The 115,343-nt window shown below is 38.9% G+C and carries 64 protein-coding genes and 1 tRNA gene (2 of these 65 running past the window's edge); 17 read left to right on the forward strand and 48 right to left on the reverse strand.

The features are described from left to right. From ABJH98_RS10860 to rpsA, 18 genes are all read right to left on the reverse strand, one after another. Positions 1-208, reverse strand: the 5' end (the start) of a protein-coding gene (locus ABJH98_RS10860; RefSeq protein WP_348307695.1) for an RNA polymerase sigma-70 factor. It extends 374 nt beyond the left edge of the window; the window shows 208 of its 582 coding nt (coding positions 1-208); it begins with the start codon at positions 206-208; its stop codon lies off the left edge, out of view. A 65-nt stretch (positions 209-273) separates the two neighbouring features. Continuing rightward, the gene (locus ABJH98_RS10865) at positions 274-1,365 is read right to left on the reverse strand and encodes a serine hydrolase (RefSeq protein WP_348307696.1); all 1,092 of its coding nucleotides are present in this window, start codon (positions 1,363-1,365) and stop codon (positions 274-276) included. Beyond that, entirely contained in the window at positions 1,362-1,967 is a 606-nt protein-coding gene (locus ABJH98_RS10870) for a hypothetical protein (RefSeq protein ID WP_348307697.1), read from the reverse strand. The genes ABJH98_RS10865 and ABJH98_RS10870 overlap by 4 nt, the downstream gene beginning before the upstream one ends. A 128-nt stretch (positions 1,968-2,095) precedes the next feature. Continuing rightward, positions 2,096-4,546, reverse strand: coding sequence for a TonB-dependent receptor (locus tag ABJH98_RS10875; RefSeq protein WP_348307698.1), 2,451 nt, complete (start codon positions 4,544-4,546; stop codon positions 2,096-2,098). A gap of 291 nt (positions 4,547-4,837) precedes the next feature. Further along, positions 4,838-6,268 (reverse strand): hypothetical protein, encoded by a 1,431-nt coding sequence (locus ABJH98_RS10880; protein ID WP_348307699.1) that lies wholly within the window; start codon positions 6,266-6,268, stop codon positions 4,838-4,840. Between the two features lie 9 nt (positions 6,269-6,277). Next, the gene (locus ABJH98_RS10885; protein WP_348307700.1) at positions 6,278-7,228 is read right to left on the reverse strand and encodes an alpha/beta hydrolase; all 951 of its coding nucleotides are present in this window, start codon (positions 7,226-7,228) and stop codon (positions 6,278-6,280) included. 3 nt (positions 7,229-7,231) lie between these two features. Beyond that, positions 7,232-8,704, reverse strand: a complete 1,473-nt coding sequence (locus ABJH98_RS10890) for an AMP-binding protein (RefSeq protein WP_348307701.1) — start codon at positions 8,702-8,704, stop codon at positions 7,232-7,234. After that, entirely contained in the window at positions 8,697-10,214 is a 1,518-nt protein-coding gene (locus tag ABJH98_RS10895; protein ID WP_348307702.1) for a sodium:solute symporter, read from the reverse strand. Before ABJH98_RS10895 ends, ABJH98_RS10890 begins: the two co-directional genes overlap by 8 nt. 22 nt (positions 10,215-10,236) lie before the next feature. Further along, positions 10,237-11,223, reverse strand: coding sequence for a ketoacyl-ACP synthase III (locus tag ABJH98_RS10900; RefSeq protein WP_348307703.1), 987 nt, complete (start codon positions 11,221-11,223; stop codon positions 10,237-10,239). 10 nt (positions 11,224-11,233) lie between these two features. Further along, positions 11,234-11,977: a 3-oxoacyl-ACP reductase FabG gene (gene fabG / locus ABJH98_RS10905; RefSeq protein ID WP_348307704.1), complete on the reverse strand. Its 744-nt coding sequence runs from the start codon at positions 11,975-11,977 to the stop codon at positions 11,234-11,236. 259 nt (positions 11,978-12,236) lie between these two features. Beyond that, a complete protein-coding gene (locus ABJH98_RS10910) occupies positions 12,237-14,075 on the reverse strand; it encodes a DUF885 domain-containing protein (protein ID WP_348307705.1) in 1,839 nt (612 codons plus the stop codon). 98 nt (positions 14,076-14,173) lie between these two features. Next, the gene (locus tag ABJH98_RS10915; RefSeq protein ID WP_348307706.1) at positions 14,174-15,487 is read right to left on the reverse strand and encodes a hypothetical protein; all 1,314 of its coding nucleotides are present in this window, start codon (positions 15,485-15,487) and stop codon (positions 14,174-14,176) included. A gap of 480 nt (positions 15,488-15,967) precedes the next feature. Further along, positions 15,968-16,444: a transposase gene (locus tag ABJH98_RS10920; protein WP_348307707.1), complete on the reverse strand. Its 477-nt coding sequence runs from the start codon at positions 16,442-16,444 to the stop codon at positions 15,968-15,970. Positions 16,445-16,629: 185 nt separating this feature from the next. Next, positions 16,630-20,724, reverse strand: a complete 4,095-nt coding sequence (locus ABJH98_RS10925) for a PKD domain-containing protein (protein ID WP_348307708.1) — start codon at positions 20,722-20,724, stop codon at positions 16,630-16,632. 138 nt (positions 20,725-20,862) lie between these two features. Continuing rightward, complete coding sequence (locus tag ABJH98_RS10930; RefSeq protein WP_348307709.1) at positions 20,863-21,291, reverse strand: hypothetical protein; 429 nt, start codon at positions 21,289-21,291, stop codon at positions 20,863-20,865. Next, the gene (locus ABJH98_RS10935) at positions 21,291-29,525 is read right to left on the reverse strand and encodes a DUF6443 domain-containing protein (RefSeq protein ID WP_348307710.1); all 8,235 of its coding nucleotides are present in this window, start codon (positions 29,523-29,525) and stop codon (positions 21,291-21,293) included. Before ABJH98_RS10935 ends, ABJH98_RS10930 begins: the two co-directional genes overlap by 1 nt. 660 nt (positions 29,526-30,185) lie before the next feature. Next, positions 30,186-30,256, reverse strand: a tRNA-Cys gene (locus tag ABJH98_RS10940). Between the two features lie 146 nt (positions 30,257-30,402). After that, positions 30,403-32,445, reverse strand: coding sequence for a 30S ribosomal protein S1 (gene rpsA, locus ABJH98_RS10945; RefSeq protein WP_348307711.1), 2,043 nt, complete (start codon positions 32,443-32,445; stop codon positions 30,403-30,405). A gap of 233 nt (positions 32,446-32,678) precedes the next feature. On the opposite strand from rpsA, the gene ABJH98_RS10950 reads away from it, so the two are divergent. Beyond that, complete coding sequence (locus tag ABJH98_RS10950) at positions 32,679-33,533, forward strand: hydroxymethylglutaryl-CoA lyase (protein WP_348307712.1); 855 nt, start codon at positions 32,679-32,681, stop codon at positions 33,531-33,533. A gap of 31 nt (positions 33,534-33,564) precedes the next feature. Here the strand turns inward: ABJH98_RS10950 and dprA are convergent, their stop codons facing one another. The 4 genes from dprA to ABJH98_RS10970 form a co-directional block, all read right to left on the reverse strand. Next, positions 33,565-34,671 carry a DNA-processing protein DprA gene (dprA, locus tag ABJH98_RS10955; protein ID WP_348307713.1) on the reverse strand — a complete coding sequence of 369 codons (1,107 nt, stop codon included), beginning with the start codon at positions 34,669-34,671 and terminating at the stop codon, positions 33,565-33,567. Between the two features lie 40 nt (positions 34,672-34,711). Further along, complete coding sequence (locus ABJH98_RS10960; protein ID WP_348307714.1) at positions 34,712-35,056, reverse strand: MerR family transcriptional regulator; 345 nt, start codon at positions 35,054-35,056, stop codon at positions 34,712-34,714. 3 nt (positions 35,057-35,059) lie between these two features. After that, positions 35,060-36,247: a CapA family protein gene (locus ABJH98_RS10965; protein ID WP_348307715.1), complete on the reverse strand. Its 1,188-nt coding sequence runs from the start codon at positions 36,245-36,247 to the stop codon at positions 35,060-35,062. A gap of 129 nt (positions 36,248-36,376) precedes the next feature. Beyond that, complete coding sequence (locus ABJH98_RS10970) at positions 36,377-37,360, reverse strand: M23 family metallopeptidase (RefSeq protein WP_348307716.1); 984 nt, start codon at positions 37,358-37,360, stop codon at positions 36,377-36,379. A gap of 160 nt (positions 37,361-37,520) precedes the next feature. On the opposite strand from ABJH98_RS10970, the gene alaS reads away from it, so the two are divergent. The 3 genes from alaS to ABJH98_RS10985 are packed head-to-tail and all read left to right on the forward strand — an operon-like array spanning position 37,521 to position 42,773. Beyond that, a complete protein-coding gene (gene alaS, locus ABJH98_RS10975; protein WP_348307717.1) occupies positions 37,521-40,157 on the forward strand; it encodes an alanine--tRNA ligase in 2,637 nt (878 codons plus the stop codon). Between the two features lie 7 nt (positions 40,158-40,164). After that, positions 40,165-41,616, forward strand: coding sequence for an Asp-tRNA(Asn)/Glu-tRNA(Gln) amidotransferase subunit GatB (gatB, locus tag ABJH98_RS10980; protein WP_348307718.1), 1,452 nt, complete (start codon positions 40,165-40,167; stop codon positions 41,614-41,616). A 56-nt stretch (positions 41,617-41,672) separates the two neighbouring features. Continuing rightward, the gene (locus tag ABJH98_RS10985; protein ID WP_348307719.1) at positions 41,673-42,773 is read left to right on the forward strand and encodes a TlpA disulfide reductase family protein; all 1,101 of its coding nucleotides are present in this window, start codon (positions 41,673-41,675) and stop codon (positions 42,771-42,773) included. Position 42,774: 1 nt separating this feature from the next. Here the strand turns inward: ABJH98_RS10985 and ABJH98_RS10990 are convergent, their stop codons facing one another. The 3 genes from ABJH98_RS10990 to ABJH98_RS11000 are packed head-to-tail and all read right to left on the reverse strand — an operon-like array spanning position 42,775 to position 44,439. Then, positions 42,775-43,293, reverse strand: a complete 519-nt coding sequence (locus ABJH98_RS10990; protein ID WP_348307720.1) for a hypothetical protein — start codon at positions 43,291-43,293, stop codon at positions 42,775-42,777. Next, positions 43,286-43,810: an acyl-CoA thioesterase gene (locus ABJH98_RS10995; protein WP_348307721.1), complete on the reverse strand. Its 525-nt coding sequence runs from the start codon at positions 43,808-43,810 to the stop codon at positions 43,286-43,288. The genes ABJH98_RS10990 and ABJH98_RS10995 overlap by 8 nt, the downstream gene beginning before the upstream one ends. 5 nt (positions 43,811-43,815) lie before the next feature. Beyond that, positions 43,816-44,439, reverse strand: a complete 624-nt coding sequence (locus tag ABJH98_RS11000) for a protein-L-isoaspartate(D-aspartate) O-methyltransferase (RefSeq protein ID WP_348307722.1) — start codon at positions 44,437-44,439, stop codon at positions 43,816-43,818. Between the two features lie 127 nt (positions 44,440-44,566). Between ABJH98_RS11000 and ABJH98_RS11005 the strand changes: the two genes are divergently transcribed. Together ABJH98_RS11005 and ABJH98_RS11010 are read left to right on the forward strand one after the other, a co-directional pair. Further along, positions 44,567-45,154, forward strand: a complete 588-nt coding sequence (locus tag ABJH98_RS11005; protein WP_348307723.1) for a riboflavin synthase — start codon at positions 44,567-44,569, stop codon at positions 45,152-45,154. Positions 45,155-45,189: 35 nt separating this feature from the next. After that, positions 45,190-45,891 carry a LytTR family DNA-binding domain-containing protein gene (locus tag ABJH98_RS11010; RefSeq protein WP_348307724.1) on the forward strand — a complete coding sequence of 234 codons (702 nt, stop codon included), beginning with the start codon at positions 45,190-45,192 and terminating at the stop codon, positions 45,889-45,891. Positions 45,892-45,972: 81 nt separating this feature from the next. Here ABJH98_RS11010 and ABJH98_RS11015 read toward each other — a convergent pair whose 3' ends face one another. From ABJH98_RS11015 to ABJH98_RS11040, 6 genes are all read right to left on the reverse strand, one after another. Further along, positions 45,973-74,973 carry a LamG-like jellyroll fold domain-containing protein gene (locus ABJH98_RS11015; RefSeq protein ID WP_348307725.1) on the reverse strand — a complete coding sequence of 9,667 codons (29,001 nt, stop codon included), beginning with the start codon at positions 74,971-74,973 and terminating at the stop codon, positions 45,973-45,975. A gap of 235 nt (positions 74,974-75,208) precedes the next feature. After that, positions 75,209-76,540 carry a hypothetical protein gene (locus ABJH98_RS11020; RefSeq protein WP_348307726.1) on the reverse strand — a complete coding sequence of 444 codons (1,332 nt, stop codon included), beginning with the start codon at positions 76,538-76,540 and terminating at the stop codon, positions 75,209-75,211. After that, complete coding sequence (locus ABJH98_RS11025) at positions 76,533-77,675, reverse strand: porin family protein (RefSeq protein WP_348307727.1); 1,143 nt, start codon at positions 77,673-77,675, stop codon at positions 76,533-76,535. The genes ABJH98_RS11020 and ABJH98_RS11025 overlap by 8 nt, the downstream gene beginning before the upstream one ends. Beyond that, positions 77,672-80,854, reverse strand: coding sequence for a High-affnity carbon uptake protein Hat/HatR (locus ABJH98_RS11030; RefSeq protein ID WP_348307728.1), 3,183 nt, complete (start codon positions 80,852-80,854; stop codon positions 77,672-77,674). The genes ABJH98_RS11025 and ABJH98_RS11030 overlap by 4 nt, the downstream gene beginning before the upstream one ends. After that, positions 80,854-82,350 (reverse strand): hypothetical protein, encoded by a 1,497-nt coding sequence (locus tag ABJH98_RS11035; RefSeq protein ID WP_348307729.1) that lies wholly within the window; start codon positions 82,348-82,350, stop codon positions 80,854-80,856. Before ABJH98_RS11035 ends, ABJH98_RS11030 begins: the two co-directional genes overlap by 1 nt. A gap of 24 nt (positions 82,351-82,374) precedes the next feature. Further along, the gene (locus ABJH98_RS11040) at positions 82,375-85,626 is read right to left on the reverse strand and encodes a HEAT repeat domain-containing protein (protein ID WP_348307730.1); all 3,252 of its coding nucleotides are present in this window, start codon (positions 85,624-85,626) and stop codon (positions 82,375-82,377) included. 420 nt (positions 85,627-86,046) lie between these two features. On the opposite strand from ABJH98_RS11040, the gene pckA reads away from it, so the two are divergent. Next, a complete protein-coding gene (gene pckA, locus ABJH98_RS11045) occupies positions 86,047-87,666 on the forward strand; it encodes a phosphoenolpyruvate carboxykinase (ATP) (RefSeq protein ID WP_348307731.1) in 1,620 nt (539 codons plus the stop codon). A gap of 55 nt (positions 87,667-87,721) precedes the next feature. On the opposite strand, the gene ABJH98_RS11050 is transcribed toward pckA, so the two are convergent. The 4 genes from ABJH98_RS11050 to ABJH98_RS11065 all read right to left on the reverse strand — a co-directional run bounded on the left by ABJH98_RS11050 (position 87,722) and on the right by ABJH98_RS11065 (position 92,358). Beyond that, a complete protein-coding gene (locus ABJH98_RS11050) occupies positions 87,722-89,224 on the reverse strand; it encodes a nucleoside transporter C-terminal domain-containing protein (protein WP_348307732.1) in 1,503 nt (500 codons plus the stop codon). A gap of 77 nt (positions 89,225-89,301) precedes the next feature. Next, positions 89,302-90,285 (reverse strand): FecR domain-containing protein, encoded by a 984-nt coding sequence (locus ABJH98_RS11055; RefSeq protein WP_348307733.1) that lies wholly within the window; start codon positions 90,283-90,285, stop codon positions 89,302-89,304. Between the two features lie 75 nt (positions 90,286-90,360). After that, entirely contained in the window at positions 90,361-91,794 is a 1,434-nt protein-coding gene (locus ABJH98_RS11060) for a carboxypeptidase-like regulatory domain-containing protein (RefSeq protein ID WP_348307734.1), read from the reverse strand. A 15-nt stretch (positions 91,795-91,809) separates the two neighbouring features. Beyond that, the gene (locus tag ABJH98_RS11065; RefSeq protein ID WP_348307735.1) at positions 91,810-92,358 is read right to left on the reverse strand and encodes an RNA polymerase sigma-70 factor; all 549 of its coding nucleotides are present in this window, start codon (positions 92,356-92,358) and stop codon (positions 91,810-91,812) included. Between the two features lie 148 nt (positions 92,359-92,506). On the opposite strand from ABJH98_RS11065, the gene ABJH98_RS11070 reads away from it, so the two are divergent. After that, positions 92,507-93,565, forward strand: coding sequence for an AMP-binding protein (locus ABJH98_RS11070; RefSeq protein WP_348307736.1), 1,059 nt, complete (start codon positions 92,507-92,509; stop codon positions 93,563-93,565). On the opposite strand, the gene ABJH98_RS11075 is transcribed toward ABJH98_RS11070, so the two are convergent. The 7 genes from ABJH98_RS11075 to ABJH98_RS11105 form a co-directional block, all read right to left on the reverse strand. Next, a complete protein-coding gene (locus ABJH98_RS11075; protein WP_348307737.1) occupies positions 93,557-94,318 on the reverse strand; it encodes a type III pantothenate kinase in 762 nt (253 codons plus the stop codon). The two genes, ABJH98_RS11070 and ABJH98_RS11075, sit on opposite strands and share 9 nt — an antisense overlap. Beyond that, a complete protein-coding gene (locus tag ABJH98_RS11080; protein ID WP_348307738.1) occupies positions 94,315-95,337 on the reverse strand; it encodes a zinc-binding dehydrogenase in 1,023 nt (340 codons plus the stop codon). Before ABJH98_RS11080 ends, ABJH98_RS11075 begins: the two co-directional genes overlap by 4 nt. Before the next feature lie 88 nt (positions 95,338-95,425). Then, positions 95,426-96,298, reverse strand: coding sequence for a DUF5777 family beta-barrel protein (locus tag ABJH98_RS11085; protein ID WP_348307739.1), 873 nt, complete (start codon positions 96,296-96,298; stop codon positions 95,426-95,428). A gap of 4 nt (positions 96,299-96,302) precedes the next feature. Further along, on the reverse strand, positions 96,303-96,842 hold the full coding sequence (locus ABJH98_RS11090; RefSeq protein WP_348307740.1) for a YceI family protein: 540 nt from the start codon (positions 96,840-96,842) through the stop codon (positions 96,303-96,305). Positions 96,843-96,845: 3 nt separating this feature from the next. Next, positions 96,846-97,619 (reverse strand): hypothetical protein, encoded by a 774-nt coding sequence (locus tag ABJH98_RS11095; protein ID WP_348307741.1) that lies wholly within the window; start codon positions 97,617-97,619, stop codon positions 96,846-96,848. Between the two features lie 71 nt (positions 97,620-97,690). Beyond that, entirely contained in the window at positions 97,691-98,941 is a 1,251-nt protein-coding gene (locus ABJH98_RS11100) for a DUF819 family protein (protein WP_348307742.1), read from the reverse strand. Further along, entirely contained in the window at positions 98,938-99,594 is a 657-nt protein-coding gene (locus tag ABJH98_RS11105) for a CoA pyrophosphatase (RefSeq protein ID WP_348307743.1), read from the reverse strand. The genes ABJH98_RS11100 and ABJH98_RS11105 overlap by 4 nt, the downstream gene beginning before the upstream one ends. Positions 99,595-99,686: 92 nt before the next feature. Here ABJH98_RS11105 and ABJH98_RS11110 point away from each other — a divergent pair, with 92 nt between their 5' ends. From ABJH98_RS11110 to ABJH98_RS11120, 3 genes are all read left to right on the forward strand, one after another. After that, positions 99,687-100,400: a hypothetical protein gene (locus ABJH98_RS11110; protein WP_348307744.1), complete on the forward strand. Its 714-nt coding sequence runs from the start codon at positions 99,687-99,689 to the stop codon at positions 100,398-100,400. Between the two features lie 84 nt (positions 100,401-100,484). After that, entirely contained in the window at positions 100,485-101,978 is a 1,494-nt protein-coding gene (locus tag ABJH98_RS11115) for an XRE family transcriptional regulator (protein ID WP_348307745.1), read from the forward strand. Positions 101,979-102,192: 214 nt separating this feature from the next. After that, a complete protein-coding gene (locus ABJH98_RS11120; RefSeq protein WP_348307746.1) occupies positions 102,193-103,230 on the forward strand; it encodes a serine hydrolase domain-containing protein in 1,038 nt (345 codons plus the stop codon). Between the two features lie 24 nt (positions 103,231-103,254). Here ABJH98_RS11120 and ABJH98_RS11125 read toward each other — a convergent pair whose 3' ends face one another. Then, on the reverse strand, positions 103,255-105,684 hold the full coding sequence (locus ABJH98_RS11125; protein WP_348307747.1) for a methyl-accepting chemotaxis protein: 2,430 nt from the start codon (positions 105,682-105,684) through the stop codon (positions 103,255-103,257). Positions 105,685-105,834: 150 nt separating this feature from the next. On the opposite strand from ABJH98_RS11125, the gene ABJH98_RS11130 reads away from it, so the two are divergent. After that, positions 105,835-107,094, forward strand: a complete 1,260-nt coding sequence (locus tag ABJH98_RS11130; RefSeq protein WP_348307748.1) for an MFS transporter — start codon at positions 105,835-105,837, stop codon at positions 107,092-107,094. On the opposite strand, the gene ABJH98_RS11135 is transcribed toward ABJH98_RS11130, so the two are convergent. The 3 genes from ABJH98_RS11135 to ABJH98_RS11145 all read right to left on the reverse strand — a co-directional run bounded on the left by ABJH98_RS11135 (position 107,084) and on the right by ABJH98_RS11145 (position 110,940). Next, complete coding sequence (locus tag ABJH98_RS11135) at positions 107,084-108,178, reverse strand: acyl-CoA desaturase (RefSeq protein ID WP_348307749.1); 1,095 nt, start codon at positions 108,176-108,178, stop codon at positions 107,084-107,086. The two genes, ABJH98_RS11130 and ABJH98_RS11135, sit on opposite strands and share 11 nt — an antisense overlap. Positions 108,179-108,312: 134 nt before the next feature. Further along, positions 108,313-109,200, reverse strand: a complete 888-nt coding sequence (locus ABJH98_RS11140; protein ID WP_348307750.1) for an alpha/beta hydrolase — start codon at positions 109,198-109,200, stop codon at positions 108,313-108,315. 93 nt (positions 109,201-109,293) lie between these two features. After that, on the reverse strand, positions 109,294-110,940 hold the full coding sequence (locus ABJH98_RS11145) for a Zn-dependent hydrolase (protein ID WP_348307751.1): 1,647 nt from the start codon (positions 110,938-110,940) through the stop codon (positions 109,294-109,296). A gap of 260 nt (positions 110,941-111,200) precedes the next feature. On the opposite strand from ABJH98_RS11145, the gene ABJH98_RS11150 reads away from it, so the two are divergent. Continuing rightward, positions 111,201-111,443, forward strand: coding sequence for a hypothetical protein (locus tag ABJH98_RS11150; protein ID WP_348307752.1), 243 nt, complete (start codon positions 111,201-111,203; stop codon positions 111,441-111,443). Between the two features lie 13 nt (positions 111,444-111,456). Here ABJH98_RS11150 and ABJH98_RS11155 read toward each other — a convergent pair whose 3' ends face one another. Beyond that, on the reverse strand, positions 111,457-112,050 hold the full coding sequence (locus ABJH98_RS11155; protein ID WP_348307753.1) for an HAD-IA family hydrolase: 594 nt from the start codon (positions 112,048-112,050) through the stop codon (positions 111,457-111,459). A gap of 84 nt (positions 112,051-112,134) precedes the next feature. Between ABJH98_RS11155 and ABJH98_RS11160 the strand changes: the two genes are divergently transcribed. The 3 genes from ABJH98_RS11160 to ABJH98_RS11170 are packed head-to-tail and all read left to right on the forward strand — an operon-like array spanning position 112,135 to position 113,716. After that, positions 112,135-112,371, forward strand: a complete 237-nt coding sequence (locus ABJH98_RS11160; RefSeq protein ID WP_348307754.1) for a hypothetical protein — start codon at positions 112,135-112,137, stop codon at positions 112,369-112,371. A 59-nt stretch (positions 112,372-112,430) separates the two neighbouring features. Then, a complete protein-coding gene (gene modB / locus ABJH98_RS11165; protein WP_348307755.1) occupies positions 112,431-113,108 on the forward strand; it encodes a molybdate ABC transporter permease subunit in 678 nt (225 codons plus the stop codon). After that, positions 113,102-113,716: an ATP-binding cassette domain-containing protein gene (locus ABJH98_RS11170; RefSeq protein WP_348307756.1), complete on the forward strand. Its 615-nt coding sequence runs from the start codon at positions 113,102-113,104 to the stop codon at positions 113,714-113,716. The genes modB and ABJH98_RS11170 overlap by 7 nt, the downstream gene beginning before the upstream one ends. Here ABJH98_RS11170 and ABJH98_RS11175 read toward each other — a convergent pair. Continuing rightward, positions 113,689-114,450: a sulfotransferase domain-containing protein gene (locus ABJH98_RS11175; protein WP_348307757.1), complete on the reverse strand. Its 762-nt coding sequence runs from the start codon at positions 114,448-114,450 to the stop codon at positions 113,689-113,691. The two genes, ABJH98_RS11170 and ABJH98_RS11175, sit on opposite strands and share 28 nt — an antisense overlap. 131 nt (positions 114,451-114,581) lie before the next feature. Between ABJH98_RS11175 and ABJH98_RS11180 the strand changes: the two genes are divergently transcribed. Then, positions 114,582-115,343, forward strand: the 5' portion of a protein-coding gene (locus tag ABJH98_RS11180) for a serine hydrolase (protein ID WP_348307758.1). It continues 579 nt past the right edge of the window; 762 of the gene's 1,341 nt are visible here — the first part of the coding sequence; the start codon lies at positions 114,582-114,584; its stop codon lies off the right edge, out of view.

A 115,343-nucleotide genomic window follows, 5' to 3' on the forward strand; every position in this document is an offset into this window, starting at 1 on the left:
TAGAAGAAGTAATCTTAAGGTTGGCTCTTCTCTCCCATATATTAATAAAAACCTCCTGGACAATTTCTTCCGCTACCTGCTCATCTCGTACGTACTTCATGCAGAACTTGCATAGGTCAGAATAATACGTTCTAAAGATTTGCTCAAAAGCAGCTCTATCATGGTTTGATAGGCGTTTGATTAATTCGTCTTCGTCAGATATATGCACTTAGATTGTTCAGGTATTTTGGGCAAATGTAGCAGAAATACTAAATCCTACAAGTAGTTGCTAATCTATCTCAATGAGCCTAAGATGTATCCCCTAAATACGTAGGGTGCAGACAGAGCAAAACCCTCTCCTTCTTGCGTACCTGTGATAGCCACAACTAAATCTAAATGAGGAACTATATACATTCTTTCATTGCTAGTTCCAGCAGCAAAAAAAATGTCATTTTCTGCTAAAAAAGACAGGAACATATTTTGCTCAGCATAACGCCACCACATCCATCCAAAATCATTGGAGTAATCAATATTCGTCTGAATAGATTTGGAAGATTCTACATACGTTTCATCAATGAATGGTTTCCCAAACCAGTTTCCATTTTCTAAATAAACAGATCCAATTTTTGCCAGATCGAGTGTAGTCATCGAAACTCCCCATGCCGTGTTCACATTATCACCTAAAACTTCTATGCCCACATGGTCGATATTGAGATCTCGAAATGCTTCTTTAGTTAAAAAGTTTGAGAAACTATCTTCATATTGAATTTCGATAACCTTAGATATCAATATAGCAATGGCACTATTGAAAGCGAACCTAGACCCAGGGTATGCATCCAGTGGTCTTGACAATAAATACTCCACCCAATCCTCACTTTGAATGATTTTATCGTTATCGCTCAGCAAGTCATCAAAACCACCCGAAAACTCACTCCAGCTTAAACCGCTCTTCATTGTCATTACATGTTCGAATGTGATATTCTTCTTCAGAGGAGTATCTTCAAATATTTGATTGTATTCTGGTAAATATTTGTAAATAGAATCAGTCACTGAAGTGATCAATCCTAAATCTATGGCCCTGCCTAATGCCACATTGACTATCGAAGAACTAACACCACTTAACTCAAATAAAGTACGACGATCACTCCCATGATAGTATTTTTCATACACCAAATGTCCATTCTTAATTATGACTACAGAGGATATACCGTTATTCGGATCTATGGAAATAACTGAATCCATTTCAAGTAACAATTCTTCGTCCATTTCAAATGTGGATGGCAAGGCCACTGGCCAAACGTTCTGATCAGATGGAACTGGATCATTGTAAAAACAACCAGAGACAAATATTAAAAATAGTGTTAGTATGGTGAAGTTTTTTATCATTTGAAAACCCCCACTTTTATCGCCAACCCATAATATAGTCCCGTATAGCTTTCATTGGTTAGACCTGTGATATCTAAATCCTGCATCCATCGGTAACCCATAAAAGCATTGACCGCAATTAACTTCGTGACCAAATAATCTGCACTTGCTTGCAGATGAAACATTCGAAACTTATCAGCTAAAAATTGATAACCTGTCTCGACCTGATCCCACTTCACTTCACCAAAACCGTATTTTGACACAAGATTAAATTCGATATTTTTTTCCAAACTAGTCCGATATCCAACTAAAATTCCTGCATGCTTATAATTCATTTGAAATGTGTTGGGGAAGATGAGCTGCCTCCTATACTCCTTGCTTGAGAAGTTTAATCCATAAAACCCTACCTGAAAGTGTTTCTTCAAAATCACCGCAGCTTGCACGCCAAAACTATTAGTTCGATCTGTAGATACCGGAGCACTTTCATAGACTCCTGCTACATAACCTCTAATCATCAAAGGCTTCTTTTTCTTTTCTATTTTCAAAGAGTCTGATTGAGCTATGGACTGAAAGGTCAGTCCTAACAGAACAGATAAGAGTAGTATGAGAGAATGGATTTTCATTAATGAGTTTTATGCTTATGCAACAATTGAAATTGATCAATTACTTATCGAAATATAAGGAAATTTGAAATGAAAAAAGGACTTGCCTTCCGACAAGTCCTTTTACATGATAAAATCAATCTTAATACCTAAAATTTAAATTTCAATTCTGCACTATACAGTCTTCCAATGAAAGGGGAAGCCGTAAATTCTCTTATTTCTGCATCAAACAAGTTAGTTACTTGACCAGAAAGCGTCATATAATCTGTGATGTTATATCCCAATCCAATATCTACATTCACAAACCCACCCAGCGGGCCATAGTTCCAAGAGTCTGTACTTCTTGCGTTTTCAACGATAGGTGTACCTCTATACGTCCATCCTGGTTTCGTCTCTGAAGCAATCTGATAACTTGAATAGTAGTTGTACGCCTGCACCCATCTCATAAATACAGTTCCAAACCACTTATCTGAACTATAATTCAATCCAAGACTCATTTTATTCTTTGGCGCATTAACCAAAATATCTAAATCGTTTACTTCACCGTCTCCATTGAAATCATTCTCCATATCATTCTCATCTACTGAATAATCAAAGTATGAATAGTTCAAGTCTGCACTTAGCTTATCAGAGAAATAATAACTAATTCCAAAGTCAGCACCATAAGTATTCACTTTTCCGAAATTGATATAAGTAGCCACCAATCCTCCTAATGCGATAGAACCATCTGGCGCATAATACCCTGACTGGACCTGATCCATTGGTACGTCACCTCTTTCTGTTGCAACACCAACTACAGTAACAGGACTCAAGAAGTCTGTAGAAATATTGTAATAAGCATTAGCATCCAAGAATAGTTTGTTTGGAAGCAACTGTCCTTTGTAGCCTACTTCGAATGTTTGGATTTTCTCCACTTTCTGCTTTTCTACTTTAGTTCCATCAGTCAATGTAAATCCTTGTGCATTTCCAAGGATCAAACCACTAAATAAGTCCCCATACATATTGAGAATAGTTGGAGCTGCAATTCCTTGTCCGTAAGTCAGCCTCCATGCACCATTTCCCACAGTCTTCACTATTCCTACCTTCGGTACAAAGTTGAAGTCATAAATTTCATGGTTGTCAGCTCTGAATGCTGCTACAGCTTTCCAAGTATCAGCAAATTTGTATTGCACCTGACCATACCATCCGATTTGATAAATGTTCAAATCATCTGTATCGTCAAGTAAATAAGTATTATTACTGTTAGCCATATCTTGTTGATATTGAATACCAGTGGCTATTTCTACATCTCCGAAGGTATTGTGGTATTGCACTTCACCATTGATTCGTTTTGAATCATCTTGAAATACAGCACCACTCGCATAAGAATTAGCGCCTCCAGCTTCCGCTGGCGTCATTCCAGAATCTATACCTCTATAATATTGTTTCGTTCTTTCGTCGATGGCATAGGTACTATCAGTTGTACTTTTAGTGAAATATAGCTGAGCGAACCAATTCTCAGAGGTATATCTCAAATGAGCAAAGAAAATATTCCAGTCTTTTATTTGATTTCTTCCTACGTTAGTAGGTGCCAAGTAGGTACTATTGGAATAACCTGACGATAGGATGATATCAGACTCAGCATTGGGGCTAAAATACAAAGCACCTTCTACTCTGTTGAAACTGAAATCATTATCTAGCTCAAACTCCTCATAACCCTCTTTGATACCATCTAAATCACGATCGATATAAACGGAATCCGCAAATTCAAATTCTTCTCCTTGCGTATGCTCTGCAGTAAGCTTAAAGCTAAACTTATCATTCACCACTTGAGCATGTCTGGCTCTTACGGAAAATAATTTCTGGTTTCCGGCTCCTACTGCAACAGTTGTCCCCTCTGAAGTTCTAGGATCTTTGGATATTATATGTACCAAACCATTGTGTGCATTGGGGCCGTATAGCGCAGAGTTCGGGCCTAAGATGACCTCCACTCTTTCTATATCTTCTTTAATTTGCGTATTCAATGGCCCTAGTGGCAATCCTGTCGCAATCAAATTGGCCATTCTCCCATCTGCTACTTGAAGGTTTTTAGAATTAAAATTACTATTGAATCCTCGAATATTGACACCTGTTCCGACCACTCCAGATCGTATGTAATCAACTCCTTTTACCCTAGCCAATAGTTCTCCAGGATTAAAGGAAGGTAATTCATCAATTTGTTTCGAAGTAATGACACCAATGGTTGCTGGTGATTCTGTTAGTTTTTCAGCCATTCTTGAACCAGATATCACTACCTGATCGCTAAGGAATAAAGATTCATCCAGGCTAATAGACCCAATATTTTGTGCACCACCGTTCACGGTTACATTGATATTCTGATCTTTGTATCCCACATAGGAGATGAGAATTTTGTAATCGCCATCTGCGATATTGTCTAAGGTAAACGTACCATCTGCCGCAGTGATGGTTCCCTCATTGGTTTCCGTGATTCTCACATTTGCTCCGATCAACGGTTCATCAGAACCCCCATCCATTACTCGGCCAGTAATAGCATGTTGTCCTACCGATTGAAAGCAAACAAAAAGAAAGCCCACGATCATTGTCGTAAAAGTTCTAGTCATTGTTTTGTTTTTTAGTTGTATCAGCATTAGCCTACTTTTTCAGCTAATTCTTTAAACTTAGAGCATGCTCCACTCGGTTTAGGGTAGTTGACCAAATCCAAAATCCTTGACTTTTATATCAATTCAAAGGAATTAAATTACTATTTAATTGAATATCAATATGTTACGTCAATTATTAATGGGTGCGACTTTGTATATCAAATATTCACGAGAATTTGGATTGAATACAATGGTAGCAAAGCCAAACTAATAAAGTCCTTTGCTCAATAAAAACTAAGAAGAATATGTTGATTATTTCGTTTGGCCGTGTAGCTCAGACTTAGCCAAAGTCACCGTACGGGGGATGTAATTTTCTAACTCCGTTAACACCTGATTGAGAATGAAGGATTTGTGCGGATCTGTAAAATGCTCTCTGGACAAACTCACAATAGAGTCCAGCATGGTCTCTGCATTGATCTTGCCAGTTTTCAATTGCGCTATTTCGTAGTACCATTTTATAGTAGGTAGGTAGATGTCTTTCTTTTGATCCTGTTGATCTTTTTTTAACAAATCATACCTCTTGAAGACCTGAAGCACTTTCTCATATTTCTTCTGTCTAATCAATCCTTGTACATATCCAGTAAAGAAAGAATACCAACGCTGGGTAAGGATGTCATTTTTATGGATACGCAAAAAGGAGTCTGCAATCAATTCACCACGCTCTGGCTGATTATTGAGATTGAGACATTTGATATAAAATGAAACGAATCCAATTTTATGATAAAAATTATCGATGTTTCTTATTTCAGAAAATGATTCTTTTAAGAGATTCAGTGCTTCTTCTATTTTGCCTTGTCTTATCAGTATTGAGCTGAAATTGCTCAGATATTGAATATGATCTGCATTTTTCTGACGAATAGACAAATACCCGTATTCTTCTGCCTGCTGCAATACATCAAACTTAGAATGCAACATCAGACGATTGGCATAGTAGTTATACAGAATCCTTCGAGTATAAAATTTGCCCTCTACCAAAAGCTGATCCAACTTATCATACACCTCTTTCAGCTTGTCAAACTCCCGACTATTGAAATAAAGAAAAGTCAATCGAATAACGGCCATGTATCTATTGAACCCATCCAGTTTGTCGTTATTAAAAAGAGATAGCATCCATTCTTCCCACTCACTGGTGTCCTCAATTTTGTGATTGAATTGGTCGATGATATTAACTGTTGCTTCGTGTAATTTTTTATTAACAGCTTTAGACTGATCGTATTCAGATTGGTATTCATTCACAAAAGAATTGACCATTTCATAAGCATCATAGCGCAACCGTATGAGTAGAAAATGACGGTAATTCAGCACCATTTCGAAAAACTTCATGAAGTTATGGATAGGATGCCGATAGTTTTTAATTCTTCGAAGTAATACTTTTTCCTCCTGAGGGGTAATGGCGTCGGTAATAACTTTCCGATCCATTTCATTGGTCCATTCAAAATACTTATCCACGTCTATGGCATCGAGTTTATCCTGAACCCAACGCATCATACCAGAATACTTACGTTTATCTATGAAGGTATTATAAGGCTCTTTACTGCCTCTGTTGTGCGCATTGATTTTGATTTTCGCCAATATCCCCAGCTTTTGCTCATCATCGAATTGTTGAATATTCATCAGATAATCTGCCTCATGGGGCAAAATATCAGATGCAAACGCGGTGAATTTTTTAAGTTTTACCTTCAAGGCAATGATTTAATTGGACAGAAATTCGATTAGAATTTCGTTAATTTCTTCTGGTTTGTCAAATGAAATGAAGTGACCACAATCGGGTATGAATTTCAAAGTAGCATTCGGTATTTCACTAGCCCCATTTTCTCCTACTAGTTGAGTGGTTAAACCAGGATTGAGGTATTGATTTGGGATCAATCCATCATTTGCACCATAGACCACTAAGGTACGCTGTTTGATGTTTTTCAATTGATTAAATATGGGTGCTGAGAGCATCGCATGCATACCACCCACCACAGCTTGACAATAATCATTAAAGTCCTCTCCTTCCTTCATTTTTAACCGGTCTTGGATCATGAATTCTACATCCGCAGGCATATTATAAAAGTTCAATGCCCAATTGGCTCTAATCTGTGCTTCAGTAGCCTCCTCCACAGACTCAACAGTGAAAACTGTTTTCAGCCAAGTTGCCTGTTCAGGTTTGAATGTTTCAAATCCAGCAGGGGCCAACAGGATTAAATCCTTAAACTGCTCTGGACTTTTCAAAACAGTTGAAACCGCTACTTGACCACCCATACTATGCCCTACCAGTACCACATTATCCAATTTCAATTGTCCTATGACTTTGAGCACCACATCCGCGTAATCGCTCATTTCTGTAATAGGGTCTCCTTTAGTGGATCGTCCGTATCCCGGTAAATCAATAGCCACACATCTGTATTTGGACTTTAGAGCTTCGATATTTTTGTACCACGAAGGAAGATAAGTGGCCAATCCATGGATAAACAACAAAGTCTGTTCTCCATTTCCTTCATCCACATAGGCTATTTGCTTATTTGAATTCACCTCGACGTACTTTACTTGATATTTGTACTTCGCAATCAAATCATTGATCTTTTGAGGCGATTGGGCGAAATTAGTATTTCCTATCATTGTCGTAATGAATATAAGTAAAGTTGCTGCTGATCTTCTCATGATTTAAACTTTTAGCTTTTTTCGATCAATTTTTCCGCTATCATTTTTCGGCATTTCATCCAGCCATACGATGTGTTTTGGAACTTTGAATTTTGCCAGATGTTTAGCGCAATACGCCTTAATCAAATCTTTTGTAGGCATTCGGCCATTGCTTGCCGTGAGATATGCTTTTCCTACCTCTCCCCATTGAGAATCATCTACGCCGACCACTGCAGCTTCATCAATTTCAGGCATCTGTCTGAGTACTCTTTCTACTTCAGCTGGATATACATTTTCACCGCCAGATATAAACATGCATTTGATCCGATCTACGATATAAAGAAAACCTTCTTCGTCCATTTTGGCCAAATCTCCCGTATGAAACCAGCCCTCTTGAATCGCCTCATTGGTCGCCTTTTCATTGTCCCAATAACCAGGAGTAACCAATGGCCCAGACAAACAGAGTTCGCCTATTTCATTGGGATTTGCTTCTTTGCCTTTGGCGGTTTTCAATTTGATCTCTGTATAGAAATTAGGCAAACCAATCGATCCTATCTTCCGCTCGACATGATCCTGATGTAATGATGTCAGATTAGGCCCAACCTCTGTCAGTCCGTATCCTTGTCTTATTTTCACTCCTTTGTCGTGCCAAGTATTAATAACACCTAGCGGCAAAGCTTCTCCTCCTACAATAAAATATCGCATCCGACTCAAATCAGTCGTATTGAAATGATCAGATTCAGTCATCATTTTGAGCATGGTAGGTACACCCATGAAGAGCTGGCTTTTCTCCTTTTCAAGCAATTGCAACAGTAAATCCGCATCAAATTTCTTCAGCAACCCAACAGAAGCACCACGATGTAATAGCGGTGTCAATAGTACGTTCCAGCCGCCTGTATGAAAGGCTGGCATACACGAAATTGTGTGATCAGAAGGCGTGATCTCCAAGCTCTGAGATGTATTGACACTATTCCAAAAAAGCATTTTATGAGAATAGATTGCTCCTTTAGGAAATCCCGTGGTGCCTGAAGTGTAGAGAATGAATAAGGGATGATTTTCATCAAATTCATATGACCTGAAGTGGCTGTCAATTGCTTGGTCCAACTCCTGAACAAGATCGTCCATCCAAATGATTTCAATGGGTAAGCTATCAGAAATCAAATGCTCAAATTTCCTCTCAACAATAATGAACGAAGGTTTGGAATTGGAGATCAAAAACTCTATTTCTGAAGCTGAGAGTCGGTAATTGACAGGCACTAAAGTAATGCCTGTCTTTTGCGCCATTGAAAAGAGTGCTACATATTCGATGCAATGCTCTGCTAGCACCATGATTCGATCACCAAGCTGACACCCTTCGTTTACAAAATGATTTGAAAGGTAATTGGCGGTACTGTTTAGCTTTTGATAAGTAATGGTCCGATTGGTTTCATACTCAGAAATAGCCACCTTTTCCGGTGAATACGTAGCCCATTTCGATATCCAATCTTTCCTATACATTTTGACTCTTTTGTCTTGTAAAATAATGAACGCTCAATCCAACTACTAATGAAGTCAATATGGCTATTGTACTTGCTATCCCTGGGTTGTTGACGGTCTCTTGCATGTATGGCAAAAATCTACCATAATACACGCCGAAGTGAACCACCAAGGCGGTAACTGATGCTGAAAATACAGCTTTTAGTTGAACATCTTTCAGAAACATACCAAACAAAACTGGCACAAAAGCTGCTGAAAAATAGGCGTACACACCATTTTGAGCAAAAATCCCCACACTCAAGTTTGGTGAAAGCAGTTGCTGATATGACAGCACAAAACTCACTATAGCCAAAAAGGCAATCATCAATTTATTTACTAAAATTTCTTGTTTATCCCTTTTCCCGACTTTGTAAATAGCCTTTCCAAAAAGTGGATTGAATAAATCTGCGGTAAGCGAGGAACTAAGCGACTGAATCAGCCCTTCCAGTGTAGAAAGTCCAGCAGAAATCAAGCCGAGTATAACTAATATCCCAATGTACACAGGAAAACGACTGACCACATAAGTAGACACAATACTATCCATAGGAATAGATGAGCCATTGACTGTCAAATCAGGGAAATACAATCGCGCAAACAAGCCAACAAATACCACTTGAAAGAATACTATAAGCACCAAAATGCCAACAATCAAATAGCGATTGACATCCTTTTCATTTTTGAGTAAAAGTGACTTGGTAATAATGTGTGGTTGGCAAACGATAGCAATTCCTATCACTGTCTGGCAAAATATAATTTCAAAAAAATCTCTAAAAAACAGACTATCTGGATCAGTCCATTCGGCGAAATTGGGACCAATAGTGCTCAATTGGGTCATAAAACCTGAAATGCCATCTTCGAAGTAGGACGTTCCTGAAGACAACAAAATGATCGCCACTACAAACATCAATACTGCTTGAATAGAATTGGTATAAACCAATGAATTGGCTCCTCCGAACATCATATATCCAAATACAAAAAGAATCACACAAGCCAATACCAACACTGGATCAGCATTCAGACCGTTGGAAAGCACCTGAGTGAGACCCACACAGATGAGCACGATAAATGTGATCAAAAGCAAAGAAACGAAAGCAAAAAACAATGCATAAGCTTTGCTATTGTACATTTTACCCATCCACTGTGCCATGGTCAGAGCTTTGACATTGGCACCATATTTTCTAAACCCTTTGGTCAAGAAAATCAGAGAAGCAAAAATGGCCAACGGCATCACAATGCCGAATGACAAAACGCCACTCATTCCGTACAACGCTATGAAGCCAGGATTGATGATAAAAGTAGCTGCACTCGTCATGGAAGCAGCAAGCGCCAATCCAACTGCAATCGGCGAAAAAGAAATATTGCCTACTGCGTAATCCGACATACTTTTGATCCGGAGTGCACCGCGAATAACAAAAAAAAGAATAGCGACCATATACAATATGATCACTATCCAAGTGGCTGTTATCTGCTCTGGGGAAGCGAGGTTATTCATTGCTTAATCTTTAAACCTAAAATTAGTACTGTACAGCTGCCGCAGCAAATGCCAGTCCACCGCCTGAGCCGATAAACATCAGCAAATCACCTTTTTTCAATTTCTTGTTTTTGTAGGCATCTTCTAATGCCATGGGAATACAGGCTGATCCTGTATAACCATACTGATCCATCACCATGTGTGCTTTTTCTCTAGCCACACCCAAATTATCCATCGTCTCGTTGATTGAGTTGAAATTCAATTGAGTAATGAAAAAATGGTCGAAATCATCCGGTTTTTTATCCAGTCGTTTACAGATGTCCAGCGCCATTTCAGTCCACACCTGTGGGTTCAATTCCTTAGGAAATTTATGCACAAACTTCAATTGATGATCATTGTTGGCTAATACTTCAGAATTGATCGGTTGATGCGTGGCTCCTCCGTAGATTCCCATCCATCCATTATACTCTCCTTTGGTTCTCAAATCGCTTGTCAGCCATCCAGCACTTTCTTCTTGAGCAGACATCACCACAGCACCCGCTCCATCAGCAAATAAGGTCACCGTCTTTTTATCTTTCTGGTTTAAGTATTTACTCATCGCATAACCACCTATCACCAAAATATGCTTGTATCGATCATCGGCTCTGATGTACTTTGCCGCTACGTCCATGGCTGTTACAAAACCTGCACAGGCCGTATTCAAATCGAATGTTCCAGCATTTTTCAACCCTAATCGATCCTGAATAACTGAGGCAGTTGAAGGCGAAATGAATTCTGGCGTATCCGTAGAAATAACCAATAAATCAATCTCCTCGGGACCAATTCCTGCATCCGACATTGCTTTCTTAGCCGCGACTTCACAAAGGTCGGCTACCGACTCATCTTCTTCACACCAATACCGCTTGGTGATGTTTACATTCGCTCGAAGCCAAGCATCCACATCTTCTCCAAGGGTCTCATTAAAATAGCTATTGGGAATTTCTCGTGCAGGCACATGCGCCCCTATTCCTGTAATTTGTGCGTTGTTCATCTGAGTTAGGTTATATGGTCACAGCGCCGTCAACGCTTATTACGGTTCCGCTGATAAATGCGGCTTCTTCTGAAGCAAGAAAAGCATAAGCATTGGCGATATCTTCAGGGTCACCCAATCGGCCTAATGGAGTCTTAGACACCATCATCTCTATTACTTTTTCAGGCATGGCTTTGACCATGTCTGTGGCAATAAAACCAGGTGCTACGGCATTTACAGTAATCGCATGTTTGCCTAATTCTTTGGCCAGTGTTTTGGTCATCCCTATGACTCCTGACTTGGTAGCTGCGTAATTCGTTTGTCCGAAATTTCCAGAAAGTCCTACGACTGAAGAAGTATTGATGATTCTACCGAAATTGTTTTCAATCATATTCGGCGTGGCCGCCTTGATGCAGTTGAAAACGCCCGTAAGATTGACAGCAATCACCTGATCCCACTGTTCATAAGTCATCTTCTTGATGGTGGCATCTCGAGTGATTCCTGCATTATTGATCAGGATATCTATTCTCCCTAGCTGTTTTATAACTTCCTCCGCAGCGAGTTTAGTTTCTTCCGGATTTGCTGTATTCACTTTCTGAAATATGGCTTGAATGCTTCTATCTGACAGTTCGTGTGCCAGTTGATTACCAGCTTCTTCATTGATATCCCATATGGCTATTTTGGCTCCTTCGTCTGCCAATTTCAATACCGCTGCTCTACCTATTCCTGAGGATCCTCCGGTGACAATCGCCACCTGATCTTTAAGTTTACTCATATGTCTTATTCGCCTAGTTTGTTTTTGTTTAAAAAGAAGGCTCTACACCTTTCTTTATCATCATGCTTCGTAAAAATATACTAGCACCCTAGACTTTTGAGACGAAAAAGATCAAATTAACCCTTGACTATTGGGTGATTTATTGACCAATAAAAATATAAATAACTGATTTTATGATACTTAACTACATAATTAGCATATGCGACTATCCAAAAAGTATTACAGACTGTTCTTTTGGAGAATCGCGAGAGTGAAAGCATTAGTTAATGGAGGAATTTTCGATCCATCGATCGATTTTCGCTTCCAAGACAACTAATGGTAAACTACCCGAACCTAACACCTGATTATGAAATGCCTTGATATCGAATTGATCACCCAAGGCTAATTCTGCTCTGGTTCTTAACTCTCTGATTTTGAGTTGACCAATTTTATATGACAAGGCTTGGCCTGGTCCTACCATGTAGCGTTCTATTTCAGAAATAATAGAAGCTTCAGATTCAGCCTCATTTTCTAAAGAGTATTGAATGGCCTGCTCTCTGCTCCACCCTTTGGCGTGCATACCAGCATCTACGACCAATCGAATCGCTCGGTGCATTTCCGCGCTCAACATGCCGAAGTACTGATAAGGATCTGTGTATAGACCCAATTCTTTACCCAAAGACTCCGTATACAACGCCCAACCTTCAACGTACACCCCCATACCTTCGGTGTGCATGAAGCCTGGTAGACTTTCGTTCTCTTGCTGCAAAGACAATTGATAATGGTGTCCCGGGATGGCTTCATGCAAAAACAAAGCCTCATCAGCGTATTTGTTGTACTTAGTGACATCAGGGATTGGTACATAGAAGATGCCAGGACGAGAACCGTCTTTAGACCCTGCATTATACTCAGCACTGGCCGACGCCTCTCTAAATGCCTGCGTACGCCTTACTTCAAACGGTGACTTGGGTGTCAAATCAAACAATTTGCTCAAATTCTCTTTCATTCGCTCGTGGATGGCATTGAAATTATCAATCACTTGCTGTGGTTCTGTATATGGCATTTGCTCTTTACTTGTTCTCACATGGTCAAAGAAAGCGTTCAAATCTCCCTCAAACCCAAGTTCTGCTTTCACCTTCTCCATTTCGGTTCGGATTCGAGCTACTTCACTTTTCCCTAACTCAAAAATTTCATCAGGGGTCATGTTAGTCGACGTATGATATTTCACTAAGTACTGATAGGTTTCGGAGCCATTAGGTAAAGCTCCAATTCCAGCAGTTTCTGTACCTGCCTGAAAATACTCTTCATTCAAAAATGTATCAAGTGACAGATAGGCAGGAATCAACTCCTCACCAATCAAAGATTGAAAGTCGGATTCGATCCTCATGCGATCTTCTTCAGATATGCTGTCGGACATATTTCTTACCGCCGCATAAAAGACATGATTTTCTATATCAGGATTCGTGAATTGATCCATTTGGCCAATAACCTTTTTAATGATCGATTTGGGTAATACCACCCCTTGAGCCATACCTTCTTTCATGTTAACCTGAGCGGTCTCCAACCAAGGGATAAATGCTTTGACACGCTTGTACCAATTGTCATAATCTTCAGCTGTATCAAATGGCTGCGCGCCTCCTACATCTGCAAATGTGGTAAAGTAGAGATGAAAAGAGAAGATTTGATTGATAGGTAACCAATTGATGTTGGGCAAATCGAAAAGCGGAGAAGCCACTGATGGCATCGTATTTTCCAGCCCTTCTTTTTTAATCTTGCAATCCCATTCCATGACTTGAATACTCATCTGGTCAGCTTCTGCTAATGTATTGGGGTCTATTGCTTCTATCTCTTTCAAAAAAGCATCGTAATTGGCAAGCATATCAGCCTCCACATCGGCATCAAGGTAATTCACCAGCTCATCATTGTAGCCTTCCAATCCAGCATTGGTCGCTTCTAGAGGGTTGATTCTTAGTTTGAATTGATGATAGGCATCGAATAGACTATCTACTGAAACCAGCTCAACTTGATCAGTTGTCGATGATTCATTGGGTTGACAGGCTGTTAGGAAAAGAACTCCTACAGCGGTGCATATTAGCATTGTATGCTTGAAAGCTTTCATTTGGGCATGTGATTAATGATACAAAAGATAAGTCGCCAAGATAATTATTCTGGACGGAGATTCAAGGTTTCATTCCCGATTCAACTGAATAATGGCAATTACTCTTTCTTCCCTTTGCCTTTGAAACTTACTCCGAATCGTACGTTCCAGGGGCTATTGTAGAGCGGATTGCTTTTGTGCATGAAGTTGTAGAGCAAGGAGATCTGTGCTTGCGCACTGGCTCCCAGGTTGAAGCGGCGTTCGATGCCTGCCAGTAGACTGTTGTTCCATTGTACTTCTTGGTTGTCTGTTGGATTGGTAGATTTGGCGGCCAGTGATTCAAATTCTACATGCGCATAGAAGTTCTTGAGTATAAAATACTCAGTAAACACCCGATAACCATAGATTCTCTGATCCTGAGCCGACCCCAAAATATCTTCTATCTCACCGTTGACACGATAGTTTCCTCCTATGCCTACATCCCATTTCTTATTGATACGGTACGATAATTCTGGATTGAGATCGATCGACGTCTGTTGATCAATGTGGATTTGGAAGGTGCCACCAAATACCAATCGCTCCCAGAAACTGTCGCCTTCCAATGAATTGCGCTTGGTGGCTGTGGACAAATCATTCGAATTGACCACTTTGGAGTATTTCTCTTTCAACTCACTACTCTGCTCCATGGCTTTGAGCAGCACGTCCTCTTTTCCTTCAAAGTAATTGACTCCTTTCACCTTCGATTGGTTTACATTCACGGCCTCGTCTACCAACTCTTTGTATTGAAGTACTTTTTGTAATTCCGGATTGTTAGTCGGGAAGTCTATCTTGCCTTGCTCAGTGGCTTCTTTGGTCGCAAGTGCTTCCAAGTCTTTGCCATATTTCTCTGACAGTTCTTGTTTCTTGAGTATGATCAGATACTCTCTTTTCTCCTTGTCGTCTTCATGTGTCTTCAGACTGTCCTGATAGTCTTTCAACTCTCTGTGATAACCGGTGATTTTCTTGTCGAGCTCGCTGTACTTCTTGTAGTGATAGTTGCCTTCCAGACGTTCTTTAGAGTAATCCAAGAGCTCGTTTTTCTTTTGTACTTCGGTAGAATCCCAGGTGGCGATGTCGGCTTGGTCGTACCACACATTGGTATAGATAAAATGCTGTTTCTGTGGTTTTCTGGCTTTGCTGGTACTGTCTTCGGGCCAGTCTTCTATTTTCGCTGCATCCAGACTATCTCTTATGGTTTTATAGACTTTTCGCTGGTCTTTGATGAAGGCCTTGTTCTCCTTCTTTATTCTTTCCAGCTCTTCCTTGTTTTTGTCAATCTCACCAATGGTGTTGCTGCGTGTGTTTTCGAAGAGTTTGACATCGAAAGTTTGGGCTCTTGATGTATAGACCAAGCTTACTATAAAAAGACAGCAGAAATAGACTTTGTTTTTCATTAATCACTTATCAATTTGCAAAACTGTAGGATTCTATTCTTTTAGTCTAGCGATTGGCTAAAAGGTAATCAGTTTTTTTATGTCTTTTTAATCCTCTTTATTTACCCGCCACAAGGTGTAGTTTGTCCCGAAGGGATGCCGTCGGCACAACTACACCTTGATTCTTCCTTTTTTATTCCATTCTACGCCTAGTGGGGGAGCCAACCAAAAGATGCCTTGCTATTACAGAAAAGATGCTGTGCTTTTGATCAAAAGATGCCTTGCTTTTCAGTAAAACATGCCTTTGTTTTTTTAAAAGATGCTGTGCTTTTTTAAAAACAAGGCTTTCAATTTTTAAAAGGTGCGCATGTTTTGAATTCGATCATTGAGACTATATGTGTGTTTCCATGGCGCGCGTTTAGCTTTTTCAGCGTAACGCGTGACTATTCCACTTGCACATTTTCCAACAACCCGCTTTGACCTGAATAATCTCTTGCTGAGCTATACCGATTCATCTACTATTTCTTCTTCTACAGGATTATGATGGATATAATCTACTTTTTGTTCTTGCAGCTCATTGGTATCCAAATAGATCAGATGATTACCATCTTGCCAGACCTTGTAGGAACTAACCCTTTGTACTTTTTCTGCTGCTTTTTCAAATGCCCTCAGTAGCCACTCCTTTCTACTTTCATTGATTCTATCGAGCGCTTTGATGATGGCTTTAGCGGTATGTTTCTTGAAGTCACGCATAATCGATTCCAAAGACTTACCCTTGGTGCTAATAACCATATGCAAATGACTCGGCATCAACACCCAGGCATGTATGAGCAACCCCTTCTCCTTTTGACAATATTTCAACGAATCAACAATGATATGCTTGAATTCATTTCTTGTAAACAGGTCAATCCAATGCACAACCGTGCTTGTCACAAAATAGATACCCGCTGGATCTTGAAATTTGTATTTCTCAGACATCCTGCAAAATATAAAATTCTTCAAGTTTTGCCTTTGCTCTTAGCGATACTTTGCACGCGTTACGCTGAAAAAGCTAAACGCGCGCTAGTGGGAGCACATCTGAGACCCGATCGTTCACACGTGCTCTGCTTTACAGAATGTCCTAGGTCGCTAAAGTTTGACCTAAGATTAAAACCTTATTATTTTTATTCTGGATCACCAGGATCACCTTCAGGTGTTCCTCCTTCATTGAGTAGAATAGATGGAGAAACTACTGATGTAGCATCATCCGAAACAGTCACCCTGATCAGCATCTCTCTGGTATCATACACGGAAACATTAGCCTCTCTCGAGGATGTAAACTCTGTCCAGGTAACTCCATCATTTACCGATTTTTGCCAATAATAATCTACCTCTCCACAATGTGCTGCACCCAAAGTTTCTATGATCGCAGTCAAATCAAAACTGCCTGGGTGTGGCTGAGGCGCTGCGAAAATCAAGTAGGCATCTACTGGTTTTTGCACGACTACAGTTCGTGTCTCACATACTGTCTCATACTCATCGTTTTGTATGGTTAGGATCAATTGGAAGGTACCAGTGGATTCATAGGTATGAGAAACAGACTTACCGCCATCTTCAATGACCGTACCATCTCCAAAATCCCAAGTATATTGTGTATCCCCGTAATAATTAGCTTGTGAAGAGGTTTGAAAATATATAGGAAAATCTTGCAAAGTGCATGACGTTATAATTCCTGCCGACAATTCACCTACAGAAGACATGTTATGATACCTATAACGTTCAACAATGTCTCCATTGTGATCTCTAATCAGCCGCAATCTGTTAAATTCATCATACTCATAAATACTAGAACGGTTATTTGGATCTGTAACTTTTGTAACACCAACCAATGGCCTATGATCATATTTAGTAGTTTGGTTGCCAATTGTTTGACTTTTCATAAGTGTCCCATTATGCTTCCATTCAAATTCTGTAATAAGACCATTAGACAATGTACTTTTTAAGGGATTTCCAAATTCATCATAGTCATCAATTGATTCAGCAACTTTATACTTTTCATTAAAGGAAAAATTACTTCCGTCATCTGATAAACTAGCTTTTGTGAATGATGACGAAATTATGGATGTCTTGGTATTGAGTTGATACAACCTTCTCTTTAAAACTACATCGCTATTTGCAGATGATTCGAAAAAATCTCCACATGCGTACTCAATTAATTGTCCTCCAATTATTTTAAATTCACCTTGGTCTTTTTTAATTGACTGAACCACTTCTATAGGTAGCGCAATGGCATTTTTATCTTTTAATTTCCAAATGGCTCTTGCACTTTCTGTAGATTCTAATGAACGATCTCCTTGGGTTAAATCAAACACATAACTAAATTCATTTTTTATCTGAGAACCATTTTCATATTTGGTCAAGGTGTAATCCAACAAACCAGGATTCAAGGATTTATACTTTTGTTCATTTACCAATTCAATAGAATTCTCTGAATTTATTTGATCATTCTTGGATATAACTTTTTTATCCATATGAATCCAATCTGTTTCATATTTATACAACCCTCCATAGTAAATAGGACGATCATAATCATCGTACCTAATACCAGACTTAATTCCATAAATTGTTTCTTTTTCAACATCATCTGGATTATATGTATTTTCAGTTAACTCTATTTGTTTTTGCTCCTGATTCAAAACCTGATGAGATATCACCGCTCCCCTTTTCCATTCTAAATCTGTTGGTTGCGGATATGGATATTCCAAATCATAAGACTGCAAAATTTTAGTGTCTGTAACAACATAACTATTTGATACTTCAACTTCAACATCATCAGTACTTCTAAAATCATATATTGATACCCCTTCGCCCATACTTTCAGTTACTTTATCGTATACATTTGGCACTCCTGCAATCTGATTTTTAATACCAATAGGAACAGAGGACACTTCTACTCTTTGATTATCATAATTGACCACCTCATTTGTTATTAAATACGATGTGGAAAAAAATGGTGAGGCAACAGTACTGGAAGGGGTATAAATATAATTGTTCTGCAAATACTTCTGCTCATCACTTGGATTAGGGTAATATAGCATTGCACTTACTTTAAGAGCTCCTATACCAAGAGAATATTTAAACTCCTTGATCCCACCATTAGCATCAATGACTTTTTCTAGTACCCCAGCCTTGGCTCTTTCGGAATCTGATGCTTGATTCGCACCACTAAAAGCTTTCTGAGAACTATTCATATTGTACCATGTAAAAAACTTATGGCCAGATTGATGACTATTGCCTCCTAAAAAATCAGTATATGATATCCTTGGAATAGTACTCCCTGTATAATTTTTGTTAAAAAATCCATATTTATCCTGTGCATAAGATGTTCTTCTGGGCAGGGCGGTTTCATTATATTTAAATGAAAACAAGTCACGTGAAGAGTTTAGTCCAATTTCTTTAATGTTATCAAGCTGAAGTCTTTTTCTTTCTGAGACAATTAATTCCGCGCCAGTCTGTCCTTCATACTCTGGGAAAAGTATAATTTCCACTTCGGTTTCGGATATATTAGTTTCCTCAAGCGCCCACACTGTTTGATTACTTAGCTGTGAGTCAGGTAAATCTGGTTGGTTATACGAATAATCCAGTTCGTATGATTTGGCTATCTGACCTTCATTATTTATTATCGTAATTTTATTCAGAGCATTGATGCCTAGTAAATCTTCTCGCTCTGTCGTTGCCTGAAATCTAACTTGGCTTCCGTCATCAAAATTCACCTCAGACAATTGTCTGGAATCTACCAAGAGTTCATCTCTAGAAAATGTGACAAATTGATCTCTTGGAGTTGTTCCATCTGTTATGAAAAACCAATAGTAGTTGTTGTCATTATCAGGATTATAAGCGTACTCTACAAGATTTGGAATGGAAACTCGCTGATTTCTAGACATAACGTAAAAGAGAGTATTGTCTGGTTGATTATAAGAAAAGTTTACCCAATGATTTGTCGGACTTTCAATTCTTTTAAGATACCAAGTTGAAGTATATGTGGAATACTTAGAAATCTGATCTTCCGTATCGTATTCTATATTGCCAGCTCTATCAGTAGAAAGCCCCATTCTAGGAAGTCTTTCCCATAAACCAGCAGCTCTAGTTCCGTCGGAATTATAAAACTCTATCCACCCATTATTATCCTTAGCCTTGCGATAAGAGTAATTTATTGTTTTACTTACATTAACAAGTTGAGAAGACTCAATTGCTTCAAAATCAGATCCTCCAAAAACATAAGTATATCCTTCGGGAGTGGTAACAGTAAATTCTGTTATCATTCGATGGGTTTCATCGTTGATATCAACGTCCTCCATTTTCTTATCTATAATCAAATTTTGCTTTGGCATACAAAATATATTTCCTTCTTGATCGAATAAGAACTTTCCACTGTAATTGCCAAAATTAAAATAAAACTCATCTGGTTGAGTATCCCAGGCAACAGGTGTCCCTAACCCATCGCCATGATTTCTTCCATCTAGCGTTTGCCAATTTCCATTTCTAATAATTTTTTGTTTTTTAGTATTGGTATAAGAATCGCTCGTGAATTTTGATAAATCAACACCTGAATTCTTGAGGTCTAGATAACCAACAGCATCAAATGGCAAGCAGTTTCTACACATAGCACCAATACCACCGACGAATTCGTCGGGAAGTCCTTTAAGAACACGGCTTATTGATCCTCCAGCCTTCAAATTCCAACCCATCCCAACCCATCCAGCAACGTCATTTACCTTTACGCCATTACTTGAATAATTCAAACTTATATCTAAATCAACATCAACTCTTGAATAATTAAATAGAGGAATATTAACTCTAGCTGCCCCACTATACATATCCACACTGGAGTTTCCACTAATAGTTAAGGATCCGGCAGTAGGTGAAGGAGGAACCGATATATTAGGTTTTGTGGACATCCAACTAATTCCTTGACCAGTACCTGTGCTAGCCGCTCCTGCACCAAAACCTTGTGTTTCTAATACACGTGCTGTACTCTCCTCTTCAGTTTCAGTCATACGATCCGCCCAAGATTGTTGAATGCTTTCAATTTCTTGCAATGGCATTTGCACATCTATTCTTTCGTCCATCGTCCCAATGAAACTAGTATCTGATATTATTCCGGGAACAACAGCTTCTACAGATAGTGGTAAATTCTTTACAACCCCTTGCGCTTGAGTATATCCAAAACTAACTAGCATGACCAATAAGCCAGAAAGGGGGTTTTTTATTTTGTTCATATTGTTGGTATTCATTTTCAGTGCTTTTATCAATTGCACGGTTACGCTTTCTTATTAGCACATTAACAACCGTGTATCATTGGATCTCTTGCTATACAGCATTACAATACTTACTTGAACTCATTTTCAATCCGATTGCTAATTGCGACTTAGCAGGAAGTTTTGAACATCTTCCTTATCCATATTTGATTTGAGGTTCGGAGTGTTAATGGGTACCCACATTTTATGTGACATTTCAGACTCTTCTAATAGATTTAAATATGCTCTATTGCATACAACTTTAAATTCCTTATGTTCTCTCTCCTTCAAATTATATCCTCCGAAATATAGTGTCAGCGTCCCTTTATATTCATCCAAAGAAAATTGTTCATCAAAAGAAACTACATCTTCAAAAACCATGTAAGCCTTGTTAATGAACTTCAAATCTTTTCCTTCATTTAAAGGGTGTTCACTAACTCCTAGGTTAATATAAGGAATAGTTAAAGAATCACTCTCAATAACAATCTCACCATAATAGGAATCAAATGAGTGTATTTCGTTTAAATAGTTATCGTATATCAATTTCATTATTCTGATCTCCTTAAGATTAATTCAAACATTTGGCCGGCAATAGCAGTCCCATCAGTTTTTTGATAACCAACATTTGATATTTCAGTCGCATCCTGAATTACTTCAAAACCGTCAAGTCCTTTCCCTTTTGCAATTTTATTGAAAAATTTATTTGACATAGTACCACGCACAGTAAGCGTGCCTCCATATTCTAATAAATCAGCGGCTTCTTTTACAAATGTAGCCTGCGGGTTATTCGCGACAATTTCACCCACTTTCGATCCTGAAAATTGTTTCGCAAATTCTGAAATAGTTCCTCTAAAGCCGCTAACAGCTTGAGGGTCTATACTAACGCCGTTTTTTACTGAAGACTTAGCTCCTCCAAAAAAGTCTAAAACCGCCCCACTTCCTCTCCTAAGCGTTGCTCCTACTGCATTTCCTAATTCATCTCCAGCCCCAATTGAGTAATTTGCCGCTGGATTTGGGTCAATAGCACTAGCTACGAATGCTCCAGCTTCTCCAACTAGTTGCGCATTTCTATAATAATATGATGTAGCTCCTTGAATATTTGTTGCGACCCAATTCTGCGTTTGCCTCATCATTGGACTTGTACTAGAATAATGAATCGTTCGGTGAACATTATTCCAGCCCAATTGAATAGCCTGTCCTACTTGTCTTCCATATCTTTGAAGCGGTACACGAGCACGCTGAGCCATCTGGACTAAACGAAGCCATGGGTTATCGCCTAATGGATCATTGTAACTTATAGGGTTATTAAAAGAATAATGATATGAAGTCCAACTCTCCTGTCCGGCCGCATCTGCCAATGGATCGATTTGCCACCATCTGCTAATTGTAGGATCATAAACCCTGTACAAAGTCATATCTACATTTAGCTCAAAATCACTCACCCTTTCAGCACCATCATTATACTTAAAATTCTGATCCGTAGCTCCCGCCCTCTGATAGCCATTGAACGTCAAGCCAAAAGGATAATAGTCGTCTTTCTGCACGATTGGGGTATGGTGATGTGTGATTTTGAAATCATCGAAGAAGACGTCGATTGGTGCTGTGTCGCCCTGTTCGTTGGAGAGGTAGACATACACATAGCCTGCTTTTTCTATGGTTATGCTGTGGCTGAGTTTTTCATGGTCTTTAAAATCACCATCTTCATCCTTCACGCCGTTTTCCTTGGCATCTGTGGTGATCTGTTTGAATCCCTGAAATTCAAGTTTAAAGTTTTGATCGAAGACCATGTAATTCATATACGCCCGTGGCAGATTATTTGGGTTTTCCTTATCTGTCCAATCCGCAAACGGGAAGGCATGCTCGCCCATACCGCCACCATCTACAGTCAAACCTTTAGTGGGATCAGCAAGATTAGCAGCCAATGTAGTTAGCAAGTTGTCCCAACCTTCCTCAGAATCGGATGGGTCGAAGTACTTGGCATAGACCTCTAGGTCAATCACATCGCCAGGTTTTACCATGATGGATTTGCCTAACCCTTCTATTTCATCTTCTCGTCCATTCAGTCGGATAGAGGTGTTACCTCCAGCTGTGTTGTTGAACATATCAGCCGTGATTTTGGTCATGCCGTCGTACCCTATAAAATAGCTGGATTCATTGGATGCTTCTCCCGGTTCGAAGGTCGCTTTCGAGGCCTCCACGTCTCCTTCCGCTTTGAAAGTCACTCGGACGTTGCCTAAGTGGTCTTTGAGGAAGTATTGGTAGTCGTAGCTTGAGATTGCTTCGCTACCGCTCGCAGTGACGGGTACAATTCTACCTTCGTCGTGCTGGATGAATTGGAGTTGACTAGTGGCTTCATTTTTAGACTCATAAATGAAGGCTCCTTCATAATCGGTTCGTTTGATCTCTGTACCATCTCTTTCCACGATCTGAGCCAGTTTGATACCAGCAGCGTCGTAGAGATATTTTATTTGTCCACTGTCGTCTGACCCTTCTACGTTACTAAGTGAAACTACTGCAGGTAGATTCAAGTGGTTGTATTCGATACCCGTAATCCCTTTGTTCAGATCTTCGATCATGTTGCCGTTGGCATCATATTCGTATTCGATGTCTTCATCAGCACCGTCTTTGAAGCCTTCCTCTACTCCATCAGCATCCGAGACTTTGATCAATTGATTGCCTCGATAGACATAACTTAGGTCATCGATTGTGGCTCCAGCTTCGCCTTGTTGCAATCCGATCAGCTGATCGCCGACCCTTGCCAAGGTTTTGATGTTTCCATTATCATCATAAGCAATCCCACTTACATCGAAGTCGCTGAGATTCTCTACATCTGTGTCGCTGTAGTTGGCCGCTAAAATACGATTGGCACCATCGTAAGTGTAGTCATAGGTACTCTTATTAGATTCCATAGGACTTAGCCAGTCTATTGTGCCAATGTTGCCATCGTAATGAGGCGTAGCCCCGTCCGTGTACTTAAGTGCCATCGCAAAGTATCTCTCAGGGTCGGTAGCAGACGGATCATTGATTTGAGTGAGCCAGCCTCGGATGTTGTATCTATAATCTACTGTCTGAAGGAAATCAGCACCATCATTCTCACTGTGCAGTTTCTTGGTCACCATTTCTCCTAATTCATTGTAGCTGTTCTCAGCCAACAAGATGCGGTCATCACTGGCCAAGGTCTGCCATGTGCGTAGTAATCTGCCTGCGTGATCGTATTCGTATTCTTTCAGAATAGAAAGCTGCTCGTCATTGGTCTGTACAGACAGAGATTTCAGCACTTTGCCTACAAAATCATATTCGAAGGTCGTACGATCCACACCGCCACGGATATTTTCTGTAATGGTCTGCAAGACTCGATACTTATTATCATAGTAGGTCACGGTCTTGAGCCAGGTGTTGCCTGTACCGCCCAGCACTTTCACTTTGCTGCCCGTAGTTTGTCCTTTGACGGAATTAAAATGAGATTGTGCAAAGCCTGATTCTGATTCGAAATCAAATTCATTGCCCCATCCTGAATAATCTAAGAAGGTATAGTCGTCGTAATAAGTGACACTATAGACATTATTAGCTAATGGTTTGGGCGACATTACAGAAGTATAGTCTGTCGTCTCCGTTCGGCTTTCGAATCTTGTACTGCTTGTTGTGACTTGGAATCTCCAATGGTCAGTATCCTCATGGTCTTCGTCAATAAACAAACCTGTCAATATCGGGCGATTGTACTCGTCGTATTTGGTTACCAAATATTCGTAGTTGGCCGTTTGATTGGCATCTTGGGTCATCACCACTCGATTCCATTTGTCATAGATGATTTTGTTCCATTCCAGTGTGCCCGGAAGTTTTTTAGCTTCCACTCTTCGTTTTTCATCATACTGGTATTGGAAAGCCAGCTGGTCCACATCATCTGCAGTCGGGCTGCTGATATTGGACAATTCTGGTGGTAGCACCATCACCACACTACCCCAATCATCATAGATGTAATTGGTTTTGAGCCATTTGCCTGATTCTACTCTGACTTGCTTGAGCACGACCAGCCCGCGGGTGTCTGTGTATTCGCGTACAATCTGATTCTCACTTGGATCGTCTGTAGCGTCTGTTGTAGTTTCATTAAGCAAGAGCGTATTGGCTGCATGATAACCATCTCTCTCAGGCAATCCTCCACTCAGTATCCATTTTCTAACTGTATTGGAACCATTGGTTTTCAAGGCGAACTGTGTGGATTTATCGTTTGCCGTTTGCCATTCTTCACCTGCCCCATAGGTCTTAAGTACTCTATTGAGTGGTGACTCTTCGAATTCGTGAAGCACCCAAGGATTGGCATCAGTAGCTCTTAATTCAGATGAGGCTGAGTAAAAAGAGCTTTGCTCAGTTTCTGCGCTCGTTCGATATGCGCCGGATTGACCACTAGCCTTAGAGTAGGGTAAAAACTCTTTCTCTTGACGACCATAGTCGTCATATACATAATGCTGAATGATGTCTGCCTGCGTAGGTGAGCCGCCGACATTTACACTTTGCAAGGCTCTACCTAGTCCATCGAAATATTCATAGCTGGTCGTTTTTCCATACACATCCTGAGTGGATAGTTCTGTATCTGTTTCAATACCAGATTTGAGCACTACCTCTTTTCTGATGAAATTTTGATCCAAAGAGGCTGGTGCATTTCTTCCAGGAGGCGTGACACATCCAGATATCACCACGGTGTTGTCCATAATGTCAAAGCAACCATTTTTATCCGCTTGCACTTTGTACGTACCAGCTAATAATCGATCCCAAATGAGCGTTTCGCCATTTCCGCTTTGAGTACTCTGATGCTCCAACTCATTTTTAAACAACTGATATTCAGTAGCTACTTCGGACAACTCCATGTGTACTTGATATTCATAATGAGGACCGGAAATACTCAAAGGAGCTGGCATGGGTCGTTCTTCAACCTCAAGATCTCCATTCATTAGTCTTGTACAGCCATCCAAGGTCGCTTCTATGGTATATGTGCCGATTTCATCAATTCCAGTCCAAGTTAATGGTAGATCCAAAAATTCGCCGTCAGGCCCTGTTCTTGGGATATAATACTTCAACCCACCAATAAGTTCTGTTTCATTTTTTATGAGTTGATAACCGACTTCTGTTTGAGCATATGGCAGTTCGATAACCGTGTCAAAACCAGTACAGAAATAAGTGTCTTCTTCGAGGAATAGCCCTAATGGATAGGTATCATTAACGGAAATGGTTTCAGCATTATCCATATACAATGAGCAACTTTCTCCTTTAGCCAAGACCTTATATTCTCCAGCTACAAATTGGTCTTCCCAAACTAACGCTCCACCTGTACCTTCAATAAAGGAGCCATCATTTCCTCCGTTAACATATAGGTAGTAATCGTATGCTTCTTGCGAATTTTCAAGAATAATATCTGAAGCATCATTTTCAAAACATACAGACCCTCCTCCACTCAATGCATATGTATTTGGCAATACCTCTACTTCCACAGTTACTGTATTGAGCATGTCTGTAGGACACTCCAGATATTGAAATACACCAGACTCCACATCAAACCCATGTACTTCATAAGTTCCTGCTTGTTTAACACCACTCCAGTTAATTGCACTTCCTAAATTATTACCTTCTCGAGTACCAATAAATTCTAGTGATGGATCACCTTCATCTTCTTCTCTTTGTTTATATAAACTATAGGAGAATTGATCTGAACTACCATCTACTGAAATCACTACACCTTCATCATTTTCACATCTTTTTCCTTCATTTGAAATCAAAACTTCCAACTGTGGCGCAACATATTTGACTCGCAAATCAACATCATTGATCATTGGAGTCATACACATCCCTCTGTGTCCTTCCGCACTATACAAACCATTGACAAGTCCTAACCAGGTAGCTTCACCTGGATTCAAAACAGCCTCTTCTTCGTTATCCTTATATAACTTATAAACTACATCAGTCTCAGGACTTTCCAAGAAAAGTATTCCTGGATCACATTGTTCATTATTACCTTCCAATGCTTGAGCTACTGGAGATTCAATTCTAGTTAACTCAATACTGCCATTCATTGGCTTTGTACAAACGTTACGATGCCCTACCACTGTATAAAGTCCTTCTGCTTCAATGTTGGACCAGACAATTTCTAATGGATCATCACTTATTGGTTCGCCAGGCTTAGGGTTTTCCGGAATATAAAATTCAATTTCACCAATTTCTTCATTCCCGTCTTTCATCAATTGATACCCAACATTCAATTCAGGATAGTCCAAAGTAAATTCCGCTCCACCATCGCTTGAACAGTAAGTATCTTCACCATGAAAAGATTTGATGATGGGATGTTGAATGACAAATATATCTGCCGTACCAGTCATCTGGTCACTGCATGAACCTCTATAACCTTTCACTGAATACTCGCCTTCCTCTTCTAAATCATTCCAACTCAATGTCTGATCACTGTTCACTGTATAATCCCATGGATATTCAACTCCGTCTTTCAGTAACACATAATCTACTTCACTTTCATTACCATTCAAATGAATACTAGAATTCACTTCTCCTGAGCAATAAATTCCACCTCCTGAAACCTGAAAAGAATCATCCGGTAAGTTGGTCATAGATACCTCTACTTCTCCTTCCATGGTAGCTGAACACAAATGAAGCATATCCACACTTTTTACCGTATAGATTCCAGGTGCAGTCAAATCTGACCAGAAGATGCCGTACCCATTACCTTCTTTACTTGAACCACTTACAGGTACTCCATCTAATAACAAAAAATAATCAAAATCTTTTTGAGAATCCGACAAATAAATAGCAACTCCATCATCACCTGGGCAATAGGACCCACCTCCATTGACGTCATATTTTGTAGCTTCAGGTATGGCTTCAATATTAGTTTGAGAAGCCATAATCAATTCGCAACTGTTGTTTTTAGCTAATACTTTATAGGTACCTACTTTGTCTCTGCCAGCCCAAGTAATCGCCAAGCCATTTCCATTTTTAATTTCCCCTTCGGGTGTTCCATTGACTACCAATTGATAAGTCATTCCTGACTGAGAATTTGACAGCTTGATATTAAAGCTATCACCTGCACCACCTTCGGTACAAAGGCCACCGCCACCACTCAAGGTGTATTCTTGTGGTACGGCATATCCATCAATGACTGCACTGCCTGAAAGTAAACGAGTACAGCCACTCCTTGATGCTTGAACAGTATATGTTCCTGCTGTTGTGAGGTTATCCCAATAAATGGCCTCTCCTGAGCCTGAAGCCAATATTGGCATACCTATATTAGTCGCCCCCTTTTTTAATTGATAGGAAGCACCACCTTGTGTGCCACTCACAGTTACAATTCCGCCGGAGCTACCTAAGCAATATCCAGAGCCACTTACTGTGAAATCTTGTGGTGCTGTGCCTGCTGTAATTACAGCACTATTTGACATATTTTTACTACAACCATTTCTGGTGGCCCATACAGTATAAGTGCCTGCTGTATTATTAGTCCAAGTCAAGCTTGTACCAGATTTTCCTGGTTTGGCAGATCCAACATTCTCACTTCCTTTTCTCAGTTGGTAAGTCACACCAGTTTCGCTATTAAAAAGAGTCAGCGTTCTTCCAGACCCTCCTGAGCAATATGAACCTCCTCCTGTAAGAGAATATGATGTAGGATAAGAAGTAACAGATATCGTCTTACTTCCACTCATTGTTCGAGTACAGCCATTGCTTCCTGTCGCTACCACGGTATAAGTGCCAGCGGTTTTCTGACCCGACCAAGTCAGCTTTCCGCCTGTATCGGTTTTTGCAGCACCCACGTTTGTCGATCCTCTTTTCAGCTGATAAGTTGCTGAAGCTTGACTATTACTTAGCGTAATACTTTTACCAGAACCTCCAGAGCAGTAACTCCCACCTCCTCCGACTGTATAATTTGTTGGCAAAGATTTTACAGTAATCGTTTTGCTACTAGTAGTTTCCACACTACAGAGAGTCGAGTTATTTGTCGCTCTCACTTTGAATGTTTTAGTTCCTGAAGACACCTTTACATTGGTCCATGAAATTCCTTTTCCAGTGCCTTCAATACTTAGCTCACCAGATCCTACTCCATTTTCCAAGAGAGAATATGCTACGCCTAATTGTGTGTCACTTAAAGTAATGCTTTTACCGGATGATCCGGAACAATAACTCCCTCCCCCACTTACATTGTATTTTGTTGGTAAGGGGTTGATCACAATTGACTTAGAACCATTCATTTCCTCCGTACACCCGTTTTTTGTTGCAAAAACCTTATAGGTACCTTGACTTTTAAGCCCTGACCAAGTAATTTTTCCTCCATTTTTTGTTTTAGGCGACCCTATATTGGATGATCCTATTTTCAATTGGTAACTCGCCCCTGATTGGCTACCGCTTAGCGTAATACTCTTTCCAGATCCTCCAGAACAATAGGAACCACCTCCTCCTACTGTATATTTAGTCGGACATGTCACTAAGCTCACAGAAAGGCTCGCATAGGTAGTTGCAGGCCTGGCACTATTCGTATATAATATACTACCAGAAGATGCCGAAGAACTCCATTTGATGGTAACCTCGTCAGCATCATAAGATACTTTTGTTCCTCCTGAAACTATCCACTTATAATCCAAAGGCGTTAATTCTCCCGTATAAGTATACGTTTGTGTCGAACCTTTACCTGTAGGATTAGGACCTGATATCCCTCCCGACAATTGTGCATAGGTAGAATAGGTAGTTAGGAACAAAATAGAAAGAAGAAAAGGAATTACTAGATTTTTAACCATATTCATAGTATTGTGATGGGTAAGTCAACTCGTGATAGTTTTCTATTGAAACATTAGCATTCAGCTGCTGAAACAATTAATAATTGAAAAATTGATTTAGAATTCAAGAAGGATATGACTTTGGCTAGGTCAAACATCATTTAGTGATTTATATTTTGTTAGTACTTAGTAACATCAATGATTAAAAGGTAATCATTAAATGAAATATTTTTAAAAATTAGTTATTTCATTCATTGAAAGACTGTACTCCCAATAGTTACCTTAATTATTTCACCCACACCAATTCGGTCACAATAATAAAAACAAAATTTAATTTGTTGTAATTAAGTTCAACCTAGTTATTCACATCTTTTATAAATTAAATGAGAACTAAATAAAAGATTTATTTTGTTTGATAAACTACTTGATTAAACTCATTGCCTACAAGTTATAATAGACTCACTTATCTATTGAGTACTATTCGATCATATTCAATCAAGCATGAATAAAACTCCATCAATGGATCTTTGAAGAGGTGTCTCTTGGATTGTTCATACCCGCAACCATGCGCTTTTCCCTCACGAATCGCTTTGCTTATTTCGTACCGAGCGATTCGAAAATCAATCTCAACATTTTAAAATAAAAAAAGCCACCCATAAAGGGTGGCTCATTCGATTTTAGAGGTCCCGAGCGGATTCGAACCGCTGTACGAGCTTTTGCAGAGCTCTGCCTAGCCACTCGGCCACAGGACCATTTTTTGGAGACACAAAATTAGAATTAATTACATCCCCTGCAAACTATTTGGTGTTTCTATTCGCTAAAAAATCGCTTTTTTCTTAACGAAAGGCACAAAAAAAAGGTACACCGAAGTGTACCTTTTCCATTTATATATTTCTAATTAAGCTTCAGCTTCTTCAGAAGCATCATCTTTCTTATCCGCTTTTTTAGCAGCAGCTTTTTCCGCCTTTGGAGCAGCTTCCTTTTTAGGGGCAGCTTTCTTAGCAGCAGGTTTAGAACCAGCTTCCATTTGCTCTTTCAATGCAGATAACGCAGCGATATCACCCATGGTAGATTTCTCAGAATCAGCGTTCACTTTATCTACTCCTTTGCTCTTAGCCGCAGACTTCTTCTTAGGAGCTGGTGCTTTTTCAACCACTTCGTCAGAATATGTCGCTACGTGAGATAGCGTGATTTTCTTATCATCTTTAGAGAAATCAACCACTACCATGTCTAAGCTATCACCAACTACTGGTTTAGAACCGTCTTCCTTCTTCATGTTCTTAGTAGAAGCAAATCCTTCCAAACCGTAAGGTAATTCAAGAATAGAACCTTTCTCGATGATGTTAGTCACTGTACACTTGTGAGCAGTTCCTCTCGCAAATACTGTTTCGAAAGTATCCCATGGATTTTCTTCCAATTGTTTGTGACCTAGTGCCAATCTTCTGTTGTCTACGTCAAGCTCAAGTACTCTTACTTCTAGCTCTTCGTTTACATTGATGAATTCAGAAGGGTGTTTCACTTTCTTAGTCCAAGACAGATCAGATACGTGAACCAAACCATCAATTCCTTCTTCTAGTTCGATGAACAATCCGAAGTTCGTCAAGTTTCTCACGATTCCTTTGTGATCAGTACCTACAGCGTATTTAGTCAATACGTCCTGCTTAGTCCAAGGATCCTCAGTCAATTGCTTGATACCTAGAGACATTTTTCTTTCGTCTCTATCGATTGTCAATACCACAGCTTCTAGCTCATCACCAATGTTGATGAAGTCTTGAGGGTTTCTTAAGTGCTGCGACCAAGACATTTCAGATACGTGAATCAAACCTTCAACGCCAGGCTGGATTTCTAGGAATGCACCGTAATCAGCAACATTCACAATCTTACCTTTTACTTTAGATCCGATTTCAACCGTTTTGTCTAGTGAATCCCATGGGTGCTCAGACAATTGCTTCATACCCAATGAAATTCTCTTCTTGTCATCGTCAAAATCAAGAACAACAACATTTACTTTCTCATCCAGATTCAATACTTCTTCTGGGTGATTCACTCTACCCCAAGAGATATCGGTAATGTGAAGTAGACCATCTACACCTCCAAGATCGATAAATACACCGAAGTTGGTCATGTTTTTGATCACACCCTCTAGTACCTGTCCTTTTTCAAGGTTCTCAAGGATTTGAGCTTTTTGTTTTTCGAGATCTTTCTCAATCAAGATTTTGTGAGAAACAACCACGTTATCGTTAGTGTAGTTGATTTTCACAACTTTCACTTCCATTTTCTTATCTACGAATACATCAAAGTCTCTGATAGGCTTCACGTCGATCTGAGAACCTGGCAAGAACGCCTCGATTCCGAAGATATCTACGATCAAACCACCTTTGGTTCTTCTCTTCACCATACCATCGATAACTAGATCTTCGTCGGCAGACTTTTGGATATTTTCCCAAGCGCTAACAATCTTCGCTTTCTTTCTAGACAATACCAACTGACCGTTGTTGTCTTCTTGCTCTTCGATATATACTTGAACCGTATCACCTGGTTTCAAATCAGGAGTATCTCTAAATTCAGAAGCTGAAACCAATCCATCAGACTTAAATCCAATGTTTAAGATTACATCTCTTGAAGTCATACTTACCACAGTACCTTCAACTACTTCTTTTTCTTCGATAGTATTTAAGCTATCACCATAAAGTGCTTCTAGCTCTTCTTTTTGTTTTTTGTTGTAACCATCTCCGAATCCTTTTGGCTGAACATTGTCCCAGTCAAATTCTTCTTCCTCTTCTACAACAGCAGCAACTTTCTTAGGTGCTTTTGCCGCTTTTTCCTCAGCCTTAGGTGCTTCTTCTTTTACCTCTTCAGCAGGAGCAGCAGCTTTTTCTTCTACTGCAGTTTCTTTTACTGCTTCAGTCGACTGATTTTCTAATTCTTCTTTGTTTTCCATTATATTGTGAACCCATTATATACAGCGTCATTCCGGGTTCGGGAGATGCGCCATTTTGTTTGTGTTTATTCCGATCATTCGGAACCCATTCACTCGAATGGAGCGCAAAGATAGGTATTTATATATTTTAAAGTAAACTTTAATTATAAAATCAGGTTTAACTTTCTGTATTACTTCTTTCTCTCTTTTTAAGAATCAGGTTTTGGTATTAATTTGCTGAAAAATAATCATCCATGAAGATCATCGAATGCCCTAGAGACGCCATGCAAGGATTGCATGAATTTGTACCCACTGACATAAAAGTGAAGTACATCAATGAACTCCTAAAGGTGGGGTTTGACACGATTGATTTTGGAAGTTTCGTTTCTCCAAAAGCTATCCCACAATTGAAAGACACAGCAGAGGTTTTGGCTAATCTTGATCTTGATGATACCCATTCTAAATTGCTAGCCATTATTGCCAACGTTCGAGGCGCGCACGATGCTTGTAATCATGCAGAAATTAATTATTTGGGATTCCCGTTATCATTGTCTGAGACTTTCCAACAGCGCAACACCAACAAAAGCATCACAGAAGCATTCGAACAAGTGAACATCATTCAGGATCTTTGCCATGATCACAATAAAACGTTGGTCACTTACTTATCTATGGGTTTTGGCAATCCATATGGCGATCCTTATGAAATGCCGTATGTAGCCGATTTTATTTCGAAATTGAAAGCCATGGATATCCAAATAATTTCATTGGCGGATACCATTGGTGTTTCAAATCCAGAGAACATTACTAATCTATTCAAAGGTATAACGGAAGAATTTGGAGGAATTGAGTTTGGCGTTCATCTTCATTCCGACTTAGATTCTGCAATCGAAAAGATAGATGCGGCTTACAAAGCGGGCTGCAGAAGATTCGATGGAGCTATCAACGGTTTTGGTGGCTGCCCTATGGCTGAAGACAAATTGGTAGGAAACATTGCGACAGAAACCATGCTGGCTTATTTTGAGCAACATAGTATTGATGTTAATTATGACCACAAAGTATTTCAACATGCATTAAACATGGCTCCTGAAGTATTTTTAGGAAGGCATTAAGATACTAAGTGTTAGGAATTGAAAAGTCTGATCAAACTCTCACATAGCGTTTTCCTGGGAGGGATTTAATTAATCCATCAAACTCCAAAGTCAATAAGTGACTTATGGCTTCATTCACACTGATTTGGGTTTTCCAACTCAATTCATCTAGATGCAAACCTGTTTTAAATTCCTCCAGTATAGACATAATCTTTTGCTCATTTTCACTATAGTTGGCCAAGTCCACTATTACTTTTTTGGTTTCAGCATCTCCTTTTTCCCATCCGAGCAAATACTCTAAATCTCTTATTCCAGTAAAAATATTTGCCTTTTGAGAGCGAATCAAAGCATTGCAACCAGCAGAGTATTGATGTTCAAGATTGCCAGGTACAGCAAAGACTTCACGATTATACGAATAGGCAATATTTGCTGTAATAAGTGCTCCACCTTTTTGCGCTGCTTCGACGACAATGAGTGCTTCAGACATGCCCGCTATAATTCTATTTCTGGATGGAAAATTATGAGCTTCAGGTTTAGTTCCTGGAGGGTACTCACTGATCCAACCGCCATCTTTGTCTAACATTTCTAGAGCAGACTTTTTATGTACAGAAGGGTATATTTTATCTAAGCCACCAGCCAATACTGCTACTGTAGGAATGTCATTCTTCAAAGCTGCTCGGTGCGCAGTAATATCAATTCCATAAGCCAGTCCACTGACCACCACCGCCTCATGTGCAACTAGCTCCTGAGCAATATTTTCTGTGATTTGTTTGCCATATTGTGTAGCATTTCTTGTACCTACTATTCCCACCATTTTGGAGTTCTTAAAGGATGACTTTCCTTTAGTATAAATCAACAGTGGCGCATCATTGACAGTCTTTAGTTTGACAGGAAAGTCAGGATGAAAATACGGGACCACAGCTATCTTTTGCTTCTCGCAATTTGTTATCATTTTTTCTGCTTCGCTAAGATAACTAGCTGAAGTGAGAGCAGTAACCGTCTTATTCCCAATGTTAGGAATCTTAAGCAATGCGCCTTTTTTTTCTTTGAAAATAGCAGAAGCTGATCCACAGTAGCTGATCAATTGTTTAGCCAAAACATCACCTATACCTGGCGTCAGTTTCAACGCCAAAACATAGCAGTTTTCGTCTTCATTCATAGAATGAAAGAAAATTAAATATTCAACAAAATTTAGCTAATTAATTTCCCTGTATGCTGTTTCGAAGTTCCGATAGAAAACTTCGAATATTTTTTAATGATTGAATCATATCAATCTTCTCCATCGCTGCGTTTGCATCATTTTTGATGAAATCCCTAGCGCCATGAAGGGTATAACCTTTCTCTTTTACCAGATGATAAATCATCTTTATTTTCTTAATATCTTCTGGTGTAAACTGCCTATTACCTTTCCTATTCTTCTTTGGGTTGATTATATCAAATTCCGTTTCCCAAAAACGAATAAGTGAAGTAGCCACTCCTAAATCATCGGCTACCTCGCCAATGGTATAGTATCTTTTCGTTATTTCCTTTTCTTTGTACGGCACGTTCTAGCGGTTAAGATAGGTAATAAAACCTGAATCGTCAATCAATAAATTACTTTCGGGAAAATCTTTTTCGGTCAGCTCCCTGATCACGCTAATTGCACGCTTTTTAGAGTCAATTTTTGGACCACCTGCTCCTGGTTGGTAGATCGAAATCAACTGACCTTGGAGAAATTTCCCCTCTGCGTTTGTTTCTATTTTTACTATTGGAGCTACCCCATTCACCCCCCTCAAATTAAAACGACCATAGGTACAGAAATTGCCCATACTGTACGTTATAAATCGTTCATTATAAACTTCTATTGCTCTAGAGACATGAGGTCCATGACCAAATATCACATCTGCCCCATGATCGATCATCAGATGTGCAAACTCATAAACATTGCCTCGATTTTCACCATAAAACATCTCTGTTTTTCTGGTCACATGTTCATGTTTAGAACCCTCTGCTCCTGCATGAAATGAAACAATTACAACATCTACTAACGAGTCCAATTGCTCGACTAGTGCTACTGCTCTGTCCTGATTATGAATGCTAACAGTTCCCACATTTGGAGAGAAAGCCACCATTCCATATCGCATCCCATCTACCATCAATGTAGTCGTAGGCGCAGATAACAACCCTGCGTAATTGATTCCCATAGAGTCCAACGCTTTCATCGTATTGTCACGTCCAGGTTTCCCGAAATCACCTGCATGATTGTTTGCCAAACTCACCACATCAAATCCAGCGTCTACTAGATTCACCAAATATGATTCAGGGGAACGAAACAAATAACAGACCTTTGGATTTCTACAAGTCTTCTGATCTCCACCTTCATTTAAAATGACTCCTTCAAGATTCCCAAAAGTTACATCAGCCTGACGTAGTGTATCTGAAACTTCCACCCATAAGTCCTTTCCATCGTTTCCTGGCAGATAGCTTTCTGAAGGGAAATTAGTCCCCATCATAATATCTCCTACTCCTATTAAAGTTAGTGTGTCTTTGATTACTCTTGTCAATCCTATTTCCACTTCTTCATCTAAAGAATAGAGCGTATCCAAACCCTCAGTGATCCAGTATTGAGGTTCAAGCAATGCCGAATCAATAACTACAGGCTCTACTTCAGTGGGCAAAGTTGAAACCACCTTTTGAGACTTACATGCCATCACCAGTAAGGAAACAATAAATACGTAGAGTAGACTTCTAAGCATTTTCCAAAATTAGATTCGTCGAAGGACTTCGTTGTTATACAGTGGACAGAAGTTTTCCACATTACACCCACAGACATAAAAAAACCCCAACCGAAAAGTCAGGGTTTTTATATTTTAATCTCTTAAAATTTAAAAATCACCCAATGCTTGATTTTCAATTGAGGCCAATCTTAATATTTCCTCATACTCCGTAGGATTCAAGTCTTGATGGAAATAATGAACAGGGTTGATTAATTTCCCATCCTTTCGTACTTCATAATGCAAATGTGGAGCAGTAGATCTACCAGAGTTTCCTACATACCCTATACACTCACCTCTTTTTACTTTCTGCCCTTTTTTTACATTGAACATTTCCATGTGCGCATATTTAGTCACATAACCATAACCATGATCTATCTCCACCTGACGGCCATAGCCCCCCAAACTAGATCGCGCTAATTTCACCTCACCATCACCAGTGGCATAAATTGGTGTACCTTTTGGGGCGGAAAAATCAATTCCTGGATGTAATTTTTTTACTTTCAGTATTGGATGAATTCTCATACCATAGCCAGATGACAGTCTTTTCAATTCTTCATTTGATATCGGCTGTATCGCTGGGATAGCTGCAAAGAAATTATCTTTATTAGCCGCCATATCCAGTAACTCATCATATGATTTGGTTTGAATATACATTTGCTTTTTCAACTTATCCAAAGTTTGATGCAACTCAATAACCAAGTCTTCTCTTTCTAAATTTTTATTTGTGATTTCTCTGTAGCGATTGACCCCACCGACACCAGCATCTCTAATCGAAGTTGGAATTGGTTCTGCCTCAAAAATCACTCGATAGACGTTATCATCACGCTCTTGAAGTGAAGTGAGCATGTCTGATGCTTCCGCTAATTCATTTTGGAGCAACTCATAATAATACTTTAATTCTTCGTTCTCCTTTTCTAGTCTAGCCTCAACAGGAGACTGGAAATAAAGATTGTAAGTATAAAATATACCTACTGCCAAGATCAGTGAGAAAGAAAGAAATCCTAGAGAGTTGAGTACAATGTCCCAAGTGGAGACTTTTACTCGCTCGTATTTACAAGATTCGGTATCGTAATAGTATTTTATTCTAGCCATATTAAATCAGAATATCCTAACTTTGTGGTTCGTTTTTCGGGTGGTCGCTAATATTTCTATTTTTACGGCTTGTTAGCATTACAATTCTGCTCGCAATTTAATACATTTTTTTAAATAACAAATAAATTCAATTGCAAGCAATTGAATATCAATAGATTAGATGGAATCGAAAGAAATAAGAAAACGGTTTTTAGAGTTCTTTGAGAAAAAGCAGCATGAAATAGTGGCTTCAGCTCCAATGGTGGTGCAAAATGACCCTACGTTGATGTTTACTAATGCTGGAATGAACCAGTTTAAAGACTTCTTTTTGGGTAACTCAGAACCATCATCTAATCGAATAGCTGATACTCAAAAATGCCTCAGAGTGTCTGGAAAGCACAATGATCTCGAGGAAGTAGGTATGGATACCTATCATCATACCATGTTCGAAATGCTGGGCAACTGGTCATTTGGAGACTATTTTAAAAAAGAAGCTATTGCCTGGGCCTGGGAGTTGCTTACCAAAGAATTTAACCTACCAGAAGACCGTATGTATGCTTCTGTATTTGGAGGAGATAAAACAGACGATTTAGCATTAGATCAAGAAGCTTACGATTATTGGGCGGCAATCATCCCTAAAGATCGGATCATCAATGGATCCAAAAAGGACAACTTCTGGGAAATGGGTGACACAGGTCCTTGTGGTCCCTGTTCAGAAATACATATCGATTTAAGATCAGATGAAGAAGTTGCCAAAATACCGGGAAAAGATTTAGTCAACATGGACCACCCGCAAGTTGTTGAAGTCTGGAACTTAGTTTTCATGCAGTTTAATAGACTAGCTGATGGATCTCTAAAACCTCTTCCTGCTCAGCATGTGGATACAGGGATGGGATTTGAAAGATTGGCTATGGCGGTTCAAGGCAAAAAATCTAACTACGATACCGATGTATTTACACCCCTCATTAATTTCTTAGCTGATTCTGCTCGTGTAAAATATGGTGATAATGAAAAAACTGATATCGCACTTCGTGTCATCTCAGATCACGTTCGTGCTATTTCCTTCGCCATTGCTGATGGGCAGCTACCATCTAACAATAAAGCGGGATATGTAATCCGACGAATACTAAGGAGAGCCGTTCGATATGGTTATACATTTTTGAATTTCAAAGCACCATTTATCCATACGCTTGTACCGCTCTTAGCAGAGCAATTTGATGGGGTATTCCCAGAATTAATCGCTCAGAAAGATTTTATTGCCAAGGTTATAATGGAAGAAGAATCTTCTTTCTTACGTACATTAGACAAAGGACTTTCCAAATTGGAGATCATCACTGCTGAGGCAAAAAAAGGAGATAAAGTTATTGATGGTAAAATCATATTCGAACTTTATGATACCTATGGGTTTCCTTTCGATTTGACCTCACTTATCGCTCGTGAGAATGATTTGTCGGTTGATGAAGAAGGCTTCAAAAAAGAAATGGAGGTTCAAAAGAATCGATCCAAGAAAGCAGCCGAAACTTCTGCAGGCGACTGGGTCGAATTGAAACCTATAGATGAGGTTCAATTCTTAGGTTATGAAACTTTGACCTCAAAAGCCAAAATCATAAAATATCAGGCCGTTGAAGAAAAAGGAAAGAAACTCTACAAAATCGTCTTGGATCAAACTCCTTTTTATGCTGAAAGTGGTGGCCAGGTTGGCGATGTTGGATATTTCGCTGATGGTGACAAAAAGGTGAGCATTATTGACACCAAAAAAGAGAACAATCTCATCGTTCACTTTTCGACGGAACTACCCGAAAATCTGGAGGCTGAATTCGACGCAGTGGTGAATAGCAGAAAACGCAAACTCACCGAAAACAATCACAGTGCCACTCACCTACTCCATGCAGCTCTGAGACAAGTATTAGGCACGCACGTGCAGCAAAAAGGATCGTTAGTGAATGAAAAGGTACTTCGTTTTGACTTTTCTCATTTCTCAAAAATGACAAATGAAGAAATTGCTCAAGTAGAAAAAATCGTTAATCAGAAAATCAGAGAGAACATTTCACTTGACGAGAAAAGAAATGTGCCTATAGGCGAAGCACAAGAAATGGGAGCCATGGCGCTTTTTGGTGAAAAGTATGGGGATTTTGTAAGAGTGATTACTTACGACAAAGACTATTCTGTAGAACTATGCGGTGGTACACACGTGCCTGCGACTGGTACGATTGGCATGCTAAAAATAGTATCTGAAGGTTCTGTAGCTGCTGGTGTAAGGAGAATAGAAGCTATTACTGCTGATAGAGCAGAAGAATTTTACAACAAACAAAATGAGCTAGTAACTCAAGTCAACGAGTTGCTAAACAACCCTAAAGACACACTGAAAGCGATTGAAGCATTGGTCAAAGAAAAGCAAGAGCTGACCAAAACCATAGAGTCGATCAATTCTGAGAAAGCAGGTGCACAAAAAGAAGTACTGCAAAAAGCTATTCAGTCTGTCAATGGATACAATGTATTGATCTCTGAAGCACAGTTGCCTGATGCTGAAGGATTGAAAAAGCTGTCATTCGAGCTTAAAAACGAAGTAAATAACCTGATAATGATAGTGGCAGCCGACATAGCTGGCAAACCACAAATTTCAATTATGATTTCTGAAGAATTAGTGAAATCACTAGACCTTCATGCTGGTCAGTTGATTAAAGAACTGGCAAAAGAAATCAAAGGCGGAGGTGGTGGTCAACCGTTTTACGCAACAGCTGGTGGCAAGGACATCAGCGGATTGTCAAACGTAGTGACCAAAGCCAAAGCAATAATCGATGAAAAAACGAATCATTAAATAGGTTTTGAAAAAAATATTAGAAAAATACGATCTGGTTGTAGGACTAGAAATTCACGTACAGTTGAATACGGCAAGTAAGCTATTTGCCGCTGACAAAAATAGTTTTGGAGACGCACCTAATAGCAATGTGAGCCCAATTACACTGGCACATCCAGGAACCCTCCCAAAGCCCAATAAGTCAGCGATCAATCACGCGATCAAAATGGGATTGGCCATTAATTGCGACATAGCTGCTTATACCACATTCGATCGTAAAAATTATTTCTATCCGGATTTACCGAAAGGCTATCAAACCACACAAGACCAACATCCAATCTGCAGAGGTGGTTATATAGATGTAAAAAGTGGAGAAAGCATCAAACGTGTGCAGTTCAATCGAATTCATATTGAAGAGGATGCGGGCAAGTCTTCCCACGATGCTGAGCATGAAGGGTCGTTGTTGGATTACAATCGAGGGGGTACACCTTTGATTGAAATGGTGACGGAACCAGTAATCAATACAGCCGAAGAAGCCGGAAATGTATTAACGGAGATTCGTAAAATTGTTCGCTACATTAACGTAGGCGACGGAAATATGGAACAAGGGTCTTTGCGCTGTGATGCTAATATCTCTTTGAAACCCAAGGGATCTGACCAGTTAGGCAAAAGAGTGGAGATCAAAAACATGAATTCCATTCGTAACGTTCAGCGCGCCATCAACCACGAAGTGGTAAGACAGGCGACTCTTTTGGACGCAGGAAAAACAGTCTTGCAAGAGACTCGAGGATTCAATGATGAAACGGGTAAAACCACTGGCCAACGTACTAAGGAAGAAGCCAATGATTATCGTTACTTCCCCTGCCCTGATCTACTGCCTATCCATGTAAGTAAAGAATGGGTGGCCGAGATTAAAGACACCATACCTCAGCTTCCACATGAAGTCTTGGCAGATCTTCAAGCGAATTTTGACCTGAGTACTTATGATGCAGAAATCATTGCCGATCAGAAAGAATTGTCCGATTATTTCTTTGCGACAGCTAAATTGACCCATCAATTCAAGCCAATTGCTAATTGGATGATTGGACCTATCAAGAGTTATTTGAATGATTCTAACATAGAAATCCAAGAATCAGTCATTAAACCAGAATTGTTGGCCGAAATCATAGAAATGGTAGCAGCTCATAAAATCAGCTTTTCTATGGCGTCCACGCGCTTGTTGCCTGCACTAATTGAGTCTCCAAACCAATCGGCGATGACATTGGCGAAAAAAATGGAACTGCTTCAAAGTGATGATGAGGATGAATTGGTTAAAACCATAGAAGCAGTGATCGCGAGTATGCCAGATAAAGCTTCAGCATATAAAAATGGCAAAAAAGGTTTACTTGGCTTGTTTGTAGGTGAGGTAATGAAAAAATCTGGAGGAAAAGCCAACCCAAAAGTCGCCAACAAATTAATCGCAGAAATATTAGAAAAATAAACATCAACAGCACTAATTCGTTGACACAAATTGTTGAGAACGGTAAAAATATGAAGATGATAAAAAATATAAGTTTTGTAATTACATTATTGATCCTAGTTTCGGCTTGCACCAAAAAAGATGGAGTCACTATTTCTGGAACTTATGAAAATCCAGTAGAAGATCAATTGGTGAAAATTGAATTGATCAAGAACAATAAACTTACTGTGGTTGATTCATTTAAACTAGAACCCAACGGTAATTACGAAAGAATCATTAAAGTAGCTGAACCTGGTTTCTATCGCTTCAACTTCTACAACCGACACGTCATTAATATGATTCTTGATCAATCGGACATCCAGTTAGTGAAAAATGAAAATGATCCAAGAGGTGGCTATAAAGTGACTGGATCTACGGACATGGATTACATCTATCAACTTGAAGCTTTAAAACAGGATTTTGAAAAACAATCTCAAACGTTGAATGAAGAATTCATGACGGCTAGAAACAGCGGCGACATGGAACTTTTGGAAGACATCAGAAGTCGTTTCATGCAAATGAAAGCCGTCAACGATAATAAAATTAAATCCACCATACTAACGATGGATGGTTCTATTGCAGGTATTCTTGCCACTTCATTTATCGATGAAGAAAATGAATTCAAATTCTTAGATAGTCTTTCTCAAAAGTATCAAAAAGAATTGCCTAACTCCAGCTACACCAAGGAGCTGGCTGATAAAGTTGAATCTTACAGGAAATTGGCCATTGGCTCTCCTGCCCCTGAAATTTCGTTACCAAACCCAAATGGTGAAATCGTTTCACTCAGCTCTTTCAAAGGCAAATACGTCATGATCGATTTTTGGGCGGCGTGGTGCAGACCCTGTAGGGCAGAAAATCCAAATGTGGTCAGAATGTATGAAGCTTACAACGGAAAAGGTTTTGAAATTCTTGGCGTATCCTTGGATAGGCAAAAAGAATCTTGGGTAAAAGCAATAGCCGATGATCAATTAACCTGGACACAGGTTTCAGATTTGAAGTATTTTGAATCTGAAGCAGCACAATTGTACCAAATCAATTCAATTCCTGCTACTTACCTCATTGGTCCTGACGGTAATATCGTCGCAAAAAATCTGAGAGGAGCTGCATTAGAGGCTAAGTTGAAGGAGATTTTTGGCTAGTTTATTTAAAAACCTGCTGTAAGACTCCCCACAGTTTCTTTCGCAAATCAGTTGAAGCAGAAATATTATTCAAAGCATCAGCTATTATCAAATGACCTTCGCCCAATTTGGTTGATACGTACTGCTGTGTACTTGAGGGGATGGGTAATTGATGATTAGGTGTAAAAGCAATGACATGAACATACCCTGCTGTTTTAGGAGTTGTCGCAGCTACATTTTGAAAATCAACTTTGTCTATGGACTTACCTATTGCTCCTAGTATTTTTCCCAAATAATCTAGATCTGCAGCAGGAAGGTTGACAGCAGTTGGATTATCAAATATTATTAAGATCTCATTGGTTGGTTTTGCAGGTTTTTCTAATGCTACCACGGGCTCCTGCACCGATGTTACCTCTTCTTTTTGCGCACCATCACTAGTTTCAGCTACAGCATCTGGCTGTGTTATGACCTCTGATTTTTCATCAATGGCATAAATATCTTCATTGATCAGATATTTCAAGAATTCATTTGACTCATTCATTGATAAAAATTGATTTGAGTTCAGTCGCCTCTTCAGGTTTCATTTTTTTAGCCAATACCAATCGCAATTGACGTCGCCTCAGAGCACCCGCATACATTTCTTTTTCTTCAGCTGTTTCGGGCACTAATTCAGGAACTTCTGTAGGCACTACATGTTCATCTACTGCCACAAAAGTATAAAATGCTTGATTGCTACTCACTTTCTTGCCTCCGGGTATATCTTCAGCCAATACGTCAATAAATACTTCCATGGAAGAGTTGAACGACCGAGTCACTTTAGCAGTGAGGGTAATTACATTTCCCAATTGAATAGGTGCAGAAAATGATACATTATCTACAGAAGCCGTCACTACTATACTATTAGAATGCTTTTGAGCTGCTATAGCTGACGCAATATCCATCCAATGCAATAGTCGCCCTCCCATTAGGTTGTTCAGTGTATTTGTATCGTTAGGCAACACTAATTCCGTCATTATTGCAATTGACTCAGATGGCGTTTTCTGTTTTTTCTTACTCATATTTTTTACTTACTCCAGCCATCATTCCCAAGCAAAGGAACAAAACTGAAATTGCTAAATTCTTCTTTTGTAATGTTTCCATTCGACTGTTTTGTCAAACGTAACATTTTTTGCATTTTTCTATCTCCTACTGGAATTATCAAATGTCCTCCGATCTTCAACTGATCTACAAGTGCCTGAGGCACAGTGGGCGCTCCTGCTGTCACTATAATTCCATCGTATGGTGCAAATTTATCACATCCCAAGGAACCATCTCCAATTATAAATTTCGGCTCATAACCCATGTGTTTGAGCATTTTTTTAGCTAGTCTTGACAGCTTATCTTTATATTCTATGGTCACCAGATCCACCCCACATTCGACCAATACACAGGCTTGGTATCCTGATCCTGTTCCAATCTCTAATATTTTTTTTCCTGGTTTTAATTCAAGTAGATCAGTCTGAAAGGCTACGGTGTACGGCTGTGAAATCGTCTGGCCTTCTGCTATAGGAAAAGCCTTATCTTGATACGCATGTTCCACAAATATCTCATCGAAGAACCAATGTCTAGGTATTTTCCCAATGGCATCCAATACATTTTCATTGTCGATCCCTTTCTCTCGTAATTTCCTTACCAGAGATTTCCTCATTCCTTTGTGTTTGTAGCTATCCTTCAATTCCATCAGCAACCAAAAATAGAAGATAATTTAATTATTGATCATTTCATGACCCGTATATTTTACCTTGCATTAAATTTTTATTGAAGTTACAAATCATATGTTTACAGGAATAATTGAAAACATTGGAGTCGTGAAAGACATAAAGAAATCAGGTACTAACATTGATTTCACCATTCAGAGTGTAATTAGCTCCGAACTCAAAATTGATCAAAGTGTTGCCCACAATGGAGTTTGCCTCACGGTTACGGATTTGGCTGATGATTGGCACCAAGTGACAGCAGTAGAAGAGACGCTTTTAAAGACTAATATTGGTGAATTAGAAATCGGTGACCTAGTAAACCTGGAGCGTTGTATGATAGCCAATGGTCGATTTGATGGGCATATTGTGCAAGGGCACGTGGATCAAATAGGAAAATGCACTAAAAAAGAAGAGCGTGATGGGAGTTGGCTTTTTGATTTTGAATACGATGATTCAAAAAACAACGTGACAGTTGAGAAAGGTTCAATTTGTATCAATGGCATAAGCTTAACATGTTTTAATTCAGGAGATGGCAAATTTTCAGTGACTATTATACCCTATACTATGGAACATACAAGCTTCAAAAGCTTACAAGTTGGCGATACTGTCAATCTGGAATTTGATATTATTGGAAAATATGTTTCTAAACTTTTAAATAAAAACTAAATTAACAGATTAATAAAAACTAATCAGACTTAAATATGGCGCTGAACTGCATGGTGGTAGATGATGATGAGTTAGCCAGACTTATGATCAGAAAATACGTTGAGAAAACGGACTTTCTTGAAATGACCCATGAAATGTCTAATGGGATTGAGGCTTCCAATATCCTGCTTCAAAAAGATAATCCAGATGTAGATATCATATTTCTTGATATAGAAATGCCAGAAATGTCAGGTATTGAACTGATGGAATCTTTGACTGCAGATTATCAGGTCATCATGATCACATCAGCTGAAAAGTATGCTGTACGAGCATTTGAAAAGAATGTGACCGACTATTTGGTTAAACCTTTTAGTTATGGTAGGTTTCTAAAAGCAGCTGTAAAAGCTAACGAGACTTTAGAGAATCTACGTAAGAAAGCAGAGAGTTTTCATGAGTTATATGTAAAATCTGATTCAAGAATTTACAAAATCATTCTAGACAATATTCTTTTTATAGAGGCCATGGCTGATTATGTGATTTTCAACACAATCAGTGGGAAACACATTGTACACCATACAATGAAAGGTATAGAAAAGAAGCTTCCAGCCAGCACATTCGGACGTGTGCACCGCTCATATATCATCAACTATGATAAGATCAATTACTTTGAGGATATGAATGTAGTGATCAATGATAAATATATTCCTGTTGGAGTTTCCTATAGAGAAAAGGTATTTGAACGATTGAATATGCTGTAGTTCTTACATTCTCTTCAAACAAAAAAGGCCTTGCTTGAATATTCAAGCAAGGCCTTTTTTGTCTGTCAGTCCCTATTCTTATTAGTGAGTAATCATCAATTTCTTGAATTCAAATTCTGATTTTTCTCCTCGAATAGACATGTAATACAGTCCACTTGGGAATCTATCAGTTTTCAAACTGAAGCCTTCATTTCCTGCAGGTAACTCACCTTGATCAAAAACTCTACCTGTTTGATCAAAAATTGTCCATTTCATGTCTTCCTGAATCAATTGATCAAAAATGATGAATACCTCATAATCAGTAGGGTTCGGATACATGTTAAAATCCGTAGCATTGACTAAATCATCTCCAACATCTGTAATCGATGAGCTATTTTTATCAGACACGAAATCATTGGCATTGTCAATTTTAACTGATTGATAAATTTCCTTGGTCTGACTATTTTGAATAAATACTATAGCGGACAAATTGGAATCATCAGCTATATTCGTCAAGTCCCATTCAACAGACAATTCATCCGTAGCATTGCCATCAGAATCAGCAAACATCAACGGCTCACCAATTGTAAGTTCCGATGTCAATTTTACATATTTACCTGAACCAGAAGGCAGCATTTTCCTCATCACATTGTCAAACTCATCTACTCCACCGACGGTATGTGTAACAATATCTTCAAGAATTACTACATAAGCTCTGAACTCCGTATCAGCAGGATAATCTTGATTTGCTTCGAACGTAACAGTACCTTTTACCTCTGTATCACTTGCGGTAGGATCTGGCGTCAATGTAATTATGAAGCCCGGATCTTTGAGTGAATTCAATCTCAAATCATCTTCATCCCAAGTCAATTCACCTGCCTTAGCAGAAGTACTTGTGCCTCCTAATTGTCCATCCAAAATAGAGGTTACCTGATCTACATTATAGTAAATTGATCTTGAACTCGGCCCAGCAGGATTTTGTGCATTGAATGGATCAATAAATCCAAAATCCGAATGATAAGCAATAATAGTCTCATCTCTATTGTTTACAGTAGAAGGAGGTAATAAATCGGCTATAGAAGCTTTTAAGTTTGCTGTAGGTGTATTTATTTCCGTTCCATCCGTATCCTCTTCAGAAACACTAACAAACTCTTCGATTAACACATTTTTAGACCTTTCTTCAATTCTAAAGTTATCTAACGCAAATCCAAAGAACCCTTCTGTTTGTGAATCAGATGTAGATGCAATAGCAAATCTAAACCTTACTAAATCACGGCTATCAATATCTATGTCGTTAAGACTATGTCGAGCGCTTACCCAAGTAGGTTCGCTTACTGCTGCTCCTGACCAACCCGTAGAGGTCGCCGCTCCTTCATTATTTGTATATTGCTGTTGACCAGGGTCAGCGCTTACATTATCAAAATTATACCATTCCAAACCAGAAGATCCTCCGTTTTCATAACTACCCAAAGCTATCCAGGACTCTCCCCTATCTATTGAATATTGAAATACTACTCCATCCTTTACATTTTCAAAATTATATATCATATCAAATCTGACCATAGGTTTAGTCAATTGAGATAGGTCAAAAGCTGGTGTATACAGCCAAGAATCTTCAGAATTTTGATAGTGATAATTACCACTTTGTTGGCTCAATGTTGCCCAACCAAAAAGTACATCGTCACTTTTCTCTTCTAGTCTAAGTATATCTTCATTTACACTTCCTGATAAACCTAAAGAATCTTCATTTAGATTTATTTGATCCCAAATCCAGCTATTTATTCTATAAGACTCAAGACCATCATTTGATAATTGCTTTGTAATTATTGCATCATCTACTAGCAGCTCGGAGTACCATCCTTTCTCATCTGGATCGAATCCATCATTGATATCAAAAGTTTCTAAATAGCCAGTACTAGGATTCACTATTTCAATTGGAATTATGTTCACTGTTCTTAACAAACTATCAAAACAGCCATTTGCATTTTCCATAAAAACTTCTAAATCATAACGCCCAGTATTTCCGAAATCATATTCAAATGGACCAAATACTGTCACATTTTCTCCTGAAGCAACCTCTCTCTGTGTCAATGTTTCCATTCCAGTAGACCATTCTTCATCAATTATTGATATACCAGTAGATTGATCAATAACTTCAATCGATTTAATTTGATCTAAAGAAAGTTGGTTTTCATTAAAATAAAATGACGTAGCCTCATCTTCAATGACTTGATCCCATTCTACTGCAATATTAGGATCAATTTTAATCAATATTCGTCTTTGAGTGATATCGAACTCTTCAGAGCTTTCTGGTGCATTACTACAAGTTAAAGTATCAGATGCTGTTGTCACTGTTCCTAATAGCCTCACAACAAATTGAGCATCCAATCCTGTAAAACCATCAAAATCATGACTTACAGACTCTCCATATTTTATGGAACCACCACCATCGTCGTATTGGCTGTTTTCGTTTATCGCTCCATTATCATCTGCATTATAGAAAGTCCATTGTAACGACCCTCCATTTGCTGCATCAAAATCATCCAATGTATATGGTGATTCTCTAGGAGGCTCTTCTAAGTCTTCTACTAGCATCCAAAAATCATTTGCATCATTGAGTAACTCAGCTTCGAATTCAACCTGAGGATCCACACATCCTCCATTGACCACTGCATAAATTTCCGGAGTTACATTGACAGTAATTTCTTTTGAAATACTATTTGAACAACCTGTCACATCACTACTAAAGGCATATTCATACACGAAAACACCACTGCGAGATTGAATTTTATCTGACCATTTCTCTTCAGAATCTTTAAGATCAAATAAGACTTCATCATCTCCAAATGAAGACCCTGTAAATGTCTCTAAAACCGTAGTCGTAGAACCATAGGTATGAGATATAGATCTCTCTCCATTGTTACTACTTCCTCTATTACCGCTAATGGTAAATGCTGGCTGGCTTTCACAGATTTCAACATCATCTTGATAAGATTCAAATCCAATAATATCATCACTGAATAATGTCAATTCTGGAAGAGGGTTAACAGTAATGTCAGTAGTAATCACATTAGTACATTCGGTACTTTCTGTTTTATTGGTATAAGTAAATGTAACGGTATGGTTTGTCGCACTATTTCCTACTTCTGTCCCCCCTTGATCAGCATGTGCAGTCAGTGGTATCACAGTCGCTGTACCGTCATCATTATCTGTTAACCCTGTAGAACTTATAATAAATGAATCCAAAGCACTTCCATCTCCCCAAGTTCCTGAAGCTACATCTGTATTATCCTCTTGCCCTTGAAACTCGATAGTACCAGTAGAAGTACAGAAGCCTGATCCAGAATCATCTCCAGTATCCACAACAATATTTAACGTTGGCAGTTTGACCACTTCAATATCACGAACTCTTGAATTGGCACACCCAAATTGATCCGTATAATTAAACGTAACTTGATGATTAGTGCTAGGGTCAGTGGCATCATCAGATCCTTGACCTTCAGCAGCATTTTGTGTATTGAAAGTAGCTTTTCCATTTGTTTCATCCACTAATCCTTCGGAATTACTAATACTCCAGGACATACTTATCAGAGTTGGATCGATTCCGTCCTCTGCAAGGTTCCCATCGTATGTACCTTGAAATACATAGTCACCATCGTCATAACACACAGCAGTATTATGAATAGTTGCCCCATATCCATCTGAATTTATATCGTTGTCGGAATCATAATGAACATTAAGAACTGGTTGCGGGTAGATCTGAACTTGTGCTATTTCAGAAGCTACGCAACTGTTACCATCTGTATACTCATATCTTACAAAGATATCCTCTGTATCTCCTGTTCTTGTTCCACCTATAGATGTAGCAATGTCAGCTGACAAAAATGTAGCCTGACCAGTTGATAAATCATTAAATCCAGTAGAAGAAATCTCGTTAGTTTCATTTAATGCATCGGTATTTGAAGGATAAATGGAAAATGATCCAGAAGTTGCCTTTGTCAAATCAGTCTCATTTCCAGCTATTTTCCATCCTTGAATCACATAAGTATCCTCATCATAACAGATGTAAGTACCATCCAGAACTTCAGTAGCCAGGTTTTCACCAGCTCCATCACGGTATTGGACTGATAACTCTGGGAGTGGATTCACTTCAATAGATTTGGAAATTAAATTTGTACAACCAGTTGCTGGATAAGTATAAGTATAAGTGATTTCATGCAACGAGATTAATCCATCAACTGGTTGCCCAGCTGCTGTCGCTGCAGCGTTTGGATCCAACTGTGCAAACCCACTTGGTAATTCAGTCAAACCTCCAGTATCAATTGACCATACATCATCACCACCAATTCCATCGTTATAATTAGCTCCATCAACTTTACCTTGAAGATTTGTAGTTCCAAAATCATTACAATATTCTGTGGTAAATGCAGTTGTAGCACCTTCATCCACAATGTCGACTTCAGGAATAGCATTAACTAATATATTCATTTGAATTGATGGGCTTTCACATGTTCCATCGGTGATTTGCGTAGCATATATAGTAGTCGTTGCAGCTACATCTATATCGAGATCAGTACTGCTTTCAACCTGAGTGAATTTGACACTATCAGCAAATACTGCTGGTGTGTTTGAATTACTTGTAAACAAAAATGGAGTTAAAGACAGTCCATCAGGTTTAATTGTATACCATCTGAATTGTGTAATACTATCAGTACTCGTCGCATAAGTGTCAAATTCAAAATCTTCTAACGCTACATCATCTTCTTGACAATATACATAGTTGTCAGCACCAGTAGGTCCACCAGTATTAACTATAGAATTAAATGGTGCTACAGGCTGCGGATATACAGTCACTTCAACTTCAGTCAATCCAGAAGGACAACCTATAAATCCCGATTCCTCATTAGAACCAATATAGCCTCTTACGTAGTAAGTATTAATCTCTTTGGCGCTTCCGTCTCCTACTGGATACCCCAATTCTCCACTTGTTGCCCTACTTCCATCACTAGATGCTGTTGGAATGACTGTAGTCATATCATTTTCTAACCATTCATAAACTATGTCTTGAAGGTTTGGAGTGTTCAATTGATTTAATTCTGAACCATAACAAAACTTATAGGTATCATCATCTCCAATATCCCCAAAATCGCTAATTATCGGATCGGCAGGTGTTTCAGTAATGTTTATTGTTATTTCAGTTGGGTTACTATATGTTCCGATAAACTGTTGAGAACCAATAGAACCTGCTTCTGAATTATCAAAATTCACTTGCCTCACATAAATTGTTACAGAATTTCCTGCATTGTTTACGAATGCAAAACCTTCATCCCCATAAGCATCGGTAGGAACAAAAGATGTTCTAGGAGGAATACCAGGAGTCAGTGGAAAAACAGCTGCATCCCGAGTATTAAATAAAGCATCATTCAATGGATCAGTTGGATCAGCTGGATGTGCAGCATCTGCATAGAATATATAATAAGATTCTGATTCAGCTTCATCATCCATTTCGTCAATAATGTCCACATTAGCAACTCCGACAGTTCCTGTACCACAGTATTCATAAATATATTCTGCTGAAGTTCCGACTTGAAAGCCATTGGCTCCAAGCATCAAGTCGGGAGCATTTGGAATCGGATAAATCTCAATGGTCACTTGTCTTAAATCCGACTCACATCCTTCAAAGACAGTACCATCATCATATTCATAGTAGTAAGTTTCAGAGAACCAAAAGTTTTTGGTAATTCTACCAGAGGGAGCATTAGTTCCTCCAAACAATGCTGAAGCTTCCAGGACTTGATCATCACCATTACTATCGCTGATTTCACTCAAACCACTGGCATCATTATACCATCTGAACAATTCTCCTGTTCCACCACTTGAAAGTATCGTAAAATCAGCTATTGCAGTACCTGATGCATATTCTAAAGTGTATACTTCAGTACCTCCTACATCCAAACTTCCGATGTATTGGAAAATATTATCTTGAACAGCATCAACCCCATCATCTTCTAAGAAAGGTAGATTTGGCTTATCCAGAATTTCAAACTCAATAACTTCCAATTCTGTACATCCTGCAAATACTGGATCATCCGTACCTTCAGATTCAATAGTCATACGATAATCTCCAAGGCCGTAGTTTGTATCAACATCATATGCGTCTTTAAGAATAGATCCTACTGTTACATTGTCTCCAACAAACAAACCAGGTCCAGCGTAAGTGTTGATCGTTTGCCACGCTCCACCATACCAATACTCAATTAAAATATTCGTAACATCTGCTCCTGGAAAACCATTGATACTGCCCAGTAAATTGAATGATGCATCCTCTTCACAGACTAATCCTTTAGGTGTTGCAGCTACGGTTAAATTCAAATTCGTATTAGTGATTTCAAAATCAGGAATTGGATTGATCGTCCAAATTTCTGAGCCTAATGCTTGAAGATTTGCGCCTCCGGGTTCTGCAACATACCTCACAAGTATAATATCAATACTCCCATTTGCTTCAGTATCAATATTTGTATAATTAGCTACATCATTAATACTTAACACCCAGCCAGTTTGGTTGTTATAACCAGCCACTTGTCCTGTAATAACTCCAGCAGTGATGTCAGTACTTGGCGAACCACTTACAGAAGCTAAGACCTGAAGATCATAAGCTCTAAAATTATTACCTGCTCCTTCAGTACCTTCATTACTAAGAATAATATTCAAATTAGCATTGTCGGCACAATATTCTTGTCCTAATACATTTCCTGATCCATCAACCGTATCATGATTATCTGGGTCTCCATCCACTCCATCTTCATCAAAGATATTGAGAGCTGGAGTAACTGTTAAATCAATTGTAGTCTGATCCGTACATGTGGTTACATTATTTGTTAATGCGTAAGTAATGGTGTGAATGGTAGAAACGCCACCAACTAAACCTGCTGAAGACGGTGTGAACGAGGTTAATCTATAATCATCTGATGGATCACCAGGCGTTCCATTGTCCTCATTTGAGGGAGTACCTAAACCATTGCCACTAAACAGACCTGTATGGTCATCGCTATCCACTAGTAATGCGCTCATCGCTGAACCAGTGTTTTGGGTCACCTCGAATGTGGTAAGGCCAATACTGATTCCACTACTTACATCTACTCTACCCTCAACAAAAACATCTACTGTTGCATTTCCAGCAGCATAACAACCTTTATCATCAATTACATCCAATCCATACTGAAAAGTTCTTGATGAATAATTTGTCTCATCATTTTCCGGTGCTGGGAAAAATGGATTCGCCTCTCCTTCTTCTCCCGCTCCATTAATTGCTGCCTCAGCTTCTGTTTGGTAGCCATATGCATTAGTACCATACCAATCAAAATCATAGCCTATTAAAGTAACATTAGAAGGATCGCCTAGCGTAATATCTTCAAAACTACAGATATCATCTGCATCTACTATATCTAATCCAGCAATTAATTCTTCATTAGGTGAAGCATGTATAGTGACAGCTACTGGGGTATTCAAGCTTTCACAACCATTAGCATCAATGGTTTGAGTAACATAAAGTGTTTGTACCCCAGGCGTATTTTCATCCAATCCGAGCTCAGCAAAAGTAGGATCATTGATATCTGTAAATGCAGTTAGAATCTCTCCAGTATAATCATCATTTGTATACCAGTGCGTCGTATGACTTGCATCTGGTGTTATGACAACATCAAAATCTGCCTCTAAATTAGTAGAGCCGGCGGTACCAAAAAATCCTTCACAAATTGTCACATTCGATTGAACAACACTTGGTTTTCCAACTTCATCACTTTGCATGTTAATATGAACTTGCTTATGATATGTCTCATTTCCATATTGTACTGCATTGCCGCCTGATCTATACATGGCTATATCAGAAGCGTATTCTGTACTACCATTTATACCTACAACTAGTCCTTCTATCTCAAGAACATCTGTCGTTGCAGTACCACCTACTGTATAAGTAAGCGTTAATGTTTGATGTTTATCAACAGCAATGTCATTAGAAAATGCCAAAGAAACTGAAGAATTAGTTATATCAGCAGTTGACTCACTAGTTCCAAAAGTTGGGGCTGGTGCCGTGCCATCAAAATAAAACCCATCCGTTAATGTAATATCATAAGTCACAGGACCTCCAGATGCAAAATCATCAGGATTGCTTTCTGAGATTTGAATAGTTCCTAAAGTCGTATTACTCTGTCCTATACAGGCAAATATGGATGCTCCTCCATTTGCCGCAGTCACAGTGACACCTGCTTCTGTAGAAAAATCCCAAATGCCTGCCGTTTCAATGCCAGCAAACTCATTTCCTGACCCATCTGTGAAGGCTGCATCATCTCCAGTAGAAGAGTTTTCAATAAACACATTATAATCTGCATTTGCATCCAAGTCCTCCAAAAAGTCAACCGTGATGGTGGTACTACCTCCACCCGAAACATAGGATCCATTGTTTGCTGCTGTTCTTATAGTTCTTCCTGTAAGAGCATTTACAACTGAAATATCTCCTAAGCCAACTTTTACAGGTTCATCAAACACCAATACCAAGTTATCCTTGATGTTTATTGTATTGGTAGATGCTCCTGCCTCATGTGCAGGTAATACAGATGCTAAAATTAAATTAGGAGGAGTAACGTCATTAACAAGATCCGTTTTGAAATTCCAGGTAGTTGTATTCACTATTCCATTTGAGGAATTAAATGGAACTGAAGCATCCTCGAATGCATCTGCTGGAATTTGAACATAATAGTCAGTTCCCCCAGATAGATTCACATCAAATTCAATAATTGAACCTGTCCCAGTTGAATTATTAATGGTAACAGCCGCTGTACTTATATCGATGGTCGCTACTGTTTCAAATGGAGTTGAAACGACAATATCTCCAGGAGAAGCAGCCTTTTTCGTTACCCTTTCATTAAAATAAATTTGTAAGGTTTGAATTCCAGGCAATGCTGCGGATTCGTCATCAGCAGGATAGAAACTGGTCATCAATGGTTTTGCTGTATCATCATCAGTAGTAAAATCCCAGGTTGCACTGTTTACAAATTCCGTGTTATTAGTCCCTGATGCATCAACAAATGCACCCGTTGCAACATATACTTCATACGTAGTATTCCCTGAAAGAATATCTGACATATCATTAGATGTATATGTCCAAATAGTTTTTCCTGAAGAAAATTCGCCACTATTCGGATTAACGTTAATTGCAGTTGCGGCTGTCTCTCCAGTAAATCGTATTTGAATCCCGTCTACATCAGTCACATAATCAACTGGTTCACTAAATTCTAAAACCAAATCAGTTCCTACTAAAGGAGTACTACCATCAGTTGGTGTTTCATTAATTCCTACTACTAAAGTCGGAGAAACGCCTTCTACAGGTGTAGTAAAAGTCCATGTAGTCCCATCTACTAAATCATTTCCATTATCGCTTACATCGTCAAATGTACCTGCGGGTATTTCTACTCGATAGGTTCTATTTCCACTTAATGACCTTGCATCAAATGTAACTATAGAAACTTGGCCAGTGCTTACAATAGTAACTTCATCGTTGGCCGTAGCATCATCACTTACACTATAAGTGGTAGCTACAGTATTTGGAGCGTGATTATAATAGACTGTAATTAACCCGTCTCCAAGCTCTACAATTTCATCAAAAGTAATTTGAAGTTCTACGTTTGTAGCATCTGTAGGGTCATTCCCTGTGACTGTTGTATACACTTTACCAACGGGCCCCGTTACATCATCAGAAGTAGTAAACTCCCAAGCATCAAAGTTACCTGTGGTACCATTGGCTTCCGGCAATGCACTATTATCTTGGAAAGTTCCATCACTAAATTCTACATGGTACCTGGTTCCTCCTGGTAAGTAAGTCATGTTGGAATTTGTAAATGTGAGAGGGTAAGTAAATTTAGTATCCGTCTCAGAAGGCGTGCCAGTGCTTAAATCGGCTACATAGGCTACCTCTACTGCTGTTCCGTAGTAATAAACACTTAATCTATTTGCAGCTACGGCTCCAGTATTGATAGGTTCATCAAACTTAACAGCAATAGAAGTTGTAGCTGAACTTACATTAACGTCATCATTTGCAGGAGAAGATTGATTTGCCAATAAGCTCGGTGCCACTCGGGTATCAGGCGGACCAGAGCTTTCTGGATTTGTAGAAAAGGTCCAATCATCGTCACTAATACCATCAAACTTGTTGACAGTTCCATGACTTGTAACATCAGTAATTGCCTCTCCATCAATCTGTATAAAGAAATTGTTTCCTCCTGAAACTACATCAAAATCAAATTCAATTCCATCATTTGGTTCAACTGTAGTTGTATATCTGACTCCAGGTACTATACCACCTGCTAATGAATATGTATCTTGAACTGCTCCTGCACCTCCATCATCAAAATATAGGGAAATGTCTCCTGTTCCAACTTGAATGGATTCATTGAATCTAATTTCAAATGTTATAGGATCTGCATTATCTGGATCAAAACTGGTATGACTCGTATACAGTACATTATTGATATATAATTCGGTCACATCAGGATCATAACTGTCTGTCTCAGTAGTAAAAATCCAATCATTTATATCTGCTACCCCGTCACTTCCAGCATCACCACCGAAAGCAGCTCCTGATGGGTTATTAGATCCATCTTTGAACGCATCCGTTTCCACCTCAACTCTGTATTTCGTATCGAACTCAAGGGCTGCGTCTCTTATAATCACTTGGCTACCATTTGGCTGAATACGAGAAATATTTGTTGTAAGAATTGATTGAGACTCTTCTGCAATTGGACCTCCATTCCTCTCAAACCCTACTATAGTAATATTCTTCCCACTTACACCTGAAACAGGCTCAGACATTGTAAAAGTTAAATCTACAACTTGTCCCTCTTCTTCTAGTACAACATCTATAGCACCATTCGAAGGCACGTCAATAGATGATAATACAGGAGGCACTGGAGTGGTTTCTTGATCAGTTCTAAAAGACCAATCACTACTTTGTGTAATTCCTGCAAAATTATTATTCGCATAATCTGTAAATGCTCCTTCTTCGATAAGAATGTAGTAAAACACACCTCCGGACAACTCAGGACCAGTATAATTAAGGATTAATTTATTACCGTTTAGTGTTAGACTTCCATCACTGTCATCTGATTTTAAATCATCATTGGCATCATCAAATTCATCTACATAAAACTCTTCTACCAGCTCTGATCCACTAGATAAATAAAGTCGAACATATCCCTGACCAGGAAGTAAAGGTTCATTAAAAGTAAGGCTAATTGGAGTTTCAGTAGGAACGTTTAAATCTCCTTGCTCAGGTTCGTAAACAGTTGCTAAAGGTGGAATTGATTCAGATTCTGTTGTGAAATTCCAAGTGTCCTTATCAAAAATACCAGCAAATGGATTACCCACAAGATCTTCAATTACTCCATCTGTCATTCCAACATAGAATGTCACATTACCTGGAAGATCCCCTAATGAGGAAATATCAATTGTCAGTTCATTACTACTAATATCTAACAAACCACTATTTGCATCAAACTGTAAAACCGTAATATCGGGGTCTGTTTTAGCGAAAAATCGAATAGTTCCTGATCCACGTTGAATATCCTCATCAAAAGTGATTGTTAAAGTTTCTGTTTCTAGTGCTACAGACAAATCTCCATCAGCTGGAGACAATATTCTTCCTACTTTAAAATCATCAACAAGTAGATTCTCATCTGCACCATTTGCATCATCAAACTCTATTCGTATATCACCTGTAAACGGTGAAGTAAAATTATGAATGAAGCGTTCATATCCATCTATATTTGTCGTTGTTATAGTGCCTAGAATAGTTGCAGCTCCAGTTGGGTCTGCAATTATTAATGCCTCGGCTCCATTCGAAGCATTTGAGGCTGCACGATACTGAAAAGAGAAGCTTTCTGCTGAAGTAAGGAACGAAGTTGGCGTGTTCAAATAATTTCCATCCACATTAGGTATAATGACTGCACTTCCAGTTCCTCCCAATGCATCAATTGCTGCTGCATCACTTGCTCCCAAATCAGTCCAAACACCTGAAGCTAAGTTTGCAGAACCTGCTCCCATATTACTAAAGTCTTCTTCTATCTGTCCTGCAATTCCAGGAGATTCATTATCACTTGTATTTATTGTTCTAAAAATGAGAGTCTCCACATTGTCAGGAACACCGTCTATTGTAGATTCTTCAAATAATGAAAGATCATCCACAGCCCTTAGGGTAGACTCAGGAATACTAATAGTCACCAGTTGATCCGAGCCAAAGCTAACTGCTGGATTGATGGTTATTACATTTGTTCCACTTCCAGTTACTTGAGACTGAGGTCCAGATATGTCGTAAGTTTCTGTTACATACCCACCAGTTGCTGCAATTGTTATGTCACCAGTATTAAATTCCACTGGCTCATCAAAAGTCAATATAATATTTGTGCTCCTACCTATGATTCCAGAACCAGCTCCAGGATCATTATTAACCGGACTAAAATCCACAATTATTGGATTGGTTGCATCTGCTGTTGTAAATGACCATGAACCTGCTCCTGAAAGGCCAGTATCCCAATCATTTCCACCAAAATCTTCGAAAGTTGTAGATGGAATAGTCACAAAGAATTTAGTCCCTTTTTCCAGAACTGATGTCAAGGAAAATGTAACTACATTATCAACGATCGTTGTTCTAGACACATTAGTAACACTAATTGTTTCTACAACATCGAGTGTATTAAAATCTCTTAAAATTAGATTTCCACCTACGGCTCTTACATTTTCAGAGAAAACAATAACTAACTCGTCTACTGCTGTAGCTGCTAATTCCCCATCTGCTGGTGTCAATCCTGTTAGTTCATTAACTTCTGGGATTGATGTATCTTGTACAGCAACATCTGTAAATACTAATGGTGACAAACCAGGAAAAATCGGATCTACATCTAACGTTAGATTATTTGTTGTTGCAGGAAATACTGCATCCAGAACAACAAACTCAGCACTCAAAGTCCCACCTGTAAAATTAGCATCCACAGCGCTTATAATTTCACCAGCAGGGAATGTGAAATCTACAGCCCCAGTAATATCTAGGTCAATATTTTGATTTGCATCCTGTGCTTCTACCTCAATAGAAAAACCAGGATCTCTTTCAAAAGTAGTTGAACTGGCCAGTGGGTTGGCATATCCATTGGTATTTACCTGCACCCATTGAGTAGCGTCTACTTCTATTCGATTATCATCTGTTTCGGGTAGTGTAGTGGATGCTCCTCCAGCTGACGCATTGATAAATTTCGTTCTTCCTCCTCCACGAGCAGTAGCCGCTACTATTGTCAGTGAGATTTGGTCGTTGTCAGTGATTTCCCCAACTCCTTGTTTGAAAGTTGCAAACACTTGAATGATTTCAGTAGTTCCGTCTGCAGCATCGGTGTTATTACTATTGCCCCAATTCATTACCACAGTACCACTTGTAGGTGCTACTTCAATTTCATTTACTCCGCTACCGATTATGGCTAATTCATCTATGTTCTCCCAATTGGTTACGTTAAAAGTAAGAGCAGTAAGTTCTGTTTCTTCACCATCCATTGCTGGACCAGCTCCTCCATCTCTGAGGATAAATTGTGCTATTAACAATTCGTCGTCTCCAGTATCATCCATAGTTCCAGCATTGTACAAAGCGTAATCAATGTTCTCTGGATAATCAAACCCTGGATCCTCAATGATATCAGAAGTATTTGTTGAAACATCAAAAGCAACAGTAGCCACTCCTGGCAAACCTCCTGCGTCTGAAACGTTAACCACTTCACCTGATGGTGACGTGACATACAATAAGTCAGTCCATGTAGCCACACCAGCGACAAATGGCTGAGCCAAGGTTCCTCCCATGTCTGCTCCTGCATCACTAGCTGTAACTGTAGATACTTTGTCTAAATCAACATTACCTTGTGCGTCAAGTGCCTCTACAATCATAGTAAACGGTACATTTGTTCCTACACTAATATCCAAATTAGAAACTTCTGCATCGGAAGCTCCAGCAAATGAAGTAATAGCCATTTGTGTAGAAACTACGTTAATATCTACATTTCCGCTATTCACGGTTTGAGTAGAAGCTAGTGTACTGCTTCCAGCAGCAAAGGTGAAGTCAGTATCGCTTACTTCAAATTCAAACGCTTCTTGATCAATTGAATTTCCATTGGCTGCTATATCCGTTCTGAACCATACAGAAAGTGTATAAGTCTTAGTCGTATTGTCAGCTATATCTCCTAATTCGGAAGAGCCGTCAGTAGGTAAATTGGCAAAAGTTATTGTATTAGTACCTATAGTAATGGTAGCCCCATTTGGCACCGCTGTGGAGATGGTTTTTCCGCCATTATCAGAAAGAGCCACTCCAGCAATAACATCATCCAAATTTTCGTCAATTGTAATTCCTGCTCCATTTTGAAAGACGATTTGACTAATTACCGTATTGAAATTGTCAGAACCCAATCCATTATCTTCAGTAAAAGAAAAATCAAAAACTGCTTCTGCAGTTCCTTCGCTTATCATAGTACCAGGATCTAGTGTTACCCCTGATTCATCAAGTGTACCACTAGCAGCAATTACAGAAGAGTTGTCGATATCAACAATATTGATATTACCACCTTGATCTGTGTTATAATCTGCTGTAGTCAATCCGCTTCCTTGGGCATCCAGATTGAGAGAACCTGCCATATCGTAACTTAGGGTGAAACTGTTGGCCCCAGAAGTCAAGGCTGTAGCTCCACCTCCAGTGAGTGTCCCTCCAATCGCAGAGGTTTCTGCGACAATTACACTAGTAGTTTCATTAGTATCCACATTGCCGTAACCATCTTGAGCCTGAACAGTTACACTGAAGTTAGCTCCTGTTGCCACATCTGCACTTGGCCCATCTGAGAAAATCAATCGGTCTGCCACTACATCCAATAGATTTTCTGTTCCTGTGAAGGCTGGGTTAGTAAATGCACCAAACTGAGAACCTCCCGCTTCTGCGACCGCGCTAGAATTATCTAAGGTTACATCTATATCTAAGGTTTGATCAGCTACAGTACCTCCTATAAAAGATACAAACACTTTGAAAGTAAAATCTCCAGTATGCGGAGCTACTATTCCACTTGCATTCAAACCTGTAAATTCTGCAATGGTTGGAGTTGCGTTAGCAGAGAGTAATACTTCCGCATATTCTGTCAAGCCGTCTGTACTGTACAGTGCCACACTTGAAATTAATGTTTCATTAGTAAATGTCAGATTAACAGCATCCAAAGTAGTCGCCAATCCATCTCCGTCATCTGCTCCACCTCCATCTTGAATGGTGAATTCGGCTACTTCAACACCAGGACCTGCCACATCAAAATCCACAGTTCCATTCACATTGTCTGAATAATCAATAATTGCGGATGGTGTGGTTCCAGCAATTATATCAGATATCACTCCTAATGCTAGACCTTCGCCTGTCAAATCAAAGTTATAGGTTCCATCAACTGCATCAGTGTTAAATGATAAAGTAGCTGTTCGAGCACCAGTTCCTTCTGGATCGAAAGTCACGGTGATATCTGTTGATGCACTACCTACAGCCATTGCTGTACCTGTTACATTAGGTGAATGGGTATATTCTGTATTGTTAGTTCCTGTGAAACCTACTTCTGAAGTAATATTAGCAGGTACAAAGCCTACATTTTCAATAGCGTAAACAAAAGCTGCTGTAGCTGGATCTGGTTCCAAAACTTGACCAAAGTCAGTATTATTGGTCGCTGAAGGTGAGTCAGTCGCGTTATCTGATATCAGATCTCCGTCTGCGTCGTAAACCCTTATGTTAGGTGTGGTGGCTGGGGTAGATCCCGTATATTCTGAAAGCACCCAGTTGGAAGTCGTACCAGTTTTTGCAAAAGAAGTCAGTGTACCGTGATTGGTATTTCCACTTAAATCTGTCAATTGATCTGGTGTGGTCAGACCTGTGTTGTCTTGACCTATTGCTCCTCTATTAAAATCATAGTAGACCAGTAAATTCGTTTGCGAAATGAGCGTTGCAGCATTTGTTTCTAATGCATTCGCTCTGATCTGTTGAGCCGTGCGTGCACCATCCCAAATTCTTACTTCATCAATTAGGCCAGGCCAGTATTGAAGTGTAGGATTACTATAATGTCCAATATTCACATTGGATGCGGAACCTGTAATTCTAACTCCTCCAAAAGTACCAGTACCTGAAACAACACCGTTTATAAATAGTGTCATATCTGTACCACTCACGGTCACTGCTATGTGGTTCCAAGTATTAACAGTGATGTCGGCATCACCTGCATTGTCATTGCCATGTACATTGTAAATAACACTTCCATCCCCCATGAAAAAATTGACATTTCCGGTAGTATGCTGTACCTGCAAAAGAAATTCCGCACTGGCATTACTCCCTCCACTCTGCTTAGATAAGATAGGATAATAGTCGTCATAATTTGGAATATTCACCCATGCCTCTATTGTAAAATCTGTCTCTGTCTCATCAAAATCCACTAAAGCAACATAATCGTCCGTGCCATCAAAATCCAAGGCTCTATCTACCCCGTGTCCAATGGTTACAAATTGGCCATTGTCAAAATCAACGGATTCGAAAGTAATGACTCCACCAGTATAATCAGATGGACTAATAATAGTAGCATCAGACCAATCCGCACCATCGTTGTCGATCATCAGCACATAGTCGCCTGCTGTAGTTCCAGGCCAGTCATTTAGATTAGAGACATCAATTCTCAAATCGACATCGATGATATCACTAGTTCCTTGATTAGGTTCGTTGACCAACCAGAATCTCGCCATTCTTTCAGATACACCCACTGGCATGCTAGTGCTCAATCTTGAAGCATAATCAGCTGCAGCTCCATCGTGTCCCATAGTTAGGAATATATTGTCTACTGCAAACTGGCTGGTAGCACCTAGTGCAACATTGGCCGAATTATCTGCTAATATCGTAGTATATCCAAGTTCAAACTGAATATCACTTGAAGGGCTGGTCACCTGTCTTGTATCTAAGAAAGAAGCATCATCTCTACCAATTGTTACAACATCATTGCTAAAACCAGAAGAAAAGTCCCAGATGGTGGTAGAACTTCCAGAGGAAACCACATCCTGTGTATAAGAAATTCCATACTTTGCAGCTAAGTAAGATTCTACTTCTTGCAATTCCGTAGCGTTCAGCTCTCTATCATATACGATCACTTCAGCAACCACACCATCCATAGGTGCTCCTGTTTGATGCGCACCGACTTGCAAAAATCCGGCATCAGTCAATGCCGCAGATGAAGTGTTTTCAGTACCTGCTACTCCATTAACCCTAACAGATGTTGAGGTCGTACCTAAATCATATAAGGCCGAAACAATTGTAACTTGTCCTCCAACATCGGAGCCGAATGAAGATTGAGACACCCCATGATAAATCGTAGGATCATCATTATTATAAAATAAAGAATGATTATCTGCCGCTGAGGTACCTATTAAATTTCTCAAAACATTGTCATCAGTTTTAACAACCACTGCAATTTTGGTATATCCATTCACTCCCAAAATTGATGAGTTATCAGATTGTAAATACTCAGTCCCTGTAAATACAAGTCCTTCCTGATATCCAATAGCCGTACTCGATTTTGTAGGATTAACTACTGCAGAAAAGTCCTGTTCAGTACCACTAAAATCTGTCCATGCGCTACCGTCAGCTGCTGCGTCCTCGCCTCTTAACCAGGATACAATCCCATCTGTCACCTCTGCAGGTCCTTGTACCCCGATACCATTAATCGCAATACTGACTGTAGGTTCGTCAGGGTCGTCGCTCGTGATATTAATATTATCAGATTTGGCACCTAGTGTAGATGGCGCAAAATCTATTGTAAAAGTGGTGCTTTGTCCTGCTGTTAAAGTAGCTAATCCATTCTGTGCTGAAACTGAGAAATCAGAACCAATAGACAATGAAATCGCACTTGCTCCTAAGGTTAAAGTTCCATTTCCTCGGTTGGTGATGGTATAAGTTCTTGACAGAGGTGTTGGGTCAGTGATACCATGGCTTCCAAAATCGTGAGAACTACCATGATACAAATCAACTACCAAATCGTCTTGCACGAAGATATCAGAAGCAATAGCTCCAGAATACACCCAATTAGAAGTGTTTCTAAAGTTGTAAGATAATGGAGTTGCTCCCATGTCGAAGTTATAAGCTGTTCCGTTATAGTTTCCTGTTTTGTCGGATACATCGTTTCTTGTTCCAATACCTGAGTTATTACCCAATGCAGTTACTGTAGTATTGTCGAAAGAATAATAAGCTACTAAACCTGATTCTGTCCCAAGCAATGAAGCATTAAGATTATTATTCACCTCAGTTACGGTTCTTGCGACATTCCAAATTCTCACCTCATCAATTTGGCCATCAAAGAATTCTAAGGCTCCATTGTTAGCCCCTATTCCAGTGTTGAAGTTTCCTGTATTTTTAACATTACCAGACAAAGCTGTTGATCCACCTGTATCAACTCCATCTATATATATTTTTAATTGAGCTCCATCATAAATAGCAGCTAAATGGTGCCATAACCCGTCGGTTGGAAAGGTAGCCAGTAGCGATTGATATGTATCAGCTTCAACTGTAAAATCAACAAAGTTTGCAGTATTTACTTTAAGGTAGTAATTGTACGGACCAGTACCTTGAGCAACAATCACTCTTTCTCCGGTCGTACCGTCCAATTTTATCCATGATTCTAATGTCAATTCATCATATGCACTAAGATCAATATGCGGCACTAAGGTTACATAATCATCCACCCCATCAAAATCAAGAGCTAAATCTGCTGCTTCGGTAGCTGATACATTTAAACTGAACAATTGCTCATTGGTATCTACTTCTGTGTCATTAGTAATATCAATAATGGCTGTACCGTCACCTCCATTCGGATTGTAAGTCACATCGAAAGTCTGAGCAGCCCCTATTTCAACAAAATCTTGGTTGCTAATTACAAAATCACCATCATCGGATGAATAACCAAAACCATTAATTCCGGTAACTCCTTCGTTGGCGATAGTGAAACTCTGCGTAATACTTCTTGTTTCTGAAGTAGAACCAAAGAAAGTACCATTAGCAGCGGCTGGGGCAGTTAGCTCCGTAATAGACGATCCATCACCATTCACTGCGGTGATACTAATATCAGAAGCTGCTTCTGAAAGTGCAATAGACGGCACCCATTCTGTTCCATCCATGGCTCCGAACCCTTCGAGGGTTCCTGTATAGTCATTACCAGTAATGTCACTTAGAAGATCTGAATACCCAGCATCAGTCCCTCCATTATTAAAATCATACGAGGCTTCTAAACCAGCTTCGTTGTTCAATGTTAAACCAGCTGAATTTCGAATCTGCGATTCGGTTCTAGCATAGTTCCAATAGCGGAACTCATCCATTTGTCCACTGAAATTACTAAGAGGAATAGCACCTGTATCATATGGATCGTATCCTGTGCAACCGTGTCCTAGATTTATTTCAGTAAGAAAACTTAATGTAGCGACAGCTACAGGAGTAGCATCTTCAACGCCATCTACATAGAGGTGCATTGTACCTGAATTAGTGGCAGTAATCGCTACGTGATACCATGTACCTGGCACTAATGTTGTATTACTCGAGTGAAATTTCTTTCCTCCATCATATATATAATGCTCCAATTGCCCAGTGGTGTTGATTCTCAACATTTGCGAATATCCTACATCCTCTGCTCCATCACCCGTCATGTAGAAAATCATGCGATTGGTACCCAGTGAAGCTACGTTAATCCATGCCTCCATGGTATACGCAGTATTAGAGGAATTATCATATTGAATATCTACCTGCTCTGTTGTCCCGTCGAAGGCCAATGCATTTTCTACCACTTCCACAGTGGTGTTTATTTCAAAATCTTGCTCCAAAACATCAGTATCATTGTTCTCAATGGTAATAATGGCATTTTTTATACCAAGGGTCAAAGGCGTCACTGTCAAGTCAAAAGTCATTTCTGCGCCCGCTGCTAATTCATTTGGTAACGTCTCTGATACATTGGAAATAACCCAATCCACATTGCCTGATGTAATCGTTGCAATGGATAAATCCGCCAAACCATCATTTTTGATCGTAAAGTTCTTAGTGATCGCAGTCAATCCCATATAACCATAATCCGTTCCATTGGTCAGAATAGCAGCTACATCGTCATCCACATTGGCTCCACCAGTGAGTGATACGGTGATTTCTGGAATGGCTGATGAGTTTACTGTTGAGGCAATATAGTTTGATGCGGCTCCATTTTTTGCAAAGGTTGTTAACGTACCATCAAAGGTATTTGTAGTAATGTCTGTCAAAGATGGTTCTCCCAAGCCTGTATTGTTTCCTCCAGCAATTCCCACATTAAAATCATAAGACGCCAGCAAGCCTGTTTCACTGTCCACTCCAAAATTGGTCATGTTGGCAGATATTTCTGTTTGATCTCGTTGCACATTCCAAATACGCAATTCATCCATTTCACCATTCCAGAAGCGTCCAGGAGTTGGGCCAGAAACTCCATCCAGAGCAGTACCGATCACAAAATCATTTAAGTTGGTAGGCCATGTAACAACATCAGAAACATTAAAAGCTTCAACCCCATTGACATAACCAACTAAATTAGATGATCCAGTATCCCAGGTAATTGCAATATGATACCAAGTGCTAGTTGACATCGCACTACCAAACAGCTGTTCGACTTGTGACGCATCATCGTCAGCCACTATTTGTAAACCTGGCAATCCGGTCTCTACCTCTAGCCTTAGGCCATTACCATTAATATCGGTGTCAAAAATTCCTTTGTTAGTTGCTAAATCCGTAGCATTGACCCACAATTCAATAGTACCTTCAACAGGGAAGGCTCCCAAACTTCCCATACTCACATAATCATCCGTACCACCAAAATTCAAGGCGTTATTATCTACCCCTTCTCCAGTAACTTCAAAGGTGTAGGTCGTATTATAGTTATTCGTGATATTGATGGTCTCATCAAATGTATTTACATCGTCTGGCGCAAAAACCACGGAAAATGTCGTTGACTCTGTTGGTAAGAATGCTGTGGTTGCTGGATTAATTATAGAATAATTAGTGCCTGTGGTAAGCGTAGGATTAGCAATAGTCAAATTACCTACCCCATCATTTCTGACTTCAAATACTTTGGTCTTAGTATCACTAGGCTGTCCTACATTTCCGAAATTTCTACCATCTGTTGCACTCCCAGGACTGCTAGCCCCAGAAGGAATGTCTTCACCGATTATAATCTCTGTGATTTTCATCACTGGCTGTGGACTGTCAACATATGACGAAGAAACCCATCCATTTGACAGCTCTGTATTATTAGCTTTTCCAATTAATGTAGCATTATTTGTTCCATCTATGCCAGTAGCGGCATCTGGAATCGTACTTGCATTGCCTGCAAGATCAAGATCATAATAAGCTAGCAAATTGGAAGCTACGGCTGGGCTTGCAATTCTTTGGGTAGCTCTGGTTCGGATAGATGCATCCGCTTGTTTATCATTCCAGATTCTTACTTCGTCGATTTGTCCAGTGAAGAAGTCCGTCACTCCTGACATTCGATTACGCGCTCCAATGGTGAATTCACCAGAAGGAGCTGTACCTGTAAATGTCGTAGTAAATGTCTCCGCTTCTCCATTGATAAAGAATATCACATCATTATTTTCTTTCACTACGGCTACATGCGTCCATACTCCGGCAGGTACTGACAGCGTAGAAGTGACACTTTCATACGTCCCGTCGCTTTCTCCATAAGTCAAGGTTCCGTCTGCAGCAAGGTATAGCTCGGTACCTATGTTGGTTCCAGAGTTACCTCTCCAATACAGCCATTCTTGAGCTGCCACTGTCTGATGCACCCACATCTCAATCGTAGAAGTGGAAAGATCGGTTCCTCCTTCAGCGGCTACGAAATAATCATCAACGCCATCGAAGTCTAAGGCGCTTCCTTCCGCATTATAGGTCAATGTGACTGCGGTAGCCCCGTAGTTCAGTGTCCAGTCGGCTGGAATGTTCGTAGTGGAAAAGCCTCCAGATATACCACCAGGTGCGGTCAAGAATGTAATGACTTGACCATCAGTGGGCGTGTAGCCTACAATCACATCGAGCGTGCCATCCAAATATGCCATGCCTGTGGCATTGACTTGATCATATCCAGTACATGCTGTAGGTCCATCAATCTCTATTTCTAAGGTTGCTGCTGCTCCATTAGTGAAATCACCAGTAATTGGAGTACACGCTGGAGAGAATCCAGGGGCTAAAGTGCCTGTGTCATTAGTGAAATTAGTAGCACTGGCAAAATATCCTCCTAGTCGTCCATTGTTGACAAAGTTGGTTCCCGTAACATCATTAAGAACAGTCCCATTAGCAAAATAAACTGTCCCGTCATTTATGAAAGTAGCACCATTAGTGAGTTGTAATTGATTTGAGGCTAAATCCAAATTAAAAACTACGCCACCGTTGACAATAAATTCATTGCCGTCTAAAATTAGATTTGCAGACTCTGAAACATTAGCATTTGCTGTTATTGTTAAATCTGTAGTGATACTTCCTGATGGCACTACTCCACCACACCAGTTGTCTGGATCACTCCAGTCATTGTTTCCTTGACTATTGGTAAACTCTCCAACAGGCAAACAAGTTGGCAATACTGACTCAACCCAGTTAGAAGTAGCTCCATTCAATGTGAAATTGAATAAGTCTCCACTATGCCCGTTACTAGCAATATCTTCCAAGCGATCTTCTGCAGGAACCATACTATTGTCGCCTCCTGGATTACCGTGATTAAAGTCATAAGATGCCACAAGACCTGAAGCACTTTTTATGCTCGATACCATGTTAGTATTGATGTCACCAATTGTTCTTTCAATATTCCAAACTCTTAATTCATCGAGTTGGCCAACAAAGCCCAACGTCCCACCTCTACTACCTATATGTATATTGGCAGAAGAGTACGAAGGACTAGCCACTGAGATTGGAGAATCTGTATCATCTTCTCCATCCACATATATGGTACCATCTCCGATTCCTCGATAGACAATAGCAATGTGATGCCAATTTCCGTCATTATAAGTACCTTGGGTTTGAATGGTTCCACCCATGTTCAAACCTATTTTGTTACCACTGAATTGCTGTACGGAAAACTGATCGTTACCCGTCCCCTTTTCAAAGATGACCATGTTGCCAGAAGCCGAAGATTTATATAAGAATTCGATCGTAAATGGACCTGCCAATTCAAAATCAGTATGGTCTTGAATTTCTACATAGTCATCGCCATCAAAAGCCAAAGCATTTTCAGCAATAATGCCCGTAAATGTGTAGGTGTTTGTATCAAAATACTCACCGTCACTTACGTTAGTAAAACTCATGGTACCACTCTGCGGAGCTTCTCCTGTGATGTCAATCTTTAATTTCTCTTTGAGTAAATCGTCTCTTGTTATTAGTAATGGTAAAGGGTATGAACCGCTGCCTAAATCTTCCGAACCATCTACTTCTCTCATCCCATCATCATTGGCATCGTAATACACATCTGCGATTCCTGGAAAATTTACAGAGGTTATTTCCAAAGTGTTCAGTACATCAGCAACATCATCATCAGCAAATGGGAAAAAATCATCATCAAATGACTGGGTCACATTGGTGCTTGTATAACCTCCAAAACTCCCCCCTTCTGGTGTGTTATCCGTATTTCCTCCATAATTGACTAAATCGTTGACATCAAATAAAGAATTGTTATCACTCCAATTGTCAGGATTGTTGAGGGTATAAACCATCGAAGCTAATGAACCAGTGGCTCCATAAGTAGAGAAATCATACACATAATTGTTCGATATAGTTCCTCCAAAACCTAGGTTCAAGGCTAATGCATTTACTCCATCAGTTAAATCTGATGGCAAGTCGCTATTGTTATTATTTGCTGGAGCTGCAGTCCAACCATTTGGACTTGTGTTTATTGCCGCTAACCAACGGTCAACAGTAATTAAATTGGCGCCTGGTATTGTTCCTTGAAACGCAAAAATCTGGTCTCCTGGATCTCCAGTTATAGCCCAACTAGCATCTGATTCCCACGCCGTTCCTGCTGTAGATCCATCACTTTTCAAAATAGCCGTTACATTGGCATTGGAATTACTTGCATCTGGATTAATTATGATTTGCTCACCTGCAGCAATGGCTTTGGTAGCAACGAAAGTAATCGCACCCTCTGAGGTCACTTTGTTTCCAGAGGCATCCATCCCATGGTCAGTAAAATGAATTTCTGTACCAATATCTATCGCAGTCTTGAGCATAAAGGCAAACTCTTCTCCTGCGTCAGAGTTCATCATTGTGAAAGCAATATCGCCTGGGAATAAATCTGTAGGTGCACCACTATACCCTTCTACCGTAAAAGTATATGGGTCTTCATCGGGATCATTGTTAGGAATAGAAACAGTTGCGGTCTTTAAGCCCACTCCCCCTGAAGGAGTAAATGTCATTTGGAATATGGTAGATCCTCCTGATCCAATAGGTGTACCTGTAGATCCTAAATCAACTGAGAACATACTGGCATCTGTACCTGATACCTGAACGAATGGGCCACCAGTCAATTCTACATTTACAACTGATAAGTTATTGATGTTAAAAGTCAATGGACCAGAATTTCCTGGTTCATCTATCACACCAAAGTCAAAAGTACCACCATTCGCTACTTCTGCTATTTCAATTTCAGGAGTAAAGGTCAATGGTACTGGCGAAGATATAAAATTCGAAGATGAACCAGATGAAGTAGGAAAACCAGCACTAAACGTACCATCATTAGTTCCTTTTTCATCTGTAAGAGAAGTAATACCAGTGTTATCTCCTTCAGCTATTCCTTGGTCAAATTTGTAGTACGCTTGCAAATCTGTTTCTGCTCCAGGAGAAGCGATACCAGATTCTGCATCTGTAATGATTTGTGCAGGCGTACGCTCGATGTACCAAATCATAACCTCATCAAAATCGGCTTCAATTTGTTCAGATGCCGAAGTACCTCCGTTGGTAGTATAACCACTAAGTACATTGTTTCCTAAACCACTGTTTCTTACATTACCAGTTTGAGCTACTGGAGTTCCTTGCAATACTCCATCTACATATAACCTCAGGTCTGTTCCATTATAAACCCCTGCATAGTGATGCCATCCATCAGTATAATTAGCTGGATCCAGTCCTGTGATGGACATTTCAGCATTAACATCTGATTCGTTTTTCACTCTGAAGGTTAACTTCTCTCCATTGTTCTGGAAAGCCATGAAATAATCGTAATCGGAAACTGAAGCTCCCTGTTGCCTGATCAAATCATTGTTACCATCAGTAATGTCGATGGCATTAACCCACATTTCTATTGTCAATTTATCAGTACCTCCAAAATCAGGAATGGATATATGATCTGTTCCATCAAAATTCAGAGCATTGCCGGAAAGAACAGGTAAGGTCTGTGGTACTACAGAAGAAACAAAATTTGAAGTAGTTCCTGATTGTGAGAGACCAGATAAAACTCCAGGATTGATTCCTTTTTCATCGATTGCTTCAGTGATCGTCGTGTTGTCGCTATCAGCGAGACCCTGATTGAATTTGTAATAAGCCACTAATTCTGATTCCGAACCAGGAGATGCTATACCAAATTCAGCATCACTCTGAATCTCAGCGGGAGTTCTGATGTCATTCCAAATCATGACCTCATCCATGGTACCAATCAAATATTCACTCGAAACATTTGAACCAAGAATCAACCCATTGGCTGGAACGAATGTCCCCACATCATAAGTAAATTCATGAATCTCCACACCATCTAGATAAAGGTGAGAGCCATTCGGTACATTATGAGCAAAAGTCATGGCCACATGATGCCAAAGACCATCGTCTACTGCACCCAACATACCAGCTGGAATATGATCCTGAGGAGTACCTCCCCATTCATAGGCCATCAATTGATTATCCTTGATATAATAGCCATATGAACCACTAGACACCAACAAACTTCTATAGCTAGAACCTGCGTCAGAAGTTTTTACCCAAGCTTCTAGCGTGCCTGTGGTGAATTGAAGACTTGCGTCAGAACCAAGAAGTACGCGATCATCTATTCCGTCAAAATTCAATGCATTTTGTTCTGTACCATCATCATATCTGACGGTCACCTCGGCATTTGGATAATCATACTCTACATGCCAAAAAGTAGGGACTCCAGTAATGTCAGCGTAAGGGCCAGCTAATGTACCGTCACCATTTAGAATCACAAAAGTGTCTCCATTTGCAGGTGTATAACCAGCTCCTATAGTCACTTGAAGTGTCGCGGCACTTATGTCAATATTTCCACCTGTAACGATGATTTGATCAAATCCATCAGCTGCATCGCAAGTGGTATTCAATCCTTCAATTTCAATAAGATCAGTGCCAGCGTTGATATAATCCCCACCAACATTCATACATGCTGGTGAAAAACCTGGAGATACAATTCCGTTGTTTGTGAAATTGCCATTGAAATTCAAGCCTCCTTGAATCGTTCCATTGTTAATGAAATTTGGAGCATTGTTAATGGTAGTTGTATTAGAAAAAGTGACTACTCCATCGTTAGTAAAAGTGCCACTCGTAAGATTTAAGTTATTCCCACCCAAATCAATATAGACATTTGCCCCTCCACCAATAGTTACGTTTCCTCCATTCAATAACATATCAGATGATTCAGAAATATTCGCATTTGCTGAATAATTCACATCACTTGTCAAGTTCGAATTATTGGGTATTATATTATTACACCAATTAGCAGCATTGGTTACATCATCATCAATTGCTCCAATAAAATCACCAGTTACACAAGGATTGTCGATTGTGAACAGATTAGATGCAGCCAGTCCAGCATCAGTCGCGTTGTACTCATCGTTGATCCCAAAACTATCTTCACCCGGAACTAAAATTGAAAAAGTGTTAGCGTCAGTCGCACCTGCAAGCACATCAGCTGTAATATACAGATACACCGTTTGATCGGTATAATTACCATTATATAGCACGATAAGATTGTTTTCCAAGCTATTATCTCCTTCAAGCATAATACTTTCCGCCTCAGTCACAGGACCACGGCTTTCTATCAAAGAAGCACTTGCATATCCGACATCACCAACTGTGGATTCATAATAATTGAATTGGTCAAAGTCACCCAATATATCAGACGTAACAGGAAATAACAGAATCCCTTCCATGGAAATGGAACCTCCCGAAACTATAATTTCTAAAGTATAAATATGATTGTCCGATGATCCTGCTACCAAATTTCCTCCGGGTACATCCACCGTTCTAAAAGAAACATTAGGGACATTCGCTGTGGTAACACTGAAATTCTGAATTCCAGACAAATTATTTGAATAATCTTGAGCTATTATATATACATCATATAGAGTTACAGGTGACAAACCACCAATTTCAATAGTATGAGAGCTGTTCACAGTCACATAACTGTAAGATTCTGCCGAGACATCGAGTCCATCAGTTCCAGCTAATATTTGAGTACTATTAGGAGCGTTAGAACCACTTGCAAGAACAACGTAATAAAGATCAGATTCCTCGTCTACCGTAATATCAAAATTAAATCCACCCGCTGTTGGTGTAGGGCCTCCATCCACACTTAGATTGGGTGGTGTACCGTCAGGTGCAGCCGTTGTGACACTAAATGTTTCAATACTAGATTCATTAACATTACTTGATCGATCTTGAGCAAATACATATATATCATAAGAAGTCGAAGGCGAGAGGCCAGTAACTAATTCCGTTGTAGAGCCGCCCATACCGTCGTAACCAATTCCAAATCCACTTTGCAGAATGGCACCTCCACCAACACCATCAGTACCCGCTAAAATCTGAGCACTGGACGGCGCACTCGCACCGCTTGAAAGTACGACATATGACAAATCAGCTTCTTCATCAACTGTAATATCAAAATTAAATCTGGATGAGAATGGTGTTGAAACCGCATCAATACTTAATACTGGATTAATTAAGTCTTCAACTGCTGTTGTAACTGTGAATGTTTCAACATTAGAATGATTCCCTAAATAATCTTCATTGAACGTATAGATCCAATATTGTGTGGAAGGTGCTAGTCCTGTTACACTAACACCATTATATCCATTTACTCCAAAGCTGTGATATGCTACTGCTGGTACATCAGCCCCATCAGTTCCAGCCATAATTTGAGCACTAGTTGGTGTAACATCAGCATCAAGGGCAACGATATGCAATGTACCCTCTTTATTCACCATCAATTCAAAGTCAAATCTACCATCATACATGGTACCGATAGTACCTATACTCAAAGTAGGAAAAGTAAAATCAAGACCATCTGTATAACTAACAGAAGCATTCTCAATTCCATTTTCAGGAGTACCGGCTATATCATTTGAATTATCCCCATTGAAATTGTAATAGACTTCCAAATTGTCTTCATTGCCTATCAACTCCGACCTGAAATTGTTTAATATTTCTGCTGGAGTTCTTACATCTCTCCATACTCTAAAATCATCGAAACGAGCATCTGCGTTCGTTCCATCATCACCTCTATCCCCAATAGTCATTGGATCGACAGTATTGTTAAATACTGTTACATTCTGCGTGGCTTCTTCAATTCCATTAATATAAAGCTTACCTTCTGTACCTGTACTTCCGGGGTCATAAGAAACGGCGATATGGTACCATTGGTATTGATTTAAAGTTGTTATGGATACGGATTCATTAGTGGTTGAGCCATCTCCCATCCACATTTTAACTTTCATATCAGTGCCTACATAGACATCTAAAGGATTTGCTAAATGATCGCTCGTTTTAGAAAAGACGCCATGCGAAATACCCGTCGAGTATATATAAATCCAAGTCTCTACGGTGTACCCCCCAGAGTTTAGAGCATAAGATATATCTACACTATTATCAGCGCCTGGTAAGTCAAGTGCTCTGTTTTGAGCCAATAATTTCCCTGACCCAAATACAAAAACAATAAGACATAAGAATAGCGTACGCAGTCCACGTGAGTGTAAATTCTTAAACATAGTTTGAGATGTTAACATTACAAAAGTCCAATTTCCAATCAGTAAATTACGGGTGTAATTTTTTTTACAACGGTTTGAACTATTCGAATAACACATTTTTCTTATTGCACTTTCCCAATTTGCAATAGCATTAATGAAATAATTCCTGCCCATTATACCCTAATTCAAGTTTTAATATACCTAATTACTTGGTGCAATTCAAAAAATAAAAAATACTGTTTGAATAGTTATATTATTAGTTCTTTAAGAACTCACCATTTTTATTTGTCTTCAAAAGAGACATCATAGTTGCACTTCCTCCGAAATGTACAGTTGCTCCAATGACCATACTTCCATCAGCACGACGTACAATGGCATTGCCTCCATCATTCTGGACACTTCCATACTCTTGCACATCACCTTCATTTACTTCCCCTATTCCATTGGTTGACAAAATCATAATTTCATCTTCACGTGGATCAGACGCCGCGTCACTGAAGGAATTTACTTTTCCTACAATGAAATAATTTCCGTTTGAGGCTTGTGCCAAATCAGCACCTTGTGTGTTCCATGTTTGACTAGGATTGTCTGCATCGATAGGATATGTTAAGGTATTCAATTGTCCAGCCCCTAAATCTGAAGAAAGACGAAGTAAAAAAGCAAATTGACTATTTCCTGTACCCGTAGTTCCGACTATTGCAATTCCAGGATTGGTGAATATCATATTCGAATAGACATCATCGTTTACAGTACCATAATCCGTTTGATTGTCTTCGTTGCCACTGGTAATATCAAACTCCTCCACTAGTACATCAACTCCTCCATTTCCTACACCAGAAGTCGTTGTAATAGAAGCAGCATAATAATAACGACCATTTGCTTCTAGCAATCCTCTACCAAAATCATCATCCGAGAATCCTTTGATCCTCTCCCAATCTATGGTTTGAAAGTCAGAAGAAATTTTCATTAATAAAATACTATTATCATCCTCGGCCGGGTCATTAGAACCAGTTTCAACTGAGCCCAAAACAATGAGCTCTCCGTCAACTTCAATAACGTCTGCCCCACTCGTTGATCTATATCCTTGCTCATAAGTTGTAGACGATATTCTATCTTCATAATATCGATAAATGAGAGTATCTGTTATACTTAATCCAGTATTTGTTATTTTCATACTGGCCAAAAACAAGTGATCAACTGGAATTCTGTCTAATTCATCATCTGCTCTATCGAAGGACGAAGTACCGATGACATACAAATCATCATTAACATCATCATAATACATTTTAGATGGCACATCTATTGTGCCTGTGGTATCGTTGTCAATAGTTTCTTCCCAGAGACGATTCCCAGCTGAATCTGTTCTCACTAAATAGAAGTCGGTATTGTCCAAATCCGATCTGAATCCTAAAAGCAAATATCCATTATTTAGTTCTAGTAAATCTATAGTTGATTCTACAGACTCTGATCCATAATATTTAATAAATATTTCTGAGGGATCAAGACTATTTGGATCTTCGGTCATGCAACCAAATTGCCATCCAAAAACTAAAAAACTAAGAATAGCAATATGAATTTTTCTATTCATCTGTTTTGTTTTTCTTCTTTCCAAATCGTTTTTCTAATTTTTTATTCGAGTATTTTTTAGGCTTATAAATTGACTTGATGTAGCCTATAGAAACACTCAAACTATTTATTACTTTATCATCATCAACATGAGCCATGTCGAATAGTAACTTTTCATTACTATATCTATATTTTGTTCTTACCGTATTTGATCCTCCCATATTGTATCTGACCTCGAACAATATAAAATCAGTCTTTGTTTTCAACTTTGCCCCAATTCCAGCAAAATAAGACCAGTTGATTTGTTTACGAAGGTTATCATCCAACAATGCAAGGCTAGGGAGTTGTCGGGTAGTCGTACCTGATCTACTTCCACTCATTGAGCCGTTAAGCAAATAATCGATGGATATACCAGCAGTAGCATACGGAGTCCAATTCCCGAAAGTATAACCATACCTAACCATCACAGGCACTTTAATTATATTTTGGGTTTCGGTGAGTGCCACATTAAAACTCACAGACTCTGGATATGTTTCCTCTAGAGAAGTAATACTATTGTAGCTTATTTCATATTTATTTAAGCTCCAACCTATTCCTCCAAGCACTTCCAAATTTTCAATTATAGTATATTCAAAAGTCAACTCAGCCTGAAACCCCAAGCCAGACTTATATTCTTTTGACACCTCATCACTATTAGAATATGAACCAAATTCCCCAATAGATCTAATAAAAGTTTGATTGGCACCAGCTTTGACTCCGATTCTAAAAATAGGTTCTGATCTGTATTTATCAAACAAATACTTTAATTCAATTGGGTCATCAGGGCTTAACGGGTGTTCAGGGTCTGCACTTAATAAATTAATAACTGCGTCTTCCGCTTCTGGTCCATTATCATTAAAGAGATGGACTAACGCCAACAGTCGATAGGCTCGAATTTTCTCTTCTTTTGAAAAACCATCTTTGTTGAAACACTTTCCTCGGTTTCCATTTAACAGTTCTGGAATTTCGCTTAAGCTTCCTGCATCAAACATATCCTCCGCTTGATTAAGCTTTTGCGTACAATTAAGCGAACGTTGTTGAGCCAATAGTTGGTTGCAACTACAGAATATCAAAAGTCCAAAAATTATTACTGCTGATATATTTTTATTTAGCATCATTGATTATCCTCTCGTTGTGGTTTTCCTTCACATGTCTCACTGTAGTCAATTCCAGCTCCTACATAGGCTCTCCAAGAGTTATCACTCAAGTTATGCGCTACTTTTGGATCATCACAGATTTTCTCTGCCATTTCATCGGGGTGCGTTGGCCAATATCTTATTATACCATCACCTGCACCAGTCATGAGCGTTTTGCCATCAGGAGAAAATGCTGCTGACCATACCCACTTTTTACTACCTCTACCAGTACCATGATCATCAAGAACAAGTGGTAAATCATTTAAGTATTCCATGACCCAAACCCGGGCAGTTCCATCGAAGCTTGTAGAAGCCAGAAGCGCATCATCTTCACTAAATTCTAAATCAGTAATGACCGCTGTATGACCAGTAAGTCTTCTTATTTGCTTACTTTCTACCATATCCCAAAGTATCACATCCCCCTCCTGATCTCCAATGGCAATAATATTACCTTCTTGATTAAAAGTGATTGAATGCACTGGTGTACCGCCCTTGATATAAAGGGACTTCTCTTCATTTTCATTTTTGAGATCCCACAAATAAACACTGCCAGATTCACTGCCACCTGCCAGATATCTACCATCTGGGCTCAATGCCAATGCTTTCACCCTGGAGGCCACCCTGGCAATTTCTGTATTAGTTTTAAAATCATTTTTGCGAATAACTTTATCCCCAGAAGAAGAAATAAAGCCTTTATCCTCTTTTAAGAAAACTAAATCAAATACAGTTCCCGAATGACCTGTTAAAGATTTAGGTTCTTTCCCTTTATTTTTCAAGTCATAAAGCAAAATTTGATCATCATCACTTCCTACCGCCAACCATCGTTCTTCTGGACTTAAATCTACTACTCGATTCACGAAGTTATTATCAATTAAAACTTCACTTGTCTTTTTGTCGTCGGTCATATCCCAAAACAAAAGCTTACCATCACTACCTGCTGAAAACAAATGATCACCATCATTGGCAAAGCTGACTGATCGAACTGCATTTCCTGCTATGTGTCCTTTATAATGATTGAATATATCGGTAGAATCTGTAAACAAAAGCTCCTTATAGGCATAGTACACACCTGAGTAAACATCTGCATTGAATTCCTTCACGCCATGTTGTTTATCAAACAACCACGCTTGTCGTGCAATCAATGCCTTTTGCTCTGCATCATCATCTATACCTTTAGATTTAATGGCCATAGAGTTAGCAATGGCTTGATAGCGCAGTGCTTGTGCAGCCAATCGCTCTAGTTCAGCACGATTTGCATTGTCTTCAGCAAGCTTTGTTTGCTTTCTCGCCTCTTCAGCATTAGCTTCAGCCAATTTTTGACTTTCTACAGCTCGTGCTGTAGCCTCCAATGCTAATTTTTCTTGGGCTTTAGCCTCTGCCTCAGCCTTTCTCGCATTCTCAGCTTCAATTTGAGCTCTCTCTTGTTCTTCTTTCGCTTTCCGTTCTGCAATTTTTGCTAATGCAGCTTGCTCAACAGCCTTTTCCTCTTGCTCTTTGGCTTTGGCTTCATTTTCTTTTGCCAATTCCAAGTTCAGTTGAGCCTGAATGGTTTGCTTCTCAGCTTCATTCGCTTTAATGTTGGCGTATACTACGAAGAATATACAAATCAACATCGCAAAACCCAATACCATAGCGACAACTCTCGATCGCTGAAGTGCTCTCTTTTGAAGCAATTCCTTGTTTCGCTGTTCTGTTTCGTAAGCTTTTTTACTGGTTTCTAAGAAAACCAATGTTCTTTCAAAAGCTGGGTCGTATCGTTGACCCCAAACCAATGTAGGTTTGTTTTCTTCTTGCCAGTTTAAAGCCAACTGTAAATCCGGCATCTTCCAAAGTCCAGCTCTTCCTAGTTGAAATCTTTCTGCAGATTCGGCCAATTTCAAATACATTTCTGCCGATCTGGATTCTTCATCCAACCATGATTTCAATCTTGTCCAAATCCTCATTAAGGACTCATGAGAAATATCAATAACCGTATCTGAATCCAATTTCAGGCCATGTGGAGGCATTAATAAGGTTCTTCCAGGTTCACGGAATTTATCCACTACCCTGGTTACTTCTTCCTCGTTTACACCAGAAATAGCTGCAATGGTAGAAAGTTTTGTAGGACGTCTAATACCTGAAGTCTCTGTACCTCTTTCAGTCAATGCTTTAAACATTGACTCGCAAATCTGTTGTTCTCTTTTAGATAATGAATCAAAAGCTTCATTGGCATGTTGAGAAAGTGCTTCTCGCAATGTTCCTATCGCATTATAATGCTTTAAGTCCATTGGTTCGCCTTCCTTCTTATACTCTTTCCAGAATTGCCAAGTACGCATCAATGCGTGCTGAAGAATCGGCAGTTGATCCGGATTGTCCCCTACATCATTGAGCAATTGCTGTGTAAGACGTGGTGCTATTTTGCCTCCACCCACAGCCACTGGACCTTCAATGGCCAAACGCTTTTGATCACGAGTCATTTGAGGAATCAAATAGTGACTATCATTGATCATTTGGGTTAGATCAGGGAAAGCTGCGCAATCTCCAATAAAGTCAGAACGCATGGTCAAAGCCACATAGATTGGTGCATCATACTGATGTACTGCTTCTAAGAGTAGGTTTACAAAAGCCGAAGATTCATCTAAATCAGAGGATAATGTTTCTAATTTCTTATATCTAAATAGCTCTTCAAATTGATCGACCAGTACCAATACATTTTCTTGATCTGACGACTTCAATTGTTTTACTGCCTCAATAAGGCCTAAGGAACTACTTCGAAGTACGGTTGAAGTAATCGTTTTTCTGATGAGTTGTTCTTCATCATCTAGCTCATTGTAAACTTGATCCTTTTTTAATAAAGCTTCTGCGAGATTATCGATCGGGCCACCACCAGGACGAGTAACTACTATTCGCCAGTTTGAGCCGGCTTGAGTCATGAACCCACCATAAAGTGTTGGAATCAAACCGCAATACATCAAGGAAGATTTACCACTACCTGATGCTCCAAGAATTCCAACAAACTTATTCTCAGAAAGTTTCATGAGAACTTCATCACTTTGACCTTCGCGGCCAAAGAATAAATGACTCTCTTCTATTCCAAAAGGCCTTAACCCAGGAAATGGATCAACAAACTGTGTAATATCAGCTTGTTGTTCTTGTCCGACTTCTAATTCTTTTTCGCTCATTAGTCTCTTAGTTTAGCTAAAAAGGGCTCAATTTTTTTGGGTTCAAATGTTCCATCACCTAGCACCAGGGTACCAGAATTATTCACCAAATTATTAACCTTATTATTATCTTCAGTAAAAATGGCAGTGGCTTTCATAGGTTTGGTTCGACCAAAACCTGGTGCTTTTAACAAATCCTGCATTTTTGTTCTTATCCATTCTGGAGAAGATTTTCCGAAATAGATCAACGAAGCATCACACCTTCTAAGGTTTTCTTGATGCAAATATCTTAAATCCATCAGGTCTCCTTCAAACATGGAAGTAACGACACTGAATCCTTTTTCTTTCAAACAATCCATTACTGGTTTCACGGATTCCTGATCTAGTTGATCACAAATTAAATAGATCAGATTGCCATCTTCAGGAAGCTGATCATCTACTGCTATTTCTTTGGCTTTGAATCGACCTCCAGTGACTAATTCTTCCCGAATAATAGATTTTAATTCCTGCAAAGGCATTTGCAGTACTTCTGCCTCATCGAGTGATGCAGCATCACTTTTCAAATCTTCAATAAATATTTTCTGTCTTTCACTGACATTTTTCAAATCTGGCGAGAGCCAAATTAATCTACTAAATTTCTCCCCGCCACCATGCTTTACATTATAGTCATGCACATCGTGCGTATGCTTAGACGCTATTTGATTTTGAATATCTACTACAGACAATTCTGAGCCTGATGGTTTATAGCCATAATCTTCTCCAATCAAATGAATGGACAAACAGCATCTTTCCAAATCCTGTTTTATTAAGGGCTCTAATGCATGTACATCTTTTGGCAGGGATTGATCAGGTAAAACACGATATCCATGACGAATCAATTCTCGCTTCACCGTATCTCTTTGAATGATCATGTCCACACCTGAATTGGCCAGATAAATGGTTTTTTCTTTTCCGACGTCTTTTTCTTCTTTCTTTTTTGTACCAAGCTCAGCAAACTTGGTTTGAATTTGATAGATGTCATAAGACATATCAACCATTTTCATCCAATAACTTCTTTCTGCTTCATTTCCGAAAAACCGCTTAAATTCCTGAGGTTCGCCAGTCAGAGGATCAATATGGAAAAAATCATAGGATAAGATGTCAGAGTATTCTGGCAAAAACTCATCAACATCTATTGGGAATTTAATTACTTTAAATAATCTAGACAGACCAGCTAAGGATAATGTATTCGTCTCTTTTGCTGTACTAGCAAATAGGTTTACACCATTAGTCAGCGTTGGGTTGTTTAAAAACTCTTTTGAGAGAATAGCTACCAAAACCCCACTAGAAGCGTATAAATCCGCGTGACTATCATTCTCAGAAACCATTTTAATTTTTGGTTCTTCACCTGAAACCTGCTGCAATAAAGTGGTAAGAAATTTATAAAAATTCGTCACCCAACCTTTGCTCGACCCTCCTCCAATTGGCTGATCGTCAGCAGTATGATAAGCAAGCAATATTTCCTGTTCAATATTCATTGATTCTTAGTTTAGATAGCTGGTTTAATGAAATATAGATTCTACCTCTTCTTCAATTTCGGCTTCATTCACAATGGTCAATATTCCATCTACCATTTCAATGTTTCTAGAGACTGCATCATATAACTCCCCTTTTTCAATAGTTAATAATAGACTTTCAGTATCTGACGTCAATGTGTAAGGACAAACGTCAGAAGATAAGATTAATTTATGACCAATTATATCCTTCTCCACAAGGTTTTTTGTATCCCCATTCTCGTAAGACACTGTTAGTTTTCCTTTAATTACTATATAGACAGGAGCATCTCCTGAATCACCTTCTTCCATGATTACGGTATTCGGTTCTACCATAATCTCATTAAATCGCTTCGCCAAATCCAAAAGTATCACTCCTGGAATATCCATAAATGAAGGTATTTGCTTAAGCAAAATAGCTCTTTCTATTATTAGTAATTTTTGATGGAATTTTTCTTCCGATGACTTAAATACCGGTGGTACAATCGCCTTATCTAATTTTTTCTTTACAGAACTCTTCAATCTTTTAGTATGATATTGATACAAATCAGAATCCAACTTATAGATGACAGCTGCTGCTGTTTGAACCATAGTCTCATCTGGATTGAATAGGTTAGCTAAAAGATCATTGGTGACTTTTTGTCCTCGCATCAATGTCAGCTTATACATAGCCAAGCATTTAGTCCATTTGTTGATATTATTGTAGTCCCGGTTCACAACTTGCAATAGCAAATCGGAATAATCTTCAAAGCTTTCAGGAGGGTAAAAATTATGAAGTTTCTCTAATTTATCTTTTGGATCATCATCATCCAATACAGCTGTAAGCTTCGGACGGAGAATTTCATCCACAAATATTCCCAACATTTCTATACCAAACGATACACTATCTGTTGTACCCACTTCGATGTTGTCTCTTACGAGTTTGATACTTTGTGCATCGTAAATCATGGCCAAAAGCATGAAAAGGTGCTCATGGTTCTTTTTGTTCTCTTCCTCAAATGCCTGAACTACTAACTTGTCAAAAAAGTCATCTCTAGGTATTTCAAGAAGCGCTTTTATGTTCCAGGTTAAATCACTTATCGTGCTTTCAATTGCTAGTTTGATTCTGGCGGCTTGAAAATCCTTTGCATCAAACCCAATATAACTTAATGAAAGTAATAACTCAGAAATGATATTTTTATCAGGAAAATCAATTTTTTTCCAAAGCATTTCTGTTGCCTGTTTCCCACCTACTTTGCCAAAAATCTGCATGGTTCTTATCATGGTATCAAGCTCTTGACCAGTTTTATAAAAAGCTGAGTCAATAGCATGAAACATGGTCTCTCCAGAAGAGATAAGAGCTGAATCTGCCGTATTACTGTAGGCTGGCAGGTGTAAATTTTCTATTAGAATTGACCAAAACTCGGGTCTCTTTAGTTTACCGGCACTCACCATAGCAGCCTTTCTTACTGCTGGATTAATATCTCGTAAGAGTTCGACCAAAAATGGAACAAATTTGTCATCTTCTAACTTGGCTAAAACCCTCGCTGCAAAAACTCTATCTTGGATATCTGTTGACCTTACTAGTTTTTTAATTCCAACTTCAGTCAATTCATAATCCACCATAGCCTTTAGCGTCTTTATGGTTTCGATTCCAATTCTTTTTACCTCATCATCTTCTTCTTTCCTGATTTCTCTAGCAAGAATTTCTAGGGTATTGAAGCTTTTGAGTTCTCCTAATCTTTGATAAGAATAAATCCTTATATTCTTATGTTCGGAACGAATAAAATCTAACAAAGAAAAATCGAGCATAATTGGCTCCATACGCTCAAGCAACTTTAACCCATTCAAAATTCTATTTGCACTCCTTTTTCTAAACTCGTTTTTAATTACATTAACCGTATTATGATCATTTCGAGTACCGGAACCTTTCAGTTTAGATTTCTGATCCTCCAATGTCTTTTTAAGCTCTACTTTATATTCAGCATATAGTTTTCCTGCATAGAAAATAATCAATGCCGCTAATACCATAATAAAATAGGCATAGTGAATGAGCTTAAAAAAGGTCAACGTTCCCAGGGCAATTTGTAGTGCACCTGCAGATAGAACTGCAATTTCATTTACAACTCCTTCGATTCTCGATTGAATATCGAATCGTATTCTCACATCGAAAGGCAAGAAGAATAATTTGAATGCCGGATTTTCCAGTGCATCCTTGAGTGAGGATGTAAATACTTTTCCAACCACTAAGAAAATGAAGAAGAAAAGGAAATCGTCGGTTTTAACATCGTAGACAAACAAATGTCCAGAGAAAATAGCTCCAAGTGTAAAGAGCGCCAGAATTAATGGCATAACCATAAGCGATACACGAAGTCCATATCGCCCAATAATGATATCATTGATAAAACTTTGGATAAGGAAACTAAGCACCATAACTGTACCATTCGTAAATGATAAAAATGTTCTCAACTCCTTTTCATCAGGATACATGATCTCTGTGGCAGAGAAATATACAAAGTTGGCAAAAACTGCAGAAGCCATGGAGAAGACCATAAATATACAGAGGAGTCTCAGATATTTATCTTTAGCTAAATCGACATAAGTAATCTTTCTAACTTTGGCATCTGAAGGTCGGATTTTCGTTGCAGAATCCAAATTAAAGTCTTTTACTATTAGTACTGCAAATACTAATATCCCAAATGCAGCTATAGTAGAAAGTAAGAGCAAATCATGTGTCTCATTAATCAATCCCAAGGCTGAAAGCACTGGAATAGAGAAGAATGCAATCATAGTAGCCACTAACTGGCCGGTATCAATTCCACCAATTATTCTTTTGGCTTGTTTCAAATCCCATATTCTTCCAAACACTCCCCAGAATGAAAGTACTGTTATGGATATCAATGGCATCATCATTACAAAAAGAATAAATGGCAAATAATGAAACCCTAAATGATCGGTCTTATAATCTGTATACCAAAAAGCAATTCTTATGCCTGCAATGAATAGAAACACAATAAAAGCAACAGAAAGTAAAAGCGTAGAAAAGTTAATTTTCTTTTGAAATTGCACATACAACCCCGCACTTATAATACCAAGAAAACCAGAAAGGAAGAATGCTCGTGCCAAATACTGCTCCCCAACAGTGGAGACAAAAAGCGTCTCCCCTCCAACTGTTAAGCTAGCAATCAATACTCCCATAAAAAAGCCCTGACCGAGCAAAAGGAGCATCGGTTTTTCTTCACCTGGCTCACCTCCAAGAAACGCTAAAAATGACTGTAGCAAAGTTTCGAGTTTATTTAAGTTTATTTAATTTTTTAATATAATTTGAATTCCAGCCTATTCCAAAGAAAATTAGATTTTTCCAAGAAATCACTAGAGTCAAATATAACTATATAAAGTTTCAACATAGATGCACTGTTCACCTCTGTTAAACTCCAACCTTGATCCTGAGCCACCGAAATAAAAACCAAACATAATTAAAATAAACCGTACTATGCAAGGAGAAATACGTGTATCAAGTAAAAGAAATCTCCTATTCAATAGGTATTTATACCTACACTAAGATACATTCAATTTTTCCCTCTTATTATCCTATTTTGAATTTGGATTATACTTCGTATAAATATCTTTTCCAAATCATTTTATGCCACCTATAAATCAACTAATTTCGCGTTTAGATAGTTAACCCAAAACTGATTAAACATGCAGCAATATGGATTGATACCAACAACAAACGGTATCGAAACTTCAGGCATTAAAACAGCCGAAAGCATTCACTGGAATCTTACACCTGCCGAACTCGTTGAGGAGGCCATCAAAAACAATGAAGGCCGTATCACGGATACTGGGGCATTGATGTGTGACACTGGAAAATTTACTGGTAGATCACCTAAAGATCGTTTCATTGTAGAGGATGCAAAAACAAAAGACACCGTATGGTGGGGCAATGTCAACATTCCATTCTCTGAGAGTCAATTTGACAATCTTCATCAAAAAATGATTTCCTTTTTGGAAGACAAAAAGCTTTATGTCAGAGATGCTTATGCTGGTGCAGACAAAACCTATAGACTCAATTTAAGAGTAATCAATACGTTGGCATGGCAAAATTTATTTTGCAATAACATGTTTCTTAGACCTGAACAGTATAAACTCAAAGAATTCGACCCAAATTTCACCATAATTTGCGCGCCTGAATTTGAAGCTGATCCCGAAACAGACGGCACACGCCAGAGCAATTTCGCGGTTATTAATCTAACTAAGCGAATAATCCTCATCGGTGGCACAGCTTATGCGGGAGAAATGAAAAAAGGTATTTTCTCAGTATTGAATTATTTGCTTCCACAAGAAAGAGGCGTATTGTCTATGCACTGCTCGGCTAATATTGGCAAAAAAGATCATGATACAGCTATTTTCTTCGGTCTTTCAGGGACTGGTAAAACTACTTTATCGGCAGACCCAAACAGAGGATTGATCGGTGATGACGAACATGGTTGGACAGAAGACAACGTTTTTAATTTCGAAGGCGGATGTTATGCTAAAGTAATTGACCTCACTAGAGAAAAAGAACCTGAGATTTTTGATGCGATCAAGTTTGGTGCGATCGTCGAAAACACAAGGTTCCATGAAAATACAAATACAGTAGATTATGAAAATGTCTCTGTCACAGAAAACACCAGAACTGCATACCCGATTAACCACATATCTAATGCTGTGGTTCCTTCTATCGGAGGTATTCCTAAAAATATATTCTTCTTAACCTGCGATGCATTTGGTGTAATTCCTCCGGTATCAAAAATGACGAAGGGACAAGCTATGTATCACTTCATCTCTGGTTATACGGCCAAAGTTGCAGGTACAGAAGCAGGCATTACAGAGCCTCAAACAGCATTTAGCGCTTGTTTTGGTGCTCCTTTCTTACCTCTTCATCCTACGAAGTATGCGGAGATGCTAGGTGATAAGATGGAGAAATATGATGTGAATGTATGGTTAATCAATACAGGATGGACTGGTGGCCCTTATGGTATTGGTTCTAGAATGAAACTGAAGTACACTAGAGCCATGATTACTGCAGCATTAAATGGAACGCTCGACAATGTTGGATTTAGAACTCACTCTATCTTTGGTGTTCAAATTCCATTGACTTGTCCTGAAGTTCCGTCGGAGGTATTGAGCCCTAGAGAAACTTGGAAAAACGATCAAGGCTATTACAAAAAGGCCAACGATCTCGCTCGACAATTTGTAGAGAACTTTAAAAAATATAGTGAATTTGCAAATGATGAGATTATGTCAGGAGAGCCTGTTCCAAATCCAAAATACGATTAATCAAGATCATAAAAGAAGTAGTGAAGTCCCGAGAAATCGGGGCTTTTTTTGTGCTTTATAAAAGCATCCCCACAATTGTGGCTGAAAGCAAAGAAGCCAATGTACCACCCAATAAGGCTCTTAAACCTAGCTCTGACAGCATAATACGCTTAGTAGGTGCCAATCCTCCAATCCCCCCAATTTGAATACCTATTGAAGCAAAATTTGCAAAACCACATAGCATATAAGTAGACATGATAATAGACTTGGAACTTGCAAAAGCACCTTCGCTCTTTAATTGTGCTAAGCTCTCGTAACCTACAAATTCACTTGCAATCAATTTCTCACCTAACAATCTCCCAACAAGTGTGATGTCTTCAGATGTCACTCCAATCAACCACATTATTGGTGCAAAGGCATAACCAAAGATGAACTCAAAACTCAAATTAGAATAATTGCCATTTGTAGCACTAGAAATTACATCATTCAATCCCAACAAATTACCAATTTCACCTAAGCCGAAATTTATCATCGCCAAAAAAGCAAAAAACACCAATAGCATAGCTCCTATATTTAAAGCAAGTTTTAATCCTTCGGTGGTTCCATTAGACATGGCATCTAATAAGTTGCTTCCCACGTTGACATTACTCACCTCTACTTTTTCTTCGATATTCTCTGTTTGTGGTATTAAGATTTTGGAAATAATTACAGCTCCAGGAGCTGCCATGATCGAAGCAGCCAGAAGATGCTTGGCGAAAATCAATCGTTGCACAGGATCATCACCACCAAGGAAGCCGATATATGCAGCTAATACACCACCAGCAACAGTGGCCATTCCTCCAGTCATTACCAACAGCATTTCAGACTTATTCATCCGATCTAAATAGGCCTTGATCATCAATGGTGCTTCTGTTTGACCTAAAAATATATTACCTGCTACACTCAAGCTTTCTGCTCCGCTTAATTTCAATGCCTTAGTCATTAGCCAAGCTAACGCATACACCACTCGTTGAATGATCCCCAAATAGAACAACACACTTGTGATTGCTGAAAAGAAAATAACTGTTGGAAGAATTTGTAATGCAAACACAAATCCATAGGATTCAATGTCCATAAATCCTCTAAACAAAAACTCACTCCCTATTTTAGTAAAATCTAGAATTTTAGTAAAAATTCTTCCAACTACTTCAAATAACCCTCGCACCAGAGGTATGTGCAAGATCGACAGCGCCAATCCCAATTGAATGATCAGCCCTGCACCGACAACTTTCCATGATATAGCTTTTCTATTAGTGCTAAAAATCCAAGCTATGAATATCAATACTGCCATACCTAATACTCCACGAACTATCGTCCAAATAGATGAAGTATTTTGCTGTTCGTCTTCGACAGTGAGAATATTAGCTTTCTCATTCTCAACACTTTGAATATCACTTGATACAATGTTTACTTCATTGTTATTGATTAATTCAATTGAATCCTGAACTACTAAGACTGAATCAGACTGAATACTAGCAAGCAGATCCGTTCCTCCCGCTAGGGCAAATGATAAAAAAAGTAATGTTGTTAGTTTCTTCATTGTGGGCACAAAAAAATTCCAGCCGGATTGACTGGAATTGCAATATAATAATTTCTAATGCTTAATAAATAATATATTTATTGAACCACGATACATCCCTCTCCGGAGAGATAAAATTCCTTTCTATTTGATTTAGTTAATTCTAAATTAAAAGTTCTACTTAGAATCTCAAGGACAGATTCAATTGGTTGATTGTCAAACTTAGCAGACATCTGACAATTGTAAATTTTCTCATTTGAAACAATAATTTTCACATCATACACTTCTCTTAATGTTTCTAATACAGAACCTAATTCTTGATTGTTGAATTCAATCAGCTTGGTCTTCCATGCTAAATAGTTGTAATCCTCAATGCTCGATTTTTCAAACACAACAGCATCATTAACTAATCGACCTACTTCACCTGCTACTAGTTCTATTTCCTCAGAGCGCTTACTCTCTTTTTTGCTTACAGAAACGCGACCGGTTTTAACAAATACTTCCGTCAATGCGTTTTTCACTTCTGTATTTACTAAGAACGAAGTTCCTAACACTTCAATTTTTGATTGATCTGTGTTTACAATAAAAGGTCTGGATTCATCCCTTTTAATATCAAAAAAAGCTTTTCCTTTTAAGCTTACACTCCGAGTACTACCAACAAATTTTTCGTCATAAGTTAAAATAGAATTCTCACTTAATGTAACTACTGAACCATCAGGAAGGGCAATAATCTCAAGATTATCTGTAGCTTCAATAGCCATCTGTACTTGATCTTTATCAAACACTCCTTGACTATAAAACAATAAGCCTATGGCTAAAACTGCCGCAGCTGCATATTTCAAAAAGGATCCTATACCTGCCTTCTTAGAATTAGGTTGATCCTCATTCAATTCAATCCTATTCATTACCGCATTCAATGCTCCTTTAGCATCAACTTCGACATCCATACTAAACTTCCACGCTCTATGAGACTCCAAAAACTCAGAAGCATTTGCATCACTCTCACATCTCCAATCTTCAATCTTCCGCATCTCCTCAGGAGGGAGATTGCCAGAAAAATATTTTACTAACTGCTCTTCCATATTTACGGTTTATATCGCTTTGTTAACAAGTCATATAAATACAACCCCTATTCAAAGACTTGACAAATTTAATCATCACGGCTCATATTCAAAAGGCATGTACTCTGCCACCCTTTCCCATGACCAATAACCATAAGTAGTGACTGCTAATGGTTCATTAAAAAAACCTTTTGAATTAATGGTTACTACAGGTAAGTTCAATTTTATGAATGATAATTGACCAATGTTTCTACTTTGAGAACTGCTTGAAAAATTAAATCCTCCAGATTCTGCAACAGCATCTCTGGATTGTTCAAATACATATGCAGGACTTTCATATTCTTTAGTGTAAATCACCATGAGATATTTGGTAAATTTCAAAGTATTGTCAAAAGCAAATTTATCTCTATTCGCATGCAACTGGGCAGGCAATTCAAAATATGAATTATTAATCGTACTTGGAAGCTCATCAACTTCATCAATTACAAACCCCTCCTTTTTCAATTTATCATTGGTTAATGATCTTAAAAAGTGCGTCATGGATCCTTTATAACTCTTTTGTCTATTTTTAATTACCCGTTTTCTTTCTGAATTGCTATTTACTGGAAGCTCTTCAAAATTAGAAACACCTAAAAGTCGTGTGACTTTGGAGGTATGTTCAAATAACTCAAGAATGTAATTAATACGATATCCAAGGGCCAAATTTTCAATTATTAATGGCTGATCTGCTGTTGCTTTCAATTCGCCAGATTCACGATCATAATCAATTTCTAAAACTTCAGAATTCAAAATACTACACTTGCTAGCATTCTGACTATTTCCAAAAAATTTCTCCTCAAAAATTTTATAGCCTCGTTGCCAGTTTTTCTGAGCATCACTATTGGCTACAATTTCTACGTCTTCAAGCTGAGTGGTCTTAGACTCAAGTTTAATTGGAATATGTACAAATTGTTGATCTCCTTCTAATGTCACCAAAGTATGAGCCAAATTATAAACAATGTGAGAAAAAACAATCTCGTACCGGCCTGGCACTAGTCCCTTTATTTCAAAATTTCCATTGATATCAGTCGAGCTACCTTTGAGTGTACCTGCAACATATACATTGATACCTGGAATCGGCTCATTTGTTTGTGAGTCTCTTACGTTACCTCTTATGTTGACCTTTTCAAAGAAATACTGAGTGGTCGTAGTTTGGGCGCTTTTGAAAAGAATGATCTGTCCATTGATAATGGTATATTCAACTCCTGTTCCAATCAATAATTGATGTAAGACTTGCTCCAGATTAGTATCATCGTAAGCAATGGTAAATCGTTGACGCTCATCTATGATGTCAGAACTGTAAGAAAAGAAGACGTTCGTTTTGTAACTGACGTAGTTCAATGCACTATCTATGGTTACTTCTCTTAAATTGATCTGAAGTTTTTTGTTTAATACTCCTTTTTTCTGACCAAAACATGTATTAGATAGTAATATCAGACTTATCACTATTGGCAGTGCATAACATAACAAGTTTGTCAGGCGTCTGATCATTTTATTTTGAGGTACCTATCGTTTGAATTCTTTCAGGCTTTCGCGCAATACTCGCAAGGCTTTTCCCATCTGAACTTCAATAGTCTTAATGGATAATCCCATATGGTCTGCGATTTCCTGATATTTTAATCCCTCAAATCTACTCAGTTTAAATATTTTTTGGCACTGTGGCGGCAATTCATCTATGGCTTTGTATATCTCAGCTTGAATATTTTTTTCCTCATCCGCCTCATATTTCACATCTTCATAATGCTCCATTTGATCTATCACGTGCTGACGATAGGAATCTCGCACCTTAAGGTGTTTAATGTGATTAAGGCAAGTATTATGAACCGATCGGTATAAATAAGATTTGAGCGAAGAATCTTCGGCAATCGTGTCGCATTTCTCCCAAAATTTCACAAAAACATCCTGTACAATTTCTTCAGCCTCTTCGTATTCGTCCAAAAATCTAAAAGCATAATTACAAAGTGCTTTGTAGTATTCATTAAAAACGATTTCGAAAGCCTCCTTTTCCTTATTTATTATTCTCTTAACGAGTAGATTGACCTGGTTATCTAACATTCTTTAATTTCCCAAACCCAATAAGTATAGAGTTTATGTTGCAATTTCAAACATAATACATTCTTTACGGATATAAAATTATCAAGATTGGTAATGGTTTTTTTTTGATATTTGACGGAATTAAAATTACTACTTATACTGCCTACAGATGAAAATAGTTTTTGAGCGGTCTGATTACCATTTGGATAGACTAGATGAATGGCTAACTAAATACCCAAAAGCAACCAAGCTCATTGATTTTATCACTCAGTGGCAGCATAATCATGACACCTTTCAATTCCAAACGTCGGGATCTACGGGCGTTCCTAAATCTATTGATGTCAGCCGTAGTCAAATAGTTGCAAGCGCGAGTGCAACAATTGAATTTTTACAACTAAAAAAATCAGATACTGCTTTAATATGTTTGGAGCCAAACTTCGTCGCCTCCCTGATGATGGCTGCTAGGTGTTTGGCCAATGACATGGATTTGATAGTTCAAAAACCAAGTTCCAATCCATTGAAGACACTCAAAGAACCTATTGATTTTGCCTCTTTTGTTCCAGTACAGATTTACAAAATGATTGAAGATGGGACCATACATCAACTGAAAAGTATTGAAAACATTCTGATTGGAGGAGCGCCCTTAACTTCTTCGGCATTTGAGCAATTGTCGAACATAGACACAAACATCTATGCCACTTATGGTATGACAGAAACAGTCAGCCATATTGCATTGATGCCAATCAAAGGAAAATTTATTGAAGCTGAATATCAGGCTTTACCAGGAATCTTCTTGAAACAAGATGACGCAGATTGTCTAATGATTCAAGGAGCGGTGACCAATAACGAGTGGCTCCAAACCAATGATATTGTTGAATTGACTGATTCTAACAAGTTTCGTTGGTTGGGCCGTAGAGATCACGTCATTAACTCTGGCGGAATCAAAATTCACCCTGAGCAATTGGAAAAAATTATTGAAGGATTCATCGATTCCGATTTCATCATTAGCTGGAAAGCTAATGACAAACTAGGTAGTGAGTGTATAATTATTACAGAAGGCCAACCATTGCAGGAAAATAAGCTGCATGAAATTCAACAAGTCATTAGCATTAAGTTTTCAAAAAAGCACATTCCTAAACAGGCGCTAGCTGTGAAATCATTTGAGCGAACCGATTCAGGGAAAATTAAACGAGAAGAAACGCGAAAACAAACACTCGAATTACGCTAGTCGTTTCAGAATCATCCTGAGACCATCCAGGGTAAGGTTCACGTCCATCGCATCAAATAGATCATGTAGTGGCTTAAAAACAAAGGACAATCCTCCTGTAGCGATCACTTTTGGACTTCCTCCCATTTCTATTTTAACCTGCTGAACCATATGACGAACCAGCCCCACATATCCTTGCATAATACCTCCTTGCAAAGCTTCCACTGTATTATTTCCTAAAACTTTTGATGGTATCTCTAGAGGAATTTCTGGCAATCGAGCGGTGTTTGATGACAGTGATTTCATGGCGGTACGAACACCAGGAGCAATCGCCACTCCAAGTATTTGCCCTTGATCATTCACACTAGTAAAAGTAAGTGCTGTTCCAAAGTCAACAATAATAACACCTTGCTGAAAACGCTCAAAAGCGCCTACAGCATTCGCTGCCAAGTCTGACCCTAGTTCAAAAGGATTGATATTCCCCAATTCCAGTCTTGTAAGTAATACCCCATCTACTATAGTGATGTTTCCTTCATAAAACTGATTGAACACTTCTAAAATAACAGGCGTAAGATCCGGCACCACACTACTCAATATCACTTGTCGAATGGTAGGCAAAGGAACACCTTCTTCAAGTAGGAATGCTCTCAGACGTTTTTCATATTCGGCCGCTTCCATTTCTAGATTACTGGGTACTCTAAAGATATGTTTCCATTCTTGATCATAGAAACCCACTACAACATCTGTATTCCCTATATCTATAGCTATTGTCATGCCTTTGTTTTCACTACTACTTTGCCTGTTGATTTTCCACTTTGAAATAATTTGATGGCATCATGCAGCTGATCAAATTCGAAAGTCTGTCCAACCATGGGTTTACCCAAATCGAGTTTAGCCATGTCCTTCAAGAGATCATCCATGACATCTACTTTTTCATAGAGCCAAATCAAATTGAAACCCATGACGGATCGATTCTCTTGAATCATCTGCTGTGGATCGATTTTAGGTCTTGTGAGAAATTTCCAGAGGAGTTTGATGTAATTCGGCTTGGAGCCCGGCGAGGCAAACTGTGAAGCACCTACTACTACCATTCTGCCTTGTGGGGCTAGCAAGTTGTATCCTGCTTTAAAAATTTCACCTCCTATAGTCTCAATGATAAGATTTAATTCGCGCCCGTTGAGTGTTTTTTCTAAATCCTTAGCAAAGTTTTTGCTTCGGACAATCTTGCCGTCAAAGCCTTCTGCTTCCAGTACGTTCATTTTTTTGTCACTACCAATCGTGCCAATGGTAAATGCATCATAACATTTGGCAATACGATTGGACATAATGCCAACTCCTCCCGCTCCACTGTGAATGAGAACGGCATGATTCTTTTGCAATCCGCCTAAAAATACCAACGCATAATAGGCAGTCATCCCTTGCACCAGATAAGCGGCGCCTTCTTCAAACGACCAATCATCAGCCAATGGCACAATATGCCGATCATCGATATTGAGATGGCTGGCGTAACCACCAAATCGGGTCACACCCATAATTCGATCGCCCACCTTGTAATTCGATACTTCTGCCCCAGCTTTTGTGATTACTCCTGAAAACTCCAGCCCAGGTACAAAACTGCCTTTTGGCGTGGCACTATAAAGGCCATGAATGGCAAAAACATCAGCAAAATTCAACCCTATCGCATGCACCTCCACCTGCACTTCATTTGCTTGTGGTTCTTCTAATGATTCAGTGACTAGTTTGAGGTTTGATGTTGAGCCGACTTTGTCGATCCGATAGGCTTGTCTTTCCATATTTGATATCCGTTTTAAAGAAGGTCAAAGATTGGGAAAAAATATGAAACCTATGAGGTTTTGAAAACCTTATAAGTTTATCAAATTTTTACTTTTTTGGAGTTAAATCAAAGACCCTTGAGATATTGAATCCGAGGTGAATATCTCCATCACTCCAGTTTCCTGTGGTTTCGGAAATGAATCCTTGCTCAATCATAGATCTGGAATTGGTGATATGAAGCTGGAAAACGTGACCGCCAGTTTCGATATCTACACCAAAGGAAAGAGCATTGGTAACCTCTGGACCTTTTTCAGTCACTTGAGGAAACCACTCTGCATTGATAGCTACTCGTTTGCTAATTTTATATCGTCCGCCTACACCTAAGGCTATCACATCATTGGGGTACTCGTCTGATGGCACCAGATTACGATGGATATATGTGGGCATCAGTTGCAATGAAAGGTTCGTGTTCATTTTGCGTGAAGCTAGTAATTGAAAGGTCGAATACAATCGATCACTAAACGGATGATCAACTGTAGGGTCACTAAATGCGCCATCGCCTGTTTTAATAGCCAAACTGGTAAAGGCAACAAGTGAGACAGGCATCGACTTTTCGCCCGTCTGCTGTATGAGAATCTTATATTTCAACGAGCCATCCACTATTTTTTGAAAAGACGAGCGGCCAATACCCACATTCAATCGATCCGTGATTCCATAATCTAAACCCAGACGAATAAAAGCATCATCCAATCCATAAAACTGCTCAATGCCTTGATTGACCCTACCAAAGCGGTGAGAAATCACAAAGTCCAAAATGCCAGCAGAGCGCATCTCAGTGGTCTGACCACTGATGAGTCTCGTACTTTTGAATGTTGCCTCGACTTCCTGACTTCCTTCTTCGTCATTCAACAATGACATCAAATCATCCTGAGCAAAGCCCGATAAGGAACAAAAAAGTAAAATAACAGTTAAGCGTCTCATGAGTTTATTTGGTTAAAGGTTTGTATTCGAAGTGTACCGTGACTTGAACGGTATCTGCGATGTTATAAAACAAAGCTTTCGGAATTTTAATCTTGTACTCAGCCAAGGCAATTGGAAATACGCCATCCACTATCAATTGATCATTTTGAATATTCAATTTCGCTGGGATATCCACTTTTTTGGTCACGCCATGAATGGTCAAATCACCTGAGGCTACCACTTCTTTTTCTCCTGAAAAAAGCATCCAATTTTTCAGCTTTCCGATAAAAGTTGATTTAGGATATTTTTCAGACTCCATATAGTTTTCATTGAAATGCTCCTGCATGAGTGACTTCTTAAACTCAAATTGATTGTTGGGCACAGCAAACGCAAATCCCCCATTGGACAGATCTATGGCACTTTGTGATTGAGAATTGACAGCCTCTATATCTTCGACAGGAGCACTTGAGTAGAAATGAACATTGCTATGATGGCTTATATATTTTTGAGCGAAAGTCGAAAAACAGCAAAAGACAACCAATAATATAGTAGCTGATATTTTCATGGTTTAGTTGTTTGGTGCCCCATCATCTATCCAGCAGACAATCGCCTGAATCTCAGCATTTGACAACGACCCCTCTTTTGGCATAACCTTACTTTGTACTTGTGATTTGATTGAGCTGGCTCTGGCTTGTACTGTACTGAAATTGGTAAAATCTGATATTCCATTGCCACTTCTGTGACATTCACTTGTTGTACAATTAGAATTCATGATGGGCTCAATGTTAGATTTATAGCTGATACCTGAGGTTACTTTTATCCCTTTCATATTAATACACCCTGCTCCATCACGCACACTGATTTGATAGGTACCCACTTCTAATCCTGAAAATGAATTAATGTCAGCGAAATTACCATCCTCAAAGCGGTATTGGTAGTCGCCCTCTCCTCCACTCGCTGTCACTGTAATCGTACCAGCCGAAGAACCGCAGCCTGCCTCGGAAGTTTCAGTCTGAAAAGAAACCGTATTTTCATCTCCTGACACAAACACCTCCAATGCGGCTTCACAACCATTAGCATCTTTAACTTCTGCCAAGAAAGGACCACCCAATGGTACACCATCAAAATCTGTCAAATCTTGATATGGTGAACCGAAAAAACGATAAAGATAAGGGCCATCTCCCCCGCTTGCATCAAGCGTAATGGTAGCGCCATCATTACAATCCGCATTTTCATTGCCAGAAACGGAAAGTTCCAAATCAGAAACATCACAGTTGACCTCCTGATTATCGTTGCATGCAAACCCTATGATTGATATCAATATTAAAACCCTTAGTCTCATATTTTAATAACATTCAATACATGTACATACACGTATGTATGAAGAAAAGTTCTTTTAAGTTTTCTTAAAAACTAGCTCCCAGAAGCAGCTTGCATCAAAAGACCACAGATATATGCGGCATAAGTGCCCAACGTATAACCTAAAACTGCTAATAGAACTCCGACCGGTGCTAAAGAAGGATGAAAAGCTGCTGCCACTACGGGTGCAGAGGCTGCTCCTCCTACATTGGCTTGACTTCCTACAGCCACAAAGAAGAAAGGTGCTTTGATCAGCTTGGCTACACCCAACAATAAGGCCACATGAACCAACATCCAAATGATACCCACTAAAAATAACCCAGGAGATTCAAAAATCGCCATCACATCCATGTGCATGCCAATGGTAGCAATAAGAATGTAAATGAAAGCACTGCCAACTCTGGTGGAACCTACACCTTCGAGGTTTCTATATTTTGTAAAAGACAAACTCAATCCTATAGCTGTTGCGATGACGACAAGCCAGAAAAAGCCACTGGTCAGACTGTACTCCTCCATCGCAGGATAGTTGGCTTGGATATATGGAGCTATGATATCACTTAGAAAATGAGCTGCTCCAGTTGCACCACAGGCAATCGCTAAAATCAACATCAGATCAGGCAGTGCTGGCATTTTGGCAATACTGGCACTATATTCTTCAATTCTGGTCTTTACATCATCAATAGCCGAAGAATCAGCATTAAACATCTTATCGACCATTTTTGATTTACCTGCGCCAATCAGGATCACCGCCATCCAGACGTTAGCCACTAAAATATCAACAGTCACCATTTTTGAGAAAATAACATCACTCACTTCAAAAACTTCTTTCATTGCCGCCTGATTCGCACTGCCACCGATCCAGCTTCCGGCTACAGTCGTCATGCCTCTCCAAACTTCATCAGCAGTGGCGCCAATCACATCTGGCGCGATCCACCCAATCACCAAAAGCGCAATAGGTCCTCCTATCACGATACCTACAGTACCAGTCAAAAACATAATGATTGCTTTTGAGCCAAGTTTTTTAATTTCTTTAAAATCAGTGCTTAAAGTCAGCAATACCAAAGCGGCAGGTAACATATAGCGTGAAGCCACGAAGTATAATTTAGACCCACTTCCGTCTATTATTCCCATTGAGTTGAAAACTGATGGCAAAAAGTAACACACCAACACTGAGGGAAAAATGCCATAAAATTTCTTCCAGAAAGGATGAGAAGAGGCGTTGGTTTTGAATACTATACCTAGTAGCAACATCAAAAGTCCAAAGACCACGGCATCGTTGGTGATCATAGCTGTAGATTCGTTCATTTTTTACTGTTTATGTTGTGAATAATGGTAGCAAATTCGTTGAGAATCATAGCTGTGGCTCCCCACACGACCCTATCTTCAATATCAAAATAAGGCACATCTACATTGATTCCACTGTAAAAAGTCATTTGCTTTTGTTTTCTTTTTGTTTTGTCATTTAAGACATTGATATCCGCTATGACCAGTTCTTCCACTTCCTTTTCCTCAAGTATAAATTGTGGAACCTCAGATAGCAAACCAATCACTGGAAGAATATTGAAATTACTGGGCGGTACATAGAGTTCTGAAAGTTGACCAACTACTTCGACCTGATGCATTGATACGCCCACTTCTTCATGCGTTTCACGAAGGGCAGTTTGAATCAGGTTCTGATCCTCCTCTTCAAATTTACCACCAGGAAGTGCGATCTGACCACTATGAACACCAGGATATTGAGGTCTAACGATTAGAGGAAATTTGATTCTCCCCTCTTCATGATAAAGCAAAACCATGACCGCACTTTGTCGGGCTTTCTTTGCACTTTCCTTGTCAAACCGTTGGGAGACATCTGGCAATGGCGCCATCCCAACTTGTGCTTGCATACCTAAGGGTTCTGCTTGTAAGGCTAATTTCAGTGCCTCTTTAAATGTCTGCCAGTTACTACTATCAATCAACTTTAGGGTATTTATCCAATTCAAAAAATAATTGTGGACTAACAAACATATCAAGATAATTATTAACTTAGTTCTACATCATTAAAAACCTTATGAGTGAACTTCCCTCCTATGTCAGTGGCGTATTTTTAGCCACTGTCGCAACCACCTTTGGGTTCCTTTATTATGGTATTAAATTAGCCCAAAAGAACAAAACAAGTAATCACGCAGTTGTAGTCTCAACTTTTCTTATGACTTGGCTATTTATCATAGCACTGCTGGCTCTATATGACTTTTTCTTGGTTTTCGATGCGATGCCACCGAGACTGATTTTTGTTCTTTCACCACCAATTATTACAATTCTGGCAGTTCTTTCGATCAAGCGGTCACGAAATTTTGTACTCCGAATTCCCATCACTACACTCACCTATTTACATATTGTTCGTGTACCAATCGAGATCGTTTTGTGGTGGCTGGCCGGGAGTCAACTTCTTCCCTATTTACTCACCTTTGAGGGGATTAATTATGATATCCTTTCGGGAATTACAGCTCCTTTCGTTGCTATTTTTATGGTTGGGCTCAGAAGCAAAAGCAGAATTGGAGCCATTCTTTGGAATCTCATCACCCTCGGCTTGTTAATCAACATTGTAAGTCATGCCATATTAGCGGCTCCCACGCCATTTCAAGTATTTGGAATGGATCAGCCCAATGTTGCCGTATTCTATTTTCCTTTTATCTGGTTGCCAAGTTTTGTGGTTCCAGCTGTCCTTTTTTCGCATTTGGTGAGCTTGATCAAATTATTAGACAAAGATTCTGATCTCATCTGATCATTGATGTATTTGAATTTTATGATGAAATTTTAAAGGTAAGTGGAAGCAGACTAAAATTTCTGCTTATTTTGAAGTCTCATTATGGCATTGAACAAAGAATACGTCAAACTCATTTTTGGTATTAAGCTGAGACAACTGAGACAAAATCATCAGTTATCTCTTCAGCAACTTTCAGATCTATCTGGAATTTCTATTTCCTACTTGAATGAGATTGAAAAAGGTAAAAAATATCCTAAATCAGAGAAACTCATTGCGCTTGCCGATGCACTCAAAGTAAAACCTACAGAATTAAAATCTGAGATTTTGAATAAGAAACTGGCTCCAGTTTCTCGATTGCTACACTCTGGAATCTTATCCGAATTGCCTTTAGATTTATTTGGATTGGAGCTATCCAGATTGCTTGACTTACTCTCTAATGCACCTTCCAAGCTCAACGCCTTCATTGGCACTCTACTGGAAGTCAGTCGAAATTATGACGTACGGGTTGAAACTTTCTATTTCTCTGTATTACGCTCCTATCAAGAAATCCATGAAAACTTCTTTCCAGAGATAGAAGAAGCAGCCGAACAGTTTTCTGAAGAAGTTAGGCTATTGGCGGGTAAATATATCCCGGAAACAGAATTCGAAGATTATCTAAGTGAGAAGTACAACTATAAGCTAATCAACAACGACTTTACTGAGCATTCATCACTTAGTGACTTGCGTAGTGTAATGATCCAGGAGAAACGCAGAAAAAAACTGGTACTCAATAGCGAATTAAGCCAACGCCAGCGTGCCTTTTATCTGGCCAAGGAAGTCGGATTTAATTACCTCAAATTCAAGCAAAGAAATACGACTACTCCCTGGGTGAAAATTGACAATTTTGATCAGGTACTCAATGACTTCAAAGCTTCCTATTTCGCCACGGCTGTTTTAATCAATCGCAAAAACTTCCTTCAAGATCTTCAGGACTTTTTCTCCAGTGAACAATGGAATCAGAATATTCTCATAGATACCATGCGCCATTATAACACCACACCTGAAATGGTGCTCCAGCGCATGACTAATTTGCTGCCTGAGTATTTCGGTTTCAATGAATTGTTCTTTTTTAAGTTCAATCACAGACCTGGCACTGATCATTATCACTTGGGTAAGGAGATGCATTTGTCGCGAACCAATCAGCCCAGAGGCACTACGCTACAAGAGCATTTTTGTAGGAGATGGAAATTCATCACCATGCTCGATGAACTAGAAGAAATCCATAAAACCAAACCAGGAGAGATCATAGGTGGTGCTCAAATCGCCCGATACATAGATACAGGCGAAGAGTTTTTGCTCCTGTCTCTTGCTAAACCGTTCACGCCTACCAAGGGTATGAACAACAGCTTGTCTCTGGGCATCAAGCTGGATGACAAAGTCAGAAAAACGATCAAATTCTTAGGCGACACGGCCATCAAAACCCAGCTCGTCAACGACACCTGCGAGCGCTGCATGGCCCAAAACTGCAAAGTACGCGCTTCTCCACCCTACGTCTACGAACGATTAAAAAAAGAGGAAGAAAGAAAGGAAATATTGAGCAGTTTTAATCCCAAATAGCTGTTCAACGCATCCATTGTTATTTTTTTTCGGGAACTGTAAAGTAGATGAAAGGTGAATGACGGCTATATTTTGAACTTTTATTAATAATTTCGAGAGATAATGGTCATCACCTGAAGGCATCCCTTTGGAATTAGGGTTGTTTACAAATTGATACACTAACTCCGCATTTAATTCCTTAATTTAAAAACGAAGAGCGTCACGAATCCAAACCATGAAAACCACAAAAACAAAACTCATTCTTAGAATTGTCTTGCTCGTTGGAACCATTACTTCCCTGTTCTTTGTACCTTGGATTTTGGTAAAGGCGTGGATCATACCGCTCCCTGATACGGTTCAAGAACAACTGGATGAAGCGATTGGTTATGGATTTGATGGGATGATTGTATATGTGGATGAAGGAGGAAAAGCGCCTGATTTTTATGCCGCAGGATGGAAAAATAGGGAAAACAAAATACCTGCCGACCCACATGCTTTATTCAAAATTGGCAGTATCAGTAAGTTGTATCATGCGGTGGCGATCACCAAATTAGTCAACAGCGATCGTCTGTCCTTAGACAAAACGCTGGCTGATTATTTTCCAGAATTAGTAGGGAGAATTGAATATGCAGACCAAATTACCTTGAGGATGATGGTGCAGCATCGGAGTGGTATGCCCAGTTTCACTGAGTTTCCTAATTATTGGGAAAACCCACCTGACACAAATAAAGAGAGACTGGAACTTGCGCTGGATTTGCCAGCCAATTTTGAACCAGATACAGACTATGAATACTGCAACACCAATTATTTGCTGCTTTCAGAGCTCATTAAAAAAACGGTAGGTTACAACCACCAACAATATATCAAAGAGAGTATTTTGATCCCCCTTGAGCTAAACAACACTTTCGGTTCATTGAGTGAAGTAAATATTGATGATGTGATGAGTGGTTATTATGTTGGGTATGAAGAAGATATCAAAACGAACGACTACGGGGCGATGCTAGCGACAGCTGAGGATGTGGGAATATTCTTACGGGCATTAAATGATGGCTCAGTGTTCAATGAGGGAGGACAGGAAATCTATGCCTCTATCTATGTTTACGAACATGGTGGCCTGATTCCGGGCTATCAGTGTCTTGCCGAATACCATGAAGAAATCGACACCATTGTTGTTCAATTTATCAATACCACTGATTTTAACGGATACGAATGGAATTTATCCCAAATTATCATGAACCGCATAGAGAAGATATTGAGAAACCAAAAAGACTAATAAATAATACGTCTCGATTGACCATCACATATCCAAAATCAGCTCCTCTCGCTGATTCTTTAGTTCTTCTTTAAAATCACGATTGTTGCCAATTGAAGTACTTTGTGCGGAACGAAGTACAAACTTACCTACCTCTTCATGCAATACGCTTGCCACCGTGGAAAGCTGTCCAGACTTGGATCGAAACACTTCCATGCCAGAGCGAAGGTCAGTAGCCGAAGCAGCCATTTCTTCGGTGCCAGCAGCACTCTGTTCTGCAATTACCACAATACTTTCTGTAATCTTCGCGATCTCCTTGATCTCCAATTTGCGGTGTTTGGTCGCACTTAATATTTCTTCTGAAAGTTTCAGTGTCTCTTGTGAGGACTCCGCCATATGTACAAATACCTCCCGTGCTTTTGACGATGTACTTTCACCAGCGGAAACAGTCAAATTCATTTCTTCAATCGCTTGAGAGGCAGCGTTCGTTCCGTCTTGAACATCTCTGACCAATTTTTCGATTTCACGAACAGAAGATCTGGATCCATCAGCGAGTTTTCGAATTTCCTCAGCAACTACAGCAAACCCACGTCCAGCATCTCCAGCCTGAGCTGCTTCTATGCTTGCATTAAGCGCCAATAAATTAGTTTGCGTTGCGATTTCGTTAATTAAGCCCAACACCCCTGTGATTTCCTTGGATCGTTCTTTTAGAGTTTTGACCGTCCCTGACGTTTTTTCGGTCAACTGAATAATTGACGACATGTTTTCCTCTACATTTTTCACCATGTCAACGCCTTGTTTGCTATTGTTCACTCCATTCTGAGCCGAATGATGAATTCGCTCAGATCGTGTTCCCATATCATCAATAGAGCTCAAAATACTATCTACAAGAACAGAAGATTCATCTACTTTTACTACTTGATTCTGTGCGCCTTGACTCATTTGACTAGTTGCACTAGCAATTTCATTCATATTCAGATTCATCTCATCGCTACTTCGATTCATTTCAGTAGTTGAATCATTCACAATTTCGGCATTGAATGAAATTTTTGCTAGTAGGTCGTTTATTCCGTCTAGCGCCGAATTTAAATTTTCTGATAAAATTTTGATTTCACCCTTCGCCCCTTCATCATACCTTAGGGTTAGATCACCTTTAGACATGGCTTTGGCAATTCTGTCCATTGTGTGTATCGGCGTTGAAAAAGTTTCTAATAATTCATTAATCGATTCACTTAGGTTACGCCAAAACCCTTCTTTATTCGATAAATTTATTCTACCACCAAGCTCACCTCGTTCACTTGCAGAAGCCACCACGTCATTTATCTGATGAACTACTGTGGATAGATTTTGACTCATATACAGTAGGCTTTGCCCTAGAATATCATTCTTTCCAAGTAAATCAAGTTTAGCGTTAAATCGCCCTTCTCCTATGGATTCTGCAAATGCCGTCTTATCCTTTAAACCACTAGTCAATACATTTAATGCTTCATGGGCCTGTCCAAGTTCGTCTCGAGCATTTACTTTTTCCTCTTTAGGGAACCCTCCATTGGCCAAAGTCAGTGCATTTGCTTTAATCCTATTTATATTTCGAGTGATCTTATTAATATGATAGGTCAAAATAATTACACCAGTTATTAATATTAAGGTAAATAGGATAACAAGAGCCCAAGAGCTTTTATTGATCTCAGCGGCTATATGTTTGTTGTTGGATGCCACAATATCATCCACATAGGGAGTAAATTGATGAATGGCTTCTCTCAATTTTCCGTGTAATCCGTCCTTTTCACTTAGTCCTATTTTTTGCTGGATTGCTACTACTCTTTTGAAACCAGCTTCATACCGATCCAATTTCTCAATTATCTCCTGTTTCATAGATTCACTGCCTCCAATCTGTGCTAAATGGGTTTTAAAATCTACAATTCCTTGTTTAAATTTATCCTGGTACTTCAAGTCTTTTCTTAGGAAAAAGTCCTTTTCGTGTCGACGGAGCATGAGCATATAATATTTGTCGTATGCGAAGTCAGAATCCTCCACCTCATGAATAGCCTGCCTCAACCGTCCTTCTAGTCCATGATCCTTAAAACCTTTTTCTTTGATCATTTCTGCTAAAGAGCTAATTGCATATGCGTAATTTTTTAATAGCATTTGCATGCTGTCAATTTTTACAGGTTCAATTCTATGGTTAAGCCTCAAACTATCTGTTTGTTCAAGTAATTGAGCTACCAAACCATTGAGTCCAGAAAGGTAGCTACTTTGACCTTTTGTAATGAAATCAACATTTTTGTAGTCTCTAACAAGAAAATCCTTTTCGTGTTTTCTCATTTCCAATACTCGAACTTGAATGTTTTGCAATGACTCTTTTACCTCATGTAAGTTTCGGATGTTTTGAAAAGTAACATAGGTCCAAACTCCAAAAATTAATGTCAACGCATAGGGAATGAGGAATTTCCCTGAGAGCCCTCTGAATAAATCCATAACCTGTTAGCAAATAGTATTAATAAGAAAAAGCTAAAATATGATTGCCATGCTATCAGTTGATTACTTTAATATTATGTTTTGTTTGTCATAGAACTGTCTACATCAAAGTACTGTAATCCATAATTTTTAAGTCAATAAATCAAAGATTTGCCTACTAACTCCTCACATCCAAATACCTTCAAACTGCTTCTACTCATTCTCGCAGGCGAATCCATATTTTTTCTTCCATTTGTCTTAGCCAGAGTTTTTCGACCTACTTTTTTAGCTGTTTTTGAGATTACTAATCTGGAATTAGGTTCTCTTTTTTCGGCTTATGGAGTGATAGCCATGGTTTCTTACTTTTTTGGAGGGCCATTGGCCGATCGATTTTCTCCGAGGTTACTCATGACTATCGCGTTGCTAGCCACAGGGTTGGGAGGGATTTATTTGGCATATGCACCTTCTTTTTCTGCTCTTCTTTGGCTGTACGGTTTTTGGGGTTTGACTACCATACTACTCTTTTGGGCCGCACTAATAAAAGCCACCAGATCACTTGGTGGCTCCTCGTTTCAAGGAAGAGCTTTTGGGTTTCTTGAAGGTGGTAGAGGATTTATAGCAGCCTTTGCTGGTACTATAGCTGTGGGAATATTCTCCTGGTACTTGCCTGAAGAAACTGGAACAGGTACAATAGCCGAACAACAAATGGCCTTTCAATATGTGATTTTCTTTTTCTCTGGTTGGGTGATTTCGATTGGACTGTTGATATGGATATTTTTTCGAAGCACTCAGCAGGATACTTCCGAAGAGCATCCTAAAATATCCCTTGATCAAGTAGCTCACATTGCGAAAGAACCTAAAATTTGGTGCCAGGCCATTATCATAGTTTGTGCTTATGTAGGCTACAAAGTAACTGATGACTTTTCTTTGTTGGCCAAGGATATCTTAAATTATTCAGAAGTAGAAGCCGCGCAAGTGGGTGCTTTAGCGCTTTGGATGAGAATGATTGCCGCTATAGCAGCTGGTTTTCTTGCTGATCGAATCAGACAATCTTCAAAAGTTATTTCTTGGGGGTTTGGTGTCATGATTCTTAGTGGTTTGGCTATTGGATCTGGGTGGCTTCCACAACATATTCCCTATTATTACATTTTAGCAATCATATCCACCTGTTTGGGAGTTTACGCTGTGAGAGGATTGTATTTTTCACTTGTTCAAGAAGCCCAAATCCCATTAGAAATCTCCGGAACTTCGATTGGATTAATTTCTGTTATTGGTTTCACACCAGACATTTTTATGGGCCCATTGATGGGCTATTTATTGGATGGAAATCCAGGTGCTCTTGGACATCAATTGGTTTTTCTGTTGCTAGCAGGATTTGCTTTTGTAGGGCTAGTTGCTACTAAATTTTTTCAGGATTCAGTTAAGCCGTAGCTTTCTTCCCAAGAATGTGCAACATTCTAAAATGGCTTTTAATAGCATCTAAAAAAGTAGGAAACTCATGGTAATGAACATTAAACTCTTTCGCAGTTCGGCTTACGATGTGTGAGATGTGCTGATAATGCACATGACAGATATTTGGAAAAAGATGATGCTCCACCTGATAATTTAATCCTCCGATCAACCAAGAAAATAGCTTTCCTTTTTTGGCAAAATTGGCTGTAGTATTCAACTGATGAATGGCCCAGCAGTTGTCTATACTTCCACTTTCATCTGCTTGATAAAATTGTGTGCTATCCAAAACATGGGCAGACTGGAAAATTAAGGCAAGAATAATCCCACAGATAAAATGCATCGTAAGAAATCCTATTAGGATTTGCCACCAGGGCAAATCTAAAACCAACATCGGCAACAAAAATGTAGCACCCAGATAAAGGAGTTTGTTTAAAGTAATTTGAAGTATAGCTCCGTTGAGCGTCACTCCTTGTGCAGATAATAGCTTTTTTTTATTGAACCTAGAAATTTGCTCGAAGTCTTTGCTAAATGTTTTGTACAATGAAAGTAATCCGTACAAAAAGGGCGCATAAAATGCTTGATACTTATTAATATTTCTCCTTTTTTGATTAGGCGAAAAACGTAAAATCTGATTATTTAAATCTTCATCATATTCATGCACATTGGTGGACGAATGGTGCAATACATTGTGCTGGATCTTCCAAGTGACATGGTATGATCCAATGACATTTAATAAATACCCTAAAACATTGTTGACAGATTTTTTGTTTGAATAGGCCCCATGATTGGCATCATGCATGATCGAAAGCCCAATTCCGCACATGCCTAGTCCCATGACACTCCAAAGTATCATCATGCTCCAAAAACTCTGAACAAGACCCGATACAAGAATGGCAAATGGCACTAAGTAAAGCCCTAACATAAAAGCAGTTTTCAGCTGCATGTCAGTATTGGCAAATTTTGAAATCTTATTATCTGTAAAATGCTTGTTTACCCGCGTTCTCAACTCGGTCACAAAATCGGTCTCTTGTGTTCGGTTGAACCTAACAACTGCTTTCTTCATATCCTTCTTAATGCTATCAACTCGGAAGATAGGCTAACTAAAATTAAGTACGCCACTATTCAGGTCATTCCAAAGAGTCTCTGCAACATTTAAATGAGAATGTTACTATATCAAGAAAAAACAGAACAATACAACTAAGATTTTTCTTTGTCGGAGTTTATTTCTTCTAATGCCTTGTTCAAGAATTCATTAAAAACGGCCGGTTGCTCTACCATCGGAAAATGTCCTGTCTTATCCATTTCGAAAACACTAAATTTCAATCCAGTATTTTGCAAACCATTCGTATCAACTGGAGACATGCTGCTTGATATTAAAAATATTGGTATTTGAAGACTGGATAACCGATCTACTTCTGAATGGTCATAACTCAGATAGGAGTCAATCGCTGCAATTGCAGATTCAGGATTTGCCATTTTATAATCATGGACAATTCTACTTCGGATCAAACTATCCGTATCTTGATGAATCAGGTAATTATCAACATACATCGAGGAATTAGAAGCAAAATCAGATTTAAGCCAATCCACAAAACCATCGGCCTCGGCTCTCAAATCCTCAGTCAATATTTGTCCAACCTCTTTAAAATTATCTACACCAATCAAGGCAATCACTTTATCGTTTTGCTGTGCAGCTTCAAGAATTATCCGTCCTCCCATAGAATGACCGATCAGAACCACTTGCTTTAAATCAAGCTGATTAATGAGTACTTTGATGTCATTAGCATACGATGCTATGGAATATTCTCCGCTTAAATTAACAGATTCTCCAAAACCTGGTAAATCCATGGCAATGACTTGATAGTCATCATCAAACCTGTCCTGCTGAAATGACCAATAGGACTTGTTAATATTCCAACCATGAACAAACAACAAGGTGATTTCCCCTTGTCCAGCTATCGAATAGCTAATTTTAGATTGGTCGGTAGTCAAATATTTGTTCAAAATATCAGTTGGTTTTTTTCTGTTTTGCTGACAAGAAATCATTACCAACATCAACATTAAAGCGTTTAAAATTCGTCTCATGCTTTTCAATTTAGATCAAATACAAAAAAGATCCACTCGGAGTGAGTGGATCCAAAGCAATATCATAATGTATCTTTTCTAATTAAAGTTGGCTTAGCTATTGTCGGATGTAAGACCAAGCACCTCAACTCCTTGTTTAAACACAATATCTCTCGGAATGCCTGCTGCACTTACTCGATCCAAATCTTTTTGCAATTCAGGACCTACTATACCCTTTTCGTTGAATAAAGCATCCACTCCTTCATAATCTCCATCGCCCTGCAATGTTAAGATTACACCCGAAAGTGAATTCATGGCAGCTTGAAATTCTTCAAAGTTGACTTTGTAAGTTCCGTTTTCAGCATTGTAACTAAAAGCATTTTGCTCTTTGAAATAATTGAATCGAATCATGTTTGCTTTGCCATGCGCACTGCTAGCTCCAAATCTCACAGATCGAAAAATACCCGCTAAAAAGGTCGTATAATAGTCCATCAATTCTCCTTCAATTTCACCCTTTTGTTGAAGCTGGGTCACCATATACAATCCAAGAATATCTGCCTTACCTTCTTCCAAAGCAGAACCATGTTCCTTGAGTGCTTGTCGGACGGTTCCGCTTCCATCCAAGGTGTTTTTGATTCCCAAGCCATGTGCTACTTCATGAAACATAGTATTTGCAAAAAAAGCATCGAAAGTGACATGCTTACGCTGTGACTCATCAATCAACAAATTATTGATAGGCAGCATTATTTTATCATATTTTGCCCTCATTGCATTTTTCAGTTGCAACCTACGCGTTCCTTTTTCTAGCTGTACTCGTTCATCATTGGGCAAATTGATGGCAATGGTTTTGCCTCCTGCATTACAATCCCCAGCGTAATACACCACATCGTAAGCATTCAAATCGGAATCAGTTCCTGGTTTTTCTTGTTTATATGCATCTGCTACCGGAAGATTTTCCTGAAGTTCTGGTAAGAAAGAAACGAATTTTGCCAAGCGCTCACTCCATTCCATATCTTTAATGAGCACATAGGCTTCATGAGCGGCTTTGTAGTTGTATAGCTTGTCTTCATAATTCTCTATGGGCCCCACTACAAAATCAATTTTATTAGATTTCATATTCATCCATTCCAAATCGCTGGCTAAATATTCATCATTCAGCAAGGCGTCTGCTCGCAAACTCAAGTAAATACTAAAATCTTCATCCTCTGCCAGTTCGGCTGCCTGCCTTAGTAGATGAGCAGCTTGACCGAGTTCCTCAGCAAAAGCAACATTAAATGGTATCGTATATAAATCACCGGCTTCATTCCGTCTGATTAACGTATAAAGGCTTGTTTTAGCCGGGTCATCGAATGCCTCGAATTCCTCTTTTGTCATATCTTCCGGATAATATTGCGCACCTGCCGGTTTTTCACCCACTCCTGCCACAAAAGATTCATCTCCCCGAAGTCTATCCCAAGGCCCATAATTGATCGTTGCAAACTGTCGAGTTGCATCATCAGGCAAACTTTCCATCAAGGCATTTTTATCCCCATAGGCCTCTTTCCAAAAAATCCCATCCATAATTTTTGATACTTCGATGAGAATGGGGATCAATTGACGTTGATTATCTGATAAATGGCTTAAATCTGCTGTCAAGGTATATTCCGCATATTCACTGACTCGACTTTTCATGTCGATTGCTGGTGTTTTCTGTTGAGTTTCTTTTGGTACACAAGAAAAAAGTGTGGCGTAAAACGCCAAACAAAAGCTAATTTTTTTCATCTGGATAATGGTTTTGATATCTTGTGAAGATAACAAATGCCAGCAGTAATCTAATAAGTCAATCCAGTCTAATTTGAATTAATTCAAGAAATTAATCGCCTATATTAAACCAAATTGAGTTTTAGGTACGTTTATTGCTATAAATAACGAAATGAATTGGACAAAACCTAGATATTTAGAAAAATCGGGTTATATTCCATATAAGAAACTAATAACTAACAATCCACGTTGGTTAGTTATGTAAACTAGAATTATTAAGTATGGCGGAGCAAAAGCAAAAAGGAAGACCAGCAACAAAACCAGTAGCACTAAAAGAAGGATATTATATTGAATTGAGAACGAAAGGCTCTAGTTCTGCGATCAAATTACGCAGAAACAGTATGGCCGAAATAGAATTTGCCACAAAGCAATACGAGAAAAGCAAAATAGTAAACTATCTAGGTCAAGTCAAAGATGGCAAATGGTTAGATGGTAAAAACAAAGGCAAGAAAACAAGCTCCTAATCGCTTTAGAATTTTATAAGTATTTAGTCACATCTACAACCTTCATCCCAGCGGCTTTTGCTGCTTGCATGCCAGGTTTTCCGTCTTCAAATACGACACAATCTTCAGGTTTAACCTTAATTAATTCTGCACATTTCAGAAATGTTTCTGGATGCGGTTTGTAATTGGTAACCTCTGTAGCTGTGACTACATGCTGTATATATTGACTGAGTGAAAACTGCTCGAACAATTCATTCACGACATTTCTGTTGCTACCTGTACCTACCGCCATTGGCAACTTCCCATAGTTTAGCTTAATAATTTCAAACACTGGATTAATCAAGTGAATTCGATCTAGATTGCTTTCCACATATTCCTTTTTTGACTCAAGCGCTCGCTCCATATCAAAATTTTTAATTCCAAAATCCTTTGCTATGGCTCTCATGGTCTCTTTGGTAGGAATACCTCCCCGACTTTCAAAAACATCTTTTGGATAATGAACTCTATAAGGAGCTAGCGCATGATTGTATCCATCGTGGTGCAATGGCATAGAATCAATAATGGTACCGTCCAAATCAAAAATTAATCCTTTTACACCAGACGGAACAGGGATGGTTATTGTCTGCATTCAATTATTTTTGCTACAAACCTACGTGGATACGACACAACTGTCAATGCTTTATCGTTAGATAATTGTTAATACCAATCATTTATGATTAATCTAAGAATTACTACAAAATACAAGGAAGAGGAGATTTGGAAAAACCAGCTGAAAGAATGGTGCGTAGCGCATCAAGTGATTGAGGATCCTTTATTGGATGATCCCGTCATACTGGAAGGCAAAAACAAAGCCGAAGGAATAGAGGCCATCCAAGCATTTCTCAAAGAATACAAAACTTTTATGGATGATTGGAACGATTGTCGATGTGATAAATGGATGGACAAATAACATGCTTAGGTCAATGATAATTCACTTTTACATTCTCATTCCATAACTTCACAAGCTCAATGGAAGATTTTTTGACCCCACTTTGGCTGAGCTGTAAATTAGCTTTTATTACTACATTTTCACTATTCATAATCGCTGTGCCGATTGTATATGGATTGTCGATGAAAAAATTCTTTGCTCAATCAATTGTAAAAGTAATCATCGCACTACCCTTGATTCTTCCTCCATCTGTTCTGGGTTTTTACCTTCTCATAGCTTTGCAGCCCAATAGTTACCTTGGATCTTTTTGGAATATGGTGTTTGATGCTCGTCTTGCTTTTAGCTTCGAAGGCATTCTGATTGGATCCATTATTTTCAGTCTTCCTTTCATGGTAAATCCAATTTTGTCCGCCATTGAGAATTTACCGCACCACTTAAGTGAAGCCTCCTATTCGCTAGGCAAAACCAAATGGCAAACATTCCATAAGGTACTTCTACCTAATATTCGCCCCTCTATTATATCGGCAGCCATCCTCACTTTCGCTCATACGATCGGTGAATTTGGTGTCATTTTGATGATCGGTGGTAATATCCCGGGAGAAACTAGAGTAGCCTCCATTGCTATCTTTCATGAGCTCGAAAGCATGAATTATGACATGGCCAATCAGTACGCTGCAGTACTTTTAGTGTTTTCCTTTGTGGTACTATTGTTAGTCCAGTTTATTCATAAAAACCCAACACGCCCGATCATATGCTGAAGCTAGATCTTAAATTGAATTTTAAAACGCATCAAATAGACTTAAAAACAGCCATTCAGTCTGGTGATACTTTGGGTATTTATGGTAAGTCAGGAATTGGCAAATCCACCCTTCTCAAAATAATTGCTGGAATCCAAAAGTCCAGTCAAAGCATGATTATTCACAATGATATAATATGGAACTCCAGATCTAATGGCAGTCAAGTGCTATCAAAAGATCGAGAAGTGGGTTTGGTCTTTCAGGATTTTGCACTTTTCCCTAACCTCACAGTAAAAGAAAACCTGGAATACGCTCGAAGAATTTCTGATGCCGACTTTGACCAATTGGTATTCACCCTCGATATTGAAAATATTCTTGATAAAAAATCCACAGATATTTCTGGAGGTCAAAAGCAACGAACAGCTATAGGAAGGGCTATGGCTTATGATCCAAAGGTTATTTTGATGGATGAACCATTTGCCGCTTTGGATGATGGGATTAAATCAAAGATTAAATCATTCCTAAAATCTTATATTTCAGATCGCAATAAAATAGCAATTATCGCAAGTCATGACTATGCTGACCTCGAATTTTTCACTGATCAGATTGTAACCTTACAAGAGGTATAAAGTCGATCCAAATCACTCTTAATCTCTTCAAAATTTGAGATTAAATCTTCAAGTGATGCTGAGTTTTGTTTGTTTAATAACGAAAACATAGACATGGGCTCAACCCCAAGAAATGACTGGAGATCTTCCAATTCTTTCCTCGTCTGACCAACCAATTGCTCATAAGTCGTTTTATACTTTTTATGGTCTCCAAGCAGATTCAAAACTTGACTTCGTGAACCTTTCCTTTCTTTAATAAAGGCTTCCAGTTCTTCAATATTAATTGACAACTTATCTACTTTGGATGTTCCTTTTGCATCATTACTCCATGATTGAGTCTTCTCTGCGATTTTTAAAGAAACAAAACACTCAACCATATTTTCCCTTTTCAAATCAATGATTTTGATTGACTTGTTTTCACTAATTTCAGTGAGTAGTTTTTTGAATTTAGGATCAGAAAGTTGTTCGTAAAATATCTTACAACCGATGGCTTTAATACTTTGGTGATGATCATGCCAAATGGTTTTTTCTAAACTCTGAGTCAAATTTCGCTCAGTTAGCAGTTCTCCATAAGAAAGAATCTGGTCACTTGAATTTAATAAGGTATGCAGCCAAGTAGAGCCCGTCCGTGGATCACAAAGAATTACAAATCGTTGAAAATCATTCGTACGACAAAATGGTAAATTATTTAACAACCATTTTCTTTTTAGTACGGTTTGTGTTTTCCAATATTTGATTCCTAGTCTATTCAGCACTTAAAATTTGCCTTATGTTAAATTATCATTCAAATAAAATGATTCTTTCAGATCCGCTTTAAAATATTACCACCAAATACTAAGTTAGTGCTAAATGCTGAGGAAGAATTGAACATAGAATTATTGAACTTATGAAAATATTGAAATGGATTGTAGTAGCAACTCTCTTTTGCGGTTTTGTTGCAGGAGTTTTAACCTATTACCCAAAACTTGTAATCATGTCAGGGTATTCTGCAAAAGTAGCTTGTTCATGTACATTTATAGGAGGTTTGGATGAAGAGACAATCTACAACAAGGAATTAAACTTTGCTCCAGCCAATTTGGTGAAATTCAAAGTTGACAGAATAAACCAGACCGTGACTGCATCAGTATTTGGTCTACAAAAAAAAGTCGCAGTTTATCGAGAAGGGCTTGGTTGCGCATTATTGACAGATTTAGGGCCAAAAGATGCCTTCCGAGAAAAAATACAACCTCATCAACCAAAGCATGATAGCCTTGTCAATTGGTTTGACCATAGAGTAAATCCAACTTCGGAAGCCTTATCAAATGCAATAAATAAGGCATTTGAAGAAAAAGACCCCAGCAACTCAACAAAAAATACTCGTGCTGTTCTAGTCTTGCATAAAGGCAATATCATTGGAGAACAATATGCACCTGAAGTGGATCAAAACACGCCACTTTTAGGTTGGTCCATGACCAAAAGTCTGACTTCTACTCTCTTCGGTATGTTGGTTGACCGAGACATCGTGCACATAGATGCTGAGACTGACATACCTGCATGGGAGAATGACAGAAGAGCAAATATCACTTGGAAGCATTTGCTGCAAATGAATAGTGGACTTCGATGGAAAGAGGATTATGCAGACCTCAGCGACGCGGTTACCATGCTATTC

This window comes from Reichenbachiella sp., assembly GCF_039969095.1.
In the GTDB taxonomy this organism is placed as follows: Bacteria; Bacteroidota; Bacteroidia; order Cytophagales; family Cyclobacteriaceae; genus Reichenbachiella.

What these genes read in the sequence shown, in the direction of transcription:
- ABJH98_RS11080 (WP_348307738.1), bottom strand. Translation starts at nt 95,337, where the DNA reads ATGGAAAGACAAGCCTATCGGATCGACAAAGTCGGCTCAACATCAAAC.
- ABJH98_RS11145 (WP_348307751.1), bottom strand. Translation starts at nt 110,940, where the DNA reads ATGAAAAAAATTAGCTTTTGTTTGGCGTTTTACGCCACACTTTTTTCT.
- ABJH98_RS10925 (WP_348307708.1), bottom strand. Translation starts at nt 20,724, where the DNA reads ATGAACAAAATAAAAAACCCCCTTTCTGGCTTATTGGTCATGCTAGTT.
- ABJH98_RS10990 (WP_348307720.1), bottom strand. Translation starts at nt 43,293, where the DNA reads ATGAATGAGTCAAATGAATTCTTGAAATATCTGATCAATGAAGATATT.
- alaS (WP_348307717.1), top strand. Translation starts at nt 37,521, where the DNA reads ATGGAATCGAAAGAAATAAGAAAACGGTTTTTAGAGTTCTTTGAGAAA.
- ABJH98_RS11115 (WP_348307745.1), top strand. Translation starts at nt 100,485, where the DNA reads ATGGCATTGAACAAAGAATACGTCAAACTCATTTTTGGTATTAAGCTG.
- ABJH98_RS11075 (WP_348307737.1), bottom strand. Translation starts at nt 94,318, where the DNA reads ATGACAATAGCTATAGATATAGGGAATACAGATGTTGTAGTGGGTTTC.
- ABJH98_RS11000 (WP_348307722.1), bottom strand. Translation starts at nt 44,439, where the DNA reads ATGAGGAAATCTCTGGTAAGGAAATTACGAGAGAAAGGGATCGACAAT.
- modB (WP_348307755.1), top strand. Translation starts at nt 112,431, where the DNA reads ATGGAAGATTTTTTGACCCCACTTTGGCTGAGCTGTAAATTAGCTTTT.
- ABJH98_RS10875 (WP_348307698.1), bottom strand. Translation starts at nt 4,546, where the DNA reads ATGACTAGAACTTTTACGACAATGATCGTGGGCTTTCTTTTTGTTTGC.
- ABJH98_RS10970 (WP_348307716.1), bottom strand. Translation starts at nt 37,360, where the DNA reads ATGGCTAGAATAAAATACTATTACGATACCGAATCTTGTAAATACGAG.
- ABJH98_RS11140 (WP_348307750.1), bottom strand. Translation starts at nt 109,200, where the DNA reads ATGAGACGAATTTTAAACGCTTTAATGTTGATGTTGGTAATGATTTCT.
- ABJH98_RS11005 (WP_348307723.1), top strand. Translation starts at nt 44,567, where the DNA reads ATGTTTACAGGAATAATTGAAAACATTGGAGTCGTGAAAGACATAAAG.
- ABJH98_RS11100 (WP_348307742.1), bottom strand. Translation starts at nt 98,941, where the DNA reads ATGAACGAATCTACAGCTATGATCACCAACGATGCCGTGGTCTTTGGA.
- ABJH98_RS10930 (WP_348307709.1), bottom strand. Translation starts at nt 21,291, where the DNA reads ATGAAATTGATATACGATAACTATTTAAACGAAATACACTCATTTGAT.
- ABJH98_RS10920 (WP_348307707.1), bottom strand. Translation starts at nt 16,444, where the DNA reads ATGTCTGAGAAATACAAATTTCAAGATCCAGCGGGTATCTATTTTGTG.
- ABJH98_RS10965 (WP_348307715.1), bottom strand. Translation starts at nt 36,247, where the DNA reads ATGCTTAGAAGTCTACTCTACGTATTTATTGTTTCCTTACTGGTGATG.
- rpsA (WP_348307711.1), bottom strand. Translation starts at nt 32,445, where the DNA reads ATGGAAAACAAAGAAGAATTAGAAAATCAGTCGACTGAAGCAGTAAAA.
- ABJH98_RS11025 (WP_348307727.1), bottom strand. Translation starts at nt 77,675, where the DNA reads ATGATGCTAAATAAAAATATATCAGCAGTAATAATTTTTGGACTTTTG.
- ABJH98_RS10865 (WP_348307696.1), bottom strand. Translation starts at nt 1,365, where the DNA reads ATGATAAAAAACTTCACCATACTAACACTATTTTTAATATTTGTCTCT.
- ABJH98_RS10910 (WP_348307705.1), bottom strand. Translation starts at nt 14,075, where the DNA reads ATGAAAGCTTTCAAGCATACAATGCTAATATGCACCGCTGTAGGAGTT.
- ABJH98_RS10885 (WP_348307700.1), bottom strand. Translation starts at nt 7,228, where the DNA reads ATGAGAAGATCAGCAGCAACTTTACTTATATTCATTACGACAATGATA.
- ABJH98_RS11065 (WP_348307735.1), bottom strand. Translation starts at nt 92,358, where the DNA reads ATGTTAGATAACCAGGTCAATCTACTCGTTAAGAGAATAATAAATAAG.
- ABJH98_RS11020 (WP_348307726.1), bottom strand. Translation starts at nt 76,540, where the DNA reads ATGAATAGAAAAATTCATATTGCTATTCTTAGTTTTTTAGTTTTTGGA.
- ABJH98_RS11110 (WP_348307744.1), top strand. Translation starts at nt 99,687, where the DNA reads ATGAGTGAACTTCCCTCCTATGTCAGTGGCGTATTTTTAGCCACTGTC.
- ABJH98_RS11035 (WP_348307729.1), bottom strand. Translation starts at nt 82,350, where the DNA reads ATGAATATTGAACAGGAAATATTGCTTGCTTATCATACTGCTGACGAT.
- ABJH98_RS11085 (WP_348307739.1), bottom strand. Translation starts at nt 96,298, where the DNA reads ATGAGACGCTTAACTGTTATTTTACTTTTTTGTTCCTTATCGGGCTTT.
- ABJH98_RS11060 (WP_348307734.1), bottom strand. Translation starts at nt 91,794, where the DNA reads ATGATCAGACGCCTGACAAACTTGTTATGTTATGCACTGCCAATAGTG.
- ABJH98_RS11055 (WP_348307733.1), bottom strand. Translation starts at nt 90,285, where the DNA reads ATGGAAGAGCAGTTAGTAAAATATTTTTCTGGCAATCTCCCTCCTGAG.
- fabG (WP_348307704.1), bottom strand. Translation starts at nt 11,977, where the DNA reads ATGAGTAAACTTAAAGATCAGGTGGCGATTGTCACCGGAGGATCCTCA.
- ABJH98_RS11070 (WP_348307736.1), top strand. Translation starts at nt 92,507, where the DNA reads ATGAAAATAGTTTTTGAGCGGTCTGATTACCATTTGGATAGACTAGAT.
- ABJH98_RS10915 (WP_348307706.1), bottom strand. Translation starts at nt 15,487, where the DNA reads ATGAAAAACAAAGTCTATTTCTGCTGTCTTTTTATAGTAAGCTTGGTC.
- ABJH98_RS11125 (WP_348307747.1), bottom strand. Translation starts at nt 105,684, where the DNA reads ATGGATTTATTCAGAGGGCTCTCAGGGAAATTCCTCATTCCCTATGCG.
- ABJH98_RS10995 (WP_348307721.1), bottom strand. Translation starts at nt 43,810, where the DNA reads ATGAGTAAGAAAAAACAGAAAACGCCATCTGAGTCAATTGCAATAATG.
- ABJH98_RS10895 (WP_348307702.1), bottom strand. Translation starts at nt 10,214, where the DNA reads ATGAATAACCTCGCTTCCCCAGAGCAGATAACAGCCACTTGGATAGTG.
- ABJH98_RS10900 (WP_348307703.1), bottom strand. Translation starts at nt 11,223, where the DNA reads ATGAACAACGCACAAATTACAGGAATAGGGGCGCATGTGCCTGCACGA.
- ABJH98_RS11150 (WP_348307752.1), top strand. Translation starts at nt 111,201, where the DNA reads ATGGCGGAGCAAAAGCAAAAAGGAAGACCAGCAACAAAACCAGTAGCA.
- ABJH98_RS11050 (WP_348307732.1), bottom strand. Translation starts at nt 89,224, where the DNA reads ATGAAGAAACTAACAACATTACTTTTTTTATCATTTGCCCTAGCGGGA.
- ABJH98_RS11170 (WP_348307756.1), top strand. Translation starts at nt 113,102, where the DNA reads ATGCTGAAGCTAGATCTTAAATTGAATTTTAAAACGCATCAAATAGAC.
- ABJH98_RS11015 (WP_348307725.1), bottom strand. Translation starts at nt 74,973, where the DNA reads ATGTTTAAGAATTTACACTCACGTGGACTGCGTACGCTATTCTTATGT.
- ABJH98_RS11010 (WP_348307724.1), top strand. Translation starts at nt 45,190, where the DNA reads ATGGCGCTGAACTGCATGGTGGTAGATGATGATGAGTTAGCCAGACTT.
- ABJH98_RS10985 (WP_348307719.1), top strand. Translation starts at nt 41,673, where the DNA reads ATGATAAAAAATATAAGTTTTGTAATTACATTATTGATCCTAGTTTCG.
- ABJH98_RS11155 (WP_348307753.1), bottom strand. Translation starts at nt 112,050, where the DNA reads ATGCAGACAATAACCATCCCTGTTCCGTCTGGTGTAAAAGGATTAATT.
- ABJH98_RS10950 (WP_348307712.1), top strand. Translation starts at nt 32,679, where the DNA reads ATGAAGATCATCGAATGCCCTAGAGACGCCATGCAAGGATTGCATGAA.
- dprA (WP_348307713.1), bottom strand. Translation starts at nt 34,671, where the DNA reads ATGAATGAAGACGAAAACTGCTATGTTTTGGCGTTGAAACTGACGCCA.
- ABJH98_RS11095 (WP_348307741.1), bottom strand. Translation starts at nt 97,619, where the DNA reads ATGAGACTAAGGGTTTTAATATTGATATCAATCATAGGGTTTGCATGC.
- ABJH98_RS10890 (WP_348307701.1), bottom strand. Translation starts at nt 8,704, where the DNA reads ATGTATAGGAAAGATTGGATATCGAAATGGGCTACGTATTCACCGGAA.
- ABJH98_RS11160 (WP_348307754.1), top strand. Translation starts at nt 112,135, where the DNA reads ATGATTAATCTAAGAATTACTACAAAATACAAGGAAGAGGAGATTTGG.
- ABJH98_RS10870 (WP_348307697.1), bottom strand. Translation starts at nt 1,967, where the DNA reads ATGAAAATCCATTCTCTCATACTACTCTTATCTGTTCTGTTAGGACTG.
- ABJH98_RS11120 (WP_348307746.1), top strand. Translation starts at nt 102,193, where the DNA reads ATGAAAACCACAAAAACAAAACTCATTCTTAGAATTGTCTTGCTCGTT.
- ABJH98_RS11090 (WP_348307740.1), bottom strand. Translation starts at nt 96,842, where the DNA reads ATGAAAATATCAGCTACTATATTATTGGTTGTCTTTTGCTGTTTTTCG.
- ABJH98_RS11030 (WP_348307728.1), bottom strand. Translation starts at nt 80,854, where the DNA reads ATGAGCGAAAAAGAATTAGAAGTCGGACAAGAACAACAAGCTGATATT.
- ABJH98_RS10935 (WP_348307710.1), bottom strand. Translation starts at nt 29,525, where the DNA reads ATGGTTAAAAATCTAGTAATTCCTTTTCTTCTTTCTATTTTGTTCCTA.
- pckA (WP_348307731.1), top strand. Translation starts at nt 86,047, where the DNA reads ATGCAGCAATATGGATTGATACCAACAACAAACGGTATCGAAACTTCA.
- ABJH98_RS11135 (WP_348307749.1), bottom strand. Translation starts at nt 108,178, where the DNA reads ATGAAGAAAGCAGTTGTTAGGTTCAACCGAACACAAGAGACCGATTTT.